Source organism: Terribacillus jepli, from assembly GCF_047228925.1.
GTDB lineage: Bacteria > Bacillota > Bacilli > Bacillales > Amphibacillaceae > Terribacillus.
This window is the reverse complement of the sequence record NZ_JBFEGH010000005.1, coordinates 115,344-221,393: the sequence shown is the minus strand read 5'-3', so window position 1 is coordinate 221,393 and position 106,050 is coordinate 115,344. Positions and strand designations below refer to the sequence as shown.

Annotated in this window: 112 protein-coding genes, 2 riboswitches and 1 other annotated feature (1 of these 115 cut by a window edge); of the genes, 20 read left to right on the top strand and 92 right to left on the bottom strand. The window is 44.1% G+C overall.

The features are described 5' to 3' along the window. Positions 1-22 precede the first annotated feature (22 nt). Positions 23-295, bottom strand: a complete 273-nt coding sequence (locus AB1K91_RS08235) for a hypothetical protein (protein ID WP_413089297.1) — start codon at positions 293-295, stop codon at positions 23-25. 166 nt (positions 296-461) lie between these two features. On the opposite strand from AB1K91_RS08235, the gene AB1K91_RS08230 reads away from it, so the two are divergent. Together AB1K91_RS08230 and AB1K91_RS08225 are read left to right on the top strand one after the other, a co-directional pair. Beyond that, entirely contained in the window at positions 462-641 is a 180-nt protein-coding gene (locus tag AB1K91_RS08230) for a hypothetical protein (RefSeq protein WP_413089296.1), read from the top strand. Between the two features lie 98 nt (positions 642-739). Beyond that, positions 740-976, top strand: a complete 237-nt coding sequence (locus tag AB1K91_RS08225) for a helix-turn-helix domain-containing protein (RefSeq protein WP_413089295.1) — start codon at positions 740-742, stop codon at positions 974-976. A gap of 39 nt (positions 977-1,015) precedes the next feature. Here AB1K91_RS08225 and AB1K91_RS08220 read toward each other — a convergent pair whose 3' ends face one another. The 5 genes from AB1K91_RS08220 to AB1K91_RS08200 form a co-directional block, all read right to left on the bottom strand. Further along, positions 1,016-1,354 carry a hypothetical protein gene (locus AB1K91_RS08220; RefSeq protein ID WP_413089294.1) on the bottom strand — a complete coding sequence of 113 codons (339 nt, stop codon included), beginning with the start codon at positions 1,352-1,354 and terminating at the stop codon, positions 1,016-1,018. Beyond that, positions 1,355-3,187 carry a DUF6792 domain-containing protein gene (locus AB1K91_RS08215; protein WP_413089293.1) on the bottom strand — a complete coding sequence of 611 codons (1,833 nt, stop codon included), beginning with the start codon at positions 3,185-3,187 and terminating at the stop codon, positions 1,355-1,357. A 5-nt stretch (positions 3,188-3,192) separates the two neighbouring features. Then, positions 3,193-3,798: a hypothetical protein gene (locus AB1K91_RS08210; protein ID WP_413089292.1), complete on the bottom strand. Its 606-nt coding sequence runs from the start codon at positions 3,796-3,798 to the stop codon at positions 3,193-3,195. Between the two features lie 215 nt (positions 3,799-4,013). Beyond that, positions 4,014-4,202, bottom strand: a complete 189-nt coding sequence (locus AB1K91_RS08205) for a hypothetical protein (RefSeq protein WP_413089291.1) — start codon at positions 4,200-4,202, stop codon at positions 4,014-4,016. Positions 4,203-4,756: 554 nt separating this feature from the next. After that, positions 4,757-5,017 carry a MerR family transcriptional regulator gene (locus AB1K91_RS08200; RefSeq protein ID WP_413089290.1) on the bottom strand — a complete coding sequence of 87 codons (261 nt, stop codon included), beginning with the start codon at positions 5,015-5,017 and terminating at the stop codon, positions 4,757-4,759. Between the two features lie 133 nt (positions 5,018-5,150). Between AB1K91_RS08200 and AB1K91_RS08195 the strand changes: the two genes are divergently transcribed. Then, positions 5,151-5,321: a hypothetical protein gene (locus AB1K91_RS08195; protein ID WP_413089289.1), complete on the top strand. Its 171-nt coding sequence runs from the start codon at positions 5,151-5,153 to the stop codon at positions 5,319-5,321. Between the two features lie 296 nt (positions 5,322-5,617). Here the strand turns inward: AB1K91_RS08195 and AB1K91_RS08190 are convergent, their stop codons facing one another. From AB1K91_RS08190 to AB1K91_RS08105, 18 genes are all read right to left on the bottom strand, one after another. Next, positions 5,618-6,451, bottom strand: a complete 834-nt coding sequence (locus AB1K91_RS08190; RefSeq protein ID WP_413089288.1) for a hypothetical protein — start codon at positions 6,449-6,451, stop codon at positions 5,618-5,620. A 130-nt stretch (positions 6,452-6,581) separates the two neighbouring features. Next, positions 6,582-6,713 (bottom strand): hypothetical protein, encoded by a 132-nt coding sequence (locus AB1K91_RS08185; protein WP_413089287.1) that lies wholly within the window; start codon positions 6,711-6,713, stop codon positions 6,582-6,584. Between the two features lie 1,029 nt (positions 6,714-7,742). Continuing rightward, positions 7,743-9,128, bottom strand: coding sequence for a 23S rRNA (uracil(1939)-C(5))-methyltransferase RlmD (gene rlmD, locus AB1K91_RS08180; protein ID WP_413089286.1), 1,386 nt, complete (start codon positions 9,126-9,128; stop codon positions 7,743-7,745). A gap of 109 nt (positions 9,129-9,237) precedes the next feature. Then, entirely contained in the window at positions 9,238-10,155 is a 918-nt protein-coding gene (locus AB1K91_RS08175) for a diacylglycerol kinase (protein ID WP_413089285.1), read from the bottom strand. 201 nt (positions 10,156-10,356) lie between these two features. Continuing rightward, the gene (locus AB1K91_RS08170) at positions 10,357-11,184 is read right to left on the bottom strand and encodes an alpha/beta fold hydrolase (RefSeq protein ID WP_413089284.1); all 828 of its coding nucleotides are present in this window, start codon (positions 11,182-11,184) and stop codon (positions 10,357-10,359) included. Between the two features lie 112 nt (positions 11,185-11,296). Then, positions 11,297-11,509 carry a hypothetical protein gene (locus AB1K91_RS08165; RefSeq protein WP_413089283.1) on the bottom strand — a complete coding sequence of 71 codons (213 nt, stop codon included), beginning with the start codon at positions 11,507-11,509 and terminating at the stop codon, positions 11,297-11,299. 62 nt (positions 11,510-11,571) lie between these two features. Beyond that, positions 11,572-11,889: a MazG nucleotide pyrophosphohydrolase domain-containing protein gene (locus AB1K91_RS08160; protein WP_093727352.1), complete on the bottom strand. Its 318-nt coding sequence runs from the start codon at positions 11,887-11,889 to the stop codon at positions 11,572-11,574. Between the two features lie 111 nt (positions 11,890-12,000). Beyond that, positions 12,001-13,431: an Asp-tRNA(Asn)/Glu-tRNA(Gln) amidotransferase subunit GatB gene (gene gatB, locus AB1K91_RS08155; RefSeq protein ID WP_413089282.1), complete on the bottom strand. Its 1,431-nt coding sequence runs from the start codon at positions 13,429-13,431 to the stop codon at positions 12,001-12,003. Then, on the bottom strand, positions 13,428-14,894 hold the full coding sequence (gene gatA, locus AB1K91_RS08150) for an Asp-tRNA(Asn)/Glu-tRNA(Gln) amidotransferase subunit GatA (RefSeq protein ID WP_413089281.1): 1,467 nt from the start codon (positions 14,892-14,894) through the stop codon (positions 13,428-13,430). The genes gatB and gatA overlap by 4 nt, the downstream gene beginning before the upstream one ends. Positions 14,895-14,905: 11 nt before the next feature. Next, positions 14,906-15,196 carry an Asp-tRNA(Asn)/Glu-tRNA(Gln) amidotransferase subunit GatC gene (gatC, locus tag AB1K91_RS08145; protein WP_093727350.1) on the bottom strand — a complete coding sequence of 97 codons (291 nt, stop codon included), beginning with the start codon at positions 15,194-15,196 and terminating at the stop codon, positions 14,906-14,908. 274 nt (positions 15,197-15,470) lie between these two features. Continuing rightward, complete coding sequence (locus AB1K91_RS08140; RefSeq protein ID WP_413089280.1) at positions 15,471-15,674, bottom strand: hypothetical protein; 204 nt, start codon at positions 15,672-15,674, stop codon at positions 15,471-15,473. A gap of 11 nt (positions 15,675-15,685) precedes the next feature. Next, complete coding sequence (locus AB1K91_RS08135) at positions 15,686-16,948, bottom strand: helix-turn-helix domain-containing protein (protein ID WP_413089278.1); 1,263 nt, start codon at positions 16,946-16,948, stop codon at positions 15,686-15,688. A 218-nt stretch (positions 16,949-17,166) separates the two neighbouring features. Next, a complete protein-coding gene (locus AB1K91_RS08130) occupies positions 17,167-18,381 on the bottom strand; it encodes a CamS family sex pheromone protein (RefSeq protein ID WP_413089277.1) in 1,215 nt (404 codons plus the stop codon). A gap of 13 nt (positions 18,382-18,394) precedes the next feature. Then, a complete protein-coding gene (gene ligA / locus AB1K91_RS08125; protein WP_413089276.1) occupies positions 18,395-20,401 on the bottom strand; it encodes an NAD-dependent DNA ligase LigA in 2,007 nt (668 codons plus the stop codon). A 14-nt stretch (positions 20,402-20,415) separates the two neighbouring features. Beyond that, the gene (gene pcrA / locus AB1K91_RS08120) at positions 20,416-22,635 is read right to left on the bottom strand and encodes a DNA helicase PcrA (protein ID WP_413089275.1); all 2,220 of its coding nucleotides are present in this window, start codon (positions 22,633-22,635) and stop codon (positions 20,416-20,418) included. Between the two features lie 13 nt (positions 22,636-22,648). Beyond that, the gene (gene pcrB, locus AB1K91_RS08115) at positions 22,649-23,338 is read right to left on the bottom strand and encodes a heptaprenylglyceryl phosphate synthase (protein ID WP_413089274.1); all 690 of its coding nucleotides are present in this window, start codon (positions 23,336-23,338) and stop codon (positions 22,649-22,651) included. A gap of 139 nt (positions 23,339-23,477) precedes the next feature. Continuing rightward, on the bottom strand, positions 23,478-24,470 hold the full coding sequence (locus AB1K91_RS08110; RefSeq protein WP_413089273.1) for a Gfo/Idh/MocA family protein: 993 nt from the start codon (positions 24,468-24,470) through the stop codon (positions 23,478-23,480). Between the two features lie 15 nt (positions 24,471-24,485). After that, a complete protein-coding gene (locus AB1K91_RS08105; protein WP_413089272.1) occupies positions 24,486-24,788 on the bottom strand; it encodes a YerC/YecD family TrpR-related protein in 303 nt (100 codons plus the stop codon). Between the two features lie 164 nt (positions 24,789-24,952). Here AB1K91_RS08105 and AB1K91_RS08100 point away from each other — a divergent pair, with 164 nt between their 5' ends. Then, entirely contained in the window at positions 24,953-25,177 is a 225-nt protein-coding gene (locus tag AB1K91_RS08100; RefSeq protein ID WP_413089271.1) for a YgaP family membrane protein, read from the top strand. A gap of 39 nt (positions 25,178-25,216) precedes the next feature. Here AB1K91_RS08100 and purD read toward each other — a convergent pair whose 3' ends face one another. The 17 genes from purD to AB1K91_RS08015 form a co-directional block, all read right to left on the bottom strand. Continuing rightward, positions 25,217-26,470 carry a phosphoribosylamine--glycine ligase gene (purD, locus tag AB1K91_RS08095; RefSeq protein ID WP_413089270.1) on the bottom strand — a complete coding sequence of 418 codons (1,254 nt, stop codon included), beginning with the start codon at positions 26,468-26,470 and terminating at the stop codon, positions 25,217-25,219. A gap of 18 nt (positions 26,471-26,488) precedes the next feature. Then, positions 26,489-28,018, bottom strand: a complete 1,530-nt coding sequence (purH, locus tag AB1K91_RS08090; RefSeq protein WP_413089269.1) for a bifunctional phosphoribosylaminoimidazolecarboxamide formyltransferase/IMP cyclohydrolase — start codon at positions 28,016-28,018, stop codon at positions 26,489-26,491. Then, positions 27,987-28,592, bottom strand: a complete 606-nt coding sequence (gene purN / locus AB1K91_RS08085) for a phosphoribosylglycinamide formyltransferase (protein WP_413089268.1) — start codon at positions 28,590-28,592, stop codon at positions 27,987-27,989. Before purN ends, purH begins: the two co-directional genes overlap by 32 nt. After that, positions 28,589-29,614 (bottom strand): phosphoribosylformylglycinamidine cyclo-ligase, encoded by a 1,026-nt coding sequence (gene purM, locus AB1K91_RS08080; RefSeq protein ID WP_413089267.1) that lies wholly within the window; start codon positions 29,612-29,614, stop codon positions 28,589-28,591. Before purM ends, purN begins: the two co-directional genes overlap by 4 nt. A gap of 10 nt (positions 29,615-29,624) precedes the next feature. After that, positions 29,625-31,037, bottom strand: a complete 1,413-nt coding sequence (gene purF, locus AB1K91_RS08075) for an amidophosphoribosyltransferase (protein ID WP_413089266.1) — start codon at positions 31,035-31,037, stop codon at positions 29,625-29,627. Beyond that, positions 31,013-33,235: a phosphoribosylformylglycinamidine synthase subunit PurL gene (purL, locus tag AB1K91_RS08070; RefSeq protein WP_413089265.1), complete on the bottom strand. Its 2,223-nt coding sequence runs from the start codon at positions 33,233-33,235 to the stop codon at positions 31,013-31,015. Before purL ends, purF begins: the two co-directional genes overlap by 25 nt. Then, on the bottom strand, positions 33,219-33,902 hold the full coding sequence (gene purQ, locus AB1K91_RS08065) for a phosphoribosylformylglycinamidine synthase subunit PurQ (RefSeq protein ID WP_413089264.1): 684 nt from the start codon (positions 33,900-33,902) through the stop codon (positions 33,219-33,221). The genes purL and purQ overlap by 17 nt, the downstream gene beginning before the upstream one ends. Continuing rightward, positions 33,899-34,150, bottom strand: a complete 252-nt coding sequence (gene purS / locus AB1K91_RS08060) for a phosphoribosylformylglycinamidine synthase subunit PurS (protein ID WP_413089263.1) — start codon at positions 34,148-34,150, stop codon at positions 33,899-33,901. Before purS ends, purQ begins: the two co-directional genes overlap by 4 nt. Next, the gene (purC, locus tag AB1K91_RS08055; RefSeq protein WP_413089262.1) at positions 34,147-34,860 is read right to left on the bottom strand and encodes a phosphoribosylaminoimidazolesuccinocarboxamide synthase; all 714 of its coding nucleotides are present in this window, start codon (positions 34,858-34,860) and stop codon (positions 34,147-34,149) included. Before purC ends, purS begins: the two co-directional genes overlap by 4 nt. A 25-nt stretch (positions 34,861-34,885) precedes the next feature. Beyond that, positions 34,886-36,181 (bottom strand): adenylosuccinate lyase, encoded by a 1,296-nt coding sequence (purB, locus tag AB1K91_RS08050; protein WP_413089261.1) that lies wholly within the window; start codon positions 36,179-36,181, stop codon positions 34,886-34,888. Beyond that, positions 36,178-37,305 (bottom strand): 5-(carboxyamino)imidazole ribonucleotide synthase, encoded by a 1,128-nt coding sequence (purK, locus tag AB1K91_RS08045; RefSeq protein ID WP_413089260.1) that lies wholly within the window; start codon positions 37,303-37,305, stop codon positions 36,178-36,180. The genes purB and purK overlap by 4 nt, the downstream gene beginning before the upstream one ends. Next, complete coding sequence (gene purE, locus AB1K91_RS08040) at positions 37,292-37,783, bottom strand: 5-(carboxyamino)imidazole ribonucleotide mutase (RefSeq protein WP_413089259.1); 492 nt, start codon at positions 37,781-37,783, stop codon at positions 37,292-37,294. The genes purK and purE overlap by 14 nt, the downstream gene beginning before the upstream one ends. Positions 37,784-37,884: 101 nt before the next feature. Beyond that, a riboswitch (purine riboswitch) is annotated at positions 37,885-37,984 on the bottom strand. A gap of 108 nt (positions 37,985-38,092) precedes the next feature. Continuing rightward, entirely contained in the window at positions 38,093-38,311 is a 219-nt protein-coding gene (locus AB1K91_RS08035) for an NETI motif-containing protein (protein WP_413089258.1), read from the bottom strand. Next, positions 38,274-38,849, bottom strand: coding sequence for a DUF2179 domain-containing protein (locus AB1K91_RS08030; protein WP_413089257.1), 576 nt, complete (start codon positions 38,847-38,849; stop codon positions 38,274-38,276). The genes AB1K91_RS08035 and AB1K91_RS08030 overlap by 38 nt, the downstream gene beginning before the upstream one ends. Positions 38,850-38,893: 44 nt before the next feature. Next, positions 38,894-39,664, bottom strand: coding sequence for a tryptophan-rich sensory protein (locus AB1K91_RS08025; RefSeq protein WP_413089256.1), 771 nt, complete (start codon positions 39,662-39,664; stop codon positions 38,894-38,896). A 171-nt stretch (positions 39,665-39,835) separates the two neighbouring features. Further along, positions 39,836-41,170: an NCS2 family permease gene (locus AB1K91_RS08020; protein ID WP_413089255.1), complete on the bottom strand. Its 1,335-nt coding sequence runs from the start codon at positions 41,168-41,170 to the stop codon at positions 39,836-39,838. Between the two features lie 111 nt (positions 41,171-41,281). Further along, positions 41,282-41,383: riboswitch (purine riboswitch) on the bottom strand. 96 nt (positions 41,384-41,479) lie between these two features. Further along, a complete protein-coding gene (locus AB1K91_RS08015; RefSeq protein ID WP_413089253.1) occupies positions 41,480-42,994 on the bottom strand; it encodes a UDP-N-acetylmuramoyl-L-alanyl-D-glutamate--2,6-diaminopimelate ligase in 1,515 nt (504 codons plus the stop codon). Between the two features lie 177 nt (positions 42,995-43,171). On the opposite strand from AB1K91_RS08015, the gene AB1K91_RS08010 reads away from it, so the two are divergent. Further along, positions 43,172-44,218: an FUSC family protein gene (locus tag AB1K91_RS08010; protein WP_413089252.1), complete on the top strand. Its 1,047-nt coding sequence runs from the start codon at positions 43,172-43,174 to the stop codon at positions 44,216-44,218. 17 nt (positions 44,219-44,235) lie between these two features. Here the strand turns inward: AB1K91_RS08010 and guaA are convergent, their stop codons facing one another. The 7 genes from guaA to AB1K91_RS07975 all read right to left on the bottom strand — a co-directional run bounded on the left by guaA (position 44,236) and on the right by AB1K91_RS07975 (position 52,496). After that, a complete protein-coding gene (gene guaA, locus AB1K91_RS08005) occupies positions 44,236-45,756 on the bottom strand; it encodes a glutamine-hydrolyzing GMP synthase (RefSeq protein ID WP_413089310.1) in 1,521 nt (506 codons plus the stop codon). A 250-nt stretch (positions 45,757-46,006) separates the two neighbouring features. Beyond that, positions 46,007-48,199: a transglutaminase TgpA family protein gene (locus AB1K91_RS08000; RefSeq protein ID WP_413089251.1), complete on the bottom strand. Its 2,193-nt coding sequence runs from the start codon at positions 48,197-48,199 to the stop codon at positions 46,007-46,009. Further along, complete coding sequence (locus AB1K91_RS07995; RefSeq protein WP_413089250.1) at positions 48,192-49,436, bottom strand: DUF58 domain-containing protein; 1,245 nt, start codon at positions 49,434-49,436, stop codon at positions 48,192-48,194. The genes AB1K91_RS08000 and AB1K91_RS07995 overlap by 8 nt, the downstream gene beginning before the upstream one ends. Then, positions 49,426-50,394, bottom strand: a complete 969-nt coding sequence (locus AB1K91_RS07990; RefSeq protein WP_413089249.1) for an AAA family ATPase — start codon at positions 50,392-50,394, stop codon at positions 49,426-49,428. The genes AB1K91_RS07995 and AB1K91_RS07990 overlap by 11 nt, the downstream gene beginning before the upstream one ends. Before the next feature lie 153 nt (positions 50,395-50,547). Beyond that, positions 50,548-51,765, bottom strand: coding sequence for a cation:proton antiporter (locus AB1K91_RS07985; protein ID WP_413089248.1), 1,218 nt, complete (start codon positions 51,763-51,765; stop codon positions 50,548-50,550). A 3-nt stretch (positions 51,766-51,768) separates the two neighbouring features. Beyond that, a complete protein-coding gene (locus AB1K91_RS07980) occupies positions 51,769-52,266 on the bottom strand; it encodes a cation:proton antiporter regulatory subunit (protein WP_093727316.1) in 498 nt (165 codons plus the stop codon). Positions 52,267-52,277: 11 nt separating this feature from the next. Then, positions 52,278-52,496: an AbrB/MazE/SpoVT family DNA-binding domain-containing protein gene (locus tag AB1K91_RS07975; protein ID WP_093727315.1), complete on the bottom strand. Its 219-nt coding sequence runs from the start codon at positions 52,494-52,496 to the stop codon at positions 52,278-52,280. Between the two features lie 255 nt (positions 52,497-52,751). Here AB1K91_RS07975 and AB1K91_RS07970 point away from each other — a divergent pair, with 255 nt between their 5' ends. Further along, a complete protein-coding gene (locus AB1K91_RS07970) occupies positions 52,752-53,027 on the top strand; it encodes a hypothetical protein (RefSeq protein ID WP_413089247.1) in 276 nt (91 codons plus the stop codon). Between the two features lie 40 nt (positions 53,028-53,067). On the opposite strand, the gene AB1K91_RS07965 is transcribed toward AB1K91_RS07970, so the two are convergent. The 3 genes from AB1K91_RS07965 to AB1K91_RS07955 form a co-directional block, all read right to left on the bottom strand. Then, on the bottom strand, positions 53,068-54,156 hold the full coding sequence (locus AB1K91_RS07965; RefSeq protein ID WP_413089246.1) for an N-acetylmuramoyl-L-alanine amidase family protein: 1,089 nt from the start codon (positions 54,154-54,156) through the stop codon (positions 53,068-53,070). A 226-nt stretch (positions 54,157-54,382) separates the two neighbouring features. Further along, the gene (locus AB1K91_RS07960) at positions 54,383-55,198 is read right to left on the bottom strand and encodes an N-acetylmuramoyl-L-alanine amidase (protein WP_413089244.1); all 816 of its coding nucleotides are present in this window, start codon (positions 55,196-55,198) and stop codon (positions 54,383-54,385) included. Positions 55,199-55,375: 177 nt separating this feature from the next. Next, entirely contained in the window at positions 55,376-55,849 is a 474-nt protein-coding gene (locus AB1K91_RS07955) for a VOC family protein (protein ID WP_413089243.1), read from the bottom strand. A gap of 124 nt (positions 55,850-55,973) precedes the next feature. On the opposite strand from AB1K91_RS07955, the gene AB1K91_RS07950 reads away from it, so the two are divergent. Next, positions 55,974-57,716 (top strand): methyl-accepting chemotaxis protein, encoded by a 1,743-nt coding sequence (locus tag AB1K91_RS07950; RefSeq protein ID WP_413089242.1) that lies wholly within the window; start codon positions 55,974-55,976, stop codon positions 57,714-57,716. A gap of 43 nt (positions 57,717-57,759) precedes the next feature. On the opposite strand, the gene AB1K91_RS07945 is transcribed toward AB1K91_RS07950, so the two are convergent. Beyond that, complete coding sequence (locus AB1K91_RS07945) at positions 57,760-57,972, bottom strand: hypothetical protein (RefSeq protein ID WP_413089241.1); 213 nt, start codon at positions 57,970-57,972, stop codon at positions 57,760-57,762. 227 nt (positions 57,973-58,199) lie between these two features. On the opposite strand from AB1K91_RS07945, the gene AB1K91_RS07940 reads away from it, so the two are divergent. Beyond that, entirely contained in the window at positions 58,200-58,487 is a 288-nt protein-coding gene (locus AB1K91_RS07940; protein ID WP_093727308.1) for a hypothetical protein, read from the top strand. Here AB1K91_RS07940 and AB1K91_RS07935 read toward each other — a convergent pair. Beyond that, entirely contained in the window at positions 58,484-58,996 is a 513-nt protein-coding gene (locus tag AB1K91_RS07935; RefSeq protein WP_413089240.1) for a GNAT family N-acetyltransferase, read from the bottom strand. The two genes, AB1K91_RS07940 and AB1K91_RS07935, sit on opposite strands and share 4 nt — an antisense overlap. Before the next feature lie 471 nt (positions 58,997-59,467). Here AB1K91_RS07935 and AB1K91_RS07930 point away from each other — a divergent pair, with 471 nt between their 5' ends. Continuing rightward, complete coding sequence (locus tag AB1K91_RS07930; protein WP_413089239.1) at positions 59,468-59,692, top strand: YozQ family protein; 225 nt, start codon at positions 59,468-59,470, stop codon at positions 59,690-59,692. Between the two features lie 34 nt (positions 59,693-59,726). Here AB1K91_RS07930 and AB1K91_RS07925 read toward each other — a convergent pair whose 3' ends face one another. The 7 genes from AB1K91_RS07925 to AB1K91_RS07895 all read right to left on the bottom strand — a co-directional run bounded on the left by AB1K91_RS07925 (position 59,727) and on the right by AB1K91_RS07895 (position 67,221). Then, positions 59,727-61,235, bottom strand: coding sequence for a PH domain-containing protein (locus AB1K91_RS07925; RefSeq protein ID WP_413089238.1), 1,509 nt, complete (start codon positions 61,233-61,235; stop codon positions 59,727-59,729). Further along, on the bottom strand, positions 61,235-61,729 hold the full coding sequence (locus AB1K91_RS07920; protein WP_413089237.1) for a PH domain-containing protein: 495 nt from the start codon (positions 61,727-61,729) through the stop codon (positions 61,235-61,237). Before AB1K91_RS07920 ends, AB1K91_RS07925 begins: the two co-directional genes overlap by 1 nt. A 286-nt stretch (positions 61,730-62,015) precedes the next feature. After that, complete coding sequence (locus AB1K91_RS07915) at positions 62,016-63,491, bottom strand: DHA2 family efflux MFS transporter permease subunit (RefSeq protein WP_413089309.1); 1,476 nt, start codon at positions 63,489-63,491, stop codon at positions 62,016-62,018. 179 nt (positions 63,492-63,670) lie between these two features. After that, positions 63,671-64,294, bottom strand: a complete 624-nt coding sequence (locus AB1K91_RS07910) for a TetR/AcrR family transcriptional regulator (RefSeq protein WP_413089236.1) — start codon at positions 64,292-64,294, stop codon at positions 63,671-63,673. Between the two features lie 156 nt (positions 64,295-64,450). Further along, a complete protein-coding gene (locus AB1K91_RS07905) occupies positions 64,451-65,359 on the bottom strand; it encodes an aldo/keto reductase (protein ID WP_413089235.1) in 909 nt (302 codons plus the stop codon). A gap of 22 nt (positions 65,360-65,381) precedes the next feature. Continuing rightward, positions 65,382-66,578 carry an ornithine--oxo-acid transaminase gene (locus AB1K91_RS07900; RefSeq protein WP_413089234.1) on the bottom strand — a complete coding sequence of 399 codons (1,197 nt, stop codon included), beginning with the start codon at positions 66,576-66,578 and terminating at the stop codon, positions 65,382-65,384. Positions 66,579-66,726: 148 nt separating this feature from the next. Beyond that, positions 66,727-67,221: a GNAT family N-acetyltransferase gene (locus AB1K91_RS07895; protein ID WP_413089233.1), complete on the bottom strand. Its 495-nt coding sequence runs from the start codon at positions 67,219-67,221 to the stop codon at positions 66,727-66,729. Positions 67,222-67,637: 416 nt separating this feature from the next. On the opposite strand from AB1K91_RS07895, the gene AB1K91_RS07890 reads away from it, so the two are divergent. Genes AB1K91_RS07890 through AB1K91_RS07880 form a run of 3 tightly spaced genes read left to right on the top strand, consistent with a single transcriptional unit; the run spans position 67,638 to position 69,679 of the window. Beyond that, on the top strand, positions 67,638-67,835 hold the full coding sequence (locus AB1K91_RS07890; protein ID WP_413089232.1) for a helix-turn-helix transcriptional regulator: 198 nt from the start codon (positions 67,638-67,640) through the stop codon (positions 67,833-67,835). Next, positions 67,835-68,296, top strand: a complete 462-nt coding sequence (locus tag AB1K91_RS07885) for a DUF3278 domain-containing protein (protein ID WP_413089231.1) — start codon at positions 67,835-67,837, stop codon at positions 68,294-68,296. The genes AB1K91_RS07890 and AB1K91_RS07885 overlap by 1 nt, the downstream gene beginning before the upstream one ends. Before the next feature lie 42 nt (positions 68,297-68,338). After that, entirely contained in the window at positions 68,339-69,679 is a 1,341-nt protein-coding gene (locus AB1K91_RS07880; RefSeq protein WP_413089230.1) for an ISL3 family transposase, read from the top strand. Positions 69,680-70,006: 327 nt separating this feature from the next. Here AB1K91_RS07880 and AB1K91_RS07875 read toward each other — a convergent pair whose 3' ends face one another. The 8 genes from AB1K91_RS07875 to AB1K91_RS07840 form a co-directional block, all read right to left on the bottom strand. Continuing rightward, positions 70,007-70,591, bottom strand: a complete 585-nt coding sequence (locus AB1K91_RS07875) for a DUF2238 domain-containing protein (RefSeq protein ID WP_413089229.1) — start codon at positions 70,589-70,591, stop codon at positions 70,007-70,009. A 106-nt stretch (positions 70,592-70,697) separates the two neighbouring features. Further along, on the bottom strand, positions 70,698-71,858 hold the full coding sequence (gene dltD / locus AB1K91_RS07870; protein ID WP_413089228.1) for a D-alanyl-lipoteichoic acid biosynthesis protein DltD: 1,161 nt from the start codon (positions 71,856-71,858) through the stop codon (positions 70,698-70,700). Further along, positions 71,858-72,094, bottom strand: coding sequence for a D-alanine--poly(phosphoribitol) ligase subunit DltC (gene dltC, locus AB1K91_RS07865; protein ID WP_413089227.1), 237 nt, complete (start codon positions 72,092-72,094; stop codon positions 71,858-71,860). The genes dltD and dltC overlap by 1 nt, the downstream gene beginning before the upstream one ends. Positions 72,095-72,109: 15 nt before the next feature. Then, complete coding sequence (gene dltB, locus AB1K91_RS07860) at positions 72,110-73,267, bottom strand: D-alanyl-lipoteichoic acid biosynthesis protein DltB (RefSeq protein ID WP_413089225.1); 1,158 nt, start codon at positions 73,265-73,267, stop codon at positions 72,110-72,112. After that, the gene (gene dltA / locus AB1K91_RS07855; protein ID WP_413089223.1) at positions 73,264-74,769 is read right to left on the bottom strand and encodes a D-alanine--poly(phosphoribitol) ligase subunit DltA; all 1,506 of its coding nucleotides are present in this window, start codon (positions 74,767-74,769) and stop codon (positions 73,264-73,266) included. The genes dltB and dltA overlap by 4 nt, the downstream gene beginning before the upstream one ends. 17 nt (positions 74,770-74,786) lie before the next feature. After that, on the bottom strand, positions 74,787-74,933 hold the full coding sequence (locus tag AB1K91_RS07850; RefSeq protein WP_413089222.1) for a teichoic acid D-Ala incorporation-associated protein DltX: 147 nt from the start codon (positions 74,931-74,933) through the stop codon (positions 74,787-74,789). Positions 74,934-74,947: 14 nt separating this feature from the next. Further along, a complete protein-coding gene (locus AB1K91_RS07845) occupies positions 74,948-75,619 on the bottom strand; it encodes a response regulator transcription factor (protein ID WP_413089220.1) in 672 nt (223 codons plus the stop codon). A gap of 82 nt (positions 75,620-75,701) precedes the next feature. Next, positions 75,702-77,447 (bottom strand): HAMP domain-containing sensor histidine kinase, encoded by a 1,746-nt coding sequence (locus AB1K91_RS07840; protein ID WP_413089219.1) that lies wholly within the window; start codon positions 77,445-77,447, stop codon positions 75,702-75,704. Between the two features lie 192 nt (positions 77,448-77,639). Here AB1K91_RS07840 and AB1K91_RS07835 point away from each other — a divergent pair, with 192 nt between their 5' ends. From AB1K91_RS07835 to AB1K91_RS07820, 4 genes are all read left to right on the top strand, one after another. Continuing rightward, positions 77,640-78,272 (top strand): cupin domain-containing protein, encoded by a 633-nt coding sequence (locus tag AB1K91_RS07835; RefSeq protein WP_413089218.1) that lies wholly within the window; start codon positions 77,640-77,642, stop codon positions 78,270-78,272. Positions 78,273-78,395: 123 nt separating this feature from the next. Next, the gene (locus tag AB1K91_RS07830; RefSeq protein ID WP_413089217.1) at positions 78,396-78,743 is read left to right on the top strand and encodes a magnetosome magnetite crystal formation protein family; all 348 of its coding nucleotides are present in this window, start codon (positions 78,396-78,398) and stop codon (positions 78,741-78,743) included. After that, the gene (locus AB1K91_RS07825) at positions 78,733-79,197 is read left to right on the top strand and encodes a hypothetical protein (protein ID WP_413089216.1); all 465 of its coding nucleotides are present in this window, start codon (positions 78,733-78,735) and stop codon (positions 79,195-79,197) included. The genes AB1K91_RS07830 and AB1K91_RS07825 overlap by 11 nt, the downstream gene beginning before the upstream one ends. Then, positions 79,197-79,913: a MerR family transcriptional regulator gene (locus AB1K91_RS07820; RefSeq protein ID WP_413089308.1), complete on the top strand. Its 717-nt coding sequence runs from the start codon at positions 79,197-79,199 to the stop codon at positions 79,911-79,913. The genes AB1K91_RS07825 and AB1K91_RS07820 overlap by 1 nt, the downstream gene beginning before the upstream one ends. Positions 79,914-79,949: 36 nt before the next feature. Here the strand turns inward: AB1K91_RS07820 and AB1K91_RS07815 are convergent, their stop codons facing one another. Next, on the bottom strand, positions 79,950-80,381 hold the full coding sequence (locus tag AB1K91_RS07815; RefSeq protein WP_413089215.1) for an RrF2 family transcriptional regulator: 432 nt from the start codon (positions 80,379-80,381) through the stop codon (positions 79,950-79,952). 159 nt (positions 80,382-80,540) lie between these two features. Between AB1K91_RS07815 and hmpA the strand changes: the two genes are divergently transcribed. Beyond that, entirely contained in the window at positions 80,541-81,716 is a 1,176-nt protein-coding gene (gene hmpA / locus AB1K91_RS07810) for an NO-inducible flavohemoprotein (protein ID WP_413089214.1), read from the top strand. Positions 81,717-81,753: 37 nt separating this feature from the next. Here hmpA and AB1K91_RS07805 read toward each other — a convergent pair whose 3' ends face one another. Next, the gene (locus AB1K91_RS07805; RefSeq protein WP_413089213.1) at positions 81,754-82,188 is read right to left on the bottom strand and encodes an Rrf2 family transcriptional regulator; all 435 of its coding nucleotides are present in this window, start codon (positions 82,186-82,188) and stop codon (positions 81,754-81,756) included. 145 nt (positions 82,189-82,333) lie between these two features. On the opposite strand from AB1K91_RS07805, the gene AB1K91_RS07800 reads away from it, so the two are divergent. Continuing rightward, entirely contained in the window at positions 82,334-82,972 is a 639-nt protein-coding gene (locus AB1K91_RS07800; RefSeq protein WP_413089212.1) for an NAD(P)-dependent oxidoreductase, read from the top strand. A gap of 37 nt (positions 82,973-83,009) precedes the next feature. Here the strand turns inward: AB1K91_RS07800 and yraA are convergent, their stop codons facing one another. The 5 genes from yraA to AB1K91_RS07775 form a co-directional block, all read right to left on the bottom strand. Continuing rightward, complete coding sequence (gene yraA / locus AB1K91_RS07795) at positions 83,010-83,519, bottom strand: cysteine protease YraA (RefSeq protein WP_413089211.1); 510 nt, start codon at positions 83,517-83,519, stop codon at positions 83,010-83,012. 78 nt (positions 83,520-83,597) lie between these two features. Further along, entirely contained in the window at positions 83,598-84,893 is a 1,296-nt protein-coding gene (locus tag AB1K91_RS07790; RefSeq protein WP_413089210.1) for a CitMHS family transporter, read from the bottom strand. Between the two features lie 116 nt (positions 84,894-85,009). After that, on the bottom strand, positions 85,010-85,720 hold the full coding sequence (locus AB1K91_RS07785; protein WP_413089209.1) for a response regulator: 711 nt from the start codon (positions 85,718-85,720) through the stop codon (positions 85,010-85,012). Then, positions 85,686-87,323, bottom strand: a complete 1,638-nt coding sequence (locus AB1K91_RS07780) for an ATP-binding protein (protein ID WP_413089208.1) — start codon at positions 87,321-87,323, stop codon at positions 85,686-85,688. The genes AB1K91_RS07785 and AB1K91_RS07780 overlap by 35 nt, the downstream gene beginning before the upstream one ends. 115 nt (positions 87,324-87,438) lie before the next feature. Beyond that, entirely contained in the window at positions 87,439-88,212 is a 774-nt protein-coding gene (locus AB1K91_RS07775) for an SDR family NAD(P)-dependent oxidoreductase (protein WP_413089207.1), read from the bottom strand. 139 nt (positions 88,213-88,351) lie between these two features. Here AB1K91_RS07775 and AB1K91_RS07770 point away from each other — a divergent pair, with 139 nt between their 5' ends. Continuing rightward, on the top strand, positions 88,352-88,948 hold the full coding sequence (locus AB1K91_RS07770) for a TetR/AcrR family transcriptional regulator (RefSeq protein ID WP_413089206.1): 597 nt from the start codon (positions 88,352-88,354) through the stop codon (positions 88,946-88,948). A 134-nt stretch (positions 88,949-89,082) separates the two neighbouring features. On the opposite strand, the gene AB1K91_RS07765 is transcribed toward AB1K91_RS07770, so the two are convergent. The 8 genes from AB1K91_RS07765 to AB1K91_RS07730 all read right to left on the bottom strand — a co-directional run bounded on the left by AB1K91_RS07765 (position 89,083) and on the right by AB1K91_RS07730 (position 95,655). Further along, the gene (locus AB1K91_RS07765; protein WP_413089205.1) at positions 89,083-90,189 is read right to left on the bottom strand and encodes a YhgE/Pip domain-containing protein; all 1,107 of its coding nucleotides are present in this window, start codon (positions 90,187-90,189) and stop codon (positions 89,083-89,085) included. Positions 90,190-90,256: 67 nt separating this feature from the next. Next, a complete protein-coding gene (locus tag AB1K91_RS07760; protein ID WP_413089204.1) occupies positions 90,257-90,838 on the bottom strand; it encodes a TetR/AcrR family transcriptional regulator in 582 nt (193 codons plus the stop codon). A gap of 203 nt (positions 90,839-91,041) precedes the next feature. Beyond that, the gene (locus tag AB1K91_RS07755; RefSeq protein ID WP_413089203.1) at positions 91,042-91,980 is read right to left on the bottom strand and encodes a sugar-binding transcriptional regulator; all 939 of its coding nucleotides are present in this window, start codon (positions 91,978-91,980) and stop codon (positions 91,042-91,044) included. Positions 91,981-92,031: 51 nt separating this feature from the next. Next, the gene (locus AB1K91_RS07750; protein WP_413089202.1) at positions 92,032-92,388 is read right to left on the bottom strand and encodes a PTS glucitol/sorbitol transporter subunit IIA; all 357 of its coding nucleotides are present in this window, start codon (positions 92,386-92,388) and stop codon (positions 92,032-92,034) included. 12 nt (positions 92,389-92,400) lie between these two features. Next, positions 92,401-93,414: a PTS glucitol/sorbitol transporter subunit IIB gene (srlE, locus tag AB1K91_RS07745; RefSeq protein ID WP_413089200.1), complete on the bottom strand. Its 1,014-nt coding sequence runs from the start codon at positions 93,412-93,414 to the stop codon at positions 92,401-92,403. Between the two features lie 17 nt (positions 93,415-93,431). Continuing rightward, the gene (gene srlA / locus AB1K91_RS07740) at positions 93,432-93,947 is read right to left on the bottom strand and encodes a PTS glucitol/sorbitol transporter subunit IIC (protein ID WP_413089199.1); all 516 of its coding nucleotides are present in this window, start codon (positions 93,945-93,947) and stop codon (positions 93,432-93,434) included. Positions 93,948-93,962: 15 nt separating this feature from the next. Continuing rightward, complete coding sequence (locus tag AB1K91_RS07735; RefSeq protein WP_413089198.1) at positions 93,963-94,382, bottom strand: transcriptional regulator GutM; 420 nt, start codon at positions 94,380-94,382, stop codon at positions 93,963-93,965. 16 nt (positions 94,383-94,398) lie between these two features. Continuing rightward, the gene (locus AB1K91_RS07730) at positions 94,399-95,655 is read right to left on the bottom strand and encodes an NAD(P)H-dependent oxidoreductase (RefSeq protein WP_413089197.1); all 1,257 of its coding nucleotides are present in this window, start codon (positions 95,653-95,655) and stop codon (positions 94,399-94,401) included. Positions 95,656-95,850: 195 nt separating this feature from the next. Between AB1K91_RS07730 and AB1K91_RS07725 the strand changes: the two genes are divergently transcribed. Then, positions 95,851-96,318, top strand: coding sequence for an NUDIX hydrolase (locus AB1K91_RS07725; RefSeq protein ID WP_413089196.1), 468 nt, complete (start codon positions 95,851-95,853; stop codon positions 96,316-96,318). Positions 96,319-96,469: 151 nt separating this feature from the next. On the opposite strand, the gene AB1K91_RS07720 is transcribed toward AB1K91_RS07725, so the two are convergent. The 9 genes from AB1K91_RS07720 to AB1K91_RS07680 all read right to left on the bottom strand — a co-directional run. Then, the gene (locus AB1K91_RS07720) at positions 96,470-97,090 is read right to left on the bottom strand and encodes a P-loop nucleotide/nucleoside kinase family protein (RefSeq protein ID WP_413089195.1); all 621 of its coding nucleotides are present in this window, start codon (positions 97,088-97,090) and stop codon (positions 96,470-96,472) included. Positions 97,091-97,139: 49 nt separating this feature from the next. After that, a complete protein-coding gene (locus tag AB1K91_RS07715; RefSeq protein WP_413089194.1) occupies positions 97,140-98,006 on the bottom strand; it encodes a class II fructose-bisphosphate aldolase in 867 nt (288 codons plus the stop codon). A 26-nt stretch (positions 98,007-98,032) separates the two neighbouring features. Further along, positions 98,033-98,440 carry a tetratricopeptide repeat protein gene (locus AB1K91_RS07710; protein WP_413089193.1) on the bottom strand — a complete coding sequence of 136 codons (408 nt, stop codon included), beginning with the start codon at positions 98,438-98,440 and terminating at the stop codon, positions 98,033-98,035. 17 nt (positions 98,441-98,457) lie between these two features. Continuing rightward, entirely contained in the window at positions 98,458-99,747 is a 1,290-nt protein-coding gene (locus AB1K91_RS07705; protein ID WP_413089192.1) for a PTS sugar transporter subunit IIC, read from the bottom strand. 36 nt (positions 99,748-99,783) lie between these two features. Next, the gene (locus AB1K91_RS07700; protein ID WP_413089191.1) at positions 99,784-100,092 is read right to left on the bottom strand and encodes a PTS sugar transporter subunit IIB; all 309 of its coding nucleotides are present in this window, start codon (positions 100,090-100,092) and stop codon (positions 99,784-99,786) included. A 16-nt stretch (positions 100,093-100,108) separates the two neighbouring features. Then, positions 100,109-102,217: a BglG family transcription antiterminator gene (locus AB1K91_RS07695; protein ID WP_413089190.1), complete on the bottom strand. Its 2,109-nt coding sequence runs from the start codon at positions 102,215-102,217 to the stop codon at positions 100,109-100,111. A gap of 240 nt (positions 102,218-102,457) precedes the next feature. After that, entirely contained in the window at positions 102,458-103,819 is a 1,362-nt protein-coding gene (locus AB1K91_RS07690) for an amino acid permease (protein ID WP_413089189.1), read from the bottom strand. A 147-nt stretch (positions 103,820-103,966) separates the two neighbouring features. Further along, entirely contained in the window at positions 103,967-105,313 is a 1,347-nt protein-coding gene (locus AB1K91_RS07685; RefSeq protein WP_413089188.1) for an amino acid permease, read from the bottom strand. Between the two features lie 74 nt (positions 105,314-105,387). Next, positions 105,388-105,614, bottom strand: a binding site (T-box leader). A 75-nt stretch (positions 105,615-105,689) separates the two neighbouring features. Next, positions 105,690-106,050 carry the 3' portion of a 2-keto-4-pentenoate hydratase gene (locus AB1K91_RS07680; RefSeq protein ID WP_413089187.1) on the bottom strand. 434 nt of this gene lie beyond the right edge of the window, so the window shows 361 of its 795 coding nt (coding positions 435-795); its start codon lies off the right edge, out of view — the gene reads right to left on this strand; the stop codon is at positions 105,690-105,692.

The window sequence follows — 106,050 nt, the reverse complement described above, 5'->3', positions numbered from 1 at the left end:
GGCGAAGATACTATTTCTACCTTCATCTTTCTAGGAATCTATTCATTTCGGCTAAGCTTAGATCAGCAGGTTTTTTACCCGTCTCCTTGCAATAGTTAAATAATGCCCTTACTTTTATTCTTGGTTCCTTCGGATCACGTGGAATTACATATACTCCATCCAAAAAAGCATTATCAAAATTATTTATTTCATCATTTATTTTATTCTTATCTCTTTTTACTTTATATAACCTGAGCAATCTCCATACAATAAGGAAACACACCGTATAACCCAACGCTATGCTAGTAATCCTCATGCTATCCACCTCTAACTTTGTTATTCTCAATCCACTTCTGAAACTACTAGCACTATAAATATAGAATATAACTTGTATGCTTAAATTACTTTTTAACTTTTTAGTTAGAAAGCCACTCTAACTCCCTTTTTCAAAAAAAACAATCTAGTAAAGGAGCAACTTTCGTATGCCACTCGGTAAAGAAATAAATCAAAACCTAATCAAGAATTCTAAGAAGACTGCAGCCAAACATCAGAGGTTCATAGAAAGCCTCAATTGCTTTTATCTCAATAAGAGAGAAAAAGAGTATCAACAAAACCAACTTGAAATGTCACAGCTTTTACAAGATTTAGATAGTAGACAATAACAATAGTGAATCTGTGGCAAAGTTTGGCCTTTAAAACTTTTTGGTTAAAAAGAATTTATAAATGAAATCAAATCTAATTTGAAAGGGACAATACTTTTATGAAAATATATTTAGAATGGGAAGCAGCGAAAAAACTTAGTTTGAGTATCAGCACTATCCAACGTATGTGTGAAACTGGCAGGCTAAAGGGCTGCCACAAAATTGACGACACTTGGCAAATACCTCAAGATAACTTCATTACTAACGAAGCACATGATATTAAGGCAAAAAGGTTTGTGCGGTATCTTGATAGAAAGAATAGTCTCAACGATAATATAGATGAGTTTAATTTATGAACATGCAGAAGGGACCAGTACACATGGCTAGTCCCTTCTTCATTCCATATTGTGATCTTCGTAAGTAACAGATATCCGCTGCTCCTTCATATCTGCCACTTGTTCATTAAATGTATTTACAGCTTTGTTTATCTTCTTGTTAATATCCTCACAGAGTTCCTCATCATGATTCATTCGATCATTTGTTTCCTTCTTCATCGCATCAATGATTTTACCTTTTTGATCTTCGCTAATGATTATCTTGTTAACATAGGAGTAGAAACGTTCATCATTTTCTCTAATCCCATCAATCGGAGTGTTTAAAGACTTTTTCTTGTCGGAGTAATCCTTATTAGGGATTAGCTGTTCTGTAGCTTGGAATGTGCGTTTCTTTCCCATTTAGAACCTCCTTGAAAAATCAAATAGCCTGGATAAATTGTCTTCTTCGTCAAATAAATCCTCAATGGCCTTTCGGTACTTCTCTATATAAAGCTTCCCACTTTCAACCGATTTCTTCAGTTCATGAATTTCCTCATCAAAGTCATTATTCTCCAATGGGTAGAAGACTTCGTGTATTTTGATAGTCTTCATCTCTTTATTGAATGCAGGTAAGTGTCCATGCTTGGCTAATAAATCACGATAACTGTTTGGACTGGATTCCATACGATCGATCTCGTCCTGTACTTTTCGCTTTTCATCCTTATAACTATCATCCAATTCCTCTTTTACCACCTGTTCGAAATTCCGTATCTTGGTTTCTTTTTCTTCTAGGATGGGGAGGGTCTCTCGATACATGCGGAGTGCTGCGGAGATGTTCACTTTGATAGGATCGCCATTGGTTGCTGTGTAGACCATATCTGTCCCGTGATAGCTCTTTATTCCATCCGACATGGCAGCAAGTAGTTCCGGTATACCATGACTTGCTACTATGTCATGCATGCTATCCATAAACCCGCTTTCTTCCAAGCGTTTCTTAGCATCAGGAAAAGCAGTTACTAACCAAATGATGCTTCCGTACAAGCCCGAATCCGCCACATTTTGGAGAGATAGGAAGCCAGAGGTATTTGCACTGCTCTCTAAACTAGCCTCAATAACTGAAAGGTAGGATTCCCACGTTTCCAATTCATTGATTATCGCATCTTTTCCTTTCTGAGTGATGTATCCTTCTTCCTGTAGACTTCCAAAGATTGATTCCTTGTTTTCCAGAACTACTCTAAATTTGTCCAAGAGGGGAGGAACATTCTTACTTAATGCCCCCATAGTTTCATTGTACTCATCTCTATTAAACGTGCGCCAAGCCAAGAATTCCCCGACGTTATCAATGTCTTTGACATATCCCCAGTTCACCCCAAAAAGTTCTTCCACAACCCCTTTAGTACCGCCAGCATTATCTGCTTTTGCATAAGTTAAAACTATGTCTTGGATGTCTTTTATGACTTCAGGAGGGATGTCCTTTGCCAACTCTCGAATTCCTACGACATCTGGATTTGTGTCAAGAACCTCTACTTCTCCTATTTCTACTATGCCAGGAACGTACGGAGTCAACCCATTTAGGGGGTCATCTTCGGAGATGACTTGATGGATCTTGTCTGATTTGTCTTTGTAGAAATTCTTGGTAAACTGCTCCAATTTATCCGGTGGAACTGTATCACGCAGTTCATCTTTTAATTGTACCTCAAATTCTTCACGAACTGCCTTACGAAACTGCTTATCAAATTCAAACAATTCATACGCATTTACTTGCGCTCCATTCATGCCATACACTTCATCGAACGTATCAGATCCAAGTAAAGAAGTTGAGTTATTATGATGTCCTAATGAATGACCCCAAGAGATAACCTTTGTGTCTTCATCAACATTAAAATATTTCTTTGCTTCATTTACAAATGAATCCGTAGAAGACGGCTGTAATGTAGATTCACCTGCGAATACGCCTTTGGCATTAAAAGACCAGTCTGGGCCATTTGTTGAGCCTTGTGAGATAACATACATCTCTTCTTGTTTACCATCATCGACATATATAGCTGTTCCATCATATCCAGAGGATGCAAGTAGCTTATTATTCGAGTCAGATGTGTGGAATATTTTGATATCTGCATCTAATAACGAACCCGTTTCTTCCAAATAAATCTGTTTTATTTTGGACTCCATTTCCGCAGCATCCATATTCTTATATTCTTCATTGGTCAGTCTCATTGATACCGACTTATAATCGAGTATGTTTTCAGCCATTGGACTCACTTACCTTTATCATCTAGGAATTTTATGGATTTAAATACATCTATTACTTTTTCCCGTTCTTTATCTTGTAAAGAAGCACATTCATCTTTATCAATCTCTTTACTACACATAATATCTGTAAATATCTGTGTTTGTTGATCATTATCATTCCAAATAAGTGCAACCAATGTCAATGTAGATTCATCTTTTATTTCCGCAATTTCAATGTATTGATTCTCATAAACCGCTTCTAATTTTTTGAAATTCAGTTCCTCTCCAGCTCTTCTATTCATATAGTCTTTACTCCATTCAATGTCAGATACAGGGCTAAGGTAATGAATAATGTATTCATCCATTACTGCTATATCATTATTTTCATAATGGAATATAAGAGATTCATAATGATTATCTGGTTGTGCGTTACTTGTATCATCAATAACCATATCTTCAGGGAAATGAAGAGTGAATCCATTTGTCTTTGAAATCAAAGGGTAGTAACCGTCTTTAACTTGCTCAGTAGATTGCATATATTCTTTTGTGTATTCATCTTGAAATGCCGGTACATCTGGCAAGTCTTTTGGATCCATCTCAGAAGGGGAGAGGGACTCTTTTCCATTACTCATATTGCATCCTCCTAAAATCAACGTTGTGAGTATCAGAATAATTACAAATTTAAATTTCACGCAGCGGTACCTCCATAAGGTTCGGATTATTGCTGTAGTCCATAAAAATTATACAAAACACATCCAATCATTCCCAACAATAATATAAGCCTTTTGCAAAAACGGTTCTTTAGTCTTGGGGATATGGGGCAGTGTTATTTTCCTAACAAATGCTATTATCCTTCTTCCTTCACATTTAATGGAATAATCTTGCCATTAGGATACTCCTTTACCAACTTGCCATCCTTTTCGTATATGATATACGTATTATTCTTTTTTGCCTGTTCCATGGCTGCTTCCCCGGTTCTTTTTATGTACTCATCCATCCATGCATACTTCCTCTTTGGTCTATTTTTTTCCTTCATTTAACGCAGCCTCCTAATATAACAATTATTCGATGCCCTATCTCATTGCTTCTTGTATCAGCATATCTAGCTCATTCTCTATGCCTGATTAGCTATAATGTGCAAGCTAGATATTTATGTCTTTACTAACCTACACATTATAGAAACCTCTACTAAGACTAGTTAACTCACTTGTTATACTTATAAAGTATATAAACTGATACTATTGATATAACAATAGATATAAAGGAAATTAACATAGTCCATTTCTCCAAGATCTCCACACCTTTCTAAGGATATTATGCAGTGAATGATTTGTGAAATCTATCTAACATTTAACACCTCCTTATAGTAAAAGGATTTACATGTTCACATATCTGAATGTTATTTCTTTGTTAGCATGGAATACGCTATTTTACTTCCATTGACTATAGGCAAAATAAAAACAGCTCACATCCAATCAAATGTGAGCTGTTGCTGATTTATTATTAAACTGTCTATACATTTATTTTCTATAGTCATCATGTATCCTTCTTTTTTCTAAAAGTGTTCTTACATGTTTAAAATTATACATCTTAGTTCATTCTATCATTATCATCTTCATTTGAGATTAACGAATTACTATTAAACCTATCTAATTCTTTTTCAAACGTATTTCGCTTTCTGGCCTGTTCAAGCGTAATTCTAAAGTATTTCTTTGGTATTCTCCCCTCTCCTTTTTCTGACCTTATAACATCTGAATATCTCCCTTTTTCACACCAACTTCGAATAGTTTGATCTGGAACGCCCAAAATCTCAGCTACTTCAAAATCACTATAATATAAGGCATATTCCATCTCATTTTTATCCTTTTTTTCAATTGGTCTTACCTCCTATTCAAACTCGTAAAGATTAACTTAGGCATATATAGCGGATGAAATTTTGGTAAGATAGAATCATGAATTACTTTAAATTCACGGAGGGTGAAAAATGCATAAAAACGGTCAAGAAAAAACGAGAAGAAGCGCAAACTTAAAGTTAGCAGATCCAGGTAAATCGAATACTTATAAAAGAATCAAGAGAGAAAATGAAATGCTTATAAGTCATTTAAGATACTTACATGATGGTCCATTTGGAATATGGAAGTGGTTTAGGAAATAAGGAAAGCACTTATATTTAATAATAGTGTTAGAAAAGGACAGAAAAAAGTAAATCACTTCAATACCGTATTATGCCTTTTTCCTGGATTATGATTAAACTTATTACGAAAATTCAATTAGAACGAGGGTGATACATTGCAATTATAGGATGATGCAATACTTCGGAAAGAAGAAGTGCAAAAGATTATAGTCGTAATTACATAGTGAGATTTTCAAAGTTGTTAATGGACTATAACTAGAAAAAGGACCGGAATATAATCTTTAAACCGGCCTTCAAAAAGTACTTTCTAAATTGATTCAAAAGGATCTCAATTTTCCGGGTATTCTCGCTCGTACAATTAAATCTTGTGCAGTCTTATGAGAGAAACACATTTGATCGTTTATCTCCCAAATACAATCTACGATGATCGCATAGTCATTAATATCTTTTATAATTATAACTTGACCCTTTTCGAGTTTTCTATCTGTTTCAATTAATGCACCATTTATCCCATTCATACGATAACGATAAACGTTTTCAAAGTCCTCATATGTTTTATGAATTGTATGGTAGAGTAACAAAGAAATCACCACCTTCAGATTTTGCGCTGAGTTGATATCACACCTAAGAACGGTTAAACAGTTAGAACTAAGATAGAAGGTTTTACGACTTCTTTTTTTTATTCTTTGGGGAAATCCATATTTTTTACCTTGCTCAATACATCCAAGTGTAATCCTCATCACTTCTTCTTTTTTCAAACTTAGATATTTAACATCTTCTAAAGTGATTTCTTTTTCCAAATCAGCCGTATTCGAAATACCAAAATCAAAGTATTCTGTTGGTCCGTATAAATGCCCGCTACCCTCAGATAGCTTATCAGTGTAGGGTGATTGAAGTCTTTTCCAATATGCTTTATTTACTGATTCTTCATTTCTCATAACAAGCACTTGATACGGAACTAAGTCACTATTGTACAAGGTATATTCACTCTTACCCCGCTCTATGGCAACGTTCAATGCTTCTACTAGAATTTCCAAACCCTTCTTTGATGCAATAATTGAACTGTCTCCTCCAGGTTGCGGCTGAGCATAAATATTTGCTATTGTTCCATCTAGTGATTTGCTTGAAAGTGAATTTTTTACTTCACTCAATTTTTTTCACACTCCCTTAATTTTCACATCTACAATATATTCCCATATGCATTGTCGTACATAACAGTTCTGACATTTCAATTAGATATGACGGTCAAAACGCAGACCGTCATATTTTTTATTCAAGCTATTACATTTCTTCGGCTAGCCTTTCCCACTCTTCCAACTCCTTGTCAAGTTGTGGATTCGGCTTAACATCTTCGTCCTTAACAAACACAAAATCTACTAATGACTCTTCTGATTTTTTTGACACATTTGCCATCTTTCTCACCTCCTTTCAGATTTAGACTTGTATTCACAAATCTATTTCCTATAGTCGATGGCAATAAAAAACTCGTATCCTTTTTGAAGGTACGAGTTTAAGATTTCTATTAATTTATGTTGAGAGACATTCTGTATAAACATATTATCTAACCATTCCCTTATATAGATTTCCTCATCTTACTTCTGCTTATTTTGTTATTAACACAAGTTATGTAACTTCGGTAAATACTAAATCTCAATTAATTCTATAACCTCTCACACTTTACAAACCCCTTATTCTCTACTAATGGATTAATAAACAGTCCACTTACAAAAGTACCATTTTCTGATTATCCTCTTTAACATTAATATACTACTAACCTTATTGATCTTCCTCCTTCATTTGTACAATAATTTTCTCAGCATGCTTACGCTTTGATTTTATTTAGTTTAATGAGGTCAACTTCCAGACCTTGCATTTTATTTCTTATTTTTGGGGAAACCTCAACTAAATTTAGAATTCCTAATGTTTTTTCTATAATTCCTTGAGCTTGAAATTAACATTAAGACAATAATTACTTCATAACAAAGAGAAGCCAAACGTTAACACAGAGATCCCACCCGTTCTTATTATAGAAGAACACTGGTCTTCTTCTTCTTTTTTTCTTAATTGCAATTCCATATAAGATATTTTAACTTAACTAAAACTCTTCTCTCTTACTATGTACAACAATAATAAACATTTCCTAAAAAGACCCGATCCAACCCGCATTCCACCGTTCGAGTTAAAATAAAGATTTCCTACCGAACCCCCATTTTCACACTTTTTCTGTTCGAAATCGGCTGTTTTTCACCCGCTTTTCCACCTGTTTTTTCACCTTTTTCATCAGTTAAAATAAAGATCTCCGATAATGGAAGGAAGAGAAAATCGAGAAAAGACAGTCAGGACAGGGGATAATAGAAAAAAGACCCGGAAATCGGAATTGTTTATTCTACCGAAATCCAAGTCTTTTTAGGAAAAGTTTATTTTTATTGGGAAGAGTTTATTTTAGTTAGACACCTTCAACTCAATCTCCGCCACACACTCAATATGGCCAGTCTGCGGGAACATGTCCACAGGCTGCACTTGCTTTGTCTCAAATCCGCCGTCTTCCAGGAAGCGAAGGTCGCGAGCAAGCGTGCTTGGGTTACAGCTGACGTACACAATACGTTTTGGTTTCATGTCGATCATGGCTTGTAACAGATCTTCGTCACAGCCTTTGCGTGGTGGGTCGACGACGATGACGTCTGGATTGAGACCTTGGGCTTTCCACCATGGCATGACTTCTTCGGCTTTGCCGACGTAAAATTCGGCGTTGTCCATGTGGTTTAGCCTGGCATTCATTTTAGCGTCTGATACCGCTTGCGGCACGATTTCGACACCATAGACTTTCTTCGCTTTTTGGGCTAGGAACAAGGAGATTGTACCAATGCCGGAGTAAGCGTCGATGACTGTTTCATTGCCGCTTAAGTTGGCATATTTCAATGCTTGGTCATACAATACCTTCGTTTGAGCCGGATTGACTTGGTAGAAGGATTGAGCCGAGATAGCGAATTTGATATCTCCGATTGTATCGTAGATGTATTCTTCGCCCCATAGAAGCTTTGTCTTGCGCCCAAGGATGACGTTTGTGCGTTCTTTGTTGATGTTCTGCACAATCGATTTGATTTGCGGGTATGTCTCATGCAGCTCGGCAACGAGTTCCTTCGCATAAGGCAGTTCATTTGTACGAGTGACGAGTACGATCATCGTTTCATTCGTCTGCTGGCCGGTGCGGACCATAATGTGGCGCAGCACACCACGATGTGTTTCTTCGTTATAAGCTGGGATGCCAAGACGACTGGCGATACGGCGAACCGCTTCTACCATCCGGTCATTCACTTCATCCTGGATGACGCATGTTTCCATGTTCTCGATGATGTCATGGCTGCGTTTGCGATAAAAGCCAGTGATCATCTCACCGTTCCGTTCTGCAGTCGGAATCTGGATTTTGTTCCGGTAACGCCAAGGATCGTCCATTCCCAGTGCTGGATGGACTGGTACATGCTCTAGATGGCCGATTTTCTTCATGGCATTCTGGACTTGCTTCTGCTTCATCTCCAGCTGCAGCTGATAGCTCATATGCTGCAGCTGGCAGCCGCCGCACTGGATATAAACATCACATGGCGGTTCCACTCGGGCTGGGCTGGGCTTGGTTACTTCAAGCAGCTTACCGAAGCCGAAATTCTTCTTTGTCTTGATTACTTTCACTTGGGCTGTCTCACCTGGCAGTGCATATGGTACAAACAAAGGATAGCCGTCAACTTTACCGACACCATCCCCATCATGGGTCAAGTCTTCGAAAGTCAGCTCGATTGTTTGATTCTTTTCAACTGGTGGCGCTAATTTTGCCATTTTCATCGTCCTTTTTGTTTTTGCTTTCAAGATTGTATCACATTGTGGCGGAAATCAGAAATCCGGGTCTATTGCCCGGGAAATATGTCGAAAAAAGAAACAAGACAGCTTAGTCAACTAAGCTATCTTGTTTCTGGATGAAATCTTCTGTTACAAAGTATTCAATATGCTGATGCAGATTGACGAATTCACCTGGCAGTAACCCGCCGTATTCGCCATCGATATTCAGCTGCATTTTATCCGCTGGTTTTACCTTGATCCGATTCGCTCTTGTATAGAAGATAAGATCATGGTCCAAGTGTGCTCCTCGAATTGCCAAAGAAGCGATGCGGATGAATTCGGCTATATTGGTTTTTCTTAAGATGACCAAATCAAACAAGCCGTCATTAACAAGTGCATCTGGTGCCAACTTCTCGAAACCGCCGACAGAATTCGTGTTGGATACGAGGAATAACATGATTTCATCCTCGAACCATTTGCCATCATACTCGATCTCTACCTTGATTGGCCTTAATGACGGCAGCATTTCGATGCCTTTCAAATAATAAGCCATTTGACCAAGCATCGTCTTTGTTTTACTTGGTACATCGTAGGTAAGCTCGGTCAGCTTCCCGCCGCCAGCGATATTCATGAAGTAATGATCATTGACCTTCCCGATATCAAGCTTGCGTGTTCTTCCTTCCACGATGATTTCCGCTGCGCGCTTGATATTGCGCGGAATGAATAGTGCACGAGCCAAATCATTCGTCGTACCGACCGGAATGATGCCGAGCTTCGGCCGGTTTGGCTGTTCAGCCATTCCTGAGACGACTTCGTTGACAGTACCGTCCCCGCCGCATGCAACGACTAGATCATAGCCCCGCTCTACCGCCAAGCGTGCTGCTGCCGTTGCATCTCCTTCACATGTGGTCGCATGCGCCGAAGTTTCATAGCCTGCCTTTTCAAAGATTTCTAATACATCCGGGAGTTCCCGTCTAAACGCTTCTTTACCTGAAGTGGGATTATAAATGATCCGTGCGCGTTTCATCTGTATTGCCTCCTACCAAACCTTACGTTCACATAGTCCAAGTCTTATCATAGCTTTTTTTTCCTATTTTGAAAAGGTCTTTGCCCGCTCCAGGAAGCTTATCTCCTATCAGTATAGGAAAATCAAGCCTATTTTAATCCGGATTCAGGAAATTACCTGTTCTTTTTGCCAAGCCCTGAAACCTAATGAAATGACTGCTGCTCATGCTTTACTTCCAATGGTGTACTCCATTCGATTCACCCAATCATTTATGGAAGCTTGAAAAATATCCGGCTGTTCAATCTGTAAATTATGTCCGGCTGAATCAAGGACAGCAAATGAGCCTTCTGGGAACAACTCCATAGTGGCCAATGCATCTTTATATCCGACCACATCGTCTTGTCTACCCATCAGAATAACAGCAGGAGAACGGAAAACAGACTTGTCTATATCGAATGAAAATGCGTATCGTTGCTTTACTTTATCCAAAAACTCCGCATCACTAACTGCACAGCCGCTCACTATTTCTTTGTTATATCGTTCCCATGTATGGGAGTTGAGGATCACGTTATTTGAGCGGAAGTCATCCCATTCCTCGGCAGTAAGACGGGCTTTGAGTTCATTATCTTCCTGCCGCACAATATGCTGCTCCACGGTCCTCTCGCTAAAGTTTGGTTTAATGACCGGACAAATTAACGCAGCTCCAAGTATTTTCTCAGGCTCCCGTTCCAGCAGCCCTCTTGTCAAATAGCCCCCATATGATTCGCCCGCAACAGCATATGCTTGATTCGGTATGATGGTATGGATGAAGCTAGCTACCTTTTCCAACATCTCGTCTGAACTGCTTATCCGCTGATAGTGTTTCGTCTTACCCATTCCCGGCAAATCCAGATAAATCCGGCGCCACCCTTTTTTATTTTGAAAAATAGGCTCCATACAGCCGCTCATCAAGCGATGATCAGGCGAGTAGCCATGGATCATGATGATAGGTGTTCCCTCTCCAGCTTCTTCATAATAGATTTCTGTGTCTCCAACTCTGCAGTATGGCATAATTCTACCTCTTTTCTGAACGAACACTACTGTTTCCGCCAATATTAGGACTGTCTTTCTTCTCGGCGAACTATCAATCATCCACTAATTTGATTGGATTGTTTTTATATCCTTACTTCTTTTTCAATCGAAAACCAGCTGTGAGCGCAATTGCAAAAATCAAACCGGTGATTACTTGTTTGTAATCTAGCTCACTTGTATGTAATAAAACCTGCAACCCTTTTATAAAAGCGGCGGTAAGAAGGAATATAGTAAGCAAACCTAAGGAGCCAACACGAATATATCTCGGAATGCTAATCCACCACTCCAATAGTTTATTCTTCATTCTCATATCCCTTATTTCTAAGTAAGCCGTCTTTCCTTAAATGACGATTAGGCAGATTATCGTTATGCTTCATATCTCTTCTCTAACTTCTGTTGATGTGCATGGAATACATCCTCCAATGCAATATCATAGGTGTTAGCCAAAACAATGATATTACCGAGCACATCGCCAAGTTCCTCTGTCAATTCCTGCTTCTTCTCCGCGTAAGAAACCTCTGTCTCATCTGGCCGATTCCTGCCGATTTCCATCGCTCGTATGGCACGTGCTACCTCTCCTGTCTCTTCAGCAAGAAAGCCAATCCGGATAAAACTATCCAGCTGTGACCAGCCTCTCTTTTCATAATAGTCCTTCACCCATTCCTGGAATGCCTGAATTTCCATTTTTCCGCCTCCTTTTCTAATAGTCTATCAAACATCGCAGTGTTTAGGAGGCGGTATCAAAAACTTCAATGCATAAAAAAAGACCCTGCCATCAGGCAGGATCTTTAGCAGTTACCGTTTATTCATTTCCGCAATCAGGATTTTATTAACCATCGGCGGGTTGGCTTGACCTTTCGTCTGTTTCATGACTTGGCCGACCAGGAAGCCGAGAGCACGGTCTTTCCCATTCTTGAAGTCAATGACAGATTGTTCATTCTGATCAAGGATGGCTGTGATGATGTCAGTCAGCTGGCCTTCATCGGAGATTTGGACAAGGCCTTTATCTTTGACGATTTGTTCTGGATCGCCACCGTTCTCGACAAGCTCAGCGAATACTTTCTTCGCCATCTTGGAGGAAAGGGTGCCGTCTTCGATCAATGTGATCATTTTCGCCAGTCCTTCAGGTGTCAAAGCAATATCAGCAAGGTCCTTCTGCTGCTTGTTCAGATAAGCAGAAACCTCACCCATCAGCCAGTTGGAAGCTGCTTTGGCATCCGCACCAGCTTTCAAAGTTGCCTCGAAGAAATCGGACATCTCCACGCTTAGTGTCAATACCATTGCATCGTATGCCGGCAAGCCAAGCTCGTTCACGTATCGTGCTTTACGAGCATCCGGAAGCTCAGGAATGGATGCACGGATGCGTTCTTTCCAAGCGTCGTCGATGTATAGAGGTACAAGGTCAGGCTCTGGGAAGTAACGGTAATCGTCAGATCCCTCTTTGACACGCATTAGGATTGTCTCTTTGGTAGACTCATCATAACGACGTGTTTCCTGCAGGATTTCTCCTCCAGCAAGCAAGACCTTCTGCTGGCGTTTTTCTTCGAACTCCAGACCTTTTTGAACGAAAGCGAAACTGTTCAAGTTCTTCAGCTCAGCTTTTGTCCCGAATTTCTCCTGTCCGATTGGACGAAGGGAAATGTTGGCGTCACAGCGCAGGGATCCTTCTTCCATTTTCACATCCGATACGCCTGTGTATTGGATGATGTTACGAAGCTTCTCCAAATATGCGTATGCTTCAGCCGGCGTACGAAGATCTGGCTCGGAAACGATCTCGATCAATGGTGTTCCCTGACGGTTGTAGTCGACAAGGGAGTAGCCGTCGCCTGTGTGAGACAGTTTACCGGCATCTTCTTCCATATGGATGCGTGTGATACCGATTTTCTTTGTATAACCATCCACTTCGATTTCAATCCAGCCATTCTCACCGATCGGCTGATCGAATTGAGAGATCTGGTACGCTTTCGGGTTATCCGGATAGAAGTAGTTCTTCCGGTCGAATTTTGTATGCGTAGCGATTTCACAGTTAAGCGCCATCGCTGCTTTCATTGCAAAGTTTACTGCTTCTTTATTCAAGACGGGAAGCACACCTGGGTAGCCAAGGTCGATCGGGTTGGTGTTTTCATTTGGTTCGGCACCGAATGCATTTGGGCTCGGGCTGAAGATTTTGGATTTCGTTTTCAGCTCCACGTGTACTTCGAGTCCGATGATAGTTTCGAAATTCATCCTTTTACGCCTCCCAATGCCGGTTTCTGTTTGTGATGATCTGTCGCTTGCTCGAATGCATAAGCAGCGCGGTAGATCGTCGCCTCGTCAAAGTGCTTACCGATGATTTGCAGACCGATCGGAAGACCTTCGCTTGAGAATCCGCAAGGCAGGGAGATTCCTGGAACGCCTGCAAGGTTTACAGGGATCGTCAGGATATCGGTAGCGTACATTGTCAATGGATCTTCTACTTTTTCGCCAACTTTGAAAGCTGGAGTCGGAGTCGTTGGTCCAACGATGACATCATAGTCCTCGAACACTTTATCAAAGTCATTTTTGATCAATGTACGTGCTTTTTGGGCTTTTTTGTAGTACGCATCATAATAGCCGGAGCTAAGAGCGAACGTACCAAGCATGATGCGGCGTTTTACTTCCTCACCGAAACCATCGCGGCGGGAATATTTGAATACATCGATCATGTTTTCCGCTTGCGTGGAGCGAACACCATAACGGACGCCGTCAAAACGCGCCAAGTTAGCAGATGCTTCCGAAGAAGATAGCAAGTAGTAAGCTGCTACTGCATAACGGGAATGCGGCAGGGAAACTTCTTCCCAAGTTGCGCCAAGATCTTCATATACTTTCAATGCAGCTTTGATGGATTCACGAACTTCATCAGAAACACCTTCACCAAGATACTCGGAAGGTACGGCAATGCGCAAACCTTTGACATCCTGCTTCAAAGCTTCTGTGTAGTCAGGAATTTCAACGTCTGCACTTGTGGAGTCCATTTCATCATGACCTACGATTGCTTGCAGCAAGTGCGCGTTATCTTCAACTGTGCGAGTCATCGGACCAATTTGGTCAAGGGAAGATGCGAATGCAACAAGACCAAAACGGGATACAAGACCGTATGTAGGCTTCAATCCGACAACGCCACAGAATGCTGCTGGTTCACGAATGGAACCGCCTGTATCGGAACCCAAGGAGAAAAAGACTTCCCCTGCAGCTACAGCCGCTGCAGACGCACCGCTGGATCCACCTGGAACATAATCTGTGTTCCAAGGGTTGCGTGTCGTGAAGTAAGCGGAATTCTCATTAGAGGAACCCATCGCGAATTCATCCATGTTCAGCTTACCGATTGTGACAGTTTTCTTGTCCTTCAGCTTGGAAACGACCGTTGCATCGTAAAGCGGATCCGTGAAATTATCAAGGAACTTACTCGCACAAGTGGTACGAAGACCTTTTGTTACGATATTATCCTTAATACCGATCGGCATACCGAATAGCGGGTTGTCGCTGGCCTGCTCGTCCAATTCCTTCGCAGCTGCACGCGCATTCTCTTCATCAAGCGTCAAGAAAGCCTTCACTTCATCGTCTACTTCCTTGATACGCGCATAGGAAGCATCCACGAGATCCGTTACCGTGATCTCTTTGTTATGTAGCTTTTCCTGTAATTCTTTCAATGTATAATCAAACAAAGACATAATCTTCCTCCTCAGTCCAAAATCGACGGCACACGGAACTGGCCATTCTTCTGATCCGGTGCATTTTTCAATGCATCCTCCCGGTCGATCCACTTGCGCGGTTCATCCTCACGCATGACATTCTTCAAATCAAGCACGTGTGTCGTAGGTTCCACATTATCCGTATCAAGCTCATTCAAAAGCTCGGCATACCCAATAATCGCATCAAGTTCCTTCGTCATTTTCTCTGCTTCTTCATCAGTGATTGCAAGACGCGCCAAATGCGCTACGTGCAACACCTGTTCTTTCGTAATCTCTGACATACTGTCACCTCCGGAATTCACCTTACATGTATATAAAAATGATCATAGCAAAAGGAGCTGCCGTAAAGCAACCAGACTATAACATATAACTATTTTAGCACCTTTTGACCGCCAAACAAAGCCAAGCACGATAAAAAGAAAAAGCCCGCCTTATCTGAAGATAAAGCGGACGATTGAGGGTCTTACTTAAGGGAAATAGTACATGGTATATATATTCGGCGAAGGAGTGGATTCTCCTTCTTGGTAAAAGAAAAAATAGAAATCGACTCTATTTTTAAAATGCTCCTGGTTGTAAATCATTTGCAACTAATAATTTACTGTGAGAGAAAGCACCTGGCTGTAAATCTAAGACAGTTTGGTTTTTAGCTGAGAATGCACCTGGCTGCAAGTCCAACAGTTCGGATTTGTTTCCGCTGCTAAATATTAGGCCGATACTTAATACAACCGCCGTAATTGCAACTCCAACAATTTTTTTCATCCGTGTTCCTCCTACAGATTTAATAAATCTTGGTAATACTTATTTGCCATTTTATAGAAGAGAGAAGCATTCTTATATTTTTTTATTTCCTCATATTTTTCTGCGATCATGTTAGAGTAGATTATTACGTTAATATTATCTTCTTGTTCTACTAGATGAGGTAACAATTGATTAGTGATAGTATTCTCAAGATGCTCAAAGTTATCATCAAGGGCTGCTTGAAAAATTTCTATCTCCCATCTTATAACTTTGCTTCCCAAGTTTTGTTTCTCCATTATTTCTTGAGCTTGGTTAATTAAGCATTGAGCTTCGTTAAGTTTACCAGTTATATAATATTCCCTAATCAGTGATGTAACTGTAGTCAAATTAAAGCTCATCTGCATATTATTCATATCAAATGCTGCTTTATAATATTTGATTGCTTCTTCCGATTGACCTGCACGAGAATGTAAATAACCTAAGTTATGATTTGTCAGTTGAATAATGTCATTTTCATCAGTTATTTCACCAAGGTGTTTAGCTAAATTATATTGCTTGATTGCCATATCATGCATATGCAACCTTCTATATGCAATTCCTAGCACTATATGACATTGTGCACAACGCACGAAATTATAATTTTCTCGAAATACTGAAAGAGCTTTTTGGCCATACTCTAGTGCATTTAAATCATTTACCAGTTTACTATGAAGTACCGCCAATAGATAATGAATATCTGCAACCTCTTTGTCTTGAAGCTCGATAGACTCCATTATCGATTCAGCATTTTCGTAGTATGTGATTGCCTTAGAGTATTCCTCTGTCACTGTATGATTATAATTCCCTAAAAACTTATACCAATAAAACAAATGAATAGGCTCAAAAGTATTGTGCAAAGGTTCCAGACGTTCAATCTGTTCTTTTGCTTCTTTTACTCTGCCTTCTACCAAAAAAAACCTGATCTTCTGAATTTCGAACAACATCTCATGATCAGAATTATTCGCTTTGAACAGTGTTTGGAGTTCCTCGAATCGTTGTCTTCTTTCGTCGGCATTGTGCACTTCATACAACATGCCGTACCATTCTTCTGCCTTCTCCTTGATCATATCCTCGTTTTCTGCATTGAGCTGAATATCGAGCCTTTCGCATAATAATGCGATGACTTCCGGGCTGGCGTCAGTTTTTTGGTTTTCGATTTTGGACAGATAGGATTCTGAAACAATCCCCGCTGCTAGGTCTTCTTGCGTCATATTTTGCTTGATTCTATGTAGTTTAATTAAAGGGCCGATTTCCATTTGGGCTACACCTCGAAACATGTTTATTTCTTTCTGCGTAAGAGCTTGTGCCCAAGACCATTTCCAGGATGTGTTCCTGCTTTCATTCTAACACATCCCGGCTTTAAGTATATTGGGAAAGTAGGGATTAAAGAGTATGCTTCTGTACCTATTTCCCAATATCACTTTCCTAGTCTTGTCTTGAAATGTGAATTTTTGTCTCTTTTTGTATGGCTGCTTTAATTAAGGATGTAAACTTCCGGTTCTTTTGCGTCTTGCTCCCTCGTAATGATTGCTTCTGTCTTATCATTGGAGGTGATGTTGATTTCCAGATCATAGTAGTTCGGGAAGATGTCCATGATCTGACTGTAGGCATATTGCGTGAAAGCGACCACTTCGGCGTTCCCTTCGAATTGGATCGGGATTTCAATGGTAAGTTTTTTCAGCTCATCGTTCTGATAAAAACCTCTGCCGACCATGCCTGTGTAATTCGGGAAGAAGCTGGATACCTTCGTTTCGAAAGCGGATATATATTGGCTTTCATCCGGGTGATCCTTTTCTGCTGCATCGGATGGGAACAGGACATTCTTTTCATTGATCTTATCCCAGTCCCCGACTGAACTGCTGCCTTTTTCCACTGTTGTCTCCGCAACGAAGTTACCTGGGACAACCGATTCCTTCTTGGCTTCCTGATAAACGGCGATGTGGATCGGAACATCGGTCAAGCCGTCCATCCCCCGCATTCTTTCGACGATCTTCTTGGCCATTTCATTTGCTTGCGCAAGCATCTCATCCTTCGGGATATCCTCACGATATGGTCCTTTGCCGCCAGTCGTGAACTGGTATTCCGACTTCATCGCAAGGGCGATGGATACACCGCCCAGTGTGATATCACCGTCGTCATTTTCGACCATATAATCCTGTTCCAGGATGTGGGAAAGATATTTCGGATTATCGCGGAAGTCCTTCTCGGAAGCTTTGTCTTCATTCAGCTCCGGATTCAGTCCAAGTTCCTTTGCTTTTTCCTCCTTGCTGGTTTTCCCCTTATCGTCTTTCTGTGCTTTGGCGTAACGGCCGATCCAGCTGTAAAGCGTATCACTATCAAGCATTTGTCCTTCACGGAAATAGTAATCATCCGGACTGAAGACATCCTTCGAATGATTTCGCAGTCCTTCTTCGACTTCATCGATATCCAAACGGTTGGCGATCTGGTTGACGATCACGCCACGGGCCGCACTTGTCTCATAGTTGACGACACCCTTGGATTTTCCGCTCTCATAAGGAAGCAATACTTTGTATTCTTCATCGGAGAAATTGTAGCTGGAAACAACGGATGTTTTTTCCCCACCATCTGCCGTTTCCTGCTTGACCTCTTCTTCCCCGCCGCCAGACGGACCACAGCTTGCCAGCAATATGAGTGCCCCTATACTAAGAACACCTGCTAATTTCTTCATGTGTTTCTCCTCTCTATTCCTGTAACGCTTCGATCAAACGTGCTTCATCCCATATTTCAATGCCAAGCTTCTCTGCTTTTTCATATTTCGAACCAGCATCCTCGCCGGCAATCAATAAATCTGTTTTTTTGCTGACACTGCCCGTGACAATGCCGCCAAGCGCTTCAATTTTCTCTTTCGCCTGCGGACGTGTGAGAGCCTCCATTTTCCCTGTCAAGACAACCGTCTTACCGCTGAAAATACTGTCAGAAGTCACTTCCTGCGGCTTGATGCCTTTGTAGGTCATATTGACGCCCACTGCCTTCAGCTCTTCAATCAGCTGTATCACCTTATCTTCTTGGAAATGCTGATAAATGGAGTCAGCCATTTTTTCCCCGATTTCATCGATTGCGACAAGCTCCTCCACGGATGCTTGCTGTAATTTATCTATCGTTTCAAAAGCTTGCGCCAATGTCTTCGCAGCTTTGGCACCGACAAAACGGATCCCTAAACCGAACAGCAAGCGCTCCAGTGAATTTTCCTTGGACGCTTCGATTGATTTGAGCAGATTATCTGCCGATTTCTCGCCCATCCGCTCAAGATCCAGTAAAGCATCGCGATCCAGCTTGTACAAATCGTCAATTGTATGCACTAGTTCAGCACGATACAGCTGGATGATGACCTTCTCTCCAAGTCCATCGATATTCATGGCGTTACGGGAGACAAAGTGAATCAATCCTTCGACAAGCTGCGCCGGGCAGTTCGGATTGATGCAGCGAAGCGCTACTTCCTCTTCCAGACGGACAGTTTCACTGCCGCATTCCGGACAGTGCTCCGGCATATGGAATTCCTGTTCTTTTCCGGTACGTGCATCTGTCACGACACGGACGACTTCCGGGATAATGTCACCGGCTTTTTTGATGACAACCGTATCCCCGATCCGAATATCCTTTTCACGAATCAGGTCTTCATTATGCAAAGTAGCCCGCTGTACTGTCGTGCCGGCCACCCGCACTGGCTCCAGCAATGCTGTCGGAGTGATGACACCAGTACGTCCGACATTCAGCTCGATATCGTGGAGCTTCGTCGTCACTTCTTCAGCCGGGAATTTGTACGCAATCGCCCAACGCGGTGTACGGGCGGTGAAGCCAAGTTCATCCTGCTGCTCCCGCTTGTCCACCTTGATGACGATGCCGTCGATTTCATAGTTCAGTTCCCGGCGTTTGGCACTCCATTCCTCGACATATGCCAGCACTTCCTCGATTGTTTGGCAGCGGCGGCGTTCCTTATTCGTCTTAAAACCCAACTGCTCCAAGTAGTCGAGCAATCCGCTATGGGAATCCAGATTATTGGTTTCCCATTGGCCAGAACCGTATAGGAAGATGTCCAGATTACGACTGGCAGCAATCTTCGGATCAAGCTGACGCAATGACCCTGCGGCTGCATTACGCGGATTGGCAAAAGGGGCTTCGCCGTTTTCTTCCTTTTGTGCATTAAGTGCTGCAAAAGATTTCTGCGGCATATATGCCTCGCCGCGCACCTCGATTGCTTCTGCTAAATCAATTCGAAGCGGGATGCTGCGGATTGTCCGTAGATTTTGGGTAATGTCTTCCCCTGTTGTACCATCACCACGTGTCGCTCCTTGGACGAACTCTCCATCTTCATAACGGAGTGAAATCGCCAGGCCATCGATCTTCAGTTCACAAATATACGAGTAATCATCTGTTCCCAATCCATTTTGGACCCGCTTGTCAAAGCTTCGCAAATCCTCTTCGTTGAAGGCATTCCCAAGGGAAAGCATCGGTACGCGATGCTCCACCTTGTTGAATGCTTCAAGCGGCGTGCCGCCGACTCGCTGGGACGGTGAATCGCTTGTGACCAGATCTGGGAATTCGGCTTCAATGTCCAACAGGCGTTTCAGTGTTTGATCGTATTCATAATCGGACACCTGCGGATTATCGAGAACGTGATAATCATGATTATATTGATTGAGCTTTTTGCGTAAATCCGCAAGCTCTTGGATTGCTTCTTCTCTGTTCATGCTTGCCACCTCGGTTAAGCTTTTGTGATCGGTGCGAACGAAGCAAGCAGCCGTTTGATGCCCACTGGTGCAGGGAAGGCGATATCAAGCTCCATCGCTTCTCCTTCTCCATTGACTTTCACTACTGTTCCTTCGCCCCATTTCTTATGGACAGCCTTGTCTCCAGGGCCCCATCCAAGCGCGTCAGCTCCTGATTTTGGCTTCGGCTTACGGACCACACGCTTTTGCTCCTGTGGTTTTGGTGATTGGCGACGGCTTTGGAGTCCGAATGGATTTTGTTTGGTTTCCTGTATGCCTTCCAGCAGCTCATTCGGGATTTCACCGATAAAGCGGCTGACTGGGTTCATATTCGTCCGTCCGAACAATGTCCGCATCTTGGCATTGGTAAGGAATAGCTCCTCTTCTGCACGGGTGATGCCGACGTAAGCAAGACGGCGTTCTTCTTCCATCTCCGTTTCATCCATTTGGGAGCGGCTGTGCGGAAACACATTTTCCTCCATCCCAATCAGGAATACGACCGGAAACTCGAGTCCTTTGGCACCATGAAGTGTCATGAGGATGACTTTATCATCACTGGATGGATCATCATCCATGGAGTCGATATCCGCAATTAGCGCAAGATCCGTCAAGAATGCAAGCAGGGACTTGTCTTCATTCGTCTGCTCGAAATTCTTCGTTACTGTCTTGAACTCTTCCAAGTTCTCCAGACGGCTTTGGGATTCGATGCTTCGTTCTGCTTTCAGCATTTCTTCATAGCCCGAACCTTCCAGTACCTGCTCGACCATATCCGTTGCAGTCAGGAATTCCACCTGCTTGCCCCAGTTGCTGATCATTTTTCCGAATTCGCTCAAAGCATTGGCAGCTTTGGCGCTTACGCCAGTGAAATCAACTTCCTTAAGCGTATCAAACAAGGAAATTTCGTGCTCATTTGCATATGCTTGCAGTTTTTCGATGGACGTCTTCCCGATGCCTCGCTTCGGTTCGTTGACGACCCGCTCGAAGCTGATGTCATCATCCGGATTCGCAATCAAACGCAAGTATGCGAGCATGTCCTTGATTTCCTTGCGGTCATAGAACTTCGTGCCGCCGATCATCTGATAAGGCACGCCTGCTTTTACAAACGTTTCCTCGATGGATCGCGACTGGGCATTGGTCCGGTAAAGAATCGCGATATCACGGTAATGGCGTTTTTTCTCCATCATGACCATTTCTTCGATTTTCTCCGTCACATACAATGCTTCCTCGCGTTCGGTAGCTGCTTCATAATAACGCAGCTTTGATCCATCGATATTGTCAGTCCACAGATTTTTCGGTTTGCGACCTGTATTGTTGGCAATGACTTTGTTCGCTGCATCCAGAATCGTTTTCGTCGAGCGGTAATTCTGCTCGAGCATGACAACCTTCGCATTCGGATAATCTTTTTCGAAAGAGAGGATATTCGCGATGTCCGCTCCCCTCCATCGGTAGATGGACTGATCAGAGTCCCCAACAACACAAAGGTTTTTATAACGGGATGCTAGCTGATTCACCAAACGGTACTGCGCGTGGTTCGTATCCTGATACTCATCCACATGGATGTACTGGAAACGGCGCTGGTAGTATTGCAGCACTTCGGGCACGCGGTCAAACAGCTGGATCGTCTGCATGATCAAGTCATCGAAATCCAGCGATTGATTGCGGCGTAACGTTTTCTGATACAAATCGAATACCTCGGCCACTTTCCGCTCGTACACACTGCCGGCTTCCTTGCTGTATTGTTCCGGTGTGATCAGTTCGTTCTTGGCCGAGCTGATGGCACCAAGCATGGCCCGAGGATCATATTGCTTCGGATCCAGATTGAGCCGTTTCAGTGCTTGTTTGATCACTGACAGCTGATCGCTCGTATCGAGTATGGAAAAGTTGCTATTATATCCTATTCTGTCTATATCACGGCGTAAAATGCGCACACACATGGAGTGGAAAGTGGAAACCCAGATTTGGGACCCTTCTTCCCCGACTAGTTTATGCACACGCTCCCGCATTTCACGGGCGGCTTTGTTCGTGAAAGTAATCGCCAAGATACTGCGGGGCGATACTTCTTTCTCTCCAAGCAAATAGGCAATCCTGTTTGTCAGCACGCGTGTCTTGCCGCTTCCGGCACCTGCCATGATGAGGAGCGGTCCTTCCGTGTGCTGCACCGCTTCTGCCTGTTCTTTATTCAAACCATTTATTAAATCATTCGCCAATCGGCTCATGTTTGCACCGCCTTCATTTCTTTCCTTTTACTGCTTCCACTGTCTTCAGGGCAGCCTTTATATTATCATAGACGCTGTTTCCGACAATAATCACATCAGCATACTGCTTCATCCGGACTGCTTGCTCCGGTGAAGCGATGCCGCCTCCATAAAATAGCAATGTGTTCGAGAGCTGCTTTTTCACCTTGCCGACAAGTTCCGGATCTGCATATGCTCCGCTGTTTTCCAAATAGAATATCGGGAGCTTGTACATATGCTCCGCCATATAGGCATAAGCGATGATATCCTCTTCAGACGGCAGTTCGCATTGGGTATGTGTGAAAACCTTCGCTTCGGGATTGATGACGCAATAGCCCTCCATCATGATTTCGTCCCAATGCATCATATCCCGGTATGCCTTGACGGCTTCATGATGCAGTCCCATGATCCATTGCTTGCCTTGGCTGTTCATCACCATCGGCACATAATAAAAATCGAAACCAGGAGTAATCGAATCCATTGTGCTGATTTCCAAAATGACTGGAACTGTGTGACGGCGGATCCGCGCCAGCAGATCAAGGACACCATCCAATGTCACATCGTCTGTACCGCCGACAATGATAGCATCCGTACCGGATTCGCAAATCTTTTCCAGCTCTTCATCGCCGATTTCCTTAGCTGGATCGAGCTTGAATATATGTTGCCACTCTTTCATGTTATACACGTACGTATCCTCCATTACTTGCTTCCATAACGTTCATTATAGCAAAAATCGACTGGATAATTCAGTGGTAACAAAGAGGAAAATACGAAGACTTTACGAATGAAGAAAGCCCGGCAATCTTTTGCCAGGCTTTTGTGCATCATTGGATCCGGTCGGCAGGGAAAATCAAGCCGAACTGGATTCTTGCTTTTTCCATGATTTCCGCTACATTGAGCGCCAATTCATGCGTATTGATAGCCGATTCCCGTTTTCCGGATTGGATCAAGCTCACAAATTCCTCCACTTCATAGAACATGGGATGCTCATTATCCTGCGGGCCGCTGATAGTTTTCTCTGTACTGTCATGGTACTGGATTTTGACATCTTCAAAATGCCCGATATGATCGATGCGAATCGTCGCATCTTCTCCTTGAATTTCAGAAGGCAGCGTCGAGCTGGTGATTTTGGAATAGTAGACGATTGCTTCCATTTCTTCATATGTCAGTATGATGGTAGCTTGTCCATCGACGCCCGACTCCAGCAAAGTTCCACTTGCTTTTATCTCTTTTGGTTTGCCAAACAAAGCAACTAGCGGATATATGCAATAAATACCGATATCCATCGTTGCCCCATTACTGAGCTCCGGATTGAAGGCATTCAGGATTGTGCCTTGCCGGTAGGCATCATAACGGGAAGAATATTGGCAAAGCTGAGCTACATAGCGCCTCACTGTTCCGATTTTGTCCAAATGCTCTTTTACCGCATGGAAATTCGGCAATAATGTCGATCTCAACGCCTCCATCAGCAGCACATCATGCCGCTTTGCCGTTTCAATCAAATCCTTCACTTCTGCCGTGTTGGACGCCAGCGGCTTTTCACATAACACATGGATTCCATGCTCCATGAAAATCTTAGCCTGTCCTGCATGCAGCGCATTCGGACTTGCGATATAAACCGCATCGATTTCACCGCTCGCCGCCATTTGTTCAATGTCGGTGAACGTATGTACTGCTCCGTGCTTCTTGGCGAATTCGTCCGCCTTTTCAGCTTTTCGAGAATAAACGGTTGTCAGTTCAAAGTCCTTTACTTTCTTTCCAGCTTCCAAAAAGGATTCCGTTATCCAGTTCGTACCGATCACACCAAAGCGCACCATCCAATGTCAGCTCCCTTATTCTTCTGTTTTTTCTTCCAAACGTTCAAGTACCGTGTTATAGCCTTCGTTTCCATAATTGAGGCAGCGTTTCACCCGGGAAATCGTTGTCGTGGACGCGCTCGTTTCCTGGACGATGCTATGATATGTAGCCCCATCGCGGAGCATCTTCGCTACTTGAAGACGCTGTGTAAGCGATTGTATTTCGCTGATTGTCGCAATATCATCGAAGAAACGATAGCATTCCTCGATATCCTTCAACGAAAGGATTGCCTTGAATAATTCATCTAAATGCTCACCACGGAGCTTGTCAAGCTGCATGCAGCTTCCCTCCCATACGCACGGATGTGCTTCTTACCTTATCTTTTATCATACATCATCTTAGGGCTTTTGCGTAACACGACGCGCATTGGAATTTTTATACTAGCATAAACCCCTGTTATAACAGGAAAAACTAAGCTGGCAAAAGGAAAGGGGTGCGAAAAATGAAACCAAATATGGGGCTGATCCAAGCGATGATTCGGATTGCTGCCGGCGTCAGCATGGTCGGGTATGCAACAGCTGCACTCGTCACAAAACCAAAGCAGTTCACTGCCCATTTGGCGTTATTGGCAGGTGCAATCAAGATTGCTGAGGGTATTGTCCGATATTGCCCGAGCATGACTTTGATTAACCAATTTCGCCAGAAACAAGGATCACAAGAGGAATAAAAAAGAAGAACTGGCCTTATTCCAGTTCTTCTTCCGCTTTTATTTCCCGAATCCGATATCAGTCCGATAATGGAAGTCCGGATTATTTTTGAATAACTTGAGTCCTTTTTTGACACTTTCCACCGCGTCCGCTCGATTATGATGTACAGAACCAATGAACAGAATACGTCCACCGTTGGAAACATATCCGTCTGCCTTTTTTTCTGTCCCGGCGTGAATGCAGTATACATCATGCGGCAGCTGTGATAAGTCTGGCATTGGAAGCTGCTTGTCGTAGCTTCCTGGATAGCCGCTTGCAGCAATGACCGTTCCAGTCGCAAAAGCATCTTTCCACTTCAGCTTTGGATCGTTGCCTGCCGTGACATCCTGCATCACTTGCAGCAAATCATTCTCCAACAGCGGCAGGATGACTTGTGTTTCAGGATCACCAAAGCGGGCGTTGAATTCGATTACTTTCGGACCGTGTGTTGTTTCGATAAGACCGGCGTACAAAACACCAGTAAAAGAACGGCCTTCATTAACAAGTCCAGCTGCAGCAGGCTTTAGAATACGTTCGATCGCTTCATCAATCACTGTCTGCTGCAGATCTGGGATGGGTGCAAATGCACCCATGCCGCCTGTATTCGGTCCCTGGTCATTATCGTAAACGCGCTTATGATCACGAGCAGGCACTAGCGGATAGGCATTTTCCCCATCGACGAATGCCATTAGGGAGAATTCCTTTCCTTCAAGGAAATCCTCGATGATAACAAGGCTGCCCGCTTGGCCGAACTGGTTATCGACCAGCATGCTTTCTACGGCTTCATGTGCTTCTTCAACTGTCTGGGCAACGACAACGCCTTTACCAGCAGCAAGCCCATCCGCTTTGACAACGATTGGCGCACCTTTTTCCTCAATATAAGCTTTGGCTTTCGCTGCATCGGAAAAAGTTTCACTTGCAGCAGTCGGTATACCGTGTGTGCGCATGAACTGCTTGGCATAATCCTTGCTGCCTTCAATCAAAGCCGCTTCCTTTGTCGGACCGAAAACATTCAATCCTTCCTGCTGGAATGCATTGACGACACCTGCCAGCAAAGGAATCTCAGGTCCGACAAACGTCCAGTCGATCTGTTCTTCCTTCGCAAAATGGACAAGATCCTCCACAGCTGTTACATCAATCGGCACACAAGTGGCCAGATCGGCTATGCCGCCATTACCCGGTGCTGCGTACAATGCCGTTACTTCGGTACTTGAAGCTAGCTTTGCGACGATACTATGCTCGCGGCCGCCGCTTCCTATCACAAGAACTTTCACAATGTCTCCCCCTGACAATCAGTGCTTGAAGTGGCGCATATCCGTATATACCATGGCGATGTTGTGCGCATTACATACAGCTACGGAATCTTCGTCCCGTTTAGATCCGCCTGGCTGGATGATAGCCGTCACACCAGCTTTAACCGCTGCTTCGACTGTATCCGGCATCGGGAAGAAGGCATCCGATGCGAGCACTGCCCCTGCTGCATTCTCACCAGCTTGTTCCAAGGCAATTTTTGCTGCTCCGACCCTGTTCATCTGACCAGCACCGACACCGATGGTCTGGTCATCTTTTGCAACTACGATTGCATTGGATTTCACATGTTTCACTACTTTCCAGGCAAACAACAAGTTCTTCAACTCTTCTTCCGTCGGCTTGCGGTCTGTCGCTACAGTAAGATCCGCTTCTGTCACAGCACCTGCATCATAATCCTGCACAAGCAACCCGCCGCTAACGCTGACGACCTTTTTCGGCTGCTGAATCTTGTCTGCTGCAAGCTCCAGTAAGCGGATATTTTTCTTTTCTGTCAATAAAGCCATTGCTTCTTCTGTGAAGCCAGGGGCAATCACGATTTCCAAGAAGATTTCTTTCAGCTGCAACGCCGTATCTCTGTCTACTTCACGGTTCAAAGCTACAATGCCGCCGAAGATGGATGTTGGATCTGCTTCAAATGCTTTATGGAAAGCATTCGAAATAGTATCACCGATACCTACGCCGCAAGGGTTCATATGCTTGACCGCTACCGCAGCAGGCTCTTGGTATTCCATGACGATCTCCAGCGCCGCATTAGCATCCTGAATATTATTATAAGAAAGCTCCTTGCCATGCAGCTGCTTCGCATTTGCAATGGAAGCGCCTTTGACGATTGGATCCTTATAAAAAGCTGCTGCCTGATGCGGGTTCTCTCCATAACGTAAAGATTGAACTTTTTCATATGTGAGTGTCAATGTTTCCGTATCATGCTCTTCATTCAATTCAGCGAAATAAGCCGCAATCATCGCATCATAATTTGCTGTATGACGGAATACTTTTCCTGCCAGACGACGTTTCGCTTCATAGGAAAGTTCACCATGCTGTTCCAAAGCAGACAATGTTGCAACATAATCATCTGGGTCGACAAGGACCGTTACGCCAGCGAAGTTCTTTGCAGCCGAACGCAGCATGGTCGGTCCGCCAATATCGATATTCTCAATCGCATCAGCTTCCGTTACGCCTGTTTTTTCGATTGTATTTTTGAAAGGATAAAGATTCACCGCCACCAAATCGATTGGTGTGATATCGCGTTCTTTCAGCTGCTGCATATGGCTTTCATCATCTCGTCTAGCCAATAGACCGCCGTGGATGGCAGGATGCAGTGTTTTGACACGTCCGTCCATGATTTCATCGAATTTTGTGACGTCAGACACTGCCACAGCCGGAATACCTGCTTCCTGCAGTTGTTTCAGGGTGCCTCCGGTTGAGATGATTTCATAATCCAATGCAGCCAAACCTTTGGCAAATGGGATGATTCCTGTTTTATCTGATACGCTGATCAACGCTCGTGGCATTAGAGTCATTCCTTTCTCGTTCTGTAAGTATGTATCGAATTGTTTTTGGATAAAGCCGATGCTCAATGGCTTGAATTCGTTGATGTAATGTCTGATGAGTATCTGTTTCCAGTACCTGAACTGCTTCCTGGGCGATGATGCTGCCGGTATCCATCCCCGCGTCAACAAAATGGATGGTCACGCCACTTACTTTCACACCTGCTGTCAAAGCTTGTCCGATGGCATCCTTGCCGGCAAAAGCCGGTAATAAAGAAGGATGGATGTTCAGTATCCTTTCCGGATAAGCTTCCAGCAGTGTCGGTCCGATCAAACGCATATACCCCGCCAGAAAGATCCACTCGATCTGCTTTTCCCTGAGCTTTGTGAGAATAGCTTGTTCATAAGCTTGTTTATTCGGAAAAGTCTTTGGGTCGCAGACAAATACTTCTACATTCCACTGTTTAGCTCTTGAAATAACAGGAGCTGCCGGTTTATCACAAACGAGCAATTCAATCGTACAAGGCAAGCCTGATTCCTGCACGATTGCTTCTGCGTTGCTGCCACTGCCGGAAGCAAATACAGCAGCCGAAATCATGCAGAAAACTCCACGCCGGATTTATCGGTCACTTCGCCGATGATCCAGGCACTTTCCCCAGCTTCCCGAAGAATGGATATCGTCTGTTCCGCTTCATCCCGGGAAACAATCAGCGCCATGCCGATTCCTGTATTGAATACACCAAGCATATCCTCGAAGACAAGCTGTGCTTTTTCCATCAGGAATTCGTAAACAGCCGGCAATTCCCAGCTGTCAGTCTGGATCCGCACGCCTAGATGCTCAGGCACTGCGCGTGGCAGGTTCTCATGGAAGCCGCCGCCGGTAATATGGGAGATACCATGGATGTCGATTTTCTCTTGAACAGCACGCACTGCTTTAGCATAAATTTTGGTCGGCTCAAGCAGGATTTCCCCCAAAGGACGATCGAATGGTGCATATACTTCGTTCAGGCTGAGGCCGTGCTGGTCAATCAACCTGCGGACTAAGGAAAAACCATTCGAATGCAGACCGCTTGAAGCGATTCCGATAATCGCATCCCCTGCTTTGACATCGGCTCCGCTGATCAGCTTCGCTTTTTCCCCGATACCGACGACAAAGCCCGCCAAGTCATATTCATCCGCTCCGTACATACCTGGCATTTCAGCTGTCTCGCCGCCGATCAAAGCAGCACCTGCTTCGACACAGCCATCAGCGATACCTTTGACGATCTGCTCGATTTTTTCCGGTTCGTTTTTGCCGCAAGCAATATAATCAAGGAAAAATAGTGCTTGTGCCCCTTGGGCGATGATGTCATTTACACACATGGCAACAAGATCGATTCCGACCGTATCATGCTGATCCATATCAAAAGCAAGCTTCAGTTTCGTACCTACTCCATCCGTTCCCGAAACAAGCACTGGCTCTTTGTAAGAAAAGGACGATAGATCGAAAAGTCCGGCAAACGCGCCCACACCGCCGATCACTTCTGGTCGGTTCGTACGGCTGATATGTTTTTTCATCAAATCTACTGCGCGATAGCCTGCTTCGACATCCACGCCAGCTTGTTTGTAAAGTTCACTCATGCTTGCCCTCCTAACATTTGTACGCCGGAAGTACTGTATCCGGATAGATCTCGGTTGGATAGTTTCCTGTAAAGCATGCTTTGCAAATACCATGTGTCATCGTATCGTTATCACCGACGATGCAATCTTCCAGACCATCAACTGTCAGGAATGACAGAGAATCGGCTTCGATCAGCTCACGCATTTCCTCAATGCTGTGGTTGGCAGCAATCAGCTCGGATGTTGTCGACGTATCAATACCGTAGAAGCATGGATTTTGGATCGGCGGGGAAGCGATACGCACATGCACTTCCGTTGCACCAGCTTCCTTCAGCATCCGGACAATCCGTTTGCTTGTCGTCCCGCGTACGATGGAGTCATCGACCATGACAACGCGTTTGCCTTCGACAATCCCGCGTACTGCCGACAACTTCATCTTCACGCCTTGTTCACGAAGCTCCTGAGAAGGCTGGATAAATGTACGGCCGACATAACGGTTCTTGATCAAACCAAGCTCATATGGAATGCCAGAAGCCTCGGAAAATCCGATAGCGGCTGAAATGCTTGAATCAGGTACACCCGTTACAACATCCGCTTCAATTGGCGCTTCCTGCGCGAGCACTTTCCCCATCTTTTTACGGGAAGCATGGACGTTCTGGCCGTTCAAATTGGAATCGGGACGGGAGAAGTACACATACTCCATGGAACAAAGCGACCTTTCAAGCGTGGAAGAAAAACGTTGTGTATGAAGTCCAGCATCGCTGATCGTAATCAATTCACCAGGCTCCACTTCACGAACGTATTCCGCACCTGTCACATCGAAAGCGCATGTTTCAGAGGAAACGACCCAAGCATCACCAAGGCGTCCGAGCGACAATGGGCGCAATCCCTTGGGATCAACAGCAACGAATAGCTGTGTTTCGGTAAGGATTGTCAGGCTGTAAGCACCTTTGACCATGCTGAGCGCCGATTTGATTGCATCTTCCAATTCTATTTGGCCACTGCGTTTGATCAAATGGGCAATCACCTCTGTGTCGGATGATGTCTGCAGGATGCTGCCTTGTGCTTCCAGCTGCTGTTTCAAGCCATATGCATTGACGAGGTTTCCATTATGCGCGATGGCCAGGCTGTCTTTTTGGGAACGGAACAGCAAAGGCTGTACGTTTTCGTAGCCGCCGCCACCTGCTGTTGCATATCTCACATGACCGATGGCTGCATTGCCGTTCAGTCTGTTGAACTGACCTTCGGAAAACACTTCGTTGATCAGACCAATGCCTTTGTGCAAATGAAGGCTTTCCCGGTCGGTCGTGACGATACCGGCTCCCTCCTGTCCGCGATGCTGGAGGGCATGAAGACCGTAATATGTCACTTCTGCTGCTTTCTCATGTCCCCAAATCGCAAAGACGCCGCATTCCTCATTCAAGCCTTTGATTTCAGCAAGCATGGGATAGCTCCTTTCCAAAGTGCCTCGAGTGTCGGTACTGCTTCTGAGATGATAGAATGTCCGTCTTGTTCTACTGCAAGCTCTGCTTCCTCTGTCACCAAACCGATTTGCTTTGCTTCTGGTACTGCCTGTTTAAAAGCAGCCTGATTTTCTGGAGACACTGTCACAAGAAAGCGGGACTGTGATTCACTGAAAAGCGCTGCTGTTACATCACCTTCGATGGTTACCTTAGCACCAAGCTCTGTACCGAAGAGACTTTCTGCCAATGCCACGCCAAGACCGCCTTCTGCGAGATCATGTGCAGACGCGATTAATCCTTGCTGGATGCTCGCTAGTACTGCTTGCTGATTGCTTGCTTCTACTCCAAGATCAATAGCAGGTGCTTTGCCAAAGTAACGGCCTTCCAGCACATTTTGCAGCTCGCTTCCGCCGAATTCAGCTTTTGTTTCACCTAATAGATAAATAGCATCGCCAGCTTGTTTGAACTCGCTTGTCGTTACATGCGCCAAGTTCTCGACCAAGCCGACCATTCCAACAATCGGTGTCGGGAAAATCGCTTGCTGGTTGGACTCATTGTAAAGTGATACGTTACCGCTGATTACTGGTGTTTCCAATGCTAGACATGCAGCGCTCATACCATCGACGCTTTTTTCCATTTGCCAGAAATTCTCTGGTTTATCCGGGTTTCCGAAGTTCAAGCCATCTGTCAGCGCAAGCGGTTTGGCACCAGAGCTGATGATATTACGGGCCGCTTCTGCTACGGCAATCTTGCCGCCGGTTTCCGGATCCAGATAAATATAGCGGGAATTACAATCTGTCGTCATTGCAATAGCTTTCTCTGTTCCGCGTACACGCACGATAGCAGCGTCACTTCCAGGTGCGACGACCGTACTTGCACCAACCATGGAATCATATTGATCATAAACCCATTCCTTGCTGGCGATTGTCGGCTGCTGCAAAAGTTGTTTCAAAACGGCAGCATGATCTTCCACAGCAGGTTTATAGTCGATTGTCTGGAATTCTGTATAATAATCCGGGACTTTGGATTCCTTATAATAAACCGGTGCATCTTCAGCCAAGCTATCGACCGGGATATCCGCTGCTACCTCACCATGATGAAGGAGACGGAAACGTTTATCATCCGTCACTGTTCCGACTGCGACAGCTTGTAGTCCGTATTTTTCGAATACTTCGATGATGCCCTGTTCTTGGCCTTTCTTCACGACAAGCAACATGCGCTCCTGGGATTCGGACAGCATCAGCTCATATGGCGTCATATGCAGTTCACGTTGCGGCACAAGGTCCAAGTTCATTTCCATACCCATACCAGCTTTGCTTGCCATCTCACTCGCACTGGAAGTCAAACCAGCCGCACCCATGTCCTGGATACCGACAAGTGCCTCATGCTGAATCACTTCCAAGCAGGCTTCGATCAAAAGTTTTTCCATGAATGGGTCGCCGACCTGAACGGAAGGACGCTTCGACTCAGACTCTTCGCTCAAGTCTTCTGATGCAAACGTTGCACCATGGATACCATCACGGCCAGTTGGTGCACCAGCGTAGATAACTGTGTTACCGACACCAGCTGCAATCCCTTTTTGGATATCCTTCTGGTCGATCAAACCAACGCACATCGCATTCACTAACGGGTTGCCTTCATAGCTATCGTCAAACTGAATTTCTCCGCCAACAGTCGGTACACCGACACAGTTACCGTAGCCAGCAATACCGTGGACAACTTCCTCCAGCAAATATTTCACTCGCGGTGTAGTCAGATTACCGAAACGCAAGCTATTCAATAGCGCAATTGGTCGAGCTCCCATGGAGAACACATCACGGATGATACCGCCGACTCCGGTCGCTGCACCTTGATAAGGCTCGACAGCCGATGGGTGATTATGACTTTCGATTTTAAATACAACCGCTTTGTCATCCCCGATATCAACGATTCCGGCACCTTCACCTGGTCCTTGCAGGACATGCGGCCCTTCCGTCGGGAATTTGCGCAATAATGGCTTGGATGTTTTATAGCTGCAATGCTCGGACCACATAACGGAGAAAATGCCTGTTTCCGTGAAATTCGGCTGTCTGCCGAGAATATTCTTGACGGATTGGAATTCCTCATCTGTCAAACCCATATCCCGATACAGACGATCCTGTTCGATTTTTTCCGGACTGATTTCAGCTTGTTGTAACATACATTTCCCTCCAGTGTTGTAGTACGGATTGGAACATTGCAAGTCCATCGCTTGAACCGAGCAGATCCTCGACAGCTCGCTCCGGATGCGGCATCATGCCTAGCACATTACCTGCTTGATTGACGATTCCGGCGATATCAGCCCGAGAACCGTTCGGATTGTTCTTGTAAGTAAAAACAATCTGATTATTTCGCTTCAACTCTTCCAGTGTTCTATCGTCACAATAGTAATTTCCTTCGCCATGAGCGATCGGAATTTGAATTTGCTGGCCTTTTTCATAGCCGCTTGTGAACATCGTATCTGCTCTTTCGACAACAAGGGTTTCGTAATGACACATGAATTTCAGCTTTTCATTCCGCAGCATTGCACCCGGCAGCAAGCCTGTTTCCAATAAAATCTGGAAGCCATTGCACACACCAAGGACCGGTGTGCCTGCTTCTGCCTTTTGCTTGATCTGGTTCAAAACATTGGATACAGATGCAATTGCGCCGGAGCGAAGATAATCACCGTAGCTGAACCCGCCCGGAAGCAAGATAGCATCATAGTCTGCCAGATTCGCATTTTCATACCATACTAGATCGACTTCTTCTCCTAGACCATCCTTGACCGCATGGTACATATCCCGGTCACAATTGGAGCCTGGAAAAACGATGACAGCAAATTTCACGAGCGTACGCCCTCCTCGACAGTATAGCTGTACTCTTCCATGACAGGGTTGGCAAGCAGCTTATCACACATGCGCTGAACTTCCAGTGCTACATCAGCCTCTTCCGGCAGCGTCATTTCGATATACTTTCCGACACGAGTATCTGCTACATCCGGGAATCCATTCGCCTGCAATGCTTCCTGTACAGCCTTACCTTGCGGGTCCAAAACGCCTTCTTTCAGCGTGATAAAGATTTTTACCTTTTTCATTTTGCTGCCTCCAGTCGATTTAAGATTGCATCATATACGTCGATCAAGTTACCTAGGTCTTCACGGAATACATCCTTGTCCATCTTGCCGCCATTCTCCTTATCCCAAAGCCGGCATGTATCCGGGGAAATTTCATCCGAGAGAAGAATGGAACCGTCTTGATCACGGCCGAATTCCAATTTGAAATCGACCAGCTGCAGACCGACTTTGTCAAAGAACGTCTGCAGATGCTGGTTGACTTCCAATGCTGCTTGCTTGAGGAAGGCAAGCTCTTCTTCATTCACATCCGTCAGCAGTAATGCATGCGCATCATTGATGATCGGATCATCCAAGCTATCATCCTTATAGTAAAGCTCTGTCAAAACGGGTTGGAAAACGGTTTTCTCCGGAATGCCAAGTCTTCTAGTGATGCTTCCTGCTGCAACATTCCGAACGACCACTTCGAGCGGTACGATCGTCGTCTTCTTCACGAGCTGCTCCGTTTCGCTGAGCGGCTTGATGAAGTGCGATGAAATGCCCTGCTCCTGCAGGTATTCGAAAATATGGGTCGAGATCAGGTTGTTGTAGCGCCCTTTTCCTTCAAAGCTTGCTTTCTTCTTACCATTGAATGCTGTTGCATCATTTTTATAAGACAGCACGAGCTCTTGCTCGTTTTCGGCTGATTGAAATACTTGCTTGGCTTTTCCTTCGTACAGCAATTTTCCTCTCACGTTCTCCACCCCGTTTGTCAAAGTATTATTCTAATCCGATCTTATGGAAAATCTGATCTACATTTTTCAAGTGGTACGTATAGTCGAAGCAGTCATCGATTTCTTCCTGGCTAAGGAAGGCAGAGATTTCTGTTGTTGCTTCGATCAGCTGTTTGAACTGCGTTTCTGTTTCCCATGCTTCCATCGCTTTCGGCTGCACGATATCGTACGCTTGTTCACGGCTCATGCCTTTGTCGATAAGTGCAAGCAATACACGCTGGGAGAAGATGACACCGTATGTCCGGTCGATATTACGCTTCATGTTTTCCGGGAAGACTGTCAAATTCTTCACGATGTTGGAGAAGCGGCTCAGCATATAATCAAGCGCGATTGTCGCGTCCGGCAAGATGACGCGTTCCGCAGAAGAATGGGAAATATCGCGTTCATGCCAAAGGGCAACGTTTTCGTAAGCTGTGACCATATGACCTCTGATCAGACGGGACATACCGACCATGTTCTCAGATCCGATTGGGTTGCGTTTATGCGGCATCGCGGAAGAACCTTTTTGACCTTTGGCGAAGAATTCTTCCACTTCGCGCGTTTCCGTTTTTTGAAGTCCGCGGATTTCCGTTGCGAATTTCTCGATGCTTGTCGCGATCAATGCCAATGTGCTCATGTACTGGGCATGGCGGTCACGCTGCAATGTTTGTGTGGATACCGGCGCTGGCTTCAAGCCTAGTTTCTTCGTAACGTATTTCTCCACATACGGATCGATATTCGCATATGTACCGACCGCACCGGAAAGCTTGCCGTATTGAATCGTATCAGCGGCAGCGTCAAAACGCTCCAGATTACGTTTCATTTCTTCATACCATAATGCCATCTTCAATCCGAAAGTTGTCGGTTCAGCATGAACACCATGTGTGCGTCCCATCATGACGGTATGCTTATGTTCCTTTGCTTTCGCTTCCAAGATATCGATGAAATTGACGATGCCTTTGCGGATGATTTGGTTCGCCTGCAGCAAGAGATAAGATAATGCTGTATCGACTACATCCGTGGAAGTCAGGCCGTAATGCACCCATTTTCGTTCTTCGCCCAATGTCTCGGATACAGCGCGCGTGAAGGCCACGACATCATGACGCGTCTCTTGTTCGATTTCCAGAATGCGATTGATATCAAAGGATGCGTTCTTACGCAATGCTTTCACATCGGATTCCGGGATGATGCCTAAATCGCTCCACGCTTCACATGCCAGGATTTCGACTTCGAGCCATGCCTGGTATTTATTTTCATCCGTCCAGATCTTGCCCATTTCTTCTCTTGTATAACGTTCAATCATGCTTTGTTTCCTCCTAGTGATCGTGTAAAAGCGTCGGTTGCATCCAGCAGGGTCTTACGTGACGTCCCAACCATTGTGAAATGTCCCATTTTCCTTTTGGGCTTGGCTTCTTGCTTGCCGTAATCATGGATGTGGGCTAATGGTCTGTCAAGCTGCTGCCAATACTGGTCCAGCTCTTCTCCTAATAAATTTATCATAACGGCGGCCCCGATAAAATGGACCGACAAAAGAGGCAGTGCGCAAATGGCGCGGATATGCTGCTCGAATTGCGATACCGTACAAGCCTCAATTGTATAATGCCCGGAATTATGCGGCCTGGGCGCCACTTCATTCATATACAGTTCATTGCCTGAGACGAACATTTCGACGGTGAAGGTTCCGACAACCCCTGCCGCTTCTGCCAGCTTTCCCGCAGCATGACGTGCTTGCTCGGCTACTTCGTTCGTGATGCTGGCAGGTGCGATTGTCCGATACAGGATATGATCACGGTGTTCATTTTCTGCTACCGGGAAATAAGTGATCTCACCATCTTGCCCTCTCGTCAGGACTATCGATATTTCTTTATCGAATGTAAGCCATGATTCTACAATGCAGCGTCCATGCTTTCTTACAAATGCTGCCGCTTCCTGTAAATCCTCTTTTGATTCCAGTTTTAACTGTCCTTTGCCATCGTATCCGCCACGGCAAGTTTTTACGACAGCCGGAAAACCGATTTCCCTGATACCTGTCAGCAGTTCCTTCTCGTCTGCCACAATCGAAAACGGTGCAACCGGCAGATCTAGTTCTTTCATAAGATTCTTTTCATTCGCCCGGTCCCGGCTGATTTCCAGGAGGAGTGAGCCTTGCGGGAGTTTCCCGGCTTCCTCCAATAGCTTCGCTGCATCCAAATCGACATTTTCGAATTCGTATGTGACGACATCGCTTAAGCTCTCTAGTTTTCGGATAGCGTCCATATCATCATAGGCCGCTTCGATATGCAAGTCCGCTACTTGTGCAGCAGGACAATCAGGCGTTGGATCAAGGACGATGATGCGGTATCCCATATGCTTGGCTGCTGTTGCCATCATGCGGCCAAGCTGCCCGCCGCCAAGGATGCCGATGGTGATGATATTATTTGGTCGCAAGCTGATTCCTCATTTCTGCTACTTGTTTCTTCATCCCTTGCTGATAAGCTGTCAGCCGTTCTGCAATCGCACCATCATGGGTGCCAAGGATCTGCGCTGCCAGGATTCCGGCATTTTTAGCACCTGCTTTCCCGATCGCCACCGTAGCCACCGGAACACCACCTGGCATTTGAACGATTGATAATAAAGAATCCATCCCGTCCAGTGCCTTCGTCTGGACCGGGACGCCGATCACTGGTAATGTCGTCTTACTTGCAACCATTCCAGGCAAGTGAGCTGCACCGCCCGCTCCGGCAATGATCACTTTCAATCCTCTATCCCTTGCACTTGACGCGTATTCAAACATATCCTCTGGTGTACGGTGGGCTGAAATCACTTCTTTTTCATAAGGGATGTCCAGCTCTTCCAATAGCTTGCACGCATGCTCCATCGTCTCCCAATCAGAGATGCTGCCCATGATGATACCAATCTCCGCCATCTTATCCCTCTTTCCTCTTTTTTGCCGTAAAAAAAGCCTATTCACCCTCCCGCTAACTGAGAGAAGACGAATAGGCATACGGATATCGTAGGCTCATAATCATGCAGTCCATCTTCCCTCATAGTCCGCTATTTACGGTAGCAGGTAGAGACTTCCGGACCGTATTTCCGGAAATATATGAGGTACGATCTATAAGCACAGCTACGTGCTATGATGTCAAAACTAGCCGTGTCTTTCATGCATGTTTATGATAACAATTCTGACACACATCGTCAATGAAAAAATCGAACGATGATTATTTTGTTATATTCAATGTTCGGTTTTTAGTAGTTTTGTATCAAAACTGACTTTCTTTCCGACCGGTTCCACCTTCTTATTCCCATTCTCGATCGTCTCCCGAAAGATGGGCTCTTCTAGTTTTCGCACTGGCATATAGCCCTCTGCTTTGATACGAGCAAGTAAAGCATCGATTGTCTCGTTCTCCTCGAGTTCAAATCGTTTCTTTGCCGGCTTCTTTTCTTTTGGCATTGCGGATACGCTCCCTTTTTACACTTTTCACCCAGAACCCCCCGAAAATTTGCCGCGGCTCGTAGGCAATGATAAAGGCTTTCGGATCGATTCCCTTTATATCTTCGTATAGCTTCAGTTCATATTTACGGGGTGTCAGGATCTGCATCGCAAGGCGGTCCCCATCCATCCCATAAGCGAACCAGCTTGTGACACCATAACCCTTTTCGCGAAGTTTTCTCGTAAATTCGATACTTGGATCAGAAGAGATGACATTGACGGTAATATAGCCAAGTGCCAGCTTCTCTTCTATTTTCGAACCGAGGATGACCCCGATTCCGAAGCCAAGCGCATAGGCAATGAGGTTCTGGATTTCATCCAAGTTATTTAAAACGAGGCCGAGACCAACCGTATAGATCGTAATTTCAAAAACACTGACGGATGCTGCAATATAGCGCCGCCCCTTTAAAGTCAGGATGACCCGCAAGGTATTGAGGCTCACATAAACAATATTGACGACAAAGATGATCAGTAACATGACGATCGGTATTTCCAGCAACTCGCTTCCTCCTTAATACTTTTAAAAATTGCTGTTTCGCTGCATCAATAGCCGTACTGCTTACCTTTTTTTCTCCGGAATAAATGAATCGGTATCGCAATCAGGATGATTACCGCCATAATGCTGGCCACTGCTGTTATTGCCGGGAAATCCTCTGCCCTGGCAGCAGCGATGGCAAAATACGCCCAAACGAATACCAGCGGGTAAATGCTGTCACGGAATATATGCATAAAGCCAATTGCCAGGATTGTTCCGACAATCAGCAGGATGATGGTCCACACTTCTCCTGACAAAAGCCATCCTTCTATATTATCCACACCAAGCGATACAAATAAAATACCGACATTCAAAATGGTAGCGACGGATACCCAGCCAATATAGATAGAGAACGGAAACAAATCGAATTTCCGACGGTCGGATGAGGTCGAGACGGTTTGGTACAAGATGATCAAGGAGATGAGCAGCGCCACCATCGGGATGATGGAGATGCTGAATAACTCATAATGGAAGCTGAATAGCCAGGCAATATTGAAGATGCAGCTGGCAATGAATGCCCCGGCAGCCTTTGGGTACCATTCCGATTCACGTGTAGATCGCAAAAATAATCGGATGACCCAAATCAGAACGAAGAAATAGATGATCCCCCAGATACTGAACGCATATCCTGCCGGCTGGAACAACACACCTAGCTGGTCGGATAATTGCTGCATGGTCTTTCCTCCAAGAGGCAAGGCATTGGACAGATAATTGACGGCGATTGCTGCGATATAAGCCAGTAAGCTGAACCAAGCCAGCTTCACTGAACGGTTACTCATGTAATTTCCTCCTCCTCGCCCGCTGACAGACGATCATAATCTCCCGTAAGTATAATACAATTATACCCGGCAACGCCGCAATCAACGCACAAAGGTAAAATCAGACCATAAAACTGTCATTTTTCGCCCAAATAAAAAAAAGCCGCCCCGAATCCGGAGCGGCATTCCCTTTTATGCCAAAAAGATGAAATATAACAGGAATACGACGAACAAGAACCACATAACAGGGTGGATTTCCTTCGCACGCCCTTTTACTAGCAAAGTAAGTGGATAGAAGATGAACCCAACTGCGATACCAGTGGCAATACTTCCTGTGAGCGGCATCATGAGAATTGTGAAGAAAGCTGGTACAGCCAATTCGACCTTATCCCATTCGATATCCTTCAAGGAAGAGCACATCAGTACACCAACTACAATCAGCGCCGGTGCTGTTACTTCGTTCGTAATCACGGACAACAACGGGCTGAAGAATAACGCCAAAAGGAAACAAATTGCAGTGACGACAGCTGTAAATCCTGATCTTCCGCCTGCGCCTACACCTGTTGTCGATTCAACATAGGCAGTTGTGTTGGAAGTACCCAGCACTGCACCAGCAACAGTTGCACCAGAATCCGCGAGCAAAGCCTGACCTGGATTCGGAAGCTTACCATCCTTCATCAAACCTGCTTTCGTAGCAACCGCAACCAATGTACCTGCTGTGTCAAAGAAATCGACGAATAGGAAAGTCAAGATCACAGTCAGCATTTGAATGGTGAAGATATCACCGAAATGCGTAAATGCTGCCCCGAATGTCGGTGCTAGGCTTGGCACGCTTCCGACAACGTCTCCGACTGCAGTCGGCGGATCAATCAAGCCGACAATCATACCGGCTGCTGCTGTAATGATCATTCCGATGAAAATCGCTGCGCGGAATCCTTTTACCAAGAGAATTGCCGTAACAAAGATACCAAAGATGGCTAACAGGGCTGGACCGCTGTGGATATCTCCAAGGGCCACGACTGTATCCTCACTCATAACGACAAGATTCGCGTTCTTTAAACCGATGAAAGCGATGAAAAGTCCAATACCAGCGCCGACAGCCAATTTCAAAGTCGGCGGAATTGCGTTGATCAAAAGCTCACGCAAACCAGAAAGAGAGAGAATCATGAAAATCACACCGGAAGCAAATACACCTGCCAATGCTGTTTCCCATGGAATTCCGTAAGTAAGGACAACCGTGAAAGCGAAGAACGCATTCAATCCCATACCAGGAGCAAGCGCGATTGGCAATTTAGCGAATACGCCCATGATCAGAGTTCCGATTGCAGAAGCGATTGCTGTAGCAGTGAAGATTGCGCCCGCATCCATACGGCCGCCATTTATTGCGCTGTCAGGCACACCTTGCAGAGTCAGCACATTCGGATTGACGAACAGGATGTACGCCATCGACAAGAATGTCGTGATACCGGCGATTATCTCGGTGCGGTAGGATGTGTTCAATTCGTCAAAACGGAAAAAACGTTTCATAACTAGTTACTCCTCCTGTTGCTTCGATTGGGCAGGATAAGCTTTCAAATAAAAAACACTTCTGCCTAAAGCAAGAAGCGTTTCCTATCTACACCACATCTGCGTATGTAACTCAGATTGAAATGTCAGCGTAGTCAGGTTAATGACGGTAACCTGGTAGAAACTTATGGGCCATATTCCCAAAATTATACGAAGACGAAAAATATATAGTATTAATACTCTTTCACTATAAAAGCATTCTGCACGCTTCGTCAATGTTTTTTCGGTAAATAGACCCAATAATAGTATTAGTAATCGTTTCCATCTTATTCAGCTGATCGTAGTCTGTATCTTTTCTGCATTTTTTTCTTCAAAATAAGATTGAATGATAGCGTGATCGGAATGCGGGATTGCCTCTCCCCTGACAAACTGGGCCCCATTGATCTGTCCGCCAGTGAGCAGGACTATATCGCCTTCTTGACTGAGATCGAGCGCAAGCCGGATCCCTTCTGTTCTCGTCTCGGCTGACGACACATTATCGACGCGGTCGGAAAAGCCTTTGCAAACCGCCTCAATGATGGTTTTCGGATCGTTAAACCCAGGATGATCCACTGAGACGACAATTTCATCTGCCCGCCCTTCGATGGTCTGCGCCATTTTTGGCATCTTCCTAAAATCACGGATTCCAACTCCCAAAATCATCACGATCAAACGCCGATGCGGAATCGTGTTCACAGCGACCAACAGCTGATCCAACGCGGCCGGTGTATGGGCATAATCGAGGATGATTTTCCGATTACCGTACTGTTCCATCACTTCAAAACGCCCTTCTGGACTTTCGATCGCACCCAGAACATCCACAATCGCTTTCAAATCAAATTCGAGATGGATTGCTGTTCCGATAGCAGCAAGCAGATTGGCCACATTATAGTCACCAAAAATCGGTGCGTGAACGGCGTAAAGCTTTCCATCAGCATGAAGATCGAATCGCGTACCATGCATGTCCGTCCGCCGATTCAATGCGATTAAATCGGCACCGCTCTGCTCCTTGAGGCTATATGTCACTACTTTCCCCTTATACATATCCAGGATATCGCGGGACATCCCTTCATCATCGACATTCACGATTGCACAAACTGCCTGCTCGAAAAGTTTCAGCTTCGAGCGCTTATAATTCTCCATCGTTTTATGAAATTCCAGATGCTCCGGCGATAAATTAGTATGAATAGCTACATCGAACGTCATCGCTGCCGTACGTTTTTGCTCCAGTGCAATCGATGTCGTCTCCATGACAACTGCTTTCTCATCAACTGATTTCAGCTGTTTGAAAAGGGCATGCAAATCCGCGGATTCCGGTGTAGTAGGAGTGCTTTTGAGGAAATCCAGTTTCGCTTTGGATGTAATGATGCCGCATGTGCCAATGGATGTAGTCGGCAGTTGGAGCTGATTCAGCAGCGAACGAACATACGCGGCTACGGTCGTCTTCCCATTGGTGCCGGTGACAGCAATGGTCACAAGTTTTTTCCAAGCTTCCCCCGATAACAGCACTGCCATCTGTGCCATCGCCAGCCGATCATCCTCCACTACAAGGAAGGTGCAATCCTCGTAGTGGCGATAATAAGACTTCAGCAAATCTTCATCTGTACCGACGATGATAGAAGCACCTTTTGCAATGGCATCCTCGATAAAGGCATGCCCATCATGATTTTCCCCCTTTATGCAAATAAAAACGTCATTCTTTTTAACATGGCGGGAATCAAATCGGACAATATTGGCGATTGTACTAGAAGCACCGTAAATCCGCTTAAATTCGACTTTATGCTGTTTCATCAAATTGATTATCATGGCTACCCCCTGTAATTCCGGTCCAAGTGTTTTCTTCTTTTACCCGGAACCTGCAGCAGTTATACAATCCTTGGGGGAATCATGATTTTGGAACTAGGTTATTCCACATTCAACCATTGATTACCTGCTTTATCCACTTTATAATGTAAACATGATACATCAAAGGTGTTGACATAAGTGAAGAAGTCTTTTATCGGCAGCCGTGTCCTGAAGACAGGGATTGCTGTGTTTTTTACCGCACTAGTTTGTGAACTAGTTAACATATCACCGGCATTCGCGGTCATTGCCGCCATCGTAACAATCGAACCAACGATACATGCCTCCATCCAAAAAGGTCTGATACGATTGCCCGCCAGTATGGTCGGAGCAGGTTTCTCTGTCCTTTCGATTTATGTATTCGGTGCTTCTCCGCTGACCTATACGGCAGCGGCTTTTTTGACGATTTTAGTCTGCTACAAACTGAAACTGCATGCTGGATTGATTGTTGCGACGATTACAGCTGTAGCCATGATCGACGTGGAGCATACGAGCCTTTGGGCGGACTTTTGGGCCCGTCTTGGCGGGAGCATCATCGGAATCATCATTTCCACGCTCGTGAATATGCTCATCTTTCCTCCTGATTATCTAAAAAAATCACGGTCCCAGCTTGATTTGGTCATCACGCATACGAATCAGCTGTTAAAAGCATTTGTAAACATCAGAATCAAGCAGGCCGAAGGAGATCAGCCGGTTCAAAGTTTGACAGGATCCTTTCGCCAACTGACCAAAGAACGATTATTGCTGGAGCAGTACATACAGCAGCAGCAGCTGGAAATGCGTTATCATTTTCCGAAAGCGAAAGCGCTGTTGGATAAAGAATCAGCTCTAACCGAAAAGTTGAAGCTCATCCATTATCACCTTTGGAATTTGATCCATGCTGGCCGGAGCGGCAAACCGCTGCATTGGAATGCGGCACAGCGTCATCACTTCATGGAAGTTGCGGAAGCTGTCCAAGTGAATCTGCACCATTGGATGAATCATGACAGTCCAACAGACGAAAGGCAGTTTCGGGAATTATTCCAGTTGTTCTGGAGCATTGACATGCCGAAAAATACGGAAGATGGCTACTTCCCGATTGAAAGCATCTACTTATATGAATTGCTGTCCATCCACCAGCTCATCGAGGTCCATCAACCCGAAAAACTCGATCTGCTTGTACAAAAAGAGGCCATGCTATCTGGTTGATAGCATGGCCTCTTTTTTTATTCCCACTCGATCGTTGCTGGTGGCTTACTCGTCACGTCATACACGACGCGGTTTACATGATTCACTTCGTTGACGAAACGTACAGAAATACGTTCCAACACATCCCAAGGGATACGTGCCCAGTCTGATGTCATACCGTCGATGGAAGTTACTGCACGGATGCCAAGCGTATAATCATACGTACGAGCATCTCCCATTACGCCGACACTCTTGAATCCTGGTAGTACTGTGAAGTACTGCCAGATGTCACGATCAAGACCTGCTTTTGCGATTTCCTCTTGCAAGATTGCATCAGATTCACGTACGATTTCCAGCTTCTCTTCCGTGATTTCACCGATGACACGGATTGCCAGACCAGGGCCCGGGAATGGCTGACGATGTACGATTGCATCCGGCAAACCAAGTTCTGTGCCTAGTTCACGTACTTCATCTTTGAACAATGTTTTCAGCGGTTCGATCAATTCGAACTGCATATCTTCCGGCAGCCCGCCTACATTGTGGTGGGATTTGATCGTTTGAGCCGTTTCCGTACCACTCTCCACGATGTCCGTATAAAGTGTACCTTGTGCAAGGAAGTCCATGTTCTCAAGCTTGGACGCTTCATCATCGAATACATAGATGAATTCATTCCCGATGATTTTCCGTTTTTGCTCCGGATCGGAGACGCCTTTCAGCTTGCCTAGGAAACGATCCTGTGCATGCACAGCGACTAAGTTGATCTTGAACTGATCACGGAATGTTTTCTCGACCATTGCACCTTCATTTTTACGCAGCAAACCGTGATCGACAAAAATACAAGTCAGCTGATCGCCGATTGCTTTGTGGATGAGGGCTGCTACTACAGAGGAGTCTACTCCGCCGCTCAATGCGCATAGCACATTGCGGTCACCGACTTGCTGACGGATTTTTTCCGTCTCCATCTCGATGAAGTTTTCCATCGTCCATTCCGCTTTTGCATGACAGACGTCAAAAACGAACTGCTTGAGCAAATGATTGCCGTACTCGGAATGACGGACTTCAGGATGGTATTGCACACCATAAAGGTTGCGCTCTTTGTTGCTGATTGCAGCAACAGGTGTGGACGGGCTTGTCGCATCAACGCTGAAGCCTGGTGCTGGATCCAACACTTTATCCCCATGGCTCATCCAGACAAGCTGTTTTTCCGGCGAGTCTTTATAAATGACGGAAGGGTTCGTCAGCGTGATTTCCGCACGGCCGTATTCCCGGCTGTCAGCACGCTGTACATTTCCGCCGAAATGCTGTGTCATCAGCTGCATACCGTAACAGATGCCCAATACCGGGATGCCAAGTTCGAAGATTTCTTCATCACAGCGGAAGCTGTTTTCGTCATACACACTGTGCGGTCCCCCGGAAAGGATGATTCCTTTCGGGTTCATCTTACGGATCTCATCTGCTGTCAGCTTGTGGGAATGCAGTTCGCTGTAAACACCGAACTCCCGGATCCTTCTTGTGATCAATTGATTGTACTGGCTGCCAAAGTCCAGTACCAATATCATATCTGTATCGATATCCAAAGTCTGTCCACTCCTTCATTGTTCTCTAGATATAAGCAGGTCGGGTGCAGGCACCACATTTTACCTTTATCACGTCATGAAAAAACAGAAGCTGAATCCGCGCCGTGTTTGAAGGCGGAATCCAGCAAAGTAACGTAGTCGGCTCAAGCCTTCATGGGATGTCGGCAGCAGCTAGCTGCGTCTATCTGAAGGTGCTTATTGCCTCTTATTCTATCAATGTGCCCAAAATGGGTCAAGATGCCGCTTGTTTAATTAAATTTTCCCACAATTCGACGGCATTTATCCATGCAGGGGCACTTTTTTCGTTCCGATACAATATTCGTTCGTATTTGGCGGTCAGCTCGGACATATACTTATTGCCGAACTCCTCGTCGATAATCTGGGCATATTCCCTTAGCGTCTGGCTCGATTGACGCTTGAAGCCTTTATGTGCCAATAGACGCAGCAAGTAATGGTATGCCTTTCCATACGTCTCCTCGGACTGCTCATGTCGATATTTCCGCACATAATAGGCTGTCAGCCATCTATATCGAGTCAGATACAGGATAATTGCTGTCAGCAGCAGCAAAGCAGACGGGATGATCCAATAAAGCGGATGAACATCAGCAGCAGCAGCCGACTGGTTTTCCTGTACCGGCGCTTCTTCTTGTTCCTCTGGCTGTTCTGGAGCTTGCTCCGGTTCCTCCTGTTCAGGAGGAGTTGCTGTTTCTGTTTCCGGGGTCTCACTCGCGGTATCTTCCTCACTGACGAATTCTGCAGGGTTTGTGAAACCTTGCGTCGGCTCAAATGGGACCCAGCCTGTATCCGGGAAGTACACTTCCACCCATGAATGGGCATTGGCATTCGTAACCATATAGGAAGTCATGCCATCAGGAGTGGCGAAATTCGGATTGGATGCAGCCTGTCCCTCGGTAAAACCTTTCACCCAGCGGGCAGGAATATCCGCTGCCCGCAGGAGAACGACCATCGCAGAAGAGTAGTTATCGCAATAACCGATCTTACTCTCGAATAGGAACTGATCGACATAATCCTGATCCTCTTCCGGGACAGGGATATCCTGTGTCCGATATTGGAAGCCATTTTGGCCGAAATATTGCTCGACAGCTTTTGCTTTATCATAGCGTGTATCGGCAGAGCCAGTGATTTCTTCTGCCAAATCGCGTACACGATCCGGCAGATTATCAGGCAGCTGCGTGTAGCGGTAATGGGTATTATCATCATCCATCCCGGAATCATTGCGCAGGTCTTCGATGTTATACTGCGGTTCCTCAAAAGCTATTGTGTAGTTTTCATCCGGATATTGAGCCCGATTGAACGTCTCCACGACACCGAAATCGGTATCCACCGCAGCAGTTACCGGTTCGCTGAAAAATGTCTGTACGCCGTAAGGATATACAAGCCTGTCCAGCACTTGGTTTTGACTTGGATAAACGATGGCTTCCCGAACCTCTGTCGCCACATTCTCGTTGTAAAGATCGATTCCGACCGGCTCTCCGCTCTGGAAACTTTGCGGTGCCGCTTCTCTTGAACGCTCCCAGCCCTTGCCGGTATACACATCTTTACTATCCACTCTCCAGTAACCGCTTGCTTCTGTCGATGCCCAAAAAGCAAGTGTGTTATCCTGCATAAATGGTCCGCCCAGTTGGGAATCATCTTCTCCATATCCGACTTTTTGGATGCCGCCCTCCCCCTCATCTTCATTATTGCTATTTGACATTGTCTGGATGAATGGGACTGGGTCCGCCCATTGCGGCGGCAGTTTCGGTGCTGCATATCCGACAGCTGCTGACACAGCAAGAATGACAAGGAGCGGGACGGTCCACAGCAGTATTTGCTTTGGAAACTGCCTCTTTTCTCCACCTTGATAAAGTCTCGCAAAAGCAGAGATACCCAGCGCAAAAAAGCTGACCAGAAAGACACGGACGACAGCTAAGCTGCCATCATAAGGTGTGAATGTATCCAGTATCCCGATGTATAGGAACGTCATGATGATGAAAAAGAAGATACGGTTGGCGACGATGAACCAGTAATAAAGCAGATAGCTCATCAGCCAGAGCAGGATCAAAAACAGCAATGTCCTGAAAAATGGGGTGAGCGATACAAATTCGCCAGTAAACAGCAATTGGAGATTTGCTGGCAGTTCTGTCTGGATGAATGACAGCAACCCTCCCGATACCAGGTTTTCTTCCATCAGGAATATTTGCAAAACGATCACCAACGCGACAAGCTTCAGCACGAAACTGAGCCACCAGCGCATTCTGATAGCTGACAGCATGAAACAGATCGCAGTGAAAATAACGAAGATCGGTAAATTGCCTGTATCGCTGATCTGATCCAGCGGCCGGAGCCATTCCCAAAACAAGAGGAACCCACAGACATATATCACATAGCGGACCCACAGTATTTGCTGGTCTCTCTTACGCATTTGGCTGCACCTCCGTTCGGGCAGCCTTTTGAATTGGGTAGATGTCCAGCTGATGCCCAAGCTGGCGGACTCCCTGCAAAAGGTTCTTCTCTTTTGTTCCAAGTTCTATGTCTTGGCAGATGTATAATACAGTCAATACATAGCCGTTTTGTCTTAACTTGCGCATCAATGACAGATCCCCGCCATCAAAGCCGGTTGTCACATAATACACAGTCGATCCCTTCGGCTGCCGGGACAGTTCCGCTGCCAATGCTTCAAGACGCGGCGGTTCCACTTCTTGACTTACGGTAGTCAAATACTGCTGTACCCGCAGAAGCTGGGCACTGCCCATTGATGCAGGCAGCCATTTGGCAGTATGGCCGAGACTCATGAAGCCGACTTGCTCATTTCTCTTTTTCAGCTTCTGATAGACAGAAAAGGCAATGATAACAGCATATTCAAAGAGATCATCTGCCAGCTGAGCCACTCTTCTGTCCAATACGACAAGCACATCCGCACTTTTTTCCTGCTCGAATTCCTTTGTCATCATACCCTGCTTTCTTGCTGATGCTTTCCAGTCAATCCAGCTGAATCGATCACCCGGAGTGTACTCGCGGATTCCAGAAACGACACTAGTCTGCTTCGATCGCGGAGCATAAGCAATAGCAGCCCCTTCCTCAAACACACTATTCGGATTGCCGACCATTATCTCCCTTTCAGCTGGATAGACATGCAGTTGCTGCCTGTTATCGAACACTGCTTCTTTATCAACGAGCTGGAATGGATCACCAGTACGAAGCCGAATTTGATAGAAGCTGTGCTCCCCGCGGGGTAGCCGGTCCAGAACATATTGGATATGCAGATGCCTGCGGAACCAAGGAAACAGGATATGCTGCTTTATTCGTCTCGATTCGGCAGGCTGGAATGTTCCGTCCGATCTGCTCATTTTCAACAAGGTCTTGTCAAATAAATCATCAATCTGCAAATACACAAGCGGAAACGGAAAACCACGGGTCAGTGTGATATCGACAGTCACTTCCCCGCCGCTTTTGACATATGGCTTCGAGAGCGTTCTTTCCACTTTCCACTTGCCAAGGGGGTATGCCAATACAAGCAGCACATAGAATAGAATAGGTACATAAGCGTAAAACAAGAACCAACTGACAAAACCACCTTGAAACATGCTGTAGCAAAACAGGATGATAGCCAGCAAAAAAATGCTTACAAGCTTGAAAGCAAAGCGCAGCTTATCTTTCATGTACAGATTCCTTCTCTACTGGTACATCCACTGCTTCGAGCAGTCTTTGAACAAGCCGTTCTGGCGTCAAACCATCGTAACGTGCCTCTGAACGCAATAGAATCCGATGGCCAAGTACAAATGGCGCCAATATCTGCACATCATCCGGAATGCAGTAATCGCGGCCATGGATGAATGCATACGCTTTGGCAGCCCGCATCATGGCTATGGAGCCTCGTGGACTCAGTCCTAAATATACATCGGGATGTTTCCGTGATATTTGCGCTAAATCCACAATATACTGCTGTATTTGCGGATCGACATATACATTTGCCACCGCCTCTTGCATGTTTAGCAAATCTGCTTTTGTCATGACAGGTTCAACGCTGCTGATTGGGTGCGTGGCTGTAACAGCATCCAGCATCTGCATTTCTTCTAGAGCATTCGGATAGCCCATCCGGATTTTCAGGAGGAAGCGATCCAATTGGGCTTCCGGCAGAGGATAAGTACCTTCATAGTCGACTGGATTCTGGGTCGCCATGACAAAGAATGGATCAGCCAGCGGCAGAGCATTCCCTTCCACAGTGATATTCTTCTCCTCCATTGCCTCAAGCATTGCAGACTGCGTCTTCGGAGATGTGCGGTTGATCTCATCTGCAAGTACGATATTCCCTAAAATCGGTCCAGGTCGGAATTCGAATTCAAGCGTTTTCGGATTATAAATCGAAACGCCCGTCACATCCGACGGCAAGAGATCCGGGGTGAACTGGATACGCTTGAAATCACAATCGACAGAACGGGCTAGGGAACGGACTAGCATCGTCTTCCCGACACCTGGAACATCCTCCAATAGAACATGACCACCAGCAAGCAGTGCTGTCAAGCTAAGCACAACCGGCTCTTCTTTGCCGATGATCACTTTATTGATATTCTCTATGATCCGCGATACCGCAGGATGATAGATTGATAGTTTTGTCATACAAGCATTCCCTTCAAAATGGATTCGACAGAAAATTTTGGACAAGTGTTCCTTTTATGTTACCTGCCACACTGGTCTTGTCGCAAGCTATTTACTTGTAAATTTATTGGCATGGAAAAGGAAGGTACACGATTTGTGCACCTTCCTTGATAGTCAGGTTTGACGGACTTTTTTCGGCTTGACTTCCTGCCATTTGAATATCTTATTGAGGAAATGGAAGATATGCTTGGATTCCTTGGTCATCAATGGTCCAAGGATGGCGAGGATGAGGACGTACAAAGCCGAGAACGGCTGCAGTACGCCCATCAGTCCTCCGGCCATTCCCAGATTGGCCATGATGATGGAGAACTCTCCCCGGGAGACGATTGTCAGACCGATGTTTGTCGATGCTTTATGCGACAGACCTGCCCGCCGGCCCGCAATCATACCAGAGACGAAGTTACCGATGATCGTGATGGCAACTGCTCCAAGTGCAAGCCATACAGCATCCCCGAGTGTCGTCGGATCGATGCTCAGCCCGAAGCTGAAGAAGAAGATGGCTCCGAAGAAATCGCGGAATGGCACGACCATATGCTCGATTCGTTCGCCTTGATCGGTCTCAGAGAACACTAGTCCGAGTAAGAGGGCACCGATTGCTTCAGCAACGTGAATGGTTTCCGAGAAACCGGCAATAAAGAATAATGATGCGAAAATGACGATGATAAATACCTCATTAGAGGAGATACGCAGAAGCTTGCTTAAAAGAGGTGCTGCTTTCCGTGCGATGACGAAGAACAACAGCATATAACCTAGTGCAATCAGAATGGAAAGGATCGTTCCGCCCAAGGAATTGGCGTCTCCCAAAACCAAACCTGATACCGTGGATAGATAGACTGCGAGGAAAATGTCCTCAAACATAATGATACCTAGAATCAGTTCCGTTTCCGTATTACCGGTACGACGCAGGTCGACGAGGACCTTGGCAACAATCGCACTGGAACTGATTGTAATGATACCGGCAATGATCAATGTTTCCTTGATCGGAAAACCTAGTACAAACGGATACAGGAAGCCGAGTGCAAAGTTGATTCCGATATAGATACTGCCGCCTACAACAATGTTCTTACCTGATTTAATGAGTTTCCCGATTGAGAATTCGAGCCCCAGATAGAACAGCAGGAACAAGACACCAACCCGTCCTAGGAAAGCAATGATATCTTCACTGTGGACAAACTGGAGATTAATGATGCCAAAACTAGGTGCATGTGGTCCGACCAACATCCCGATGATAATGAGGAACGGGATGATGGAGAAGTTTAACTTGTTGGCAAGAATGGCTGCGATTGCGATCAAGACAAGCGCAGTCCCTACTTCAAAGACTAAATGGTCCATAGCCTATCCCCTTTCTTTCAAAAATAATTCACTGTTGGCGCGTTTTATATCTGCACGCTCACCAGAAATGACGATTGTGTCACCACTTTTGAATATCGAATCGACACCAGGATTCAACTGCTTGGAATGATCTTTACGAATGATCCCGATGATGTTGATATTATAGTTCTGACGGATACCGATTTCACCAATGCTCTTTCCGATAATCGGCGCACTCGGGCCAAGCTTATACCATTCGATCACAAGGTCATCGAAAGCGACTTCGATTGTTTCCACTGCTTTTGGCTTATACGTCATTCCGCCGATGATGGAAGCGAGCTGTCTTGCCTCGGAATCGGTGAATGTTACACCAGAGATGCTTTCATCCAAATCCTCATCATCGTAATGATAAACTTCCCGACGACCATCATCGTGGATGATTACGACAACTTTATCATCATTTTCCGTCATAAGTTCGAACTTTCTTCCGATTCCCGGTAGATCTGATTCTCGGATATTCATAGTGATACCTCCTATTTCAATTGTTTTGCTTTCCGGACGACTTCCTTGAACTTACTATCACTTAGTATTTCCTGCAGATCATGAATCGAATCAAGATCCGCCTTCGCCATGAACACGATTCCGCCTTCTTCAACGAATGCGACATGCTCCCCTTCCTTGACGTCCAGTACATCCCGGATATGTTTCGGAACGGTGATCTGCCCTTTTGAACTAAGCTTTGCTAATTCCATGATTTCGCCCTTCTTTCAAGTTTTCCTTACTTTCTTTACTTTCCTTACAAACTAATTTTACTACATACCCAATATCGATGCAAAGGCTGCGCTTTCATTTCCAGTGATTTTCTGCTAATTCCGTTCAATGTTTTGTCACAAATAAGCAGGAGTTTCTTTACCGATTCACACTAGTCAAACTGCCTTGATTACTTTATAATAAATAAGAACAAACGTTCTAATCGATAGAGTGATAGCAGGAGGACGAACACCAAGATGCAATTTCGGTACGCATACACTGCAGGTAAGGAAGCAGTTGTCCGGCATATGCTGGAGCGGAGCATTTCCGATTATGTGAAGGAAATGATCCCGGATGCACATCGACTCTATTCCAAGAAGACCTCTTTCGCCAATAAAGGGCTGATTCGACAGGATTGGCGCAACATCATAGATAAAAATGGTCAGGAGATCAATCAAATCTATATCGAGATGTATAAAGAGCTGATGGACGATGCTTCCTATTACGTAGCAGATGTCGAATGGACAAAATAAAAAACGATGCGGTAAAACTTCCGCATCGTTTCATATTGTTTTATTGATAGTATTTCTCGAGACCTTTGACGATTCCTGAAGCTGCTTGTTCCTGATAACTGTCAGTCGCCAAGTTGGCTGCTTCAGCAGAGTTGGTGATATAACCTATCTCGGCTAGTACTGCCGGTGAATTGGTGTTGCGCAGGACACTGAAGTCAGCAGCCTGCGTTCCCCGGTCTACCGATCCTAGCTGGGATGTCAGGTTCTCTTGTACAGTCGAAGCAAGCTTGACACTTGTATCGCCATCAGGGTAATAGTATACTTCCGTTCCATTGACGAATTCTTCCGAAGTAGCGTTCAGGTGGATACTGACGAACATGGATGCATTCGCCGCATTTGACATAGCCGCCCTGGTTTCCAGCGCAACGAATGTATCATCATCACGCGTCATGATCACATTCGCTCCCAAGTTCTCAAGCTGTACTTGTGCTTTCAATGCAATGGATAGGACGACTGATTTTTCATAGAAGTAATCTCCAATCGCTCCGCTATCCTTCCCGCCATGACCTGCATCGATCACAATTGTTTTCCCCTTTAACGGCGAAAGATTATAAGATGCTTGACTCTCGGTTGTCGTAATATAATCCATGCTCACATAACCAGTTGTACCATTATGCTCTATCTGCGCCCAGTTATTTTCGATTGAAAGAATGGAGACAGCATCCCCGTTATATAGACTGTCGACAACATCTGCTGACATATCCGGAGTTGAACGGACATTCAATGATGTTGCAACCTGGACATAGCCTTCTGTTGTATCAGCACTCTGGGATGTTTGCTGCACATCAGTTTCTGCCGCACCTGTGTCTTGGACACCGCTGACAAATACCATACTTATGTATCCTTCTTGTCCGTAATAATCTATTTTACCCCAATCATGACTTACTTCCTTGATTTCTACAGCTTGCCCGCCTTGGAGTTTGCCGATTACTTCAGCATCATCTGCAGGCTCTGCCCTTACATTGAGAGATGTCGATACATCTATTGTTCCGCTTTCCGCATAACTCGTTACTGGTAAGAATGCAACAACTGCTATAAGTGCAATAAGGAAGACCAACAGCGCGCGATGCTTCAGATGTTTTTCTAGCATACGATTCCCCTTCCGTTTTTTGTAGAATTTTGTAGATTCGCATCCATTATAGATGAATATGTTGCCAATTAATAGTCTAATAGTCTTGCCATTTAATTAACAATTCCGCTAATCCTTGAGAATACTGCCCTTTCCCCTTTCAACTTGAACAAGTTTTTAGAAACAAAAAGGCAGCAAATACTAGATTCACTGCCTCATTGCCTCACTTCGAGAGTAAAGGAATAGATTATTCCGTATATTCACTTACTCCTTGCACAAGTCCCGTTGCCGCTTTGTCTTGATATGCACCCGAAGCCAGCTTCTCCGCTTCAGCTGCATTCGTGACAAATCCGATTTCTGCAAGCACCGCTGGCATGCTTGTGTTTCGAAGTACATTGAAATCGGCACTCTTGATGCCTCGATCACTTGACCCAAGCTGGTTCACAAGACTATCTTGTACACTGGAAGCCAGTGATTGGCCGCTGGATGATCCAGGATAATAGTACACCTCTGTACCGTTTGCAGATGTGGCCGAGGAGGCATTCGCGTGGATACTGACGAATACATCGGCTCCAGCTGCATTCGCCTTGGCAGCACGATCTTCCAACTCAACGAAGGTATCGGCGGATCTTGTCATGATCACATCAGCACCTTGTGCCTTGAGCTTTTCTTCTGTTTTTTGCGCAATAGGCAAAACGACATTCTTCTCAAGCACCCCATTTGCTACAGCTCCGCTGTCCTTGCCGCCGTGCCCGGCATCAATCACAATTGTCTTTCCTTCAAAAGCGCCTGTTTCGGTTTGTATGTAAGTCATGCTTACATATCCTGTCTGTCCTTTATATGTAATTTTGCCCCAGTTGCCTGCAACCTCCTCCAGATCAACGGTATCACCTGGATAGAGACTGCCGATGACGGAAGACGAGGTTGACGGCTCGGCACGAACATTCAAGGTGGTATCGACATTTACAGTTCCGCTTTGGGCAAAACTAGTCGATGGATAGAGCAGGATGAATACGCCGAAAAGGATCAGTACCCCTATCAATAAATGTCGTTTCTTATTCATGCATGTCCTCCTCTGCTGACAATAATCAGATGTTGTCACAATTATAGGGGACATGCATGATTGACAGATAGACCCAAACCGGTAAAGAGTGCGGACGTTCTAGCGAACAGACTTGTTTTTCCAGACATGGGCACTGCCGCATAACCTTCTTCCCATTACAAAACTGCCAAAGAAAGCTTAACGATTCGCATATATCTGTTCTGTACTATGTGAATAAACTTCAATGATGTTTCCAAACGGATCCTGACAATAAACGAGATAATATGCTTTCTCTTCATCCAGCGGCCATATTTGGCTGATGATTTTCCCGCCGGTTTTTTCTATTTTTTTTGCCAGCCCATGTACATCACCAGCTTCTGCCACAACACATAAGTGGAATATTCCTGGTTCCCAAGGTTTCTTCACAATCTCCCCTTTGGTTTCCGGAATGATGAACTCAAATAATTCAATACCAACTTGATTAGCCGCACTCATATGGACATTTCGCATATGCTTCACTTGATTACCTTGCAAATCGCGTGTCATATCGCCTTCCTCCGTTTTCATATCAAAAGGGCCGGCAATTATCTGGAAGCCTAGTGCCTCCTTATACCAATTGATTGCAGCATCCAAATTGGAAACGGTCATGCCGATATGCGTAATCGCTGTCATCTTCTCTCTACCTCCCTGATTAAAATATACAAAAATTTTATATCCTTCTTCTTTTTCACTTCATAAACGTTTTCAAACACCGATTATATAGGTGAACAGATCTATGTTCAGAGGGGGATTTACTATGAAAAAGAGAAATAGCTTAGCAGCAAGGTTAATGATCATAGTTGCAGCGATCACGATCATCTGTGGCGCAGCTGTCGGAACCATCAGCTATCTGACAGCTAAAAATGAACTGATCAATGCTGGTAAGATGGACCTGCAACACATGGCGCACAGTGCAACAAGCGTTCTGGTGCTGTTGAATGAGCGTGTGGAAAACGGGGAGATGACTTTGGAAGAAGCACAGGAAGAAGCCCGTACCATTTTGAACGGTCCGATTGTGGATGGCGCATATGATTTATCGGAATCAAATTTCAATTATAAAAATGGCGCCGGCTATATCATCGCTTATGACGACCAGGCGAATATGGTGCTCCACCCATCCGAGGAGATTGGTTCGCCGCCAGGAAACGACAGCATAAAGAAAAACCGGGAAAACTTGATAGTATTAGCACAATCAATGGATGATAATGATAGTTTCATGAGCTACGATGATATCGATGAAAAAACGGGCGAAGTCAGGGAGAAGATGGCTTATGTGAACTACTTCCAGCCCTGGAATTGGACCGTCGGTATTACTGTGTACACCGATTTGTTCTATGGTGATTTGATAAAAGTAAAATGGATTATAATCGGTATAACAGCAGGCATTACAATACTTACCCTCATTCTCTTCTATTTCTTGATCCGTCCGAAGCTGCAACAGTTAAAAGCAGTGACAGATGCTGCAGCGCAGCTTGCTAGCGGTGATTTCAGAGAACAAGATTTAAAAGAAACAAAGGATGAGATAGGTGTCCTGAGCAGAGCTTTCATAAAGATGTCTGGAGAGTTACGGAATTTAGTTGAAAGCATCATCCAATCCAGCGATAAAGTATCCGATGCGGCATCCGAGCTTTCTGCGGTAAGTGAAGAAACATCCGCAAGCAGTGAGCAGGTCGGTGTGGCAGTGGATGACATTGCCACAGGTGCAAGCTCTCAAGCGTCCGATTTGGAAACGACGACATATCATTTGAGTAAATTCAATGATTCCATCAGGACAATGACCGCACAAAGTGATGCAATCGCTCAAGCCGCACTTCAAACAAGTGAAGCGACAACCAAAGGCAGCGATATGATGCATGACTTGACTTCGGCTAATAATGCCGCGATGCAATCGGTAGAAGCTATATCTGTCGGAATGAAGGAACTGGATAAGAATTTGCAGCAAATCGTCCATATTACGGATGTCATCGAGAATATTACCGAAGAGACGAACCTGCTTGCCCTTAATGCGAGCATCGAAGCAGCACGAGCTGGAGAACACGGCAAAGGCTTTGCCGTTGTTGCGAGCGAGGTTCGAAAGCTAGCTGATCAGTCCAATGCTGCCACCAAGGAAATCCAGCAGATGATCAGCTCCATCACAAAAGAAGCCGCGGAAAATGTAGTTCGAATCGAATCGAATAAACAGCAGGCAGAACAGCTGAACCACTCCGTCGTTGCCACAGCCGCTGAGTTCGCAGCTATCGAAGCAGCTGCCGAAGCTACGAAAAATGCTGGCAGCAGACTAATCGAGGAAATAAAGCAGGTCACTGCACAGACAAATGATATTACAGATAGCATTCAGAACGCATCCAGTGTGTCAGAAGAAACAGCTGCCAGTGTCGAAGAGATTGCAGCCTCGATCGCCGATCAAATTCAAGCGGTTGCCAATATCGCAACATCCGCAGAAGAACTGACGCATATAAGCCGTCAGCTGAATGAATCGATTGCTGTATTCAAGTTATAGAAAAAAGCGACCCAAGGAGCATAAGCCCTGGGTCGCTTTTTTATCAGGTACAGCCTTCACATTCGTAATAATGTTTGCTCGCATCCAATGTACGAAGCAAGCTGCCGATTTCGACTTCTTCTGGTTCCACGAATTCCAAATCTGCCACACGTTCCTGGATGGACTGGCGTGCTTCTTCTTCAGAAGCAGCAACATAGCTGAATTCACTTGTTTCACCAGTTGGCAGGATTTTGTATTCAAATAAGTATCTTTGCATATTACCGGCCTCCGTAACACAATATCTAGTGTACGTACACTATACACCATCCCATATATGCACGTCAATCGTAAAGATTCTCATCTGCTATATTGCTAGTTTTCTTAATAATCTGTTTCCCCTGCCCACCCGCTCTCTACACGGTATTTCTGCTTATAAGGAAAATGCCCTCCAACCTTAATAAGTTTGGACAGCCCCGCATACGTTATACAAAGGAGGTAAGGACGTTGGAATTTCCTATGATCATGACGAACTTCTGGGATGCCGTGCTTGGTGTGCCCATCGTTCTTATTTTTACCCAAATCGTGAAGCATCTCCTGCCGCTGCCCGGCAAGTATACACCTACGATTGCGTTACTGAGCGGATTGATCCTGTCCATTTTTTTCAGCCATCCCCACAATCTGATTGCAGCAATCTTCATGGGGTATTTTTATGGCTATGCAGCCATCGGAAGTTATGCAGCCCTGCGAACCGCTTTTCGCGCTTATCGGAGAGACAAGCATGATTATCGTTAACGGTATAGATGGCGTTCACCATAAACATGGTGCAGAATCATCTGTTTGATGCTATCGAACGCTTCGGCATCATAGGTTCGAGGATAACTCATAAGCTGCAAAGGAAGAGGTGCCGCTCCCGGTCTCAGGGGCGGCTGTTCATATGGATAGTCGTGCAGGTGAAAACCAAGCCTCTCATAGAAGCTCACGCGACGGGCAGCAACCTCGGATTCAGCTGGAGGTTCCACCTCAAGTACGATCGGCTTATCTGAAATGGCCATGATTTCTCTCATGATTTTACTGCCCATGCCCCGCCCCTGAAAGGCTTCGTCAACTGCAATATGTTCGATGAATGAAAATTCCGGCAGTGAATAGATCGCACAAAATGCTGCCACTCGACCGTCTTCTTCATAAGTTTGGATAAGATAATCTTCCCTGTTCAAAAGTGCTTTTTGCTCCGTGAAACCACGATGCTCCTCAGGAGGGAATGAACACTCCATCAATTTATAAACAGATTCGAAATCCTGCATTTTAAAACGTCCTTTTTTCTACTAGTATATACGAAAAAAAGCGCCGGCCATAGCCGACGCCTCTTTATTTTTAAGATACTGCTTCGGAAATCCCCTTCACAACTGCAAAGAATGTCACCCAAAGCGGTATGCTTAAACCTGTACCATATAGTAATCCTACGAAAAAATTGTTTTCATTTTTCTTCATTCCTTGTCCACTCCTTCTTTCATGAGGATGCAGAGCAACTTTCCTTTTGCTTACATACATTCTATAATGAAAGCGTTTACACAGTAAAGGATTTTGTTTTGTCAAATTTCTGCACTATGCTCTCTCTTACTTCAAGGTTTCCCATAAAAACCCGTAAATAAACGTTTCTGTTATCAGACAGGACCTTTGCATGATATAAACAAGAATGATAACCATTCAAAATGCCAAACATATTTTCCCTCCATTTCGGGAAACTAATGAATAACTGGAAGGAGGAATACAAGTTGGATAAATCAAAGCAAAAAGCTGCAAATGAAGTAGCTGAAAAGATGTACGATGCACAAGATTATAATTCATCAAATCCAGTCGATAAGGGGATCTCGATTACCCATGAGCAAGTAACGGATACGTATACAGAGGGTACTGTAGATGGGAAGATAGATAATGTGGAAAAGGATGGTTCCCTGAAGAACGACAAAGGAAGGGAAATTCCCCGCGAAGGGTATTGAATGAAAAGACAGCTCTATACGAGCTGTCTTTTCTTTAATGCCTCCGGACATCATTTGTCCGCTGGTGAAACCAAACATAAAAACGCTCTGCTTCCCTGACCGGTATATCTTTCATTTTATTATGCAGCACCGGTTTTGCCCGGTTGATGGACTCGATTGTTGCCAATCCCAGCCAACGCTGCAGCGGATTTTGAGTCCTGGAAATCTCAATCATCTTATTTCTTTTTGTCACAAAAAGTGTTGTCGTAAAAGCTCCCGTTTTCATCTGGAAAAATCTCTCACTCACCAAGTATCCGGAATGTTTAAAATTCAAATAGCGATAGCCTTCAATCATGATCAATGCAATGATAGACACAATCCACCACGATATCTGATAACCAAACACTTCCGGACGCCAAAAATACATAGTGATGGTGACGGCCAGCCAGATGAAACTCGGCTGAAGCAGACGGTAAAACAATACTTTCTGCTGCAATTTATGCATGGAGAACTTCACTTCATACTCGGGTAGTATTGCAGCAATCAATTGCTGTGCCTGTTTCAATGAGAAATATGGATAAAGTGAATTGATCGTTTCTGTCTCCTCGCTAATATCCAGTGAACCTGTACTGATCAGCTTCACCTTTGCCAACCCGAGCAGACGGTGTAAAATCGGCTGGCTAATCTCAATTCCTTGCACGCGGTCTTTACGAATCGAAAAGGACGATTCGCTTACCAACCCTGTCTGGATGTAAATATTGACTGCATCTGATGCCAGTTCATAGTTGCCGTACTTTTGCAATATACGCCACATCCCGATCAAAAGGGACGCTACAATGATTCCGATTAGACCAAGCGTTGTGATCCACCAGATCTTCAACAATGGCAAATACTGACGCACATCGCTCCATTCAAAGAAAATATCAAATTTTAGTACAAAAGATACCAAAAGTGGCGGAACGAGCAAAAAACTGAAAGAAGTAAATGACGCCTTGATCAGTTCCTTCTTTGTCGGCTTGAAATGAACAGTTCGTTCCTGAGCAATAGAGACAGTCTGCTCTGATACAGTATCATCCCGTACCATATCATCTTCTTCGCTCTCAGCATGCTGCCGTTTGTCAGCTTGGTCCTGTCTGTCTGTTTTGGTCAGCTGTTCCAGCCGGGAGGCCTCCTCTTTCGTGAGCACCTTAAATTCCACAGCTTTTTCCTTCGATCCTGTCTCGAATTTTATCGCAGTCAATCGAAGCAGCCGATGCAGGAGATTCGTATGTTTAGTTATATTTTGAACTTTTTCGAAAGGAACAGTGCGGCTTGTTTTTGAAAAGATGCCGCTATATAAATGAAACGCGTGCTCATCAGCTGCGTATTTTTCTGTAAACCACGTTAGAATATCACTCACAATGGACAGCAGTATGATGGCCAAAACGATGTATTTTGCATATGTCCCCCACCAATTATCGGCATTATTGAAGATAGTGACGATTATGAGAGGCACAATCCAATTCCTGATTGCTTTGGCAATGCCAAACAGCATAATAGCCGGATGATAACGTCTTGTCTCCATCAGTCATCCTCTTCCTTTGCCTTGGCATATGCCGCGATTTCATTCCTTAATGCATAAGCCTCTTTTTCCGGCAAACCCGGGATGCTGTATTCGCCTGCCATTGTCTCAATCTCGACTTCCCGGAGTTTATATTTTCTTAATAATGGTCCTTGCTTCGTTTCGACGGATTGGATCTTCGTCATGGGAATCAGCTGATCCTTCTGGAACCATGCTCCCTGCCTCAGCTGAACATATTCCTCATCCATGTCATAGCGCCAGTTGCGGTGGTTGATAACAGTCGTGAAATAACCAATGAACCCAAATGGAATGGAGACGATAAGCAAGACCATAAGCACGAACCCGATCCAGGATGGCCAGTCAAAATAAAAATCCAAGCCAAATAAAACAACAAAAATCAAAAGCACCACCACATCAAAAATAACATCACCTATCACTTCGACACGCAATGATTCTTTCGGCAATTTATGTTGAGGTTCTTTTACTTGTGTTTGCATCGGTTTTCTCCCCTTTCTCTTCTTTCCTTTACGAAACCAAATAGAAATAGGTTCCAAAATTGTACTAATGAAATAGTACACCACACCCAAAAGGCAATCAATATAATTTTTGGTAAAAAATTCATGAAAAAGAGGGCTGAAAGTTATGAAAGTGAAGAAGTTTTCAATAACAGTACCGATTGGTACCATCTTCCATAGGTCAACTGCACAGTGGACTGCAGCTTTGCGAAATAATGGAATATTATCCACAAAAAAGAATGGACCCGGTAAGACCGGATCCATTCTCTTATTTTGCAGGCTCAGGCTTCACCTGACCGATATCTTGCTTTTCAATTTTTCTTACAGCATCACTGCTTGTGTCCACACGTTTTACGAACAGTGCGAGTACCAATGCAACAATATTGATTCCCAACGCTACATAGAAGGAAGTATGGATTCCAGTCAATAGCGCCTTCTGCGTCATTAGTGCAGTTGCTGCTTCTGTCAGTGTCGTTGGATCCACTCCTGCCATCAAGCTCTCCGCTTCATTTTTAGTAGAAGAGTTCATGATCGTAACGAGAACGGCTGTCCCAATTGAACCAGATACTTGCTGCGCTGTATTATTCACCGCCGTACCATGTGGGTTCAACACAGTTGGCAATTGGTTCAGACCGTTAGTCATGATCGGCATCATAACCATGGACATACCGAACATCCGTAACGTGTAGATGAAGATGATATATGCATAACTGGAATCCAGCTGCAGATGAGCGAGCATATAAGTTGAAACTGCTGTGATCGTCAAACCGACTGCCGCCAGAATGCGCGGACCGAACTTATCGAACAGTCGGCCAGTGATAGGTGACATGACACCCATGATGATGGCACCTGGCAGCATCATCAAACCGGAATCCAACGGGGAAATTCCGCGTACATTCTGCACATAAGCTGGTGTCAGAATCATACCTGAGAACATTGCCACTGCGTTTACGATGGAGATGATGGAACCGAGCGCGAACATCGGATACTTATACACGCGCAAGTCCAATAGTGGTTTCTCCATGCGCAACTGACGGATGACAAAGATAATCAAAGCAATCGCTCCGACAATCAAGGTAGTCAATACGATTGGATCTGTCCAACCGTCGGAACTTGCAGAGCTGAATCCATAAAGCAATCCGCCGAATCCGATGGACGATAGTACAACGGAAAGATAATCAAGCGTTGCCTCCGTATTTTGCTGCATGACATTCTTAAGCTTCCAGACAGCCAGCAACAAACTGATCACTGCCAATGGAAGGATCATTTCAAACAATAAACGCCAATCATAGTACTCCACAATGTAACCGGATAACGTAGGACCGATAGCTGGAGCCGTAATCATTACCAACCCGAAGATACCCATGGCCGTTCCACGTTTTTCACGCGGGAAACTAACGAGCATGATGTTCATCAGCAAAGGTCCCATTACAGATGAACCTGCCGCTTGGACCATACGACCAGTCAGCAATAGACCAAAATTCGGAGCAAAAGCTGCCAAAGCAGTACCTAATGTAAAGATGATCATCGCTGTGATGAACAGCATGCGGTTTGAAAACCGTGTAACTAAAAAGGCGGAGGCTGGAATCAGTACCCCGCTGACAAGCATATAGCCTGTTGCAAGCCATTGAACTGTTGAATAATCCTCGATTTTCAAGTCAACCATGATAGATGGCAGGGCGACATTCAACAACGAGTTATTCAAAAAGGAGACAAATGCTCCGACAAATAAAATAGCCAGCATCAAATATGGCGTTTTTCTGGGTTGTGTTGCTTCTGTGTTCAAATTTCTATCTCCCTTTATTCAATTTTAATGCTGTAGAAGCGGCCGTTTACAAATGGTTGCGTTGATTCCTTGTTTTTGCAATGCTTCTACCAGCTTCTTCATGAAATCATCGCTTTTTTTGATTACAGAATTGTACATCAGTCGACCCCTTCTTTCTGCAGTCCTTTTTTTACCAAACTGATCTGTGTTTCATAATTGGAGATGGCTTCTTCATCCGTGAGATCGTGAACGAATACCTGAACAAGATTATGAAAAGTGATTGCTCCGACAATCCTGATGACATGCGAAAGTTCCTGCTTGTCTTCGATATTCAGATATGAAATATCCACCAATTCAAGTGTTTGGGAGCGCTCATTTTTCAGACTCTCTTTATATATGTTATTAGCCATAGTATTTTCTTTCCTATGGTTCATATTCAGGAAAGCATATCTGAAGAAATCTTTATGCTCCTCATCATTACGCAGGGAAATCATATAGCGGAACTGTTCCACCAAGGACTCAAATAAGTTCCCTTTCTTCTCCTGAAGAATAGCTATCATCTTCTTATTGTTCTCTTGCGCGAGTTGATTCAGCAGAAAATAGTATAGGTCTTCTTTGTCCTCGAAATACTGATAAAAGCTGCCTCTCGGAATTCCCGCGTCTTTGATGATGTTGGCAATGGACGCTTCATGAAGCGGGACCCTTGAAAATTCTTTCTTAGCGGCTTGAATCAATGTATTCCTTTTATCCTCCGGCAAAGAAAGAAAGGTTTGCTTTGGCATAACTTCACTCCTGCCTAAACATATGACACAGTGTCACAATCAATGATAAATAGATTATATGTGACACTGTGTCACATGTCAAGAACATCTCATTAGTTGCTTCCATGAAGAAGCGAATTGCCAATCTGACAATTCGCTTCCGAAAATATTATGGAATCAAGGTACATTGTTGCCAGCTGCCCTGTACAATTTATACCACTCTTCCCTTGTCAATTTAATATCTTGTGCCTTACAGATAGACTGGATCCGTTCCGGATTCATCGAACCGACGACAGCTTGGATGTTGGCAGGGTGGCGCAGGATCCAGGCAACCGCAATTGCGGATTTGCTTACACCATACTGTTCGGCCAATTCCTGTAGTGCCGCATTTACTTCTGGGAAATCAGGGTGATCGACAAATACTCCTTCAATCATACCGAATTGAAAAGGAGACCATGCCTGGACTGTCATATTGTTCAGCCGACTATACGGCAACAGACCGCTGTCACGCACAACGGACTCCCTGTTCTGCATATTCACATTCAATCCAGCGTCAATCAGTGGCGTATGCATCAGACTGAATTGCAGCTGGTTGATGATCAGGTCCTCTTTTACATACTGCTTCAACAGCTCGATTTGGTAAGGGTGATGGTTGCTTACACCGAAGTTTCCTACCTTTCCGCTTTCTTTCAGTTCGCGAAAGGCCTCTGCTACTTCTTCCGGCTCCATCAGCGCATCCGGCCGATGCAAAAGCAGGATATCCAGATAATCAGTCCGCAGTCTTTTCAGTATACCTTCGACACTGGACACAATATGTTCCTTTGAAAAATCGAAGAAACCATGGCGAATGCCGCATTTGGATTGGAGAATGATATCTTCTCGTCTCACTGCACTCTCATTTAAAGCTTCGGCGAAAACTTCCTCAGATGCTCCCGCGCCATATATGTCCGCATGATCAAATAAATTGATGCCAGCTTCAACGCTTGTATCGATGACTTTGACAGCTTCCTGCTTGTTCAAATCTTTCATCCTCATGCAGCCGAGGGCAATTGGAGTTGTATCCAATCCACTTGTACCTAGCTTCATCTATTTTTCTCCCCTTTTCATTTCACTGCAATATCTGCTTCAATCTTTCCATTGCCCATTCCAGTTCTTCTTCTGTGATGATCAAAGGCGGAGCGATCCGGATGACAGTGTCGTGTGTCTCTTTGCAAAGCACACCCAGTTCCTTCAACTTTTCACAATATGGCCTTGCAGCCTCGGTCAATTCAATGCCGACAAACAATCCCTTTCCCCTAATTTCCTTGATTTTAGGGGAGGTCAGCTTTTGCAGTTCTTTCAATAAATATGTTCCGAGTCGATGGGACCTGCTCGCTAGACCCTCTTCCTCAAGTACTTCCAGCGCTGCAATCGAGACGGCACAAGCTAGTGGATTTCCCCCGAATGTGGAACCATGTGAACCAGGATCGAAAACGCTCAATATTTCCTTATCGCCGGCAACACAAGAAATCGGGAATACTCCGCCGCCTAATGCCTTGCCTAAGATATAAAGATCCGGCGATACACCTTCCCAATCACAAGCGAACGGTTTACCTGTACGCCCTAACCCGACTTGAATCTCATCGGCGATGAATAGGACATTCTCCTGCTTACATAATTCAGATGCTGCTTTTAGATACCCTTCTGGCGGGATGATGATACCTGCTTCCCCTTGGATCGGTTCCAACAGGAAGGCAGCCGTACTCGGTGAGATTGCGGTTTTCAGAGCCTCCAAATCACCATAAGGAATAACCTTGATACCTGGAATCATTGGACCGAATCCGCGGCGATATTCCGCTTCCGACGAAAGCGAGACCGCAGTCATTGTCCTGCCGTGGAAGTTTCCACCGCATACAATGATCTCCGCTTGATCATCAGCAATCCCTTTTACGTCATATCCCCAGCGCCTGGCTGCTTTAAAAGCCGTCTCCACAGCTTCAGCACCGGTGTTCATCGGCAGGATCATATCCTTGCCAGTCAAAGCAGCAACTTTTTCATACCATAAACCCAGCTGATCGTTATGAAAAGCGCGGGATGTGAGCGTGACTTTCTGGGCCTGTTCGATAAGCGCATCGATGATTTTCGGATGCCGATGCCCCTGATTCACCGCCGAATAAGCACTGAGCATATCCATATACCGCTTACCCGCGGTATCCTCTACCCACACCCCCTCAGCTTTTGCTATGACGATCGGTAGCGGATGATAATTATTCGCCCCATAAAGCCTTGTCAATTGCATCAAATCCTGTGCATCTGTAGTCCTCATCCCAACTGCCCCTTTCCAGGTTCGTTTGGCGCCCCTGATGCAGCGCAATCATTATATTTTCATTCTAACAAAGCAACAGATGATTGGAAGCGTTTCAACAAGAAATATAAAAAAACGCCCGGCTGTGAAACCCGGCGATTTTTAACCATTATATTCCTGCTGTCACACTTTCCTTCTTTTCCATGATGATATGAGGAATACCATCCTCATCAAATATATCGGAAGCTTCTGTATATCCCAATTTCTTGTAAAATCCGCTCGCTTGCACTTGCGCATGCAATTTGAAAGCTGTTTTACCTGCTTGGCGTGCTGTTTCTTCCAGGCCTTCAATAATGACCCTGCCCAGTCCAAACTTGCGGTATTCCTTTGTTATACATATCCGCTCCAGCTTTCCGAAATCCCCGACGAACCGCAGCCTGCCTGTGCCGACAGCTTCCCCCTCATGGTAAACGAGAATATGCTGACAAGCACCATCCAACACATCGAATCGATCGAATTCATCCTCAAAAGGCACACCTTGCTCTTCCACGAAAATTGCTACACGCATCGCTTTCGCTTTCTCGAAATCTTGGTCGTTTTGAATGATTTTGTATGTAGACATCGTTGTATTCATCTCCTGCTGATTGTTGATTTTATCCTGCATTAACAATACACCAAAACAAATATTTATTCATTCAAGAGCTGTCATCCACATAACGAATATGATCAACAACCTCTTCCTCAGATAAACAAGAACATACTGACAGTCAGTTTCTGACACATCAAATTAGTAGGACTCATCCTAAAGTTCCACTCTGGGTTCCTTTTTTATAACTGCTAATGTATCCGGGGTCTCACCTAGGTTTTCATCCCGCGGGAGTCTCCGTATTCTGCCTGCGCTTATCGAATGTAATTTTAAATGGGTATTCGGATTATCGTGTGGAAAACTCAAAAACAACATCTGCAATAAATTTACTACCAACCAAACTCCTTAATAAAAATATTTGACTTCTTTACACACTCAATGTAATATATAAATTGCATATGCAAAGTATATATTACATTGAGTAGGGTGGGATAATGAAAAATAATGTGAAAATAACTCGAATAAAAACTTCAATGACCCAAGAGCAATTAGCGAGAAGAGTAGGTGTAACCAGACAGACAATTGGACTTATAGAGAAAGGAGAATATAATCCAAGTCTTCAACTCTGCGTTGCCATAGCAAAAGAACTTAATAAAACTTTAGATGATTTATTTTGGGAGGTAGAGAATTAATGAAATCTTGGTTATCGTTTTTATTACCAGATGATGAATATCGGGAGAAAAAGGCTTTATATTTTTTATCAGAAGGGTCTGTTATTCTCTTACTATTTTTAATCGGTGTATTCATTATTAACAAGTATGTTCCGAATCTTCAACTTGACTTAGAATTAGCGTTATTCATAGCTATATGGCTTTTTATAGGTTACGTTTTTTTAAGGTATATCATTTCGGGTATGGAGTATACAGACATTTCTACGGAACAGGCTTATAAAAGACAATTAAAAGTTATTCTTACTAAATCATGTGGATTTGTCATTATTTTTAATCTTGTATACCTAATTTTTATACCGCCTAACAGTATCAGTGAATGGTTTGAATTAATAGCCTTATCGGTTATAGGTGGTTTTATCTTATTTTCCTTAGATTATATTTCCTTAAAGAAGTCCTATAAAAAGAATAAAGATTTATTATAAAACACTTGTCTTAGTAAATATTGAAAGAGTCAGGAAAAATATATGTTAAACAATATGCTTAATCTATCTAATCTGAAAATCATTGATATGAACGAGAGTATTAATGATTATCGGTTTTTAGTAGAAACGACATCCAATTCTCCGTCTTCCTGTCCAAAGTGTGGCACTATCGCAAACTTATACAAGCACGGTAAGAAAAATCAGTTATTTTTTGACCTGCCAATGCATGCCAAACGTGTCGGTATTTATGTCAAACGACAACGTTATAAATGTAGGGAATGTAATGGAACCTTCTTTGAAAATCTACCAGAAATGGACGACAATCGTTCAGTTACTAATAGGCTAATGGATTGGATTAAAGAAGCAAGTCTTGAGAAAACTTTTACCAGCGTTGCAGAAGAGATCGGTGTTGATGAAAAGACTGTACGGAATATCTTTAATGATTATGTTGCAGAGCTTGAAGCACAAACGAACTTTAGAACTCCTAAATGGCTTGGTATTGATGAAGTCCATTTACTTAAAAAATATCGTTGTGTCATCACAGATGTTGAAAACAAGTCAGTAATTGAAATCTTACAAAAACGTAACAAAGATAATGTTCTGAGTTACCTTTCAAAGCTCCAAGATATTGATAAAATTGAACTTGTAGCAATGGATATGTGGAATCCTTATAAAAGTGCTGTTAACACAGTGATACCACATGCCAAAATCGTAATTGACAAATTCCATGTCGTTAAATTAGCTAATGAAGCCTTAGAGAAAGTTCGAAAAGCTAACCGTCAAAATGTTACAGCCAAAGAACGTAGGCAACTTATGAGGGATCGTTATGTGCTTCTTACAAGGAGTAAAGACTTAACAGACTTTGATGACCAGATAAAGCTACAAGTATGGACTCAAAATTTTCCATTACTTGGACAGGCTTATGAACTCAAAGAGCAATTCTTTGACATTTATGAAGCTGAATCAATCAACGATGCCTATAAACTTTATCAAAATTGGGTTACAAATGTTCCTAAAGAATTAATGACTTATTTTGAAAATTTGATTAAAGCTATGAATAATTGGGAGGAAGTAATATTCAACTATTTCAATTCTCCTATTACAAACGCTTATACGGAATCCCTCAATCGTTTAATCAAAACAATAAACCATGTTGGTCGTGGCTACTCCTTTGAAGCCCTCAGAGCAAAGATTTTGTTTACTCAGGGCTACCGTAAAGTTAAAAAGAAAAAGAAATTCAAAGAAGTTGAAGTTACTTTTGGTAAAATGTTGCATGATCAATTCCAAAGTTGGTCACAAACTGGTTATGAGTGGGTGTATGAAGAAATCTATGGTGCTGATTTTTCCGCACTGACTAAAGCTATGGAAGAGGGTACTTTTTAACCCTCTTTCCACACTATTTTCCGATTACCCTTTTAAATAAACCGAAATTTAGGGCAAAACCTAATTTGATTTTCCCTAAATTTCGGTTTTTCAATAGGATCTGCAATGGACAAAACCTCAGGAGAAATCGTTATTATCAGATTTGCAGCACCTGCCTTGTTTCAATGTGTTCTGCAGGAAATATCAGCCAACCTTTGCAGCCATAGCTCACGCTTCAATAAGCGCGTTATCTTTTTCCACATTTGTTTTCTCTCCTTTCAAAGAAGAGTGTACAAATGAAATATAAACATCAAATAAAAAAGAGAGCTGCATTTTTTTGCAACTCTCTTAGCCACGCATCTCTTTCCCCTCAAGTGGCTTATTCCGGAACAAGGCATAGATACCCAATATAACTCCCCCAAGCAACCCCGCAATCAAATCCGTCATCGTGTCGGTATTTCCGCTCCGCTGCATGACGCTTGTCACCGTCATGTCGCCGATGAATTCGATACTTTCCCAGATTGCACTTCCGATCGTTGCCATACCGCATACAAATAGGAATATGATCCAGCGTGAAATGTAGATGCCTGCTGGCCTTAGCACCTTATAGCGATAAATAGCCAAGGCTAGCCAAGCGATATACATGCTCCCGACTACATGCAGCGTCACGTCCCACCATTTGTATTTATCGTAAAAGTGGAATATGGCTCCCAGTATGAAAGTGCAGACAAGCAACCCATAATAGCCGAGAATATGCGGTACGCGGAACGGTACCCGCTGGAAGAATAGCAGACCTAGCGGCAATGCACTCATGATTACCCTGCCACCACCTTTGGTCCAGGAATTCGTATCTCCATTTTTCAGTTCTATTACAAAGGAGACCAGCATGAAACAGATGAATATCAAGCTTAAGATGTATATCGTTTTCTTCAATCCTCATCTCTCCTAAAACTCTTTTTCCATAGTCTAACCAGTTAAAGAGGATTCTAGTTCAAAAACAAAAAAAAGACGATTCACCGTCTTGGTGAATCGTCTATATTTATTGGAGGAATTTTTCCATATCCTCATCCAGATGGACCCAGCCCTTCCAGCCGATATGAATTGTGTCACGCATGAAATGCGGATCATATTCATGGCCAGAATAATCAGCATAGGTAAAGCCGTTATCATCGATTTGTTTTTTGATTCGATTATAATAGTCTTCTCTTCCTTGTTTTGGAAATCCAGTATAATCGTAGTACTCCCCATTTACAGGAATGATGACAAACAATGGCTTAGCATCGGCTTTTTTCAGGATATCCAGCATCAGCTGAAAGTCGTCGTACTCAGGTGATTCCGCATAGGAATGTCCTTTGTTCTTTCCTTCCATCTCTTTGATGTAATTCTTTTTATGTTTATACACATTCGTTGCAATATGGAATTTCGAGTTCTTTGTCCGCTTTTCACCATAGGCATCTGCTTGTGCTTGCAGATCCTCCCATGTCTTATCTTTCACTTTATCGGACTGATGGCGATTCGTTGGCTTGTCTTTGACTAATGTGAAATACAAATCCTTTTTTTCAAGCATCGATATATAAGCTTTAGCTGGCGCGGTTAACAGGTTAAATTTCATCTTCTTATCACCCAAGTAAGCATCATACAGCTGATAAAGCATCGTGTCATTCTTCACCGCATCGTACGACATAAGCCTTTGCATCAGTTCCCGCTTCACCTGTTCATCTATCTCTTTATTGAATGGCAGCTGATATGCCTGCAAAGCAGAATAATTCGGCGCAAAATGCTGTTCATCTGTGCCGCGCTTGACGAACCATTGCGGCGATACGATGATGACCATCTGTTCTCCCTTCAGCTTATCGGCCTGCGTTGCGAAATTCAAATCATGGATGATCGATGTGGTACCGCCTTTTCCGATCAAATACGGTGTATAATCCGCGCCGTTCACTTCAAAATAATTAGATGGATGGAAAGGATCCCAGCGGGACAGCTCTGAAGAACCGTAAATCGGTACATAATCCGGATCATCCAGCATTTCTCCCTGTAAATAGGTGCCTTGGAACATACTTGGCTCAAGACTGATGGCCGATTGCTCCAAACGATCGGCTGGCACTAGTTTTGCCAGCCAGGAAGCCGGTACGAAGACAAAGCCGGCGAACAGGACCAATGCAAGGATGATCGGTCCGAATAGATACTTCTTCTTCATTATTTCAGCTCATTCAATCGATCGGTAATCGCATTTGGTGTGTTCCATGTATCCCGGTCGAACTCCGTAATCGGTACATTGATCCCAAGCTGCTCTTCAAATTGAACAAGCAATTCGACCGTTGCAAAAGAATCAAGTAAGCCTGCCTCGAAAATATCGAGATCGTGCTCCTCCTTCACGACATCATCTTCACAAACTTGCGCAATAACTTGTAGTACTTTCTCTTTGAAATCCATTAATATAATCCCCTTTTATTGAAATGGTCTTCCGGAAAACAGATAGAATCCGAAACAGACGACGTGGAAAGTGATGACGATCGATACAACCGTCATGAATTTTCCTGTCGGCCAGCGTTTATGTTTTTTGTTCCAATTCTCAAAGAAATTGAAGGCTGTCATCATCAGTGCATGATAAGCACCGTAGATGATATATTGGATTGCTAATCCATGCCATACTCCCATTAATAGGAATAGCAGGATATAACCCAGATTCGAAACAAGCATTTTGTTCTGTATCCACTTTTTCTTCTTCATCAGGAAGACGAAACGCATGAATACATAATCACGGAACCAGAATGACAGCGACATATGCCAGCGATTCCAGAAATCTTTAATATTCCTGCTGATAAACGGCTTGTTGAAGTTTTCTGGCGATCTTATGCCCATGATATAGCTCACCCCGACGGCAAACAATGTATATCCGGCAAAGTCGAAGAATAGATACAAACTGTAGCTGTACATATACAGCAAATGATAGCTGACCCGTCCATCCGCGATATAATCAAGGTTCATGATGAAATAAGAATTGATGGCGTAGCCGATGATGAACTTGTACAGGAAACCTAGGAATATCTTATTGATTCCTTTATAAAGCAGTTCCTTATATTCATCTGGTGTCCATCTTTTCTCTTCATCCTTTTGAAAGCGGCGGAACCGATCAATCGGGCCGGATGAAATCGTCGGGTAGAACAGCATGAAATTGACCAGCTGATAAATCGACAGCTGCTGTTTGATCAAACCATCCCTTGTTTCGATGATGATTTGAACAGCACGGAATGTCAGATAAGAGATTCCAAGGAAGCTTGCCCAGTTATCCACTGCCAAAAACGGCAGGATCTTCGATAAGATCAAAGGCAAAATCGATAGCAGACTCATCAAATAGAATACAAGACTGCTATTTTTCGTTTGCCGATAGCTTATGTAACCTTTGATGAGCACAAGCTGCAGGATGGTAAAGATGACGAGTGAATAAAACCCTTCATCTCCGCCAGAAAAGATCATTGCCAATACGACGATGGAGACAAACACATTATAATAACGCAAAGGTTTGCCCATCATACCGAGAATCATCGTTGGCAGCAGCAGGATGCCCAGGATAATGAAGAAAAGGAACGAACTATACGGGGTCATGCGAATACCTCTTCTTTCATTTTCTTCCGATCCGCTTTGCCATTCATCGTCATCGGAATAGCTTCATGATAGGTGAACTTACGCGGAATCATATATGCTGGCAGACGCAAAGCGAGATCCTTACGAATAGCTGCCGTCAGCTGATACTCTTTATCAAAGTCATGTTCTTTAGGTACGACCGCTGCAATCAAATATTCGATTTCCTCATTCGGTGCGAAGGGAATGATGATGGCAGACTCGATATACTCGGATTGATTGAGATGGAATTCAATGTCCTCTAGCTCCATCCGGTAACCATGAAGTTTGATTTGATAATCCAATCTCCCTTGACAGTACACCAAACCATCTTTTATCACACCGGCATCGCCAGTCCGGTAAGCCTGCACGCCTTCCATGATGCCATATGCCTTTTCTGTTAAAAGCGCCTCTCCCAAATACCCTTTTGTCACACTAGGCCCCGCAATGATAAGCTCACCTTTTTCGCCATCTGACAGCGGGGTACCCGTTTCATCCACAACAAAGATACGCATATCCGGCTTTGGGTATCCAACCGGCAATGCCTCATCCTTTATCAGCAATTCCTCAGTAACTTCCATGCTGGTAACTGCAACTGTTGCTTCTGTTGGTCCATATGTATTGAAAATACTTGCTTTCGGGAATCGCTCCTTCAACTCTCTGGCCACCGCCAGTGGCAGCACTTCACCACAGAAAAGAAAAGTTTCAAGCTCTGGAAGCATTGCCTCATTGAAATCTGGATTCGGAAAACACATCTGAACAAAAGATGGTGTCGAGGTCCAAACCTGTATGTCAGAATGGACCAGGTTCTCAAAAAGCAGCTTCGGCTTATTGATCACTTCCTTATCCAAAGCATGGACAGTACCGCCACTTTGTAATGCCGGATAAAAATCCATTACGGACAAATCGAATGAAAAAGGCGCCTGATTCATGAATACTTTACCCTGTCCCAATGGAAAGTCCCCAGTCATCCAATCGGTAAATGATTGCAGATTTTCCGCCGTTACCTGTACACCTTTCGGATTCCCGGTGCTTCCAGACGTATAAATGATGTAGAATACTTCATCTTCATCAACCCACAAATCTTGTCCTATCGGTTCTTCCTGCTCAAGCTGTAAAGCAGTTGTATGTAAGACTGCAACATTGTCTAATTCCAGTACCGTATTCGTTGTATCAATGACCAAGCCGGCCCCTGATTTTTCCACTATAAGACGCACCCGTTCCATCGGAATGGATGTATCGACCGGTATGTATGGATAGCCAGCTTTTACGCAGGCAAGGAATGAGACCGGCATATCCGTCCCCATGTGACCGTACACAACAATCGGCGTCTGACGTTGTAGCTGACAGCTGCTGCGGATCAGGCCTGCCAATCTGCTGGATTTATCCCAGAGCATCCCGTAGCTGATTTTTTCATTTCCATTGCGGAATGCTATCTTCTCAGGAATCACTGCCGCGTGCTGTGCAATGGTTGTTAGTAGTTTCATCGTTTTATCTTCTCCAATTAGAAATCGTTATATATGTAATTACCTGTATTCGCTGTATGGAAGCCATACAGCATAAACAAGGTGATCAGGATTGCCAAATAGAAACAGGTATGCGCGACAAAGCGAACACCTGTATGAGCATACAGCTGCTTAATCTTATTCATTTTCCCACTGCTTTCTATTCGAATTTATACCCAGTACCAATGACGGTCCTGATATGATGTGATTCACAGCCAAGTTTGGCCCGCAGCTTCTTGATATGCGTATCCACGACCCGATTATCGCCTTCAAAGTCCATTCCCCACACATGATTCAAAATTGTTTCACGTGAAAGAACGTTATTTTTATGCTGGAGCAGCAGCAGCAAAAGGTCATATTCCTTCGGTGTCAATTCGACTTGCTGATTTTCCAGTTCCAGATTACGAGATTTTGTATTGACTACAGCGTGACCGAAACGGATCATATGACCGTCTGGCAAGTACTGTTCTGTAGCGCGTTTCATCAATGAGTTGGCCCTTGCAACCAGAACTTTCGGACTGAATGGTTTGGTTACATAATCGTCGGCTCCAAGCTCAAATCCATGAATTTTATCATCATCACTGGATTTGGCGGTCAACAGGATGATCGGAACGCCGGATTTGCTGCGCACCTGCTTGGTGACAGCAAATCCATCCATCTGCGGCATCATGATATCCAGAATGACCAGATCAGGATAAACGGTATCAAACCAGGCAATAGCACTGCTGCCATTATCCGTTTCATGTACTTCCCAGCCGTCCTTTTTGAAATAATCCGCCACTACTTCCCGGATGCGTAATTCATCCTCGACAAGCAGCACTTTTTTCCCCATCACGAATCCTTCCTTCCACCTTATACACATAAATTAACAATTCCATATGTCCTTCATGTGTCCAAATAAGTAATTTTCCCTATCATTTATCGAAACGAGCGAAGAAACGTACACCTTCCGCCATATTTTCCACGCCATAACTGAATCCGTGCAGTTCCAGAATTTGCTGTACGATTGCCAGCCCAAGACCTGTACCACCGGTCATTCTGCTTCGGGAAGATTCGGTTCGATAGAAACGGGACCAGACATTGGCAAGTTGCTCTTCCGGTATACGCGGCCCTTTGTTCTCGACCATGAATATGCTGCATCCCTCTTCCGAATCCGTTTCGATACGGATGCTAATCACAGATTCTGGGTCGCTGTGACGGACAGCATTGACTAGCAGATTTCGAATCACTCGCTCCATCCATTCATAATCTGCCACAATCGGCAGCTCGTTCCTTGGCATCACTTCAATCGAAACATGCTTCTCTTTTGCCATGCAGAACAGTTTATCCGATAAATCCTCTGCCATTTCGCTAAGCAAGAACGATGATTTCCTCAGTTTGATAGCACCATTTTCAAGTTTTGCCAAATCAAGCATATCCCCGATCAGGACTTCCATCTTGTCAGATTCCTCGATGATGACCTCCATATAGTGATCCTGTTTATCAGGACTGATGCCATCTTGCAAACCTTCGGCAAAACTCTTGATAATGCTGAGCGGAGTCTTAAGCTCATGGGAAGCATTTTCAAAAAACTCCCGTTGGGCTTTCTCCATTTGCTTTCGTTTCTCCATATCCAGTTTCAGCTTGCCATTGGCTTGCTTCAAGTCCTCCAATGCGTGGTCCAAGTTCTGGGCCATGATGAGCATGTTATTGGAGAGGCTTCCAAGTTCATCATTTTGCTTGATCGGCTTCACCGATGTGAAATCCAGATGTACCATTTTTTTCGCCATCTCATTCAGCTTGATCAACGGACTGCTCACAAGACGGGAATAAATCAAGGAAAGCAACAGAATAAGGACGAAGCCAGCGATGCCCATGTATAGATAAAATATGCGCAGTGCTTCATTTGTATCTTTGGTTTCCTGTAAGGATGTCACCGAGAACATGAATTGCATTTCTCCGTCTTTTTTTACTGGCTCAATCAGTACAAGATTATGCTTTCCGCTCCATGACTCCATCCAGTCCAGCTGCAAGCTCTCACCATTTTGGAGCTTCTTGAGCAGGCCTTCATCTAGAGGGAACCACTCAAGCAGTGCATCATAAAGGAGGCCCAAGCCTCTATTCGACATACCAGCCTTGGGCAGCGAGACACTCTTTACTTTCCCTTCGAATGTCACTTCATTCTCTTCCAGGTGGTCGCCGACACTGTCCTCTCCTTTGGTTATGACAGAAGGATATATGACAGAAGAAACCGACAAATCGTGCTCCCCATTGATAACCAATGCATCTCCTTTTTGGATGTCCAATGCATTCAATTCGTCCCCATAATCAGTAACCATTAAGGAAAGAGCCACTTCAAGAACCTGTCCATCATCTGTTTCGAGCATGATATGTAACGGATCTTGCACCAGCTGATATCCTTCTGCATCGACAATCGTCAAGGGACTTTTTGTCTCCTTCATGTAAGAAAGCGTCTGCTTTGTCAACTGCTCCGCGCTCCAAGGATTGTCTTCATATGCGTGAGCTAATGAAGACAAGTGCTTTGCAGCTTCTTTCGTTTTATAATGCTGGTAGAAGCTATCAAAAAACACAAGCTGAAAAGTCATGATCATCGCGTAAAATGCCACAAAAATCAAAGCTGTCACAGTAAACAGCTTTAATGTAATGCCTCGTTTTTTCATGTTGAACTCCTTTATGTCATACAGCTATTTAAGTCATACTGTAAACGAAGAATATGTTTTCTGTGTGTCTGCACACAGCCTTCATCAGCGTACATCCTTTTATATAAGAAAGGAACCTTTTCTGTAAAATCAAAAATTCCATTTTCAGCATAAGCTATCTTCGAGTCATTTTAACCGAAAAGAGGGGAATGTATGGGGAGAGACAATGCGTACATGGACTATACAAAAGGAGATGTCCAGTATTTCAGCGATTTGAATAAAAACCGTTTATTCACGCGGAATAGCCGTAATTATATCAACCGGCTCGGCCGGGATGTGTTGAATACACTTGGTAATGTGTCGCTTCTTGATATCCATTTGAGTAAGGACAAGACAGTCGAACCGCATTATCACCAGAATGCAGCGGAACTTGTCTATTGCATCAGCGGCTCTGCAAGTGTTTCCTTGATCAATCCGTTTACGAATAAAGTTGAGAACATCCATATCTCACGTGGCCAAGTTGCAAATATCCCCCAAGGATGGTGGCATTGGGAAACGGCTAGGGAGGATCAAACTCATCTGCTCGCCATTTTCGATGCACCGTATCCAGAATATATTTTCGGGTCCGATATTTTGGCAAAGACACCGGCAGAAGTGCTGGCCAAAACATATTGCCTGGATAAAGCAAAGCTGCAGGATGCACTGCGCCCGCTTAACAATCAGACTATCATCATCGGACCGCCGGATGAATGCAGCCAAAGCCTGGCGGGAGAAAATCCCGATCAGGAAAACTCGAATTCATCAGATCACTTTACAGATGGGTATCTATACTATCGGTTCAAATAAGAACAGCCTCTCTTTCGACAGGAGAGGCTGTTCTTATTTGAAATTAATATAAAAATACTACTTGAACCTCCAGTCGCGTCACCCCTTATGGTGTATTTATCACAACCATTAGGAGGACCTGATATGCCATTGAAACAAAAAATTCCTGCAAGTATGATGCATCTGTTATCCTTAATCCTAACTTTCTTCCTGCCACTTATTGTGTTGCTCTTTGTCCGAAAACGAAGCAGCTATTTCAGTCAGCATGCAAAGGAAGGGTTGAACTTGCATTTCACCTTTTTCCCAGTCTTTCTTTTACTCCGGATCACTTCCATAAACTACCCGCCCGCTGGCGTGGCATCCATGCTGTTAATCGGATTGGAGACCATACTCATCATGTGGGCTGCGTATTGTACACTGATTGATAGACCTTTCTCCTATCCTGTGATTCGATTTTTCAAAGTCAAAGGAGATACGTCATATGTTCTCTGATGTACTCGATTACTTATCTTCACTCCCGCTGGTCTTCCTTTATTTATCGTTGATTCTACTAAGTGCTGTGCCTTTCGTGGAAGCCCATATAACAGTCCCTTTAGGGATCATGCTAGGTCTGCCGTTTCCAGTCTGCTGCCTGATCGGTCTCACCGCTAATTTCCTATCGGTGATTCTTGCTGTAAAATGGATGGAAAGTACTAAAAAGGACAACTATTCATCCATTAGAATGAATAAGGCAAAAGTTCTCGGCAGACGTTACGGGGTACCCGTCTTAGCTTTGATGGGACCTATATTAGGCGCAAATCATATCAGCGCGGCTGCTGCTGTATTTCTAGGAGCAAGTATACGGAGCATTTACTTTTGGCAGCTTGTGAGCATCGGTATTTGGGGTATTGGTACCGGCTTGCTAGTTCAGCACGGCATCTCATTTTTCAAGGAGGGCAGTTTTTGATGACAGATGGAGCAACATATACAATCGGTGAAATGGTAACCAAAGGACAAGTCAGTATCCGCACACTTCGCTATTATGATCAAATCGATCTCTTAAAGCCAACAGCCCATACAGAAGGCGGTCATCGCTTATATTCCGATACAGATTTGAATCGACTATATGCCATTCAATCCATGAAGGGCATTGGACTCTCTTTAAAAGAAATCAAAGACATTCTGGCATCCGGCCACTTGATGGGACATGAAGTTCATCGATCGTTACAATTCCAACGTAAAATGCTGACTGCCAAAAAACAGACCATCGAGGATATGATAGCCGATGTCGACCATATGCTACGCATTACGGAAGCAGATCATGAAATTGATATAGATATTTTTTGTTCCATGCTTCATTACATAACTGCCAAAGAATCCATCAAGGAATGGCAGCAAGCATTGCAGATTCACACCGGATCAGACAGCGATGAAACTTTGGAAAAAGAATGGAGCATCCTCTTATCCAATCTGAAACGAGTGATTCGGATGAATATCTCTCCAAGGGCACCAGAAGTACAGCAACTTGTCAATCAGCTGTTGACTTTGATGGATCGGACTGCCGGAGATAGAACGACCATTGCACTGCCGCAAACTGCACCACCGATCATCGCTCCTTTTTCCGAGAAAGATCAGCTATATCTTAAAGAAGCCATAAAGATCCATAAAGAGAACAAAAACTAATCAAAAAAGCTGCCAAAAACTTGGCAGCTTTCCTATTTAACGAAGCAGCATCCTTAAATCTGCTTGATTCCCCAACAAATCCTGCAGGGTGTATGCATCCAGCACCTGCAAATACGCATGCAGCGCTTTTCCCAGTACTCCTTTCAATCCACAGACGGAAGCAATCGGACAAGTATTATTTTCCCGGTTGAAGCACTCTACCAGATGAAAATCATCCTCCATCCGTCGGACGACGTTCCCGATATTGATGTCCTCCGGATCAAGCGCCAGCCTGATGCCGCCTGATCTGCCCCTGACAGCTTCTATGTAGCCAGCCTGGCGCAGTTCATGTGCTACTTTCATCAGATGGTTTTTGGATATATGATAAGCTGTCGCGATTTCCTGGATCGTCGACAGTTTGTCTTTTTCTTTTGTCCCCAGATAAAGAAGGATTCGCAGGGAAAAATCAGTATACATCGTCAATCGCATTGGTTTACATCCTCCTCTTCCAAAGGATTATAGCATAACTCACTAAATGATTGGGCAAATAGAGAATGTGACACTTTTGTTAAAGTGGTATTTAAAATATATCTTTTATCCATCGTTAGTTCTATGATAGAGATAGATCAAAGAAAGAAGGTATCCAGAATGCTATCACAAGAAACCATTAACGTTATTAAAAGCACTGTACCAGTTTTGGAAGAACATGGGACTCAAATCACCACTGTCTTTTATGAGGAATTGTTCAAGGCTCATCCTGAGCTTTTGAATATTTTCAACCATGCCAATCAAGCAAGAGGTAAACAGCAGACTGCACTTGCCAATGCTGTCTATGCGGCCGCAGTACATATAGATAAGCTGGAGGCCATCTTGCCGACTGTCGTACAGATTGCACACAAGCATGTCAGCCTGGGTGTGAAACCAGAGCATTATCCAGTCGTAGGCGAATACTTGCTCAAAGCAATCAAGATGGTTCTGGGAGATGCAGCAACACCAGAGATTCTGAAAGCATGGGAAGAAGCATATGGTGTCATCGCAGACGCTTTCATCGGTGTAGAAGCGAATATGTATGAAGAAAATGCGAAGAAAGAAGGTGGCTGGGCATTCTTCAAGGACTTTATTGTCGCAAATAAAGTACCGGAAAGTGATGTGATCACTTCCTTCTACTTGAAGCCCGCTGATGGGGGGCATGTACCTGATTTCAAACCAGGTCAGTATATTTCTGTCAGAGTATCCATTCCTGGCGAAAAATATATGATGATCCGTCAGTATAGCCTGTCTAAAACACCGTCACCGGATATGTTCCGTATTTCGGTAAAAAAAGAAAATGATAATGATCCGGATGGAAAAGTCTCTGTATACTTACATGAACAAGTGAAAGAAGGAGACAAACTAGAGGTAAGTGCACCGGCTGGTGATTTCACGCTCGAAGGAAATCCCCATAATGCCATCACGTTCATAGCTGGTGGTGTAGGTATCACACCAATCATGAGTATGCTGGAAACATTGGCAGAAAAGGATCCAAACCGGGAAGTCGTCTTCCTTCAAGCAGCACGCACTCCTGCTTACGCTGCCTTCACTGAGCAGATTCAAAGCTTCCAGGAAAGAATGCCTAATTTAACATATCAAACTTATTATGATGGTAACCGAATTGATGAAACTGTACTTAAGGAGAATGTGAACTCTAATAGCGATGTATATGTTTGTGGTCCGGCAGGGTTCATGGAATTCGTCATTTCGACTCTATATCACACTGGCTTCAGCAAAGAACAAATTCACTTTGAATTCTTCGGTCCTGCTGCTGATCTTTCAAAAGCTGAATAATACAACCAAGCGCACTGCCCAAGCAGTGCGCTTTTTGTTAATTCTTGTTTTCTTGTTCTTCGATACTTTGCACAATATCTTGGATTGTTACATGAGCCAATGCTTTTTCCATGGCCGACTGTGCTCCTGCAAAAATCGGAAGTACCGCTGATTGAATATTCCGGCCAACGGAACATTGCGGATTTGGACTGCCATGGACACTGAATAATTCATTTTCCGGAACTGCATCCACGGCTTTATAGACATCAAGCAGCGTAATTTCATCCAGCTTGTGTGCCAGTTCCGCTCCTGCCACCCCGGGTCTTACTTTTACCAATCCCGCTTTCTTCAACATCCCCATGATCTTTCTGATTACCACGGGGTTTGTATTGACACTGGCAGCGATGAATTCAGACGAATTCACTTCCTCCTTGTTCACTTCCAAAAGTGTCAGTATATGAATACCAACCGCAAAACGGCTGCTTATCGACATAACTTCCAGCTCACTTTCTAATGAATTCCTATCTATAGTATAACGTAAAAACAATCGGGTAAAAGGAATGTATTGACAGAATCCATCCTGTAACTTAATATATTACATGTAAATTATTCAGTTACAGGAATAAAGGAGGATGACTATGAAAATCGGTATTATTGCCGCAACAGGTAAAGCAGGCAGTCTCATTACAGCAGAAGCGGCAAGTCGCGGCCACGAGGTGACAGCGATTGTCCGCAATCCTGCGAAAGTGGAGCAAGGCAATATCCAAGTGATCCAAAAGGACATCTTTGACATCAAATCCGAGGATATCCAAGACTTTGACGCAATCGTCAATGCTTTTAACGCTCCAGCCGGTGAGGAAGAACAGCACATCGAAGCTGGGCGCATTTTGATTCAAGCATTGAAAGATGCGCCTTCCACTCGCCTTGTCGTTGTCGGCGGAGCTGGGAGTCTCTTCGTAGATGAACAGAAGACAACGCGCGTATTCGAAACTCCTGACTTCCCGGATGCCTTTTTACCGACAGCAACCAATATGGGAGAAAATCTGAAGGAACTTGAAAACAGTGAAGGAATTCAATGGACATTCATCAGTCCTGCGGGTGTCTTCGACGCTGATGGAAAACGGACTGGCAGCTATCAGACAGGCGGAGATACCATGATCCTCAATAAGCAAGGTGAAAGCTACATCAGCTACGCCGACTATGCGATAGCTGTACTGGACGAAATCGAAAAACCTGCCCATACGAATGAACGCTTCTCCGTCGTCGGTGAAAAATAAAGAAAAGCGCTGGACCTTTTGATCCAGCGCTTTTCTCTTATTTCAACAGATTCAATGACTCGCGGTTGAATGCTTCCAAATCATCAGGTGTTCTGCTTGTCACGATGTTGTGGCTGACGACTACTTCTTCATCTTTGTAGTTTGCACCAGCATTGATCAAGTCTTTGCGGACACTGCGATAGCCCGTAATATCCTTGCCTTTCAGCAAGTCCGTATCGATCAATACTTGCGGACCATGGCAGATGGCGAATACAGGTTTTTCATTTTCCACGAAAGCTTTCGCGAATTCACCAGGGCGATCATCCGCACGCAGCAAGTCAGGAGAGAAGCCTCCAGGAATCAATAGTGCATCGTATTCACTTGCATCCACATCGGAAAGTGCTTTGTCGATTGTCACTTTCTCACCATGCTTACCAGTAACTTCCTTACCAGCTTCAAGCTCTACGTTAACGACACTGTGGCCAGCTTCTTCGTATGCTTTTACCGGACTTGTATATTCGATATCTTCAAATTCATCTGTAACTAAAACTGCGATTTTTTTGCTCATATATAGTCCCTCCTCTTTCGTCTCTGATTCAAGACTACCAGATGAATTTAACATTATTCAACTATCGTGCTCATTATATTATCCGATACTGATAACTCCGAAGAGCAGCGCCGCAATCGTCATCACAATCGTCGAACCGAATGCCCAAATCATGGCATAGCGCTGCAATTCCCCGAATTGGATACCTACCATCCCGATCAAAAGATGGGCTGCGGCCACGAGCGGACTTAACACGTGCACTGGCTGTCCAAGCAATGCTGCCCGCCCGATTTCCACTTTGCTGACACCGTATGCCTGGGCGGCTTCGGCCAGAATCGGCAGCACGCCCAGATAAAATGCATTATTGGACATAAAGAAAGTAAACGGTGCACTGATGATGGCAACAATGACAGCCAGGTAAGGAGACATGGATTCTGGGATGATGGATACAAGTGTATTCGCCATCGCATCGATCATTTCAGTGCCGGACATGATTCCAGTAAAAATACCTGCGGCTATAACGATGGTTGTGACAGCTAAACCATTTCTAGCGTGTGCTGCCATTCGCTCCTGCTGATCTGCCATTCGCGGATAGTTGATCATGAGCGCTACAGCGAAAGCAACCATGAATAAAATGGTCAACGAGATGAAGTCAAGGATAAGGCAGGCGAGCAATGCTATCGTAAGCAAGAGGTTCACCCAAACAAGCTTCGGACGCCGATACGCAGGCACATCTTCAGCTGCACTGATTTCCCGCTCTGTTTGATCATCAAGCTGCACGACTCCAAGACGTTTTCTTTCTTTCTTACCTAGGATGAATGCCACTGTAATTGTATAAACCAGACCTATTCCCATAACCGGAATGATTGGAATGAAGAGCTCCGATGCTTCCAGATTCAATGCCGCCATCGCCATAGCAGAAGCTCCTCCCCAAGGTGTAATGTTCATCACACCCATGGAAAGCATGGCAACGGTCGCCAGGATCAAACGATTCATGCCCAGCCGTTTATAAAGCGGCAGCAGGGCTGAAACAGTGATCATATACGTCGTTGTACCGTCTCCATCGAGGGCGACCATCATGGATAAAATGGATGTACCGACAACGATTTTCATCGGATCACCTTTTACTACCTTTAAAATGAAATTGATCAGTGGATCAAACAAGCCCGCATCAATCATGACTCCGAAGTAAAGAATTGCGAACAAAATCATGATTGCGGTGGCTGCGATACCCTCAACACCTTCCAGCATCATCGGTCCCAGCGAAGTAGTGAAGCCTCCGATGATACCGAACAAAATAGGAATCAGCGTCAACGCCACAAGCGGCGATAGCTTCTTGGACATGATTAAATACATGAATACGGCAACCATGGAGAATCCCAACAAAGATAACAAAAGAAAGTCCTCCTTCAAACAGCGCCCTTTGTTAGCGCTTTCATTTGAAGGAAGTGTAACATTCCGTTCACAAAATGCACAGTTTACTTACATTAAGTGTATTTTTTTCATTTTTTTCACGGATTCCAGGAAGAATTAGCGACTGTGTACTTATATTTGCGCACAGGCCTTCCAACCGTTCCATAGCTGATTTCCACCTCCACTTCCTTTTTCGACACCATATATTCCAGATAGCGCCGGACCGTGGAATGGCTTACACCTACTTTAGCAGCAACTTCCTCTGCCTTTTCACTGCAGCGCTGCTCCTTCATAATCCGCCGAACCAACTCCAAGGTGTGTCGATCCACCCCTTTTGGGTGCAGCTCATTATCTGCTGTTTCTGTTGTATGTAAGTTAGGGTGAAAAAACGAGTCCACTTGCTGCTGGCCGACTTCATTGCCAGTCAGCAGCTCTTTTTTGTAGGTTGCATATTCCAACAGGACCCGGTGGAATCTATCACCATCTACCGGTTTGATCAAATAACTATACACTCCTCCCCGCATTGCTTCCCCAACGGTATTCGTATCATTCGCTGCCGTAAGCAGAATCACGTCCGCTCTGCGGTGGTACTGGCGAATATACCAAAGGATTTCGATACCATTCATATCAGGCAGATAAACGTCAAGCAGTACTAAATCAGGTTGCAGTGCCTTAATCAGACTCTTCGCCTGTTCCCCGTTTTCTGCAACCCCAGTCAGTCGGTACCCTTCCATCTGATTGAGGTAATTCTCAAATATAATCGATGCCTCCACATTATCTTCCACTATCAGGACGTTCATCCGATTCATTTTCCACACTTCCTTTCGGCAGAACAATCGTCGCAAGTGTTCCTCCTGCTTCGCTGTCTCCATAATACAAATCTCCATCCAGTTTCTTAAGGGCCGCTTGCACAATGGTCAATCCGATACCATGTTCTTCGCTGGTTTCCTTCTTGGTTGAATATCCATCAATCAAAACTGCTTGCTTTTCCTTGTCAGACAGCTGCTTGCCATTATCCTCCATATCGAAGATGACTTCTCCTCCTAAATCCGTAAAAGATACAAAGACTTTCCCTTCGGTACCCTGATACTTTGAAGCGGCCTCCAGGGCATTCTCCAGGATATTGCCGACAATCGTCACAATTTTCTCTGTAGCTTCCGGTCGCAGATCAATATTCAGACTGCTGTTTTCATCGATTATCAAGGATACCTTCAATTCTTTGGCACGATTGAACTTTCCTAACAGACAGGCAGCAATCAACGGTTCTTTAATGTTTGTCATCAGCAAATTGACGACACTCTGCTGCTCTTCCACTTCTTCTGATATGAGGACAAGTGCCTTGTCATATTCCTGAAGTCGAATCAAACCGTATAATGTATTCAGCTTGTTCAGGAACTCATGGTTGGAAGCGCGCATTTGATCAGCTTGCTGCTTCATTTTCGCAATTGTATCTGAGACGTCTATCACTTCGGTTTCAGGACGCAAAGTAAACACGACTCCCAATGTTTCCTCCGCTTCTTTTATCGGGGATGCATCCACAATATATATATCACCTGCTACGAATGTATATTTATTATATCTGCCCTGACCATCTTCCAAAACTGTTTGATAAAGTGATTGCAGATTCGTCTGATCGATTGCATCCTCCAGTACTGACTTTCGTTTGAATATCTCCTTGGCCCTTCGATTGATCGACGTAATATGGCCTTTGCGATCGATGGCGATGGTAGCATCTTTGATTGATGCCAGTGTCGTTTCTTTTTCCTTGAATAAAAAGGATATCTCCTCAGGTTCCAACCCAAATATCAGCTTTTTCACCCGCTTCGCTACAAGATAGGCACCAACAAGCCCTAAAGCGAAAATGAGCAGGAACCAGACGATCACTTCCTGTAAGTAGGAAACTATCTGATCATTTAAGTTTTGCTTCAGGAAGCCGACGGATGCTACCCCGATGATATCTCCGGCTTCGTTCTTAATCGGTGTTTTCGCTTTTATGGCATAACCGGAAATGCCGTATCCTTCATAAATGACTTCCTGTCCTTCTTCCAATACAGGTTCATTGCTCGTCTTGGTCGGTTTTCCGATCCTCTCCGGTTCTGGATGCGAAATCCGGATTCCTTCCGTATCGGCGATGACAACATAGTCCGCTCCGCTGTTATGTTGAATCTTCAACGATTCCTCCTGGATGATATCGTCATTGTCCCTCTCTTCCAGGTGCTCGAGGATCGTTTCATCCTTGGCAGCCAGTTTTGCGACAGCCATTGCCGTACTGCCGGCATCCTCCTCGACTATTTCGTCAACCTTCCTCACGAATAGAGCGCTTACAAATAATAGACTCACTAAAAGTAAAATTGTCACCAGCAGGACAATTTGACCGAGCAAGCCAAAACGAAACCTCAGCAATTTCCTCATATAAGTCGTCCCCTCTATTCACCTACTCTATTATTTTACTATTTATAACCTAAAGGAAGAAGACAGGACACTAAAAAAAGCATCCACACAAAAGTGGATGCTTCAGCTAACTTTATTATCTGCTTGTATAACCCGCATCAGCATGAATCGTCGTACCAGTCACATAAGATGACTGATCGGAGGCCAGCCAAAGGCTTGCTTGTGCGATTTCTTCAGGCTGACCGAATCTGCCAAGAAGGCTCAGCTTCGGTGCAAATTCCTCTTCTGTCTGCCCTGTTTCTTCAAGGGATCCTCTGAGCATCGGTGTATCGATTGCTCCGGGAGCAACTGTGTTCACCCGGATATTCATCGGGCCATTTTCAAGCGCAGCAACTTTCGTCATACCAACAACGCCATGCTTAGCCGCAACATATGCGATGTTATTCGGCTGCGGACGAAAGCCGCTCACAGAGGAGATGTTAACGATACTGCCGCCTTCACCTTGCTTGATCATTTGTTGCAATTCATATTTCATACAAAGAGCTGTACCAGTCAAATCGACTGCAATCAATCTATCCCAGTATGCTTCATCGAATTCTGCCGCTGGTGCGTTATCTGGTGTGAGAGCTGCGTTGTTGACCGCAACATCCAGTCGTCCGAACTTAGATACTGTCTCTTCCACCATATGTTTTACTTGTGCAGAATCGGATACGTCGACTTTCACGAAGTAAGCTGTACCGCCAGCTGCTCCGATCTCTTCCACTGCTGCTTTTCCTTTTTCTTCATTGAAATCTGCTACAACAACTTTCGCTTTCGCTTCAGCGAATAGTTTCGCAGTTGCCAGGCCCATCCCCATTGCTGCACCAGTCACGATAGCTACTTTACCTTCTAAAACTGGAAATGTCATCATTTCTTCCCCCTTCATAATTCTACGTTTACAGTTTTAGCTTAGAAGAATTCGATCTGACGGTAAATATGCGATAATAGAGTTAGCAAATTATCCTGAACAGAAAACACCCATCTGTTCAAAAAAAAGTGAGGAGAAGCTCGTGAGCATCACCTATCCAGACAAACGCGTTGAAAGATCCCAGCAATCGTTAAAAGAAGCTTTGCTGATTCTGATGGCTAAGAAGCCACTCCACAAAATCCATATCTCTGAAATAACAGCAGCTGCCGGTGTCAGCCGCGGTACATTTTATACACATTATGAAAAGAAAGAAGATCTCCTCGATGAATTATCCGAAGATATGCTGGATGAGATGACTTCCGCTTTCCGAAAGCCATATGAGCAATTGGGGATGGTCGACTTACGGAGCCTCCCGCCTGCATCCATTGTTCTATTCGATCATTTTCTGGAGAATAAAGCATTCTACCAGCTAATGCTCGGCAGCACTTCTGATAATTTTTTCAAAGAAAAAATGACGAATCAGCTCCATCACCTTTTCCGGACAGATTATGCATTCTATTTCCGTCAAATCGATGCAGAAATAGATCTGGAATTGTTTTGTACGTACCGTATCCACGGCATGATAGGATTGATCGTTGAATGGATCCAAAAAGGATTCGATAAACCTGCTTCATTCATGGCCGAACAACTGCTGCATATTTTTCGCTTTCATACAGAGAGTGTCATGATCAGACACTGAATAAACAACTCTAGTGTACCAAGTGGCAACTTAAGTTTTTAGTATGCTACTTCCCCGCTCACCATGCGGCACAAGTCACACTTAATTCCAGGAGGCGGGGAAAGCTGCCTAGGAAACAAATGGTGGTTATTGATTCAAGCCTTCTTAGGTTTCCTCATGATTTCTACGGCTAGCTTTAAAATCATTATCAACAGTGTCACAGATAGTATAAGCAATAACATATTGATTTCTCGCTGAAGACCAAGTCCTCCATAAATAATTGAAAAATATCCTTCCGTTCCATATGTTGCTGGTAGATAACTACCTAACTCCTTATAAAAATCGGACAATAACTCGCGAGGAACAATTATACCAGCTGTCACAAGCTGTACGGACAATACAAGAATGTTAAAAATCATCCCAGCTGGTCCGAATAGCACTAGAAACATCATTGAAATATTCATGAATGTAAAGTAAACAAGCCCTTGAAAAATTATCGCAAGAAACAAACTACCATGGATTACGAACCCGAAACCACTTATCGAGCATATAGTGACGACTGCAAAAACAATCGATAGCAATGCTTGCAGAATAAAGCGAGACAAGAAAACCCGCCACGCAGGATAATGTCCTCTTAGTTTTGACGCAGAACTATATAGGTTCAAGCTTAAAAGCATGGAACCGACAAAGGATGCCAAAGTTATGAGCAACGGAATCATTGAAGCAGCAAAAGCTTTCGTTTCATGTATTTTCTCAATATCGGGTTGTACTGCATGTATTGAATCACTTTTCTTACTTAATGTTTCTACCTCATCAGGATTCAAGCTGGCATTCCTTTGTGAGAGCAGTTGTTCATCCATCTTATCCGTTATATTATTGGCGGCACTTTCCATTGCTTGTTTGGTCATAGATGGTGCAGCTTGATTGATGATATATCTTACTTCAGCACCCTCAGCCATACTATCCTGTATAAAATGCCTCGGTATGATCATGACCATGTCAAGGTTATGATCCTCTAACTCCTTTGTTGCTTCATCTACTTCTGACAGTTGCTCCACCCTGAATGGAATCGCTTCTTTTAACTTCTCTACAAGGCCTGTTTCGAACTGCTCATCCTGCACAACAATCCCTATCCTTAAATTCCCTATTCTATCTTCAACATCGTGATAGGCTGTAAGCCAGACACATAGGAAAATCATCAAGAATGCTAATGCTGTTGCAATCCCGATCCATGTTGTTTTTTCTTTCAGATACCCTTTCATAATCAATGTCACCTCATTTAATTTATGCATGCATGTACTTACTTGCATTATAGAGAAAAAAGAAATGCTAGGCCTTTAATCCCCTAGCAAATAGTCTGGTACTCTCATCCAAAAAATCATCATGACTACCAGAAATCAATTTTCCTTCGAAACGAACTCTTGAAAGAAAATAGCCAAAATGCATCCAAACAAAATTCATTGCCTGAATCTCCAGATTAGTTGACATTATTTTTTCTTTTTCATGCATCTCCCTCAGATATTCCAGCATAACTTGTTTTACTGATTTCGGGAAAGCTGAAATAAGTTCCTTCACCTCCGGATTCAAGTCTGCTTCTCTCATAGCTATAAAAATCAAGGAATGGTACTCTAGCATTTTGTCCTGGAAAGCTTGACCGAAAAGTCTTATATCCTGCTCCAAATCCCACTTTATATGCTGATAGAACGCTTCATCGAACACAGTATCAAAAGTCAGGGATTCTATAATTTGCTCAAAAATACCATGCTTACTGCCAAAATGACGGAATAGCGTCACCTCATTGACACCTGCTACTTTAGCAATCTCCTTTGTTGTCGTACCAGCAAATCCTTTGGAAGCGAATAATGCTGTCGTTGCTTCAATGATCTTATGTTTTGTTGCATTCTTGCCCATTTCTTCATCCCTCAAATGTAAGTAAGTACTTGCATTATATGTGTTCCGCGAAATAAATGCAAGGAAAAATAAATAATCGGTAATATTATTTATTCTTGATTCCACTAATGACAAATAAACTGCATAAAATCAAGATTTTCAAATTGGATTCCATGCAGTTTATTTGATTTAGGTTATATCACACTTCTTAGAATTTAAAGCTTTCAAGCTTCTAAGAGCATACGAGCTGTCACATCATCGGTAATGAGAACATGGATCAAATTCGCAGTCAAAGCAGCTTTGATTGCTTTGATTTTCTCCCGGCCGCTTGCCACACCGATGACAAGAGGGATTTGCTTCACACGCTCCAAATCCATCGAAATCACTCTGTCATTCCAATCATTATCTGCAGCGCGGCCATCTTCTGTGATGAAATTGTAACATATATCGCCTACGACATTTTCGTACTCGATGACGCCATTCGTTTGTTGTAAATAAGATTTCACCATCGTCGAATGCTCAGGTGTTCCGCCGATTCCAACCATTGCGATATCAGCTCTTGCTCCTGCTTCAAAGATACTTTTAATAGACGATTGATTGACAATAATCTCTCTTGCTTCCTTGGAATCAACCAATACTGGTGCGTGTAGCAGTTTACACTTTGCCTTCAGCACTTCAGCTAGTTTTGCTACGATTTGATTCGCGTGGATATCGACCCGTTCATCTCCCATCCCCCCTACAAGAGGAATGAATTGAAGTTCGGGAAAATACTGACTGGATGCCATTGCTGTGGCAACTTCGTACAATGTTGTACCGGAGCTGATTCCGATTGTCTGTCCATTTCGAATCATGCGGAGTAGATAATTACTGGCTGCTGCTCCCAATCGGGTTTTGGAATCATCCATCTCATTCGCTTCTACACAAATGACTTCTCGCAATCCATAACGTTTTTCCACTTTCGACTCGAGCCCTGTATACGGGTGATCATCTTGCTCATGAATGATGATCTCCACAACTCCTGCTTCCCTGGCTTTCGTCAAGTACTTGGAAATAAGCGATCTGCTGACTCCGATTGCCTTTGCGATTTCCGATTGTGTAGCGCCTTCTTCATAGTACATGTGGGCGACTTTCACCAAAAGTCTTCTATCTCCCAAAAGTGCCATCCTACCACCCTATTCTGTGGTTTAGCATAAAATATGCCATCTACCATTGTACTATTTAAATGTAATTTTGCTACCTTCCTGAATGATAGGGAACGTATGCGGACTTGCAAATACAGCCCCCGGCAGCACTTCTCCTTCTGGTTCCGTGAAATAAATCGAGATATGTCCCAATGTCTGTAGATTTTCATTCGCAGCCGAACCTACCTTGTCGATCTGGAACTCTTGTCCATCTATGATCAAGGCACCGCCTTCTTTGATTGCATTGCCTTCTGCTCCTTGTTCGACTTGATGCAGAAATGAGATTTCCTTCAATTCAGCGGGAGCTTCCATCCCAAATAGAATAACGATTTTATCTGCTTCAAAAGCTTGCGCCATCGGTCCGATTTCTTTCACAATTGTTTGATACATAGTTTCTCCTCCTTAATACATGCCAAAGCTGGCAAAGTAAGCAATGACAACTGCCAGGACTCCGGTGATCAACCTGCTGTACAAGACTGCTGGAACACCATACTGGACTGTTTCTGGCTTCGCTTCACCTAAAGACAATCCAACTGGTACGAAATCTGCCCCGACTTGCCCGTTTATTGCGAACAAAGCCGGCAATGCAAATTGCGGCGGAATATTGCCCAGTGCAATCTGGCTTCCGATCAATACCCCTATTACCTGGGCAATGACAGCACCTGGTCCAAGCACAGGTGACAAGAACGGCAGCGTACAGATAATGACGATGACGATAAGTCCCCAAATCGAACTGGCAAGCGGTGACATCGTGTTGGCAATCAAGTCCCCGATTCCCGTGTAATTGATGATTCCGATCAGCATGCTCACAAACGCCATGAATGGAATGATATTTTTAAGCAGCATTTCGATGGAATCCCGCCCCGCTTGGTAGAAGACCCCTGTCACTTTCCCAATGCCCTTGGAAAAGCGCATCAGCCAGTTATCATTAGTGGAACGATGCTCTTCCTTCACTTTCTCATACTCTTCCTTGAACTCTTTCTTATCAGCAGTATTGAATCTTACTTCTTCTTCCGCAGCGGCCGAAGCCTGCTTTTTCCCTTCATCTTCTGCAAGGTCTACTTCTTTTGGTGTAACACCCGATACGAAGATATCTTCTTTGATATGTTTCGCTAACGGGCCTGATGGTGAGGAACCAAGAATATCAACAGTCGGAATGCGTTTCATCGGATAAAGCCCGATTCTGGCTGTGCCGCCGCAATCGATGACCACACACATCATCTCGTCCTCTGGTACCGAGTTCTTGAAGCCATCCACTGCTTGGGCCCCAGTCAATTCAGCTATACGTTCCGCTACAGGGTGAATGCCCCCTCCTGTAATCGAGACTACTTTCGTTTTCTTGCCTTTTGGTTCAATCCGGAGACCAGTTCCCCATCCGCCGGATCCTTTGCTGACAAATACCGCTTTATATCCCATGCTGCTCCCCTCCCGTATTACATTCTTCTCATCAGGAATTTAGTGATTTGTTCCGTCAGCAATCCTCTGATCAGCATGACGACAATACCGACCAAGAAGAAACGAATTGCCAGTTCGGATGTTGAGTAGCCAGCTTGTGTCAAGCCGTTGGCAATACCCAAGTAGACAAATAGCTCTCCGGCATTTGCATACGGAAACAATGCCGTCACCGGATGCAAAAATGAAACGAGTGAATCGAAGAAGGCAGGTTTCTGACGCTCTTCGACAAAGCGGCCGAATGTATATGCCATTGGATTTGTAAGCAGCAAAATGGATAATATCGGCATGACTGTATAACGCAGCAAAGCATATTTGGAGGTGAAACGAATCGCCTTTGTCACGCGATCCTCACCAATGAATTTGATTAGTGCATAAGTAAAGGTCAGCAATACTACCAGCGTCGGCACTATACCGGTGATGAGGCTCATGAATTGCTCGCCTCCAGCATTGAACATACCGATGAAATGCTCACCGAACCACTGAATCCATTCCATGTCTTTCACTCCCTGTTATGAGATAGATGCCATTCTTTTCGTCTTCGAGATGGACATCAAAGCTTGTTCACCAGCAGTCTGCAAAGCTGTTTGCAGTGCCGGCAGCTTCCTTTTTTTCACTGGACTATGCAGTTCGTCCAACAGTTCACCCAGATGCTTGCCTTCATGTTCCTTCATCTCTTTGAATGTCGAAAGAATGCTGATGCCTCGCATCACCTGACATTCTTGAATCATATAGGATTCATCCACAACGAGCAGAACAATCGATCCTGGACCGATACGGCGGCGGGATTGTCCGGAGAAAAGGTGAAAGCCCTTTTCTCCTTTGTATTTACCTACTAATTTTTTCATTGATTTTTGATAATAGTGAACTTGTATTGCAGTCAAAGCAGATTGGATGATCAGCAAACAGCAGGCAACCAATACTAGCTTCATCTTGTCATCCTCCCTATCATTGAGCGAATAAGTGATCTTGAAGCGCGCGAAGCTTCCAGACAGTAGTGGATGTATCCAGTTCTACATCGTCCATGGTCAGGAACTGGCCTTCTTCGATGGTACGCTTGGCAACTACATTCCCGCTGATCAGCCCGATTGGAATATGGCCATTTACCTTCATGTCTTGATGTGTTTCCAGCATACCCCGGACACTATAGCCGCCAATACCGTCAAGTCGCTCACCTGGCTGGATCGTACGTTTTGCTACAGCCACGGTTTCAGAAACCGGTGCACCAAGCGGATGAATGGAAGTATCGTGATGCAGCACTGCTTTGGCGATGGTGATCGGTGTCTCAAGACTTGCAAGGTGATAAGGACGATATAGCGTGTAATGCGGGCCATGATTGGCATCCACTTTCAGCAGGTAGCGCAATTCCTCATCCACTGGCTCCAATTCACTCTTCACGATTACGAATACGCCTGGCGCTAAACCGTTTACATATTCGACAACTCCAAGGGAATCCAGCACCCCGCCATTTTCTTTCAAATCCAATTTCTTCGCTACATCATCAAGACCGGCATCCACACCGTGCATGCCGACTTTATCCGGCACAAGGCCGATCGCATTGCTCAGCAAGTTCATCTCAGCCATTGTTTTTGTTCCATCTTGGAATGCAGCCAGCATATGCGCACTCATATTCTTCTGCTTTGCTTCTTCTGCGCAAGTATCCGGGTTTGCAGTCGGCTTAAGCGCATTGTTTTTCCCCTTACCCGCTACGACAACCTCAAGCCCCATCGTTTTCGCGAATTCATATAATTCCACTATTGCCGCAGGTTCATCCCCAGCCGAACCGGAATATACCAGACCAGCATTATCAAACATGCTATGCATATAAGAACCGATTGTAATATCAACTTCCACGTTCAACAGAACCAAGTGCTTTCTGGAACGAAGTGCTTCCAAGGCAATATTAGCTCCGACCTCCGGTACACCTGTAGCATCTACCACGACCTCTACCGTATTGGACTGGATGACTGCCCTGTAATCAGAAGAGACCACTGTCTCTACCTTTCTGTTCTCCTGAGATCGATAGAAATCTCTAGCTTTCTCCGCATTGGAAATATTCACATCACAAATTCCACCGACAACCATCCCAGGAATTCTCGAAATTTGAGAGATAAGTCCGAAACCCATTTGTCCAGCTCCGATTACACCTACTTTGATTGGCTGCATTTGTTTGTCTCTTTCTTGTAGTTCTCGATAAATGGACATATTCTATTCCTCCTGTTGAATGCGTTTACATATCTAAGTAAAAAATGAATTAACATCTGTTACACTATTTATTATAAGTTCGAATATCGTAACATATGTTCCAATTAATATCATTTGTTACTTCTTGCTTGTTATTGTATTATCTATTGAAAGCGTTGTCAAACATTTTTCTGAAAAAATAGAGGAGGATAAAATATGAACAGAATTGATTATTATCACGTGAAAGATGCACCTCAAGCCCAAAAAATCGTACCAGCTGTTTCTGCAGTAATACAAAATAATCAGCATATCCTGCTTCAACAGCGAAGCGATAATGGGAAATGGTCCTTGCCTGGCGGTAATATGGATATAGGAGAATCCATATTGGAGGCAATAAAAAGAGAAGTGATAGAAGAGACAGGACTGGAATGCAACATCGATCGCATAACAGGTGTATATAGTGATCCCAACCATATCATCGCTTATGATGATGGCGAAGTAAGACAGCAGTTCTCTATCTGTTTCACAGGAAAAGCTGTCGCAGGAGAACTGCGCAAAAGTGATGAAACTTTCCATATTGCTTGGGTTCCAATCAATGAACTGGATGATTACGACATCCACCCTGCTCAAAGGGTAAGGATAGAGGATAGTTTAAAAGACCGTAAAAGTGCATTTATTAGATGACTGCTAAAATAATACGTTCTCACTCTATAAATGGCTTGATATCTTCATCTACATTAGGACCATCACTTAAACATTGAACTGGTAGCTATACCCATAAAAAAATACCCACCTGAGTAACCAAATTAGGATACACGGGTGGGGATCACATCAGCTAATTTATACGCTGACTTTCCGATATTTGCACGACATTATCAATAAGCTCCGAATAGTTAACCTTTGAGAAATCTGTTACATCTGCCTCGATCAGCCTTCCCATTTGAAATGCATCATAACCTCTTGTGGTACAGCGAACAATAAATTCCTCATAAGTGAGTAAATTATCCGCTTCAACTCTGTTCTCCAGCCGATCACCCAAGCGATAGGATGTTACAATGTGACTTAAGTGTCTTGAATCATCTACATCTCTTTTTCTTTGGCGTTCATATAATACATTCAAATCAGCTATCAAACGTATAGTAATGACTTTATATTGATACTTATTTGTTAGTCGCTGAAGATGAGGATACTGTTTATTGCTGAATGGGTAGTCAGATATAATATTCTTTCCTGCATGCATTTGAAATTCCAGCACTTCGTAGTATTTCTTCCACGCTCTGTTTTCTAGTCTCTTTTTTTCATTCAAGTTTTGATAACCATATATATCAAAATAGCATTCTTTTAACTTATCTGGAGAGATTAATGCATACGGCCCTAGACTTTCATCGATCATGTTGCATAAATAAGTTTTACCCGTTCCCGGAAAGCCAGCTAGTAATACGAGGACGTTATCCATATATTCACCTTCTATCTCTTCACTGGTTGGGGATCTGCTTCTTGTTGACTTATTTCAAGACAAGCGTACGATCCTCCACATTCATAAAAATACTGATTTTATGTTTGACTATATCTTTGACTGCCTGATTACAGGGAATGACATTATGTCGCAGCGATTTTGTCTCATTTGTTTCTCCAAATGTTTCTTTAGCTTTTCTAGTCCATGCCACCAGAAGCTCTGTTCCTACATTAAATTTTCGAATGCCATTATTGATTAATTCGTGAATATCATGTTCATTCACACCTGTTCCGCCATGAATCACCAATGGTACATCCACTGCTGCATTTATTTCTTTCAGGAGTGGCAAATTTACGTTTGTCTTGGATTTATATTGGCCATGATTTGTTCCAATGGCAACGGCTAATGCGTCAACCTTAGTCGCCCTGACAAATTCCACTGCGTCTTTTGGATCCGTATATACCTTATCATCTTCTCCGACGTGGATTCCCTCTTCCGTACCGCCGATGGTACCAAGCTCTCCTTCAACGGAAACGCCATGTTTATGTGCGTATTCAACTACTGCTCGCGTTTTCATAATGTTCTCTTTGAGCGGTAAATGAGAGCCATCAAACATAACGGATGTATATCCCTTATCGATAGCCTCTTTAATATCATCAAAATTCCTTGCGTGGTCTAAGTGCAATACCACATCTACCATTTCCTTTGTCGCCATTGACTTGCATACTGCAACGAAATTTTCGTGGCCAATGTATTTCGCTGTATCTATACTTGTTTGAATGATTATCGGTGAGCCTTGCTCCTTTGCCGCACGTATCATATCCGGCAGCATCTCTAAATTATGTGCATTGAATGCCCCCACTGTGTAGTTTAGTTCCTCCGCTCGGCTCGTAACTTCTTTTAATGTAGTATACATGCTAAACTCCGCTCCCTTAGTAGTATTCATCGAACACCTCGTGTAACATCTTTGGAGACTTGCATCAACTGATCCATTTTATTCAGATAGATTTGCAGCGTTTTGTCATCATTTGCTTTTGCTGCTTCTGCTCGCTTTTTGTTATATAATCTCAATAGATTTTTATACCCTTCGCCTACTGATTCTTCTATCTGTATACTTTTTTCAAGAGAATCAATTGCGCGATCATCATCACCGAGTTCTACATAAGCCATGCCGATCTCTTCAAGTATTTTTGCATGTTTTTCTTCAGCAGCCTGCTCGAATTCCTGTTTTTTCAAAGAGATTGATAGCTGTATTTGTTCTTTCTCTTCCATAGTCAAGACGACTGTCCCAACCTGCTGCGCATCCTTTTTGGTTTTTTTGTCCTTTTTCCTGTGAAAACCAAACATCATATCTGCCTCCTTTTATGCTAAAAAGCTTTTAGAAGTGGACCAATGAGCCATGCATATAGCAATGCTGCGGCTACTGTATCAACATCAGTCGCAGTTGCATTAACAAATCCCATGGAATTGAATATCGTTACTAGCAGCGCAGGCAAGAGTGTAATGAAGAAACCGTGTGCCACTCCGCCAATAACCGCTCCACGGCGACCGCCAACTTGATTTCCGAATATTCCGGCAGTTCCGCCTGCAAAAAAGGCTGTCAGCATCCCTGGCAGAATCATAGCTAATCCGAATACTGGCAATACGAACATTGCAATAACACAACCGATTGTCGTAGTGATAAATCCTACGATGACAGCATTAGGACTATATGGGAACAGCACCGGACAATCCAAGGCTGGCTTGGCATTTGGGACTAGGCGCATTGCAATACCTCGGAATGCGGGAACAATTTCTCCAAGAAGCAAGCGAACTCCCGACAGCAGGACGTATACACCGACTACAAACTGAATGGCTTGGAGAAAGGCAAACATTAGATAGTGTGTATCACCTGCCAATGCAGAAGAAAATTCTGCTCCGGCAAACGCTGCTGTTATAATGTAGAGCGGAACCATGACTACCATTACCGAAAGATAAGTATCCTGTAAAAATTCCAATTGGGCTGGGAGCTTTAAATCTTCCACTGATTTTTTCTTCTCGCCTTTTTCCCCGAATACTTTAGCTATCCCTGCTTCGAAGACATAGCCAACCGTACAAAAATGTCCCAGAGCGATGTCGTCCGATCCAGTAATCTTACGAACGAATGGCTGTGCAATAGCCGGCATGGCAACCGCAAATACACCGCCGATGAAACCTCCAACTAAGATCAAAGCAATACCACGCAATCCAGCAAAGTATCCAAACACGGTTGTCATGGTAGCCATCCAGAGGATCGCTTGGCCTGTTAAAAAGATATATTTCCACCTTGTGAACCGGGCAATGATGATGTTAAAGATGAAAATAGCCAGAAAAGTCAAAGCAATATCCCGACCTAAGCCTAATTCATTCATAGCTTGACCATTAATCGCTTCAATCGAAGGGACAATGCCCTGCATTTGGAATCCTTCTGCGAATATCTTGCCGAAATATGTCAAACTCCCAACAATAATGCTCGAACCGGCAGCCAATACCATGAAACCGAGCATTGTTTTTAATGAGCCGGATATCACCTGACCAGCAGATTTTTTTTGCAAAATCAAACCTAGCATAGCAATCAATGCAATCGTGACGGATGCCTGAGTCAAAATGTTTTCGATAATAAAATTTATAACACCCATTCGCTGCCTTCCTCCCTCGCTCTGCCTGTTTTATACTTAAACCAAGACTCCTTTTTCCTGTAATACCGGAGTGATTTTTTCTTCAATTTCTTGTTTGGATACAATGTTTCTTAAATAAACAATTCTTGTTTGCTGAGGATCAATAGCGAATTTCTCGAATTGTGATTGAAAGTTTTGTGCTGTAATAATAATGTCCGGCTTCGCCGAGGCAGCAGAAGATATATCTCCATGATCCAATCTGGCTTCCACTCCTAATCTAGTCAGCACATCTTCTGCCGCCATTTGACATGCAAAGCTGCTTCCCAAGCCTGCCCCGCAAACAAATAAAATATTTAACTTCTTCATATAATCTCATCCTCTTTTAGTAGTTTTTTTGACTTCCATAAAGCACATCGTTAAACATATCTGTATCTTGTACTGCTATTAACCTCTTGATTTTCTCTTCATCATTTATCAAATCAATCAAATTTCTCATTACATTTAAGTGCGAATAAGAATCTACGGCAGCCAAACAAAAAACAAGTCGTACCGGATCATTATCCGGATTGCCAAAATATACTGGGTCCTTTAAAGTCATAACACTAACACCCAATTTATTCACTCCATCTTCCGGTCTCGCATGTGCCAAAGCTAAATGTTTACCGACAACTATATAAGGTCCATATTCTTCCACGGATTTAATCATGGCAGTTATATAGCTTTCTTCAATAGCTTCTTCTTTCATCAAAAGATCGGCAGCTTTCGTAATTGCTTCTTTCCAGTCCTTGCATTCTTGATTCAATAAAATATTGGAACTTTTCAGGATATCCTGTAGCATTGGCTGTATCTCCCTTGTGTTAATTTTTAAATGGTGATTCTTAAATGTTTCTTCTACTTTCAGGTAACTTTCTTTTGTCACTTTGCCGCCGCTATCAATAATTAACGTTAAGATATCCTGCATCAGTTCTGTAGCATCTAAGTTATTGGGGATTATCCTTCGTTTATCTTTGTTTTTGAGTAAAAAGGCTTCTACTTCTTTTTTATCGCTTTCTCGCAGAATCGGATTGAGTATCAATAATGGTTTTCTTTGATATTCGATCGGAATGGTAGTGAAAACTAGATCCACATCGAGCTTGTCAATGAAACTTACTTCATGGGAACTCAATACAGCAACAATATCTATATTGAAATGCTCTTTCAGATTGGCAGCCAATAGCCTTCCCGTTGAAAGCCCATGACTGCAAAGTACAACTGCCTGATATACTGCTCGTTTCTCCTGTTTCATCGAGCTAGCAGAAGTTGAAAAGTAAACAGTTAAAAATCCTATCTCATCTTCTGATAATGGTTTCTTGGTGTGTTCCTCGATTTGCTTTTTAAAGCGCGTTACTGCCTCATATATTTCGATATAAGATTCTTTAATCGTATCTTTCAAAGGATTGGATGCTTGAATGTCGTTTTTGGCTCGGCTCAATAATCCTGTGATATGCTTATATAACCCTTCATACAATTCTTCTTCTCGCTGTGAAAAAGGAATACCAGTTACTTTCTCTACATGCTCGATCAATTGAATTGCTAACAGTTGTGCAGTGATCCAATCGATTGAGTTGTTCATATCTTTTGGATTAAATGATTCTATGGCGAGTGTAATATAATTCTTCTCGACCAATGGAGGGTCCAGATCAAAATCCCTGCAAAGTGAATGAATGAAATCCCCGATAGGCCCTTTCCGTATCTGATTTTTTACTTTAGCTGACTCACTTATGGTGTTTCGTTCTTCCATACGGCGCCGCCAGATTCCTAAATACAGAAGGACTTGATTTCGGTACATGTAATTAATTTCAATCTTGGACTTTACCAGAACTTCATCGTAGTGCTCTGTGATGATGCCAATAGCTTGTTGATCTAAATAATTCAGTACTAATTGATCGAGAGTTGATACTGCAACTTCTGAAATTTTGGAGCTTAGCAAAGCATCGATATCTGCCATGCTTGTAATGACACTGTATAACATCGATCTTATCGAGCGTTCATCCCCCTGCAATACAACTCCCTGCTTCGGCAAACTCACTACAGAAATCCCATGATTTTTCAAAAACAAACGAAGCTTCCTCATATCTTCATCCAGTGTACTTTTTGAAACCTGTAGCTTTTCTTCCATTTCATAAAGGATGGTAGTATGCAATGGATTTACAATGTCCAGAAGCAGCGCAAGAAAACGTTCATTAGGACGGTAATAATCTACCGTTCTATCATCCCCAATTTTTATCAGTAAATCTTCGCGTTCCTTGGCAGAGAGATTTAATTTCAACCCCTTTCCTCTTGCTGTTTTTATCGTCGGATAATTATTTTCAGCCAAAAAACTGTTAATTAAGGTTAATTCATTTCTTACAGTACGTTCACTAATGGAAAACTCTGTACTTAAATCCTTACATGTCAAAAAGGAATTAACTGAAGAAAATCTAGTAAGTAATCGTTGCGTCCTTTCTTTCATGGAATGTAACCCCTTTCACGATTTCATTATATGTGGTGGAATTCAGGAAGTTTAGTGTATGTTTTTGCAACTTGAACTTGCAAAAATGCAAGCGCTTAAAATTATATGTATTCTATGTATATATTTCCTCCTGACTAGTCGGCATGAATATAACACTCTATTTACAATGCGTTTCAGCAAAGAATTTATGGACATATTTTTTCCCATAAAAAAAAGCCCTCACGGAGAGGGCTTGTCGAATCAATTTTTAGTTCTATCTTTCGTTTTCACTCGTACCTGGTATACGATCAGCAAGATGATGAACCAGACAGGTGTAACAAACAAGGATACACGAGTATCTTCAGCCAATGCTAAAACAACAATGACAAACGCCAGGAATGCCAAAATCAAATAATTCGAGATTGGTGCAAACGGCATTTTGAACTTACTGTTTTTTGCAAGCTCCGGACGTGTCTTGCGATATTTCAAATGGGCTAGCACCGTAATGCCCCAGATGAAAATAAAGCAGACTGTCGAGATGCTCGTAATCAAGGTGAAGACACCTTCAGGTATCACATAGTTGAGAATGACCGCAATCAGGATGACGATGATGGAAAAGAACAAGGCGTTCCTCGGTACTTGGCGGAAATTCAGCTTCTTGAACGGCTGCGGTGCATGTTCTTCCTTGGCCAAGGAGTAAACCATACGACTTGTACTGAACACAGCACTGTTACAAGCCGATGCAGCTGATGTCAATACGACAAAATTGATGATACCCGCAGCTGCTGCGATGCCGACTGCTGTGAAGACTTGGACGAATGGACTTTCCGCCGGATTGATTGCATCCCATGGATAAATACTCATGATAACGATGAGCGCACCAATATAGAATACAAGAATCCGAATCGGGATATTGTTGATTGCTTTCGGAATGACTTTCTCCGGATTTTCTGTTTCCCCGGCTGTCAGACCGACCAACTCAATACCGACAAAAGCAAACACAACCATCTGGAATGATAAAATAAAACCATGGATTCCGTTCGGGAAGAAACCATCGTGATTCCAAAGGTTTGCGAAGCTGGATGGACCAGCATCCGTTGAGAATCCGCGGATTATCATGAAGACACCAACCACAATCAAAGCCAAAATAGCGATGATCTTGATCAAAGCAAACCAGAATTCCATCTCACCGAATAGTTTTACAGTAGCTAGATTCATGATCAGCAGGATGACAAGCGCAACGAGACCCGGCATCCATTGCGGTACTTCTGGGAACCAAAATTGCGTGTAAATCCCGACGGCCGTCAAATCGGCCATTGCAATGGAGATCCAGCAGAACCAGTAAGTCCAGCCCGTAACAAAGGCGGCACGATCACCGAAGTAATCGCCGACAAAATCAACAAAAGATCCGTAACCGAGGTTGCTCAGCAAGATTTCTCCTAACGCTCGCATAATAAGAAAACAGAAAATACCAGTGATTAAATACGCAAATAGAATGGATGGTCCAGTTAGATGGATTGATTTGCCGGCACCGAGGAATAATCCCGTACCAATAGCCCCGCCAATCGCGATCAATTGGACGTGCCTGTTTTTCAATCCTCTGGCTAACTTTTCTTCAGCCATATGTATGCTCCCCTCTTCCTTCATTTCGAGCATGCAACATGTGTCGTAAAGCCTTGACTCAAAATAAGTATACTAGTATATAGTATCCGAACGGGTAGAAGGGTGCAATAATCATATTTTTCTAAAACTTAACTTTACAAGGAAGGATTATAGCCTATTTTTGTGCTTCTTTATAAAGTATGCTCCGACGATCACCAGGTAGATAACTAGTGTTACAGAAGTAATGACTAGTGAAGTAGTCCATATCACTCCTATCAAGATAAGCAGTAATGCTATAATTGCCAGCCATGTCGTTATCGGAAATGCTTTGACGTGATATGTTGTTTTATCAGGCTGTACTTTCCGCGACTTTAGGTGGGCAAAAGCAATGATCAGCCAGATGAACAGAACCGTGTAGCCAAGCGATCCCATCAAATAATCGAATGTCTTACTTCCTACGAATAGCGAAATCAGCACTCCTATATATAAAAATGATGTACAGACAAGAATAGCCACGACCGGCACCTGCCGTTTTGACAGCCAAGCGAACCGTTTCGATATTCTCCCATCCATTGCCTGTGTATAAAGAACTCGTGATGAGCCATAAAGTCCTGAATTCATGGATGAGATGATTGCCAGTAAAATGACAGCATTCATGACATGATCGGCACCCGGGATTCCGATAAGCTGGAAGACCAGCACGAAAGGACTTACTGCCGAACTATTCACTTCATTCCACGGAATGAGACTTACAATGATGAAAAACGGAAACAGATAGAAAGCGATGATTCTTGTCAGTGTGCTGCGCACTGCTTTTGGCACGACTTTTTCCGGATTTTTTGTCTCAGCCAAGGTCACTCCGATGATTTCTGTTCCTCCGTAGGAATAAATGACAACTAGCATAGCTGTGACCAATCCCCCAGCGCCATTCGGGAAAAAGCCGCCATGTGCTGTCAAATTATCGAATCCAGGAGCTGTGTGATCACCGAATGAGAATAACAGCAAGACGATACCAGCCAGAATGAATAGAATGATGACACTTATCTTGATCAACGCCAGCCAGTATTCCGTCTCAGCGAACGCTTTTACCGAGAATAGATTGACTGCTGTAACAAGTACTGCAACAATCAGCGTCAGCAGCCATACCGGATAATCAGGCAGCCAATATTGCAGGAAGATAGCCGCCACGACAGCTTCTGCAGCAATATTCAACACCCACATCTTCCAATAAATCCAATCAAGGAAGAATGCCGGAAACTTTCCGATGCTTGCCTGGACCAAATCACGGAATGTCCTTGCTTCCTTATTCTGGACTGCCATTTCCGCAAGACCTTGCATGACGAATAAAAGGATGATGCCTCCAATCAGGTATGCAAAAATGACGGCAGGCCCAGCCAAATCGACAGCCGAGCTCGATCCTTTGAATAAACCGGCGCCGATTGCACCGCCCAATGCCATCATCATGATATGGCGCGCTGTCATGGTGCGTTTTAATCCATGTTGATCTTTCTTCATGATTGTTACCTCCTGTTTGTTCTCTAGCATTTCCCAAAAGAAAAAAGCCTTCCGTCTCTTTCCATCCTGGTTGGAAAAGAGACGGAAAGCTTCTTTGCTTTCCGCGGTACCACTCTGATTGGTTTTCAATAAACCCACTTTATACCTTGTAACGAAGGTCACTCGTCAAAACCTAAAGAATACATCTGTCAGTTCTGCTGCTCCAGGGTGAGTTCGAAAAAGGGCACAGTCTGCGTTTCACCAACCCGCAGCTCTCTATGGCCATGCCAGTCTTTCTACTACTCCCGTTCGTCGCTTTTGTTAAAATATTTCGATCAATTTCGAATTAATCCTAACTATAAGCGCAGCCGAATAGTTTGTCAACATTTCTTACAAATTAATTGACTTGAAGCTTCACTTTCCCCAACTGACCGAAATCGGCTTCATAGCTCCCTTTTCCTAATGGAATGGGTGAAAGGAATGTCCCGGAGCTGATTGCCATACCCTTTTTCAGGGATTTGTCCTTGTCGGCTAGCTTCTGTGTCAGCCATGCAACCGAGGTGACCGGATTTCCCATTACTTCCGTAGCAAATCCTGTACCAACTTCCTTGCCGTCATGCATCAGCGTAAGTTTGATTTGCTCCACTTCAGCTAGTGTCAAATCGTCTCTTCCTTTATCGGAAACAACCACTTTTCCTGTTACACCATTATCACAAATCAAATCCATCAGCTGGAATTTCGGGAACCAATCGGCGAAG

Bases quoted from the DNA above. Each gene is read 5' to 3' on its own strand.
- AB1K91_RS07955 (WP_413089243.1), bottom strand. From the start codon at position 55,849: ATGACAGCGATTACGCATATCGGCATGACCGTTTCCAATTTGGATGCT.
- AB1K91_RS07720 (WP_413089195.1), bottom strand. From the start codon at position 97,090: ATGGATAACGTCCTCGTATTACTAGCTGGCTTTCCGGGAACGGGTAAA.
- AB1K91_RS07840 (WP_413089219.1), bottom strand. From the start codon at position 77,447: ATGAAAAAACGAGGCATTACATTAAAGCTGTTTACTGTGACAGCTTTG.
- AB1K91_RS07915 (WP_413089309.1), bottom strand. From the start codon at position 63,491: ATGCTGGCTATTTTATTTGTCGGAGCATTTGTCTCCTTTTTGAATAAC.
- purH (WP_413089269.1), bottom strand. From the start codon at position 28,018: ATGCCACGAGCGTTGATCAGCGTATCAGATAAAACAGGAATCATCCCA.
- AB1K91_RS07775 (WP_413089207.1), bottom strand. From the start codon at position 88,212: ATGATGACATTTCCAGTTTTAGAAGGTAAAGTAGCTATCGTGACTGGT.
- AB1K91_RS07765 (WP_413089205.1), bottom strand. From the start codon at position 90,189: ATGAAAGGGTATCTGAAAGAAAAAACAACATGGATCGGGATTGCAACA.
- AB1K91_RS07830 (WP_413089217.1), top strand. From the start codon at position 78,396: ATGCCATTGAAACAAAAAATTCCTGCAAGTATGATGCATCTGTTATCC.
- AB1K91_RS08215 (WP_413089293.1), bottom strand. From the start codon at position 3,187: ATGGCTGAAAACATACTCGATTATAAGTCGGTATCAATGAGACTGACC.
- yraA (WP_413089211.1), bottom strand. From the start codon at position 83,519: ATGAGCAAAAAAATCGCAGTTTTAGTTACAGATGAATTTGAAGATATC.
- purM (WP_413089267.1), bottom strand. From the start codon at position 29,614: ATGAGTGAACTTTACAAACAAGCTGGCGTGGATGTCGAAGCAGGCTAT.
- AB1K91_RS07935 (WP_413089240.1), bottom strand. From the start codon at position 58,996: ATGCAGGATTTCGAATCTGTTTATAAATTGATGGAGTGTTCATTCCCT.
- AB1K91_RS07705 (WP_413089192.1), bottom strand. From the start codon at position 99,747: ATGGGTGTTATAAATTTTATTATCGAAAACATTTTGACTCAGGCATCC.
- dltB (WP_413089225.1), bottom strand. From the start codon at position 73,267: ATGACCCCGTATAGTTCGTTCCTTTTCTTCATTATCCTGGGCATCCTG.
- AB1K91_RS07985 (WP_413089248.1), bottom strand. From the start codon at position 51,765: ATGGACCATTTAGTCTTTGAAGTAGGGACTGCGCTTGTCTTGATCGCA.
- AB1K91_RS08175 (WP_413089285.1), bottom strand. From the start codon at position 10,155: ATGAAACGCGCACGGATCATTTATAATCCCACTTCAGGTAAAGAAGCG.
- AB1K91_RS07965 (WP_413089246.1), bottom strand. From the start codon at position 54,156: ATGCTAGAAAAACATCTGAAGCATCGCGCGCTGTTGGTCTTCCTTATT.
- rlmD (WP_413089286.1), bottom strand. From the start codon at position 9,128: ATGGCAAAATTAGCGCCACCAGTTGAAAAGAATCAAACAATCGAGCTG.
- AB1K91_RS07880 (WP_413089230.1), top strand. From the start codon at position 68,339: ATGTTAAACAATATGCTTAATCTATCTAATCTGAAAATCATTGATATG.
- gatB (WP_413089282.1), bottom strand. From the start codon at position 13,431: ATGAATTTCGAAACTATCATCGGACTCGAAGTACACGTGGAGCTGAAA.
- srlE (WP_413089200.1), bottom strand. From the start codon at position 93,414: ATGGGATATAAAGCGGTATTTGTCAGCAAAGGATCCGGCGGATGGGGA.
- AB1K91_RS07780 (WP_413089208.1), bottom strand. From the start codon at position 87,323: ATGAGGAAATTGCTGAGGTTTCGTTTTGGCTTGCTCGGTCAAATTGTC.
- AB1K91_RS08225 (WP_413089295.1), top strand. From the start codon at position 740: ATGAAAATATATTTAGAATGGGAAGCAGCGAAAAAACTTAGTTTGAGT.
- purF (WP_413089266.1), bottom strand. From the start codon at position 31,037: ATGCTTGCTGAAATCAAAGGCTTGAATGAGGAATGCGGCGTCTTTGCG.
- AB1K91_RS08220 (WP_413089294.1), bottom strand. From the start codon at position 1,354: ATGGGAAAGAAACGCACATTCCAAGCTACAGAACAGCTAATCCCTAAT.
- AB1K91_RS07980 (WP_093727316.1), bottom strand. From the start codon at position 52,266: ATGAATATCCGAGAATCAGATCTACCGGGAATCGGAAGAAAGTTCGAA.
- AB1K91_RS08230 (WP_413089296.1), top strand. From the start codon at position 462: ATGCCACTCGGTAAAGAAATAAATCAAAACCTAATCAAGAATTCTAAG.
- gatC (WP_093727350.1), bottom strand. From the start codon at position 15,196: ATGTCAGAGATTACGAAAGAACAGGTGTTGCACGTAGCGCATTTGGCG.
- purB (WP_413089261.1), bottom strand. From the start codon at position 36,181: ATGATTGAACGTTATACAAGAGAAGAAATGGGCAAGATCTGGACGGAT.
- AB1K91_RS07690 (WP_413089189.1), bottom strand. From the start codon at position 103,819: ATGGCTGAAGAAAAGTTAGCCAGAGGATTGAAAAACAGGCACGTCCAA.
- AB1K91_RS07710 (WP_413089193.1), bottom strand. From the start codon at position 98,440: ATGATGTTTGGTTTTCACAGGAAAAAGGACAAAAAAACCAAAAAGGAT.
- AB1K91_RS07760 (WP_413089204.1), bottom strand. From the start codon at position 90,838: ATGGGCAAGAATGCAACAAAACATAAGATCATTGAAGCAACGACAGCA.
- AB1K91_RS08235 (WP_413089297.1), bottom strand. From the start codon at position 295: ATGAGGATTACTAGCATAGCGTTGGGTTATACGGTGTGTTTCCTTATT.
- AB1K91_RS07800 (WP_413089212.1), top strand. From the start codon at position 82,334: ATGAAAATCGGTATTATTGCCGCAACAGGTAAAGCAGGCAGTCTCATT.
- dltA (WP_413089223.1), bottom strand. From the start codon at position 74,769: ATGAAACTACTAACAACCATTGCACAGCACGCGGCAGTGATTCCTGAG.
- AB1K91_RS07950 (WP_413089242.1), top strand. From the start codon at position 55,974: ATGAAAAAGAGAAATAGCTTAGCAGCAAGGTTAATGATCATAGTTGCA.
- AB1K91_RS08210 (WP_413089292.1), bottom strand. From the start codon at position 3,798: ATGAGTAATGGAAAAGAGTCCCTCTCCCCTTCTGAGATGGATCCAAAA.
- AB1K91_RS08165 (WP_413089283.1), bottom strand. From the start codon at position 11,509: ATGAAGAATAAACTATTGGAGTGGTGGATTAGCATTCCGAGATATATT.
- srlA (WP_413089199.1), bottom strand. From the start codon at position 93,947: ATGGAATGGATTCAGTGGTTCGGTGAGCATTTCATCGGTATGTTCAAT.
- AB1K91_RS07890 (WP_413089232.1), top strand. From the start codon at position 67,638: ATGAAAAATAATGTGAAAATAACTCGAATAAAAACTTCAATGACCCAA.
- AB1K91_RS08105 (WP_413089272.1), bottom strand. From the start codon at position 24,788: ATGCAGCTTGACAAGCTCCGTGGTGAGCATTTAGATGAATTATTCAAG.
- AB1K91_RS07945 (WP_413089241.1), bottom strand. From the start codon at position 57,972: ATGCAAAGATACTTATTTGAATACAAAATCCTGCCAACTGGTGAAACA.
- dltD (WP_413089228.1), bottom strand. From the start codon at position 71,858: ATGAAGAAGAAGTATCTATTCGGACCGATCATCCTTGCATTGGTCCTG.
- AB1K91_RS07715 (WP_413089194.1), bottom strand. From the start codon at position 98,006: ATGTATACTACATTAAAAGAAGTTACGAGCCGAGCGGAGGAACTAAAC.
- AB1K91_RS07900 (WP_413089234.1), bottom strand. From the start codon at position 66,578: ATGAGGACTACAGATGCACAGGATTTGATGCAATTGACAAGGCTTTAT.
- AB1K91_RS07835 (WP_413089218.1), top strand. From the start codon at position 77,640: ATGGGGAGAGACAATGCGTACATGGACTATACAAAAGGAGATGTCCAG.
- AB1K91_RS08000 (WP_413089251.1), bottom strand. From the start codon at position 48,199: ATGCGTAAGAGAGACCAGCAAATACTGTGGGTCCGCTATGTGATATAT.
- AB1K91_RS08195 (WP_413089289.1), top strand. From the start codon at position 5,151: ATGCATAAAAACGGTCAAGAAAAAACGAGAAGAAGCGCAAACTTAAAG.
- AB1K91_RS07815 (WP_413089215.1), bottom strand. From the start codon at position 80,381: ATGCGATTGACGATGTATACTGATTTTTCCCTGCGAATCCTTCTTTAT.
- AB1K91_RS07685 (WP_413089188.1), bottom strand. From the start codon at position 105,313: ATGAAGAAAGATCAACATGGATTAAAACGCACCATGACAGCGCGCCAT.
- AB1K91_RS07805 (WP_413089213.1), bottom strand. From the start codon at position 82,188: ATGTCGATAAGCAGCCGTTTTGCGGTTGGTATTCATATACTGACACTT.
- AB1K91_RS07755 (WP_413089203.1), bottom strand. From the start codon at position 91,980: ATGGCACTTTTGGGAGATAGAAGACTTTTGGTGAAAGTCGCCCACATG.
- AB1K91_RS07845 (WP_413089220.1), bottom strand. From the start codon at position 75,619: ATGGGGAAAAAAGTGCTGCTTGTCGAGGATGAATTACGCATCCGGGAA.
- AB1K91_RS08205 (WP_413089291.1), bottom strand. From the start codon at position 4,202: ATGAAGGAAAAAAATAGACCAAAGAGGAAGTATGCATGGATGGATGAG.
- AB1K91_RS08035 (WP_413089258.1), bottom strand. From the start codon at position 38,311: ATGCCAAAAGAAAAGAAGCCGGCAAAGAAACGATTTGAACTCGAGGAG.
- AB1K91_RS07725 (WP_413089196.1), top strand. From the start codon at position 95,851: ATGAACAGAATTGATTATTATCACGTGAAAGATGCACCTCAAGCCCAA.
- AB1K91_RS07920 (WP_413089237.1), bottom strand. From the start codon at position 61,729: ATGCAAACACAAGTAAAAGAACCTCAACATAAATTGCCGAAAGAATCA.
- dltC (WP_413089227.1), bottom strand. From the start codon at position 72,094: ATGGATTTCAAAGAGAAAGTACTACAAGTTATTGCGCAAGTTTGTGAA.
- AB1K91_RS08100 (WP_413089271.1), top strand. From the start codon at position 24,953: ATGAAACCAAATATGGGGCTGATCCAAGCGATGATTCGGATTGCTGCC.
- AB1K91_RS08160 (WP_093727352.1), bottom strand. From the start codon at position 11,889: ATGGAAATTCAGGCATTCCAGGAATGGGTGAAGGACTATTATGAAAAG.
- purN (WP_413089268.1), bottom strand. From the start codon at position 28,592: ATGATTTCGGCTGCTGTATTTGCTTCCGGCAGTGGCAGCAACGCAGAA.
- AB1K91_RS07995 (WP_413089250.1), bottom strand. From the start codon at position 49,436: ATGAAAGATAAGCTGCGCTTTGCTTTCAAGCTTGTAAGCATTTTTTTG.
- AB1K91_RS07695 (WP_413089190.1), bottom strand. From the start codon at position 102,217: ATGAAAGAAAGGACGCAACGATTACTTACTAGATTTTCTTCAGTTAAT.
- AB1K91_RS07910 (WP_413089236.1), bottom strand. From the start codon at position 64,294: ATGCCAAAGCAAACCTTTCTTTCTTTGCCGGAGGATAAAAGGAATACA.
- AB1K91_RS08020 (WP_413089255.1), bottom strand. From the start codon at position 41,170: ATGAAACGTTTTTTCCGTTTTGACGAATTGAACACATCCTACCGCACC.
- ligA (WP_413089276.1), bottom strand. From the start codon at position 20,401: ATGAACAGAGAAGAAGCAATCCAAGAGCTTGCGGATTTACGCAAAAAG.
- AB1K91_RS08200 (WP_413089290.1), bottom strand. From the start codon at position 5,017: ATGGAATATGCCTTATATTATAGTGATTTTGAAGTAGCTGAGATTTTG.
- purS (WP_413089263.1), bottom strand. From the start codon at position 34,150: ATGAAAAAGGTAAAAATCTTTATCACGCTGAAAGAAGGCGTTTTGGAC.
- AB1K91_RS07735 (WP_413089198.1), bottom strand. From the start codon at position 94,382: ATGAAGCTAGTATTGGTTGCCTGCTGTTTGCTGATCATCCAATCTGCT.
- AB1K91_RS08130 (WP_413089277.1), bottom strand. From the start codon at position 18,381: ATGAAGAAATTAGCAGGTGTTCTTAGTATAGGGGCACTCATATTGCTG.
- AB1K91_RS08170 (WP_413089284.1), bottom strand. From the start codon at position 11,184: ATGCCATACTGCAGAGTTGGAGACACAGAAATCTATTATGAAGAAGCT.
- AB1K91_RS07990 (WP_413089249.1), bottom strand. From the start codon at position 50,394: ATGACAAAACTATCAATCTATCATCCTGCGGTATCGCGGATCATAGAG.
- AB1K91_RS08025 (WP_413089256.1), bottom strand. From the start codon at position 39,664: ATGAGTAACCGTTCAGTGAAGCTGGCTTGGTTCAGCTTACTGGCTTAT.
- AB1K91_RS07970 (WP_413089247.1), top strand. From the start codon at position 52,752: ATGCAATTTCGGTACGCATACACTGCAGGTAAGGAAGCAGTTGTCCGG.
- AB1K91_RS08140 (WP_413089280.1), bottom strand. From the start codon at position 15,674: ATGAAAAAAATTGTTGGAGTTGCAATTACGGCGGTTGTATTAAGTATC.
- AB1K91_RS07895 (WP_413089233.1), bottom strand. From the start codon at position 67,221: ATGCAGGATAAAATCAACAATCAGCAGGAGATGAATACAACGATGTCT.
- AB1K91_RS07885 (WP_413089231.1), top strand. From the start codon at position 67,835: ATGAAATCTTGGTTATCGTTTTTATTACCAGATGATGAATATCGGGAG.
- hmpA (WP_413089214.1), top strand. From the start codon at position 80,541: ATGCTATCACAAGAAACCATTAACGTTATTAAAAGCACTGTACCAGTT.
- AB1K91_RS08185 (WP_413089287.1), bottom strand. From the start codon at position 6,713: ATGGCAAATGTGTCAAAAAAATCAGAAGAGTCATTAGTAGATTTTGTG.
- AB1K91_RS07785 (WP_413089209.1), bottom strand. From the start codon at position 85,720: ATGAATCGGATGAACGTCCTGATAGTGGAAGATAATGTGGAGGCATCG.
- AB1K91_RS08110 (WP_413089273.1), bottom strand. From the start codon at position 24,470: ATGGTGCGCTTTGGTGTGATCGGTACGAACTGGATAACGGAATCCTTT.
- AB1K91_RS07700 (WP_413089191.1), bottom strand. From the start codon at position 100,092: ATGAAGAAGTTAAATATTTTATTTGTTTGCGGGGCAGGCTTGGGAAGC.
- AB1K91_RS08135 (WP_413089278.1), bottom strand. From the start codon at position 16,948: ATGGAAATCGGCCCTTTAATTAAACTACATAGAATCAAGCAAAATATG.
- AB1K91_RS08015 (WP_413089253.1), bottom strand. From the start codon at position 42,994: ATGATAATCAATTTGATGAAACAGCATAAAGTCGAATTTAAGCGGATT.
- AB1K91_RS07960 (WP_413089244.1), bottom strand. From the start codon at position 55,198: ATGAATAAGAAACGACATTTATTGATAGGGGTACTGATCCTTTTCGGC.
- AB1K91_RS07750 (WP_413089202.1), bottom strand. From the start codon at position 92,388: ATGTATCAAACAATTGTGAAAGAAATCGGACCGATGGCGCAAGCTTTT.
- guaA (WP_413089310.1), bottom strand. From the start codon at position 45,756: ATGATATTGGTACTGGACTTTGGCAGCCAGTACAATCAATTGATCACA.
- AB1K91_RS07730 (WP_413089197.1), bottom strand. From the start codon at position 95,655: ATGTCCATTTATCGAGAACTACAAGAAAGAGACAAACAAATGCAGCCA.
- AB1K91_RS07975 (WP_093727315.1), bottom strand. From the start codon at position 52,496: ATGGAATTAGCAAAGCTTAGTTCAAAAGGGCAGATCACCGTTCCGAAA.
- AB1K91_RS07820 (WP_413089308.1), top strand. From the start codon at position 79,197: ATGACAGATGGAGCAACATATACAATCGGTGAAATGGTAACCAAAGGA.
- purL (WP_413089265.1), bottom strand. From the start codon at position 33,235: ATGTTACAACAAGCTGAAATCAGTCCGGAAAAAATCGAACAGGATCGT.
- pcrA (WP_413089275.1), bottom strand. From the start codon at position 22,635: ATGAGCCGATTGGCGAATGATTTAATAAATGGTTTGAATAAAGAACAG.
- AB1K91_RS07825 (WP_413089216.1), top strand. From the start codon at position 78,733: ATGTTCTCTGATGTACTCGATTACTTATCTTCACTCCCGCTGGTCTTC.
- gatA (WP_413089281.1), bottom strand. From the start codon at position 14,894: ATGTCTTTGTTTGATTATACATTGAAAGAATTACAGGAAAAGCTACAT.
- AB1K91_RS07925 (WP_413089238.1), bottom strand. From the start codon at position 61,235: ATGGAGACAAGACGTTATCATCCGGCTATTATGCTGTTTGGCATTGCC.
- purE (WP_413089259.1), bottom strand. From the start codon at position 37,783: ATGGCGGAGATTGGTATCATCATGGGCAGCATCTCTGATTGGGAGACG.
- AB1K91_RS07850 (WP_413089222.1), bottom strand. From the start codon at position 74,933: ATGAATAAGATTAAGCAGCTGTATGCTCATACAGGTGTTCGCTTTGTC.
- AB1K91_RS07905 (WP_413089235.1), bottom strand. From the start codon at position 65,359: ATGAAGCTAGGTACAAGTGGATTGGATACAACTCCAATTGCCCTCGGC.